The sequence below is a fragment of the Rhizobium leguminosarum genome (assembly GCF_010668065.1).
Taxonomy (GTDB): domain Bacteria; phylum Pseudomonadota; class Alphaproteobacteria; order Rhizobiales; family Rhizobiaceae; genus Rhizobium; species Rhizobium leguminosarum_S.
The window spans coordinates 57,672-173,014 of sequence record NZ_WUEN01000008.1; the positions used below are offsets into that span (position 1 = coordinate 57,672).

Sequence of the window (115,343 nt, forward strand, 5' to 3'; positions counted from 1 at the left end):
TGCTCGAGACGGCCGAGGAGAGGTCGGCGACGAAATTGTCGTAAACCTTGGCATCGGCATAGATGCGGCAGGCGGCGGTGCAGTCCTGACCGGCATTGTAATAGCCGAAGGTGCGGATGCCGGCGACGACCGCATCAATATCGGCATCGTCGAAGATGATGACCGGGGCCTTGCCGCCGAGTTCCAGGTGGGTGCGCTTGACCGTCTTGGCCGCGGCCTGCAGCACCTTCTTGCCGGTTGCGACATCGCCGGTAATGGAGACCATGCCGATCTTGGCGTGATTGATCAGGGCGTTGCCGACACTTTCACCACGGCCGAGGATGACGTTGACGACGCCTTCGGGAAGGATTTCGGAGAGCAGCTTCGCCATCTTCAACGCCGTCAGCGGGGTCTGCTCCGAAGGCTTGAAGACGACTGTATTGCCGCCGGCAATGGCCGGCGCCAGCTTCCAGGCCATCATCATCAGCGGATAGTTCCACGGCGCGATCGAGCCGACGATGCCGATCGGATCGCGGCGGATCATCGAGGTGTGGCCGGGCAGATATTCGCCGGCCGCCGGTGCGTGCAGGTTGCGCACGGCGCCGGCGAAGAAGCGGTAACAATCGACGATCGCCGGGATCTCGTCATTCAGCACGGCATTGATCGGCTTACCACAGTTCAAAGCCTCCAGTGCGGCAAAGCCGGCGGCATCCTTCTCGATCGCGTCGGCGATCTTCAGCAGGTAGCCGGAGCGCTCGCCGGGCGTCGTCTGCGACCAGGTCTTGAAGGCCTTTTCGGCGGCGTCGACGGCAGCGTCGACCTGGGAAAGCGACGCTTCGGCAAGGTCCAGCACCGTCTCGCCCGTCTTCGGGTTCAGGACGTGCTCTTCCGTTTCTGTGCCTTTTTCGAAGCGGGAACCGATCAGCATTTGGATATCCATGATGTTCTCCCTTTTATTTGCCGCCGCCAGCGATCTGGTCGCCGTCGCGGGTGAGGTAATAGGCTGCCAGGATCGGCAGGAATGTGACGAGCACGACGACCATGGCGACCACGTTGGTAACGGGACGCTGGCGCGGGCGGATGAGTTCTTCGAGCATCCAGATCGGCAAGGTCGATTGCTGACCGCCGGTGAAGGTCGTGACGATGACCTCGTCGAAAGAAAGCGCGAAGGCGAGCATGCCGCCGGCGAGCAGGGCGGTGCCGATATTGGGCAGGATGACATGGCGGAAGGTCTGGAAGCCGTCGGCGCCGAGATCCATCGAGGCCTCGATCAGCGAACCTGACGTGCGGCGGAAGCGGGCGACCGCATTGTTGTAGACGACCACGACGCAGAAGGTGGCGTGGCCGAGCACGATGGTCCAAACCGAAAACGGGATGTCGAACAGGCTGAAGGCGGAGCGGAGCGCAATGCCGGTGATGATGCCGGGAAGCGCGATCGGCAGGATGACCAGCAGCGAGATCGCCTCCCGGCCAAAGAACTTCGTCTGGCTGACGGCCGCCGCACAGAGCGTGCCGAGGACCAGCGCGATCGCCGTGGCGATGACGGCGACCTGCACGGAAAGGCTGAGCGCCGACCAGACGTCCGGCCGGTTCCAGGCGACCGCGAACCATTGCAGCGTCAGCCCGGGCGGCGGCCATTGATAGCTCTTTTCCTCCGTCGTGAAGGCATAGACGAAGATCAGCAGGATCGGCAGGTGCAGGAAAAGCAATCCGCCGGCGGCTGCGATCTTGAGGGGAAGCGGCGATGTCTTGAGGTCAGAGCGCATCGAAGGCCCCCTGTTTCTTGGCGAGCCAGAGATAGAGCGCCATGATGACGATCGGTACGACGGAGAAGGCGGCCGCCAGCGGCACGTTGCCGGCCGTTCCCTGCTGGGTATAGACCGCCTGGCCGATGAAGAGCCTGGACGAGCCGATGATCTGCGGGATGATGTAATCGCCCAATGTCAGCGAGAAGGTGAAGATCGAGCCGGCGACGATACCCGGGAGCGCCAAGGGCAGGAGCACGGTGCGGAAGGTCTGGCGCGGCGTGGCGCCGAGATCGGACGAGGCCTCGATCAGGTTGCCGGGCACACGCTCGAGGGCCGCCTGCGTCGGCAGTATCATGTAGGGAAGCCAGATATAGACGAAGACGATGAAGGTGCCGAGGTAGCTCACCGAAAGCGAATTGCCGCCGATGACGGGCAGGTTCAGGATGCCGTCCAGCAGCCAGGAGAGATGCAGCTTCTCGAAGATCCAGGTGAGGATGCCTTCCTTGGCGAGGATCAGCTTCCAGGCGTAGATCTTGACGAGATAGCTCGACCAGAGCGGCAGCATGATGCCGAGATAGAAAAGCGCCTTCCATTTGCCTTGCGCATAACGCGCTGTGTAGTAGGCGATCGGGAAGGCGATCAAGGCGGAAGCGATGGTCACCAGCGCTGCCATGATGAAAGTGCGGATGATGATGTCGAAATTCGTCGGGTTTAGAAGCTGCGCATAGGTCGAAAGGGTGAATTCGTAATTCACCAGGCCTGAGAAATCGTCGATCGAAAAGAAACTCTGCAGAAGCAGGGCGAGCAGCGAACCGATATAAATGATGCCGAGCCAGAGCAGCGGCGGCGTCAGCATCAGGACGAGCAGCAGTTTCGGGTGCCGCCAGAAGGCATCGGACAGCCGGCCGAAGAGGCCGCCGCGCCCCGGAAGAATCGATGTCGCCTCATTGGTGGTGATGAAGATCGCCGTCATGCCGCGTCATCCATGTAGTGGATATCGCCGGGCTGCCAGCCAAGGCGTATGCCGGCGCCGACGACAGGCACATCTGCGCCCGCCGGCAGCATCACATGCAGCCGCGCCCCCTGGAGGCCAACGGTGAGGCGCGTGGCTGCGCCGAGGAAGCTCGCATTGTCGACCTGGGCCTCGACGCCGTCGCCTGCCAGCCGGATCGCTTCGGGGCGGAGGCTTGCCCAGCGTCTTTCGCCGCCGAGCGAGGCCATCAGATCAGGTGCGATGACGTTCGACGAGCCGACGAAATCAGCGACGAAGCGGTTCTTCGGGCGGCGGTAGATATCCTGCGGCGTGCCCTCCTGGACGATGTTGCCGTCGTTGAAGACGGCGACGCGGTCGGCCATGGACAGGGCCTCGCCCTGATCGTGGGTGACGAAGACGAAGGTGATGCCGAGCGCGCGTTGCAGGCTCTTCAATTCCTCCTGCATCTGTTCGCGGAGTTTCAGGTCGAGAGCGCCGAGCGGTTCGTCGAGCAGCAGCACCTTCGGCTTGTTGACCAGCGCGCGGGCGAGCGCCACACGCTGGCGCTGGCCACCGGACAACTGGCCGGGGCGGCGGGTGCCGTAACCCGGGAGCTTGACGAGTTCGAGGGCGTCGCCCGCGGCCTTGATCCGCTCCGCCTTGCCGACGCCCTTGACCATCAGCCCGTAGGCGACATTGTCGAGGATGTTCAGATGCGGGAAGAGCGCGTAGTCCTGGAATACGGTGTTGACGTTGCGGCGATAGGGCGGAACGCCCTCGGCCGTCTCGCCGAAGATCTGGATATGGCCCGATGTCGGCTGTTCGAAGCCGGCTATCAATCGCAGGCACGTCGTCTTGCCTGAGCCGGAGGGGCCAAGCATCGCGAAGAACTCGCCCGGCGCGATCTCGAGATCGACGCCGTCGACGGCGCGAACCTGGCCGAAATGGCGCGATACCTGTTGGAAACGGACGGCTGACGTCATTGGGGGCTCCGGCTTCTTTGCTTTAGAGAGGCTGCGGTTTTGGTTTATGACCCCGCCCCAAACCCCTCCCCACAAGGGGGAGGGGCTTAGCCTGCCGTACCCCTTCGCAAATACCTTGGCGTTTCGGCAGGATTCGGCGGCGCCACTCGGAGCCCCTCCCCTTTGGGGAGGGGTCTCACGCTACAACAGTCATCTCAGTGAGGACGTAAATTACCGCCCGCCGATCACGCCGATATAATCCGACACCCAGCGATGATAGGGCACGCATTCGCTCTGCGTTGCGCATTTGGCGACCGGGGTCTTCCAGAACTTGATCTTGTCGAAGTGATCGAAGCCGTTGGTAGCGCAGCCGCTATCGCCCATCAGTTCATTGCCCTTGCAGGCGGCGGGAACGGAGGGCACGGCGCCGAACCAGGCGGCGGCGTCACCCTGGACCTTGGCCTTCAGCGAATGTTCCATCCACATATAGGCGCAGTTCGGATGTTCGCTGTCGGCATGCAGCATGGTGGTGTCGGCCCAGCCGGTGACGCCTTCATCCGGGAAGGTGGAGGCGATCTTCTGCTTGTCGGCCTGCAGCAGGTTCACCTGGAAAGGCCAGGAGCCGGAGGCGACGACGCCTTCGTTCTTGAAGTCGTCGATCTGGATCATCGCATCGTGCCAGTAGCGGGAGACGAGCTTGCGCTGGCCGCGCAACAGGTCGAGGGCGGCCTTGTACTGGTCCTCGTTCAGTTCGTAGGGATCCTTGATGCCGAGATCCGGCTTGTGGGCCATCAGATACATGGCGGCATCGGCGATGTAGATCGCGCCGTCATAGGCCTGGACGCGGCCCTTGTTCGACTTGCCGTCAGGCAGTGTCTGCTCCTCGAAGACGACGTTCCAGCTGGTCGGCGCCTTGTCCTTGAAGGCATCGGTATTGTACATCAGCACGTTCGGCCCCCATAGATAGGGCACGCCGTAATGCACGCCGCCGACCGTATACCACGGTCCGTTCTGCAGGCGCTCGTCGACGGTCTTGAAGCTCGGGATCAGATCGGTGTTGATCGGCTGGACACGCTTGCCGGCGATGAGGCGGAGCGAGGCGTCGCCCGATGCCGTGACCAAGTCGAAGCCGCCCTCGTTCATCAGCGACACCATTTCATCCGAGGTGGCGGCGGTCTTGACGGAAACCTTGCAGCCGCTCTCCTTTTCGAAATCGGTGACCCAGTCGTAGTTCTTGTCGGTTTCGCCGCGCTCGATATAGCCGGCCCAGGCGACGATGCTGACCGCACCTTCGCCCTTGCCCAGGGCCTTCAGCGGTTCGGCGGCGATTCCCTGGGTCGCGAAGCTCAGGCAGGCGAGCGCTGCCGTGCAGGATTTCAACAGATTCGTCATCATCCGTCTCCCGGTTTGCCACTTTCTGTGGCGGTTTGTTCCCGGTTGAAAAGGTGACGCGAAAAAGCCGCTTTCGCAAATTCATTTATCAGAAAGGCGGTATCGGAAATTCCGATATCAGCGGATACGCCCGGATCTTAAGCTCTCGGCGATACCGACGAAGTCGCGCGCCGCCTGCGGCAGGCTGGAGCCCTTGCGCCAGACCATGCCGACCTGGACGACCGGCAGCGAACCGGAGACGTCGCGGCTCTCGATGCGGTCGCCCTCCAGCGACCATGGTCGGTAGACGAGATCGGGAAGCAGGGCCACGCCGGCGCCGGTTGCAACCAGGCTGCGCACCGCCTCCACCGACCGGGTGCGGAAGGCGACGTGCGGGCGGGCGCCGAGTGCCGAGAGCAGCTTGCCGGTGTTCTCCTCGATTTCGTCGACCGTCAGCATGATCAGCGGTTCACGGGCGATATCGGCGACCGAGATGATGTCGGCCGACACCAGCGGATGGCCCATCGGCAGCCATAGTCGATATGGCGAGGTTTCGAGGATTTCCGCCTGCAGCGCCATACGGTCGCGCAGGTTGGAGATCACCATGACGGCGACATCAAGTTCGCCGCCGACCAGGAGATGTTCGAGGTAACCGCCATTGTCCTCGATGGCGCTGACCTCGATGCCAGGGCAGGCGCGGCGGTATCGCGCCAGGAGATCGGAGAGCACGTAGCCGGCGACAAGCGAAGTGACGCCGATGTTCAGCGTGCCGGAAAGGGTGCTTTGCTGGCCGGAGAAGCTGGTGCGCGCATCGGAGACGGAGGCGAGGATCTTCGTCGCATGGCGCAGGAACTGGTGTCCGTTATGGGTGATTGTCAGGCCGCGCGAATGGCGCTCGAAAAGCTCGACGCCGAGATCGCTTTCAAGCTCCTTCAGCGCTTCCGTCACCGAGGATTGCGAGATCGAAAGGTTCTGTGCGGCTCGCGTCACCGAACCCTGTTCGGCGACGGCGACGAAAAATTGAACCTGGCGAAGCGTGAAGGCCATGGGCGTTTAGAGCATGGCGGAATACGGCCTGACAAGCGGCCTGAAAAAAGCGGACCTTTTTTGGTATTTTCCTAAAATGGAGCGGGCTTCGCATGCCCACTTAAACTTTCGGAAACGTCATTTCCTTAGCGTTCTCAGCACTTGTCCTGCGTTGGAGTTTCAGATGGCGGAGCAGTTGGCGTGAAGGCCTTACTGCGCATATTCCGGCCTTCCCGGAAATTGGCAATCATCATTGGCGGAGTCGCTCTTCTCATGGGCGTGTCCGGCGGTGCGGCGGTCTATGTCGGCAAGGACAGGCTGATCGGTGCAACTGGTGGTGGCTACGGGCTCGAATGCAGTGACGTCAACCTGGTGACGATCCGCAAGCAGGATCACGTCTGGGTGCGCAAATACATCAAGACTGAACCGACCGACGGGATGACGCGCGTCAAGACCGCGCTTCGTGTCGCTCAGGCGGTTTATGCCGCGCAGAAGCCCGATCTGGTGCAGGTGGTGGTGCTTGACGAAAACGGACCGACGATGCGCGCCGATATTCGCGGCCGGGCGATCGGCGCTGATGTCGTCTATATCCCGCATCCCGACAAGACGGTTCCCGGCCTCGACGACAAGTCCTATACAGCGCGCTACTACGACGGCAAGGCCAGCGAAAACGGGCTGTTCTTCGGCGAACGGATAGAGATGCCGTTCGACGAGATCGCCATGATCAGCGCCGCTTTCAAGGATCCCGAGGATTGCGTCGACCCGGTCGCGGTTGCTTCCACAAAGAGTGAGGGCAAGGCAGCAGCCGGCGGACACGGCGCAGCGCCCAAGGATGCAGCCGCCCCAGCAAAAGCCGCTCCCGAAGAGGCGCCGCCGGCCAAGAGCGGGCACTAAACCCAAAAAGCATCAGGCGGCAGGCCTGATATTTTCCCTTATCAGCGAGGCGTCGCGCGCCGGCGGCTGGCCGAAGAAGCGTGCATATTCCCTGGTGAATTGCGAGGCGCTCTCGTAGCCCACCGAGTAGGCGACCGAGGAGGCGTTTCCGGATTGGGAAATCAGAAGCTGGCGGGCCTGCAGCAGGCGGATACGCTTCTGGAACTGGATCGGGCTCATCGCCGTCACAGCCTTGAAATGGCGATGAAAGGCCGAGACGCTCATGGAAGTGAGGGCAGCGAGTTTTTCGACCTCGACCGCTTCGGCATAGTGCTCGCGAACCCAGCGGATGGCGAGCCGTATCCGCGACAGGGCGCTATCGGGTGCTGCGATATCGCGCAGCATCCAGCCCTGCGGTCCCTGCAGCACGCGATAGAGGATTTCGCGTTCGTAGGCCGGGGCAAGGGCAGGGATATCCTGCGGGCGCCCCATGAGTTGCAGCATCCTCAGCCAGGCACCCAGAAGTTCCGGCGTCATGCGACAGACGGAATAGCCGCCGCTTTGTCCCTCCTGATAGGATTGCGGCGGAAGATCCAGGAGAAGCGCTGCGACCTTTGCCGGATCGAGCGATAGGCTGACGCCGATATAGGGCCGGTCGGGACCTGCCTGCTGCACCATGCCCGTCGCCGGCACATCGATCGATATCACGAAGTAGCTCGCTGGATCGTAATAATAGTCCTGCCCGGCGATCGTCAGCGTCTTGCTGCCATCGAGAATGAGGTTGACCATCGGCTCATAAACGGCGCCGAGCTTATGTTCGGGGATCTCCCCCTTGACCATCAGTATGCCGGGGATGCCGGTTTCCGTCGGGGGGTTTTCAGCGTGGGCCGTCAAGCGGCGCATCTCTTCGAGCATTGTTTGCATGGCGAAATCCTGACCCAGCAAGTGACACGGCGCAAGGCAAAAGCAGGAATAGGCAAGAACGAGGCAGTTTCCGGCGGAGTGCAGGCCGGCTGTTTCCCATAGCTTCCGGCCACCGAAGCAAAGGAGACAGAAATGAAAATCGCAATCATTACCGGCGGCAGCCGTGGCATTGGTCAATCGGCAGCGCAGGAATGCGCAAGGCGCGGCATGGGTGTCATCCTCACCTATAACAGCCACAAACCAGGTGCGGATGAAGTCATCGCCGCGATCAAGGCAGAAGGCGGTCAAGCCGTTGCGCTTGCCCTCGATGTCGGTGATGCCGGCAGCTTTCCGGACTTCGTGGCGGAGGTTAAAAGGCTGCTTTCCACCTATTGGGGCCGGAATACGTTTGACTGCCTCGTCAACAATGCCGGTTTCGGCATGTTCAATCTCATGGAGACGGTGACGACGGACCAGTTCGACGCTCTGATGAATGTCCACCTGAAAGGGCCGTTCTTCCTGACGCAGGCCTTGCTGCCGCTGATGGTCGAGGGCGGCGTCATCCTCAATGTAACGAGCGCTTCCGTTCGCGTCGCAACAGCAGGTGTTGCGCCTTATGCAGCCCTCAAGTCCGGACTTGAGACGTTGACCCGCTATCAGGCGAAGGAGTTCGGCGATCGCGGGATCCGCGCCAATGCCATTTCGCCCGGTCCTATCCGCACCAATCTTGCCGACGCTGCGCTGGACAAGAACCCGGAGTTCGCCGCGTTGCTCGCCTCACAGACGGCTCTCGGCCGTATCGGCGAAGCCGAGGATGTCGGCCGCGTCATCGCCATGCTCGCGTCCGACGACGGCGCATGGATCAATGCGCAGACAATCGAGGTCGCCGGCGGCTACATGATCTGAGTGTGACGACGAACGAGATCATAACACAAGCCAGTGAAATAACGTCATTCCGTGACCGACCAAACCACTATGTCTTGGTCCATCGGTTCGGGTTTTTCACCAGTCTGCCTAAAACAAAACGGAGCGTCCTTTCGGGCGCTCCGTTTTTTCATTTAAAGAATGTGGTTCTCAGTCGGCTTTGTTGCGGCGGGCCGGGAAGAGGATGACGTCGCGGATCGATGGCGCATTGGTCAGAAGCATGATGAGCCGGTCGACGCCGATGCCGAGGCCACCTGCCGGCGGCATGCCCTGGTCGATGGCGTCGAGGAATTCCTCGTCCAGCTGCTTTTCCTTTTCGCCGCGGGCATGCGCCTGTTCGAGCTGCTCGACCATGCGGCGGCGCTGCTCTTCGGGATCGTTGAGTTCCGAGAAGGCGTTGCCGAGTTCCCAGGCGTTACAATAGGTTTCGAAGCGCTCGACGAGGCGCGGCTCGCCCGGCACTTCCTTGGCGAAGGGCGAAATGTCCTTCGGGAAGTGCGTAACGTGCGAGGGTTGGATCAGCGTCTGCTCGACCTTCTCTTCGAAGATGAAGGCGAGGCATTCGCCCCACGTCCAATCCTTCTCGACTGCAAAGCCGGCAGCCTTGGCGGCGGCGCGGGCCTCTTCATCGGTCTTGATGGCGCGGAAATCGATGCCGGTCGCTTCCTTGACGGCATCGGGCATCGGCACGCGCTTGAACGGCCCCTCGAAGGAAATCCGCTTGTCGCCGAAGTCGACTTCCGTCGTGCCGTGGATAGAGAGCGCCAAGCTTTCGAACAGCCGCTCGACGAGGTCCATGATGTCCTCGTAGTCGGCATAGGCCCAGTAACACTCCATCATGGTGAATTCAGGATTGTGCCGGGTGGAGACGCCTTCGTTACGGAAGTTCCGGTTGATCTCGAAGACCTTGTCGGTCAGCCCCGAAACCAGCGTGCGCTTGAGGAACAGTTCCGGCGCGATGCGCAGGTACATGTCGAGCTTCAGCGTGTTGTGATGCGTCTTGAACGGCTCGGCGGTGGCGCCGCCATAGACCGAATGCAGCATCGGCGTTTCGACTTCCATGAAGCCGTCATTTTCCATGAAGCGGCGGATGCCGGAAAGGATCTTCGAACGCTGCTGGAAGCGGAGCTTCGAATCCTCGTTGGTCATGATGTCGAGGTGGCGCTTGCGATAGCGCAGCTCGATGTCGGAGAGACCGTGCCACTTCTCCGGCATCGGCAGCAGCGACTTCGTCAGCATGGTGATCGTCTGCGCGTTGATCGTCAGCTCGCCGCGCTTGGTGCGGCGCACGATGCCGGTGACGCCGATGATGTCGCCGATGTCGATCATCGGCAGCAGCGCGCGGGCTTCTTCCGGGGTCGTGTCCTTGTGACTGAAAATCTGGATCTTGCCGCCGGCATCGTGGATGTCCATGAACATGCCGGAGTTGCGCGACGAGTAGACGCGGCCGGCGACGGTGACGACATCCTGCGTCTCGACGTCAGGTTCCAGGTTCTCATATTTCGCGATGAGCTCGGCATTGGTCATCGTGCGGTGGAAATGTGCCGGATAGACCTCGCCGATCTGCTCGCGCAGCAGCTTCAGCTTCTGGGCGCGCACTTCCGTCGCGTCGGAGGAAAGGGTGTTTTCGGTCTTGTTGTCAGCCACTGTCGAAATCCTCTGACTGTTCTTACTTCGAGCCGACGAGGGCGGCGACCGCCTGCGAGGCGAGCTTCAGGCGCTGACGCACAACGGACCGGCCAAGGATCGCCATGGAATCGAAGAGCGGCAGGGAACGCGACGAGCCGGATACGGCGACGAAGAGCGGCGAGACCACGACCTTCAGCTTCTTGCCCATGCGGTCGGCGATCGCGCGCAGCTCCGCCTCGATCGTCTCGACATTCCATTCCAGGATCTTTTCGAGATCCGGCTGAACGGTGTTGAGGATCTCCAGGATCTCTTCCGGCGGCGACTTGATCTTGGCGAAGTCGGAAGGCTGCAGGCCGAGATCGGACTTCAGCAGGAAGCCGGCGAGATCGGGCAGTTCGCCGAGCTTGGAAATGCGCGTCTGCGACAGGCGCAGACCTTCCTTCAGGCGGTCGTTTTCCATCGCCCAGGTCAGCACACGTGCCTGGAATTCCTCTTCGGAGAGCTTCTCGCGGATCCAGCGGCCGTTCAGCCAGTCGAGCTTCTGAATGTCGAAGATCGCGCCGGCCTTGGAGAGGTTCTCCGGATCGAACTTCTCGGAGAGCTCGTTGATATCAAGCAGCTCTTCGCCTTCGGCGATCTGGATGAAGAACAGGCCGAGGAAGTTCATCAGCGCCTCGGGAATGTAGCCGAGCGCGGAGTAATAGGAGATCGAGGTCGGGTTCTTGCGCTTCGACAGCTTCGACTTGTCGGCATTGCGCATCAGCGACAGATGCATGAAGACCGGCTGATCCCAACCGAAATAGCGATAGAGCAGGATGTGCTTCGGCACCGAAGCCAGCCATTCCTCGCCGCGCGCCACATGGGTGATCTTCATCAGGTGGTCGTCGATGACATTTGCCATGTGATAGGTCGGCATGCCGTCGGCTTTGACGAGGACCTGCATGTCGACCGAATCCCACGGGATGCTGACATCGCCATAGACGCCGTCGGTAAAGTCGCAGGAGCCTTCGGCCGGGATCTTCATGCGGATGACGGTCGTCTCGCCAGCGGCCATGCGCGAGGTGACTTCCTCGGCCGCAAGATTCAGGCAGAGGCCGTCATATTTCGGTGGCTTGCCGGCGGCGCGCTGGGTTTCGCGCATCTGTTCGAGGCGCGCGGGCGTGCAGAAACAGCGGAAGGCATGACCCTTTTCCAGCAATTCCTGGGCGTAAGGCTGGTACATTTCCTTGCGGTCGGACTGGCGATAGGGGCCGTAGGGGCCGCCGATATCTGGGCCTTCCTTCCATTCCAGCCCGCACCATTTCAGTGCGTCCAACACCTTCGTTTCGAATTCAGGGGTCGAGCGCGTCGCATCGGTATCCTCGATGCGCAGGATGAACTCGCCGCCGTGTTTCTTGGCGAAAAGGTAATTGAAGAGAGCGATGTAAGCGGTGCCGACATGCGGCTCGCCGGTCGGCGAGGGAGCGATGCGGACGCGGACGCCGGTGGCTGTCCCGGAAACTGTCATTGTGTGTGCCCGTCAATGAATGCCGGACGGCTTTCATGGAAAGCGACGTTCGGCCGGAAGGATGCAGATAGCTTCATCGGCAAACCGGCCGGAAAAAGGGCATGCGCCCGCACTATCCGCCGATCGTCCGTTCGGCTGGCCTTAGGCCATATTCAACCGGGCGCGTCAAGAAAAACACGCCAGGAACGGCCTGATGGCAATGCGTGAGGGCGCGCCGGTTCCGCCGCGCCCTCCTGTCCAAGCCTCAATGCGCGGCGTCGCGTTTTCGCTTGCGGGCGTTGCGCGCGAACATGTTCAGCACCTCGACCAGCGCCGAGAAGGCCATGGCGGCGTAGACGTAGCCCTTCGGCACATGGAAGCCCATGCCTTCGGCGATCAGCGTCGTGCCGATCATCAGCAGGAAGGCGAGCGCCAGCATGACGATCGTCGGGTTCCTCTCGATGAAGTTGGCAAGCGGGGTCGCGGCAACAAGCATGACGGTGACGGCGGCGACGACGGCGACCACCATGATCGGCAGATGCGGCGTCATGCCGACGGCAGTGATGATGCTGTCGACGGAGAAGACGAGGTCGAGCAGCAGGATCTGGCCGATGGCCGATGCAAAGCCGGTCGTGGCCGAGCTTGCGATGAAGTCCTCGCCGTGATCTTCCGGATCGACGCTGTGGTGGATTTCCTTGGTGGCCTTCCAGACGAGGAACAGACCGCCGGCAATCAGGATCAGATCCTTCCAGGAGAAGCCGTGGCCGAAGGCTTCAAACAGCGGTTCGGTCAATTGCACGATCCAGGCGATGGTGCCGAGCAAGACGAGACGCATGACGAGCGCAAGACCGATACCGATCTTGCGGGCCCTCTCCCGGTGCTCGGGCGGCAGTTTGTTGGTGAGAATGGAAATGAAGATCAGGTTGTCGATCCCGAGAACGACTTCCATCACCACCAGCGTGATGAGCGCCACCCAGGCGGCCGGATCCTGAATGAGCGTCATGATTTCCTGCATCAGCATATATCCCTTTTGCGTCACATAAGTAATGACGCTCGCAATGTAATGTCGCCGGCCTGCCAGGCAAGCGCCGCAAGGGGGTATACGAAACCGATGTGACTTTTATTCCCTAGAACAGGATGATTTAAGGCCGGGGTCGGCCTTAAATTTGAATCCTGTTCTCAATTAAAGAGGTAGAGCATGATGTCGTCCGAAAACCGCTGACACTTTTCAGCATCATGCTCTGATCGGCAACCAGATTTCTGTGACGCCCATGCCGGTATAGGGGTCGAAGCGCTCGTCGTAGCGTTCGAACATGTCGGGTGTCTCACCGTGCTCCAGGCCTGAGGTCGGCCACCATGCGCCAAAAATCCGGTTCATCGTCGCCGGAATGCCGGAGACATGGCCGCGATGGGCAAAGACGACGTAGCGCTGGCCGGGAAGCTTGAGCGTTGCAAAATCCGCCGGCAGATCGCCGGCATCGGAGATCTCGACCGCGGCCATATAGCGGAATTTCTCCGCTTCGCCGTCGATATGGGTACAAATGCCGTAGGCGACATTGCCTTTCTGACCGGAGATATGTCCGAAATGGGCATTGAATTTCTGCCAGAGAGAGGGGATGGCGGCATTGCCGCCATAGGGGTAGATCTCCTGCAGGCCGGCAAACAGTATCGGTTGCAGGGTTTCGAAGCGGGGCGGTTCGAGGTCGTTGAGGTGGGCGGGGTCCATTCTGATCGGCTCCAGCAAGACAAGGTTACGGGCGTGCCCCTGTCTGCGCACCGCATCCGGCGTCATGCCGAACTGGTCGCGGAAGGCACGGGTGAAGGCCTCGTGCGAGCCGTAGCCCGCGCAAAGCGCAACCTCGAGAATGGTGGATGAACCGCCGACAAGTGTGGGCACGGCGCGGCTGAGGCAGCGCCCTCTTATATAGCCGCTGATCGAGTGACCGGTGACGAGCCCGAAGACGCGCGACAGATGGTAGCGCGACAATCCGGCTGCTTCCGATATCTCTTCCAGCGATATATCGCTTTCGAAATGGCTCTCGATGAACCAGATCGCCCGTCCGACGGCGCTCATTCTCATTCTCCTGGTTGCAGCTTCTTCCTTAAAGAAAAGCCGGCAGCCGGATTTGATCGCTATTGCGGGATTCTGGCCGATGGAGCGCGGCGGTCAAGGGTGTGGTCAGGCGGTCTCGTGCCGGCGTGCGCCGTAGGCGGCCATGAAGACCCGAATCGCGCCGCGGATGACGCGCTCGATTTCATCGCGCGACGGCGGTTCTTCCATGCTTCCGAACAGGCGGAGCTTGAAGAAACTACCGCTGGCGAGATCGAGGAATTGGCCGGCGGCCAGATCGATGTCGTCGATCTCAAACCTGCCTTCGGCGATATGCCGTTCCAGGAAGTCGCGCATGATGGTGCGCAGATTTTCCGGACCCTTGAAGAAGCGTTGACAGAGTACCGGCATGCGGTCGCGAACGCCGAGAACGGTGCGCATCGCGCTGATGACCTTTTCATCGGTCATATGGGTGACGAAGCTTATCCCGAATTCGTACAGGCCGGCTTCGGGATCGTCATGTTCGGCAAGCGCCGTGCGCACGGCCGCCACGAAGGCGGCGCGCTCGGTCTCGATCATCGCCGAAAACAGTTCTTCCTTGTTGGTGAAATAGACGTAGAGCGTTCCCTTGGAGACTCCGGCCTCGCGGGTCACGTCGTTCATGCTGGCGGCGTCGAACCCCATCTTCATGAAGACGCGCTTGGCGCCGGCGAGGATCTGCTGGCGCTTGGCCGGATCTTCGCCTGCGGCAAATCGGCCTCCGGCAGCGGGAGGACTGAATACGGCGGCGTGGTCGGGTGTCAGCGTCATGTCCCCTTAACCGTGTTGACGGTTTCGCATGTTCTTTAAAAGAAATCGAACCGATTGGTTCTATACATCTTGATATGACGATTAAACAGGTTTAAGTCAACTGAACCGAACCGTTCAGTTCGATTATTTACTCCAGATCGGTAAAGTGGCCATGTCGAGCAACCAGAAGAGCAACGTCGCGCGTATCGTCAGCGAAAACGCCGAGACCGAAGAGGTAAAGGCCGAGGTCGCGGCCGTAGAAGCTCCGACGGCGGAAGCCCGCGAAGTTCCCTCTGCTCCCGCGCAGTCGGCGCCGGCTTCGGTCGCAGCACCCGCGGCTGCGAAGAAGCGCCGCAGCCCGGTGCTGCCGATCGTCGTGCTCGCCCTTCTCGCAGGCGGCGGCTGGTATGGTTACGAATGGTGGACGAACGGCCGCTTCATGGTGTCGACCGACGACGCCTATATCGAAGGCGATATCGCAACGATTTCGCCGAAGGTCACGGGCTACGTCGCGAAGGTGAACGTTGTCGCCAACCAGGAAGTCAAAGCGGGCGACGTGCTTGCCACGCTTGATAACGGCGACTATCAGAACGCCCTCGACTTGGCCCAGGCCCAGATCGTCACCGAACAGCTTTCGCTGCAGCGTATCGACGCGCAGATCGAAGGCGCGAATGCGAGCCTCGTGCAGGCGCAGGCGCAGAAGGTGGCACTCGAAGCGGCCGTTCGCGGTGCCGAAATCACTCAGAAGCGCCAGAGCGACCTTCAGGCGAAGTCGGTCGGCACCGCCGCCGATCTCGACAACGCCAATATCGCCCTCGACCAGGCCAAGGCCAATCTTGCCGGCGGCGACGCCAACATCACCGCCGCACAGGCCAACATCACCATCCTCCAGGCCCAGCGCAAGGAAGCCGAAGGCTCGGTCCGTTCGCTTGAGATCTCGCGCGACAAGGCCGTCCGCGACCTTTCCTTCACCGTGCTCAAGGCGCCTTATGACGGCATTGTCGGCAACCGCTCCGTCCAGGAAGGCGACCTCGTCTCTCCCGGCCAGCGCCTGATGGCGCTCGTTCCGGTGCGCCAGCTCTATATCGACGCCAATTTCAAGGAAACGCAGATCCAGCATCTGGTGCCGGGCTCGAAGGTCAACGTCCAGGTCGATGCCTATAGCGATCATCCGATCGTTGGCACCGTCGAATCGATCTCGCCGGCTTCCGGCTCGGTCTTTTCGCTGCTGCCGCCGGAAAACGCCACCGGCAACTTTACCAAGGTGATCCAGCGCGTGCCGGTGCGCATCGCGCTGCCGCAGGATGCGCTCGACAGCGGCCGTCTGCGCGCGGGCCTGAGCGTCGTCGTCGACGTCGACACCCGTACGGCGCCGAGCAAGTAAGCCTTCAGGAAAGGCAGAGGTGATCTGATGGCCGGCAGCGCGACAGCAACGGCGGGAACGATGCCGGCGGCACCTGCCCATGCCGACGAGCGCATGGATCCGAAGAAGCTCATCGCCTTCTTCGCGATGGTGCTCGGCATGTTCATGTCGATCCTCGACATCCAGATCGTTTCGGCCTCGCTTGCGGAGATCCAGGCCGGCCTTTCGGCCGGCAGCGACGAGATCGGCTGGGTGCAGACGTCCTATCTGATCGCCGAAGTGATCATGATCCCGCTTTCGGGCACGCTGGCGCGCATCATCTCGACGCGTTATCTTTTTGCGATCTCGGCCGCCGGCTTCACCATGGCGAGCGCGCTTGCCGCGACCGCGACGAATATCGACCAGATGATCGTCTACCGGGTCATCCAGGGCTTCATCGGCGGCGGCATGATCCCGTCGGTCTTCGCGGCTGCCTTCACTATCTTCCCGCCGTCGAAGCGCAGCATCGTCTCGCCGATCATCGGCTTGATCGCGACGCTGGCACCGACCATCGGCCCGACCGTCGGCGGTTATCTCAGCCATGCCTTTTCCTGGCACTGGCTGTTCCTCGTCAACATCGTGCCCGGCATCATCGTCACGATCGTCACCTGGAACTTCATCGATTTCGACAAGCCGGAACTGTCGCTCTTCAAGAAGTTCGACTGGTGGGGCCTGATCTCGATGGGCGTCTTCCTCGGCGCGCTGGAATATGTGCTCGAAGAGGGCAATTCGAACGATTGGTTCAACGACAGTTTCATCACCATCGCCGCGGTTGCCTCCGGCGTTGCAGCCATCGTCTTCTTCTATCGCGCCTTCACGGTGGATTTCCCCGTCGTCGACCTCAAGGCCTTTTCGAACCGGAATTTCTCCTTCGGCTCGGTGTTTTCCTTCGTCATGGGCATCGGCCTCTATGGTCTCACCTATATCTATCCTGTTTATCTCGGGCGCATCCGCGGCTATGATTCACTGATGATCGGCGAGACGATGTTCGTCTCCGGGCTTGCGATGTTCTTCACCGCGCCGATCGCCGGGCGGCTGTCGACCAAGATGGATCTGCGTCTGATGATGGTGATCGGCTTCGTCAGCTTCGCCGCCGGCACCTTCATCATGATGCATCTGACGGCGGATTGGGATTTCTACGAACTGTTCATCCCGCAGATTCTGCGCGGTTTCGGGCTGATGATGTGCATGGTGCCGATCAACAACATCGCGCTCGGCACGATGCCGCCCTCGCGCATCCGCGGCGCTTCCGGCCTGTTCAACCTGACCAGAAACCTCGGCGGCGCCGTCGGTCTTGCCGTCATCAATACCGTGCTCACCAACCGGCAGGACGTGCACTACGAGCGGCTACGGGAGAATATGGACTGGGGCAATCCGGCGGCGATCGACCAGATGAACAACATGGCCGCCAACTTCAACACCTATGGCATGGATGGCGCCTCGGTTGCGATCAAGCAGATGGTCGGCCTTGCCACCAAACAGGCGATCATTCTTTCCTTCAGTGACGTGTTCCTGATCCTGACCGCACTCTTCCTTGCCATGATCCTCGGTGTCGCCATGATCAAGAAACCCGCGCCGCAAGGCGGGGGAGGCGGTGGCGGCCACTGACCTCCGGCCTGCCGCCCCTTGAAAAGGCCCTCTTCGGAGGGCCTTTTTGTTTGCCGTTTCCAGGTCGCTATGTCATCAGGTCGATCATCGCCACCGGATCGGTCCGAAGCGAACATGCCGGGAAAACGATGCGGAAACCCGCGCGTTTGATTTTTTGATTTACGTACATCAAAATTGGCGCTAATGGTCTCGTCAGGAGGAATGATGAGGCCAACCGTTCACGATATCGCCGCCGCCGCCGGTGTCAGTCTGGCGACCGTTGACCGGGTTCTCAACCAGCGTCCTGGTGTGCGCCACGTCACGCGGGAAAAGGTCGAGACCGCGATCCGCGAGCTCGGTTATGTCAGAGACGTCGCTGCCGCCAATCTCGCCAAGGGACGCACCTATCCGCTGGTCTTCATCCTCCCGGCCAGCGACAATTCCTTCATGCACGGGCTCAATGCCGAGATCCGCCAGGCAGTCCTCCGATCGTCGGCCGAGCGCACCGATATCCGCACCATCGAGGTGCCGGCCTTCGATCCGGCCGCCCTCGTCGCCGTGCTCGAAGGGCTTTCCCGCGAAAAGCCCTGCGGCATCGCGCTGGTTGCGACCGATGCGCCTGACGTGCGCGCCGCCGTCGACAGGCTGGTGCGCGAGCGCTTTCCCATCGTCACCCTGGTTTCCGATCTCACGGGCTCGCTCCGCCATCACTATGCCGGCGTCGACAATATCGCAGCCGGCCGCACAGCCGCCCGCCTGCTCGGACGATTCCTCGGGCCGCGAAAGGGTGAAATCGCCGTGCTCGCCGGCTCCATGCTGGTGCGCGACCATCGCGAGCGCCTGGAGGGCTTCACCGCTGTCATGGCCGAGGAATTTCCCGATCTTGCGATCCTGCCGGTTCTCGAAGGCCGCGACGACCCGGAGGTCGCCCACAGGCTCGTTGCCGACGCGCTCGGGAATGCCGGCATCATCGGCGTCTACAGCCTCGGCGCCGGCAATCGCGGCCTGATCCGGGCGTTGAAGGAGAAGGCCGTCGACCGCGTGCTGACCGTGATTGCCCACGAACTGACCGCTCATACGCGTGCAGCACTGATCGACAACACGATCGATGCGATCCTCAACCAGGATGCCGGCCATGAGGTGCGCAGCGCGATCCGCGTGCTGAAAGCCAAGGCGGACGGGCTTGCCGTCATCGAAGCGCAGGAGCGCATCCGCCTCGACATATTCCTGAAAGACAATCTGCCGTAACGGCAAAGGGAGAAACACCACATGTATCTGGGTCTCGATCTCGGAACCTCCGGCGTCAAGGCGATGCTGATCGACGGCGATCAGAAGATCGTCGGCTCGGCCAACGGTTCGCTCGACGTGTCGCGTCCGCATTCCGGCTGGTCGGAGCAGGAGCCGGCCCACTGGGTGCGCGCCACCGAGGAGGCCGTCGCCGGCCTCAAGGCGAAACATCCGAAGGAGCTTGCTGCGGTCAAGGGCATCGGCCTCTCCGGCCAGATGCATGGCGCAACGCTCATCGATGCCGCCGACAAGGTGCTGCGCCCGTGCGTTCTCTGGAACGACACCCGCAGCTATGTCGAGGCCGCGGCACTTGATGCCGATCCGCGCTTTCGCGCGCTCACCGGCAACATCGTCTTCCCCGGTTTCACAGCGCCGAAGCTCGCCTGGATCGAGAAGCATGAGCCCGATGTCTTCGCCAAGATCGCCAAGGTGCTATTGCCGAAGGACTACCTGCGTCTCTGGCTGACCGGCGACTATATCTCGGAAATGTCGGATTCGGCCGGCACCTCCTGGCTCGACACCGGCAAGCGCGCCTGGTCCTCCGAACTGCTCGCAGCCACCAACCTTTCCGAGGAGCAGATGCCGGCGCTCGTCGAAGGCACCGAGCAGGCCGGCAAGCTGCGGTCCGAACTGGCGGCGCAATGGGGTATATCAGGTGAGGTCGTCGTTGCCGGCGGTGCCGGCGACAATGCGGCCTCGGCCTGCGGCATGGGCACGGTCAGCGATGGCGCCGCCTTCGTCTCGCTCGGCACATCAGGCGTGCTTTTTGCCGCCAACGGTTCCTATTTGCCGAAGCCGGAAAGCGCCGTGCATGCCTTCTGCCACGCGCTGCCGAACACCTGGCACCAGATGGGCGTCATCCTGTCGGCCACCGATGCGCTCAACTGGCATTCCAGCGTGACCGGCAAGTCGGCCGCCGATCTCACCGGCGAACTCGGCGAGACGCTGAAGGCGCCCACCGGCGTCACCTTCCTGCCCTATCTCTCCGGCGAGCGCACGCCGCACAATGATGCCGTCATCCGCGGCGCCTTCATCGGCCTTGAACATGAAAGCAGCCGTGTCGTTCTGACCCAGGCGGTGCTCGAAGGCGTCGCCTTCGCCATCCGCGACAATCTCGAAGCCCTGCGTTCGGCCGGCACCGGCATATCCCGCGTCACGGCAATCGGCGGCGGTTCGCGCTCGCGTTACTGGCTGGCGTCGATCGCGACCGCACTCGGCGTTCCCGTCGACCTGCCGGCCGACGGCGATTTCGGCGCGGCCTTCGGCGCCGCCCGCCTCGGCCTGATCGCTGCAACGGGCGCGGATCCGATTGCCGTCTGCACGCCGCCGGTGACGGCCGGCACGATCGAGCCGGTTGGCGCGCTCACGGGGGCCTATGAGGATGCCTACAAGCGCTACCGCGCGCTCTACCCGGCGATCAAGTCGCTGGCCCATTGAGAACTGGAGCCAGCGGCCCCCTCATCCGACCCTTCGGGCCACCTTCTCCCCGAGGGGAGAAGGGGAAAGAAGCGCTGCAGCGAGTCTCTTCTCCCCATCGGGGAGAAGGTGCCGGCAGGCGGATGAGGGGGCCCCTGGCGTAGACAAGAATTCGGAACTGCAAACAGATACAAACCCAAGGAGAACCAAAATGAGCACCGGATTTTTCGGCGATATCCAGAAAGTAAAATACGAAGGCCCCGACAGCACCAATCCGCTGGCCTTCCGCCATTACCAGCCGGACGAGATCGTCATGGGCAAGCGCATGGAAGACCATCTGCGTTTTGCGGTGGCCTACTGGCACACCTTCACTTGGCCGGGCGGCGATCCCTTCGGCGGGCAGACCTTCCTGCGTCCCTGGTTCGAGGACACGATGAAGGCCGCCAAGCTCAAGGCCGACGTCGCCTTCGAATTCTTCTCGCTGCTCGGCTCGCCCTACTATTGCTTCCATGACGCCGACGTGCGTCCGGAAGGCAAGACTTTCGCCGAGAACACTAAAAACCTCAACGAAATCGTCGATTATTTCGCCGAGAAGCAGGCCGCAACCGGCACCAAGCTGCTCTGGGGCACGGCGAACCTCTTCTCCCACCGCCGCTATATGTCGGGCGCTGCGACCAATCCGGATCCTGACGTCTTCGCTTTCGCAGCCGCGACGGTAAAGACCTGCATCGACGCCACGCAGAAGCTCGGCGGCGAAAACTACGTGCTGTGGGGCGGCCGCGAAGGTTACGAGACACTGCTCAACACCGATATCGGCCGCGAGCTCGACCAGCTCGGCCGCTTCCTCAACCTCGTGGTCGAATACAAGCACAAGATCGGCTACAAGGGCACGATCCTGATCGAGCCGAAGCCGCAGGAGCCGACCAAGCATCAGTATGATTACGACGTCGCGACCGTCTATGGCTTCCTCAAGAGGCACGGCCTTGAAAACGAGGTGAAGCTCAATATCGAGCAGGGCCACGCGATCCTTGCCGGCCACTCCTTCGAGCACGAGCTGGCGCTTGCCAATGCGCTCGGCATCTTCGGCTCGATCGACATGAACCGCAACGACTACCAGTCCGGCTGGGATACCGACCAGTTCCCGAACAATGTTCCCGAAATGGCGCTCGCTTACTACCATGTTCTGGCTGGCGGCGGCTTCAAGACCGGCGGCACCAATTTCGACTCGAAGCTGCGCCGTCAGTCTCTCGACCCGGCGGACCTGCTGATCGGCCATATCGGCGGCATGGATTGCTGCGCCCGCGGCCTGAAGGCCGCTGCCAAGATGATCGAGGACAAGGCTCTGTCGCAGCCGCTCGCCGATCGTTATGCCGGCTGGGAATCCGCCGAGGCGCAGAAGCTCTTCCGCGGCGAGTATTCGCTGGATGAGATCACCCACTATGTCGAGAGCCATGACGTGAACCCGCAGCCAAGGTCGGGCAAGCAGGAATTGCTTGAGAACGTCGTCAATCGCTACGTTTGATAAAGCGCGCCGGCGGCCATTGGTCGCCGGCGCATTTTGCCGGCTAAATGCGCCTTAGGCGCCCAGTGATATGGGTTCAACGTTTCGACCAGTTGCGCGACGGCGCCGAGACGGAGTTTCGAACCACCAGATCCGGCCTCAGCAGGATTTCCGTTTCGGTCGGCCGGCCATCGGACAGAAGTTCCAGCAGCAGCGCCATCGCCTGCTTGCCGATCGCCGTTCTCGGCTGGCGGATCGTGGTCAGCGGTGGGGATATGAAGACGGCCTGCGGCACGTCGTCGAAACCGGTCACCGAGAAATCCCGCGGAATGTCGTAGCCTCGCGCGCCGAGCCCGACCATGACGCCGATCGCCGTCTGGTCGTTCACGCACATGAAGGCGGTTGGAAGCGTGTCGCGCATGAAAAGCTGTTCGACCGCATGCCGCCCGCTTTCGATCGTGCCGTCGCCTTCGAGCACGATCCTGGTGTCGAGCGGGATGCCCGCGGCGTCGAGACCGGCATCGTAACCCATGCGGCGTCTCGTATAGGCAAGCCGGGTGCGCGAATCGCCGATGAAGGCGATCTTGCGATGCCCTTCGGCCAGCAGCAGGTCCACCGCTTTGCGAGCGCCCTCGGTGTCGTCGACGCCGACATAGGGAATGCCGCCGTTGAAGACGGGCTCGAAAACGCCGACGCTCGGCGGCAGCCGCGCGGTCATCGTCTGATGCCCGAAGGGCAGGATGCCGGTGAAGAGGATCAATCCGGCCGCCTGGTTGGAATTGAAGAATTTCAGATATTCCAGGCCGCGCTGGGCATCGTTCTGCGTGTGGCCGATCAGGATGCCGTAGCCGTGCGCGCGCGCTTCGTTCTCCAGCCCGACGAGAATGTTGGAGAAATTGGGATCGCCGATATCGGGCGCCACGACGAGGATCATGTTGGAGCGGCCGAGCCTCAGGCTGCGCGCCATGGCATTGGTCGTATAGCCGGTGATGGCGATCGCCTGGTTGACCTTGAGGCGGGTGGAGTTGGCGACCTTCTCCGGCATGTGGATTGCCCGGGAAACCGTCGCGATAGAGACCTCGGCGATCCGGGCGACGTCTTCGATGGTTGCGGGCGTGGAATTCGACACTTGGCTCTGCCTTGGGGCTGTCTTCGCCGCGACACTACACAGACTTGTCGAGAGGTCAAAGGCAGGCTTCAACTGATCTGTGTAAATCAATGATGTAAACCTTTACACGATGTATGTAAAGGTTTACATAAGGCTCCAGAGCGGATGGGATGCCGCTTTGGGAGGACCAGATGACTGTGGAAGCTGCCGACACCGCACCCGTGCTGCTGTCCGCCAGGCGCATATGCAAATCCTTCAGTGGAGTGCAGGTCCTCTTCAGCGTGAACTTCGATCTCCGCGCCGGCGAAATCCATGCCCTCATGGGTGAAAATGGCGCCGGCAAATCCACGCTCGTCAAGGTATTGTCCGGTTTCGAACAGCCGAGTTCCGGCGAAATCCTGCTCGACGGCAAGCCGGTCGTCCTGCCGCCCAATGGCGCCGCCGAGGCGCTCGGCATCGTCATCATTCACCAGGAATTCAACCTCGCCGAACATCTGACCGTGACGGAGAGCCTTTTTCTCGGGCGCGAAGTCACGCGCTTCGGCGTTCTCGACCGCAAATATATGCGGTCGGAGACACGCAAGGTTCTCGATGTGCTGGGTTCGCATGTCGACGAGAATGCGCTGATCAGCACGCTTTCCATCGCCGACAAGCAGATGGTCGAAATCGCCAAGGCGATCAGCCGCGATGCGCGGGTGGTGTTCATGGACGAGCCGACCGCGGTGCTGTCGCGGGAAGAGACCAATATGCTGTTCAAGCAGGTTCGCAAGCTTCGCGACCAGGGTACCAGCTTCGTCTTCGTGTCCCACAAGCTCGACGAGGTGATGGAATTGACCGATCGTGTCACGGTGCTGCGCGACGGCCAATGGATCAAGACTTCGCCGACGTCCGTTCTGGACGGGGAATCGATCGCGCAGTTGATGGTCGGCCGCGAACTCTCCAGCCTCTATCCCGCCAAGGTCGAGCCTGATGTCGACGAGGAGGTCGTCCTCAGAGTCGCTTCGGTGTCGACGGGTTATGTGAAGGATGCGAGCTTCGAGGTGCGCAAGGGCGAGATCATCGGGTTTTCCGGCATGATCGGCTCCGGCCGCACCGAACTGATGGAAGCGATCGCCGGGTTGCGAACCCGTCTCGAGGGCGAGGTGGTCATCAAGGGGGAAACGGTTCCCTCCGGCGACGTGCATGCCGCCAATCGCTGCGGGCTCGCCTACATGACGAAGGACCGCAAGTCGAAAGGCCTCTTGCTGCGCTCCGGCATGGTGACCAATCTGACACTGCAATCGCTCGGAAGGCACGCTCGTCACGGCTATCTCAGTCCGGGCAGCGAGGCGGCCGCGATGGCAAAGGCCAAGCGCCGCTTCGATATCAGGGTTCGCGACGGCAATATCGTCGCCGGTCGGATGTCAGGGGGGAACCAGCAGAAGCTGCTGCTCGCCAAGGTCATGGAGACCGAGCCTCAGATCATCATCATCGACGAGCCGACGCGCGGCATCGATGTCGGCACCAAGCAGCAGATCTATCATTTCATCTCGGCACTCGCCCGGGACGGCCGGTCGATCATCGTCGTGTCGTCAGAGATGCCGGAGGTCATCGGCCTCTGCACCAGAGTGGCGGTGATGCGCGAAGGGCGTATCGTCGGCGTGCTCGAGGGCGAGGAGATTTCCGAGCAGGAGATCATGCGTTACGCCGCCGGGCTCAAGAAGAAGGCGGCTGCCTGAAGGCTGAAGCAGGGCTTTACCGACAGGGCGACAGATAAGATTCCCAGAAAATATGGGACGGGAGGTTGGTTTGGAAATGAGTATCAACGAGGAGACCAGGGAAATCCGGCGCCGATCCTGGCGGGATGTCGACCTGCGTGCGGTCGCGCCCTTTGTCGCCCTGGCGCTGCTGCTGATCGTCGGAGCCTTGGTCAATCCCAATTTCATCGGCATCACCAACCTTGCCAATGTCGCGACGCGCAGCGCATTCATCGCCATCATCGCAGTCGGTGCGACCTTCGTGATTTCTGCAGGTGATCTCGACCTATCGGTGGGCTCGATGGTGGCCTTCGTCGCCAGCCTGATGATCCTGCTGATGAACTCGGGCGCCATCGAAAACCCGGCTTTGATGCTGGTGGTCGCGGTCGTCTTCACCATGGTCGCTGGCGCACTCTGCGGCCTGGCGAACGGCCTGATCACGACCGTCGGCAGGATCGAGCCGTTCATCGCGACGCTCGGCACGATGGGCATCTATCGCGGCCTGACGACATGGCTGTCGCAGGGAGGCGCGATCACGCTTCGCTCCGCCGATATCCAGACGCTCTATCGCCCTGCTTATTTCGGCAATATCGCCGGCGTGCCGGTGCCGATCGTGGTGATCCTGGCGGTGACGGCGGTTGCTGCCTTCATCCTCTACCGCACCCGCTACGGGCGCCACGTCGTCGCGGTGGGATCAAACAGCGATGTCGCCCGCTATTCGGGCATCGCGGTCAACCGTGTGCGGACGATTGCCTTCGTCATCCAGGGATTGTGCGTCGCCATTGCCGTGCTGCTCTACGTTCCCCGTCTCGGCTCGACGTCGGCGACGACAGGCATCCTGTGGGAGCTGCAGGCGATCACGGCCGTCGTCGTCGGCGGCACGGCGCTCAAGGGCGGCGCGGGCAGGGTCTGGGGCACGATCTGCGGCGCCTTCATTCTCGAACTGGTCGGCAACATCATGCTGCTTTCGAATTTCATCAGCGAATATCTGATCGGCGCCATCCAGGGTGCAATCATCATCATCGCCATGTTCGTCCAGCGTTCGCTGGTGCGCAAATCATGAATTGACCGGACTTACAGGGCGTCCGGTCCCGTATGGAAAAGTCCCTGAAATTATTGGGAGGAAATAGCATGCGTAAATTGATGTTGGGCCTGGCGGTTGCGGCGGTGACGTTCGCCGGCGCCGCTCACGCCCAGGACAAGAAATTCACGATCGGCGTATCCATTCCGGCCGCCGACCACGGTTGGACGTCGGGCGTGGTGTTCCATGCCGAACGCGTCGCCAAGCTGCTGATGGCCGAACATCCCGGTCTCAATGTCATCGTCAAGACCTCGCCGGACGCCGCAAGCCAGGCCAACGCCGTGCAGGATCTCGATACGCAGGGCATTGACGCCCTCGTCATCCTGCCGTCGGATCCGGATCCGCTCGTCAACGCCATTAAGGAAGTCAAGGCCAAGGGCAAGTTCGTCGCCCTCGTCGACCGCGCGCCGAGCAACAACGACAATTCCGTGCGCGACCTCTATGTCGCCGGCAACAACCCGGCTCTCGGCGAAGTCGCCGGCAAGTACATCAAGGACACGACGCCGGACGCCGAAGTGGTCATCATCCGCGGTCTGCCGATCCCGATCGACCAGCAGCGCCAGGACGGTTTCGACAAGGGCATCGCCGGCTCGAACGTCAAGGTTCTCGACCGCCAGTACGGCAACTGGAACCGCGACGATGCGTTCAAGGTCATGCAGGACTACCTGACCAAGTACCAGAAGATCGACGTCGTATGGTGCCAGGATGACGACATGGCCGTCGGCGTTCTGCAGGCGATCGAGCAGGCCAAGCGCACTGACATCAAGTATGTCGTCGCCGGCGCCGGCTCCAAGGACATGGTCAAGAAGGTCATGGACGGCGACAAGCTGATCCCGGTCGACGTTCTCTATCCGCCGGCAATGGTCGGCACGGCGATGGAGCTGACGGCTGCGGCCCTCTACGATCAGGTCCCGGTTCATGGCAGCTACATTCTCGATGCGACGCTCGTCACCAAGGAGAATGCCAAGGACTTCTATTTCCCGGATTCGCCGTTCTGATCCATCGACTGCAGACATGCGCCCATTCGAAAGGATGGGCGCATTTTTTATGCTTCCATACGGCGGCTGGCCGAAAATGCTGCACGTACCTCTTGCCCGCCAAAGCCCATCATGATTAGCTCTAAGCCATATCGCAGCTGGCCTCGCGCCAAATCACGAGCCAAGGGCGAGGAGGCGCCTTGCTCCCGCCAAATAGCGTGCTACAACATATCAGAAACGTTTACGGTCGATATTCAGGGAGGAATCTGACATGAAAACGATCAAAGGCCCCGGCCTTTTCCTTGGCCAGTTCGCGGGCGATACTGCTCCTTTCAACTCGTGGGACGCGATCACCAAATGGGCGGCCGACATCGGTTACAAGGGCGTCCAGGTGCCGACTTGGGCCAGTCAGCTGATCGATCTGAAAAAGGCTGCCACGTCCAAGGCCTATTGCGACGAGTTCGCCGGCAAGGCTCGCGAAAACGGCATCGAGATCACCGAACTCTCCACTCACCTGCAAGGCCAGCTCGTCGCCGTGCATCCGGCCTATGACGAAGCCTTCGACGGGTTTGCGGCACCGGAGGTGCGCGGCAATCCGAAGGCGCGTCAGGAATGGGCGGTCGAGCAGGTCAAGATGGCGCTGACCGCATCCAAAAACCTCGGGCTTACGGCGCATGCGACCTTCTCCGGCGCGCTTGCCTGGCCCTTCATCTATCCCTGGCCGCAGCGTCCTGCCGGCCTGGTCGAGACTGCCTTCGACGAACTCGCCCGCCGCTGGACGCCGATCCTCAACCATGCGGACGAAAACGGTATCGACGTCTGCTACGAGATCCACCCGGGCGAGGACCTGCATGACGGCATCACCTTCGAGATGTTCCTGGAGCGGGTGAAGAACCATCCGCGCGCCAACATGCTCTACGATCCCTCGCACTATGTCCTGCAGTGCCTCGATTATCTCGACAATATCGACATCTACAAGGACCGCATCAAGATGTTCCACGTCAAGGATGCGGAGTTCAATCCGACCGGGCGCCAGGGCGTCTACGGCGGCTATCAGGGCTGGGTCGAACGTGCCGGCCGGTTCCGTTCGCTCGGCGACGGCCAGGTCGATTTCGGCGCGGTGTTTTCGAAGATGACAGCGAATAATTTCGACGGCTGGGCCGTGGTCGAATGGGAATGCGCGCTGAAGCATCCGGAAGACGGCGCCCGCGAAGGCGCCGAATTCGTCGCCGCGCATATCATCCGGGTCACCGAGAAAGCCTTCGACGATTTCGCCGGCAGCGGTACCGACCAGGCGGCGAACCGGCGGATGCTGGGGCTTTCCTAGATCAGCGCATATTGGTTGGTTGCTGGCTTGCCCCTCACCCTAACCCTCTCCCGGTTCTGACGGGGAGAGGGGACTTGCCGCACCAGCCGTAGAGATGGGTGTAGCCATAGCGGCATATCCCTTCGCCCCGTTGGGGGAGAAGGTGGCGGCAGCCGGATGAGGGGCATGCGTCCGCACCAAGTTAAATTTCAGGAGGACAGAATGGCAATCGAAGCATCAACCGAACAGACACGTGAGCCGCGCATCCGGCTCGGCATGGTGGGCGGCGGGGCGGGCGCGTTCATCGGCGCGGTGCACCGTATCGCGGCACGCATCGACGATCAGTACGATCTCATCGCCGGCGCGCTGTCGGCTTCGCCCGAAAAGGCGATCGCATCCGGCCGCGACCTCGGCCTCGATCCGTCGCGGACCTATTCCAGCTATCGCGAGATGGCGATCCGCGAGGCGAAGCTGAAGAATGGCATCGAGGCGGTGGCGATCGTCACGCCGAACCATGTTCACTACGATGCAGCCAAGGAATTCCTCAAGCGCGGCATTCATGTCATCTGCGACAAGCCGCTGACGTCAAACCTTGCCGATGCGAAGAAGCTGAAGAAGATCGCCGACGAGAGCGGCGCGCTCTTCGTGCTGACGCATAATTACACCGGCTATCCGATGGTCCGCCAGGCGCGCGAGATGATCGCGAACGGCGAACTCGGCGACATCCGAGTCGTCCAGGCCGAATATCCGCAGGACTGGCTGACGGAAGCGGTCGAGCAAACCGGCCAGAAGCAGGCCGCCTGGCGCACCGATCCGGCGCAGTCCGGCGTCGGCGGCTCGACCGGCGATATCGGCACGCATGCCTATAATCTCGCTGCCTTCATCACTGGTCTCGAGCTCGACAGCCTCGCCGCCGATCTCGACAGTTTCGTTCCGGGCCGCCGGCTGGACGACAACGCCCATGTCATGTTGCGCTTCAAGGCGAAGGGTTCGGAGAAGCCGGCCAAGGGCATGCTCTGGTGCAGCCAGGTGGCGCCCGGCCATGAAAATGGCCTGATGGTGCGCGTCTACGGCACCAAGGGCGGGCTGGAATGGACCCAGAAGGATCCGAACTATTTGTGGTACACGCCTTTCGGCGAGCCGAAGCGGCTGATCACCCGGGGCGGCGCCGGTTCAGGCGCGGCTGCCGGCCGTGTCACGCGTGTACCATCGGGGCATCCGGAAGGTTATCTCGAAGCCTTTGCGACGATCTATACCGAGGCCGCGCATGCGATCAACGCCCGCAAGAAGGGCAAGGCCGTCGACAAGGCAGTGGTCTACCCCACAGTCGATGACGGCGTGAAGGGTGTGGCTTTCGTCGAAGCCTGCGTCGCGTCTTCGAAGAAGAATGGCGCCTGGGTCAAGCTCTGAATTTATTGATCCGCGTCATTGGCGACGCCCAATGAAAAACGCCGAGGCCGTCTCGTCTGAAGTCGCCTCGGCGTTTTTGTTTTATTTCTGATCAGGCCGCAGCAGTGCGGCCGCGCTTCAGAAGGTTATCGACGCTCAACGGTCCGGCACCTGCCGCCACCAGGTAAAGAAACACGAAGCAGAACAGGATCGCCGCGACGCCGCCGTTCTGAGCTGGATAGATGCCCTTCGACGCATGCCCGATGAAATAGGCGAAGGCCATCAGTCCCGAGAGCACGAAGGCTGCGATACGGGTCTGGAATCCCACCAGGACCAGGAAGCCGAAGGTGAGTTCGAGCAGCCCGGCAACCCAGGAGAGCGACCCCGCCGGCGGCACGCTTGCCGCAGCCGGAAAATGCAGGATCTTCTGTGTTCCGTAGCTGAAAAGGACAAGTGACGAGACGATGCGCAATAGGCTCAGCAGATGTGGCTGCAGCGAATGGATCGAAGAGAGCATTGGATTCCTTTCACATTTGTGATGCCATTTCCCGTGTAAGGATCTCCGTCTCAACGGCCAAGTCACGACTGCTGACATTGCCGTTATGAGGGTGGCTGCGCGGTGAGGGAAGGACAGTTGCAGCTGCCCTGTTTTTCCTCCTGCAACGTTGCAGTTTTTCTCCCCGCCGACCTGTACTTTACCCTCAGGCTTGGCTAAATCCCGGCAAACGGCCTCAACCTAGAGATAGGATTTACAGATGATCGATCCGAAGAAACTCGCAGAGCGCTTTCCCGGCGACTTCACCTTCGGCGTCGCCACCGCCGCCTTCCAGATCGAAGGCGCCAGCAAGGCCGATGGCCGCAAGCCATCCATCTGGGATGCTTTCTGCAATATGCCCGGTCGCGTCCATAATCGCGATAACGGCGACGTTGCCTGCGATCACTATAATCGCCTGGAGCAGGACCTCGATCTCATCAAGGAGATGGGTGTCGAAGCCTACCGGTTCTCGATCGCCTGGCCGCGCATTATCCCCGACGGTACGGGTCCGGTGAACGAGGCCGGCCTCGATTTCTACGACCGGCTGGTCGACGGCTGCAAGGCGCGGGGCATCAAGACCTTCGCTACGCTCTACCATTGGGATCTGCCTCTGTTGCTCGCCGGCGAGGGCGGCTGGACTGCGCGCTCGACTGCCCATGCGTTTCAGCGCTATGCCAAGACGGTGATGAACCGCCTTGGCGATCGCCTCGACCGGGTCGCGACCTTTAACGAACCCTGGTGCATCGTCTGGCTCAGCCACCTCTACGGCATCCATGCTCCGGGCGAGCGCAACATGCAGGCCGCCCTTCACGCCATGCATTACATGAACCTTGCCCACGGGCTCGGCGTCGAGGCGATCCGCTCGGAAGCCCCCAACGTGCCGGTCGGGCTCGTGCTCAATGCCGCCTCGATCATTCCCGGCTCCGACAGCCCGGCCGATCTGGCCGCCGGCGAGCGTGCGCATCAGTTCCACAACGGCGCTTTCTTCGATCCCGTCTTCAAGGGTGAATACCCGAAGGAATTCATCGAGGCGCTCGGCGATCGCATGCCCGTCATCGAGGATGGCGACCTGAAACTCATCAGCCAGAAACTCGACTGGTGGGGGCTGAACTATTATAAGCCCGAGCGGGTCACTGATGATGCCGAACGCAAAGGCGATTTCCCCTGGACTGTGGAAGCGCCGCCGGCAAGCGACGTCAAGACCGATATCGGCTGGGAAATCTATGCGCCTGGCCTGAAGCTCTCGGTCGAGGACCTCTACCGCCGCTACGAACTGCCGGAGTGCTACATCACCGAGAATGGCGCCTGCGACAACACCGATGTCATCGACGGCGAGGTCGACGATACGATGCGCCTCGACTATGTCGGCGATCACCTCGACATCGTCGCCGGCCTCATCAAGGACGGCTATCCCCTACGTGGCTATTTCGCCTGGAGCCTGATGGACAATTTCGAGTGGGCGGAAGGCTACCGTATGCGCTTCGGTCTCGTCCATGTCGATTATGAAACCCAGCTGCGCACGGTGAAGAAGAGCGGCAAGTGGTATCGCGAACTTGCGGCCAAATTCCCGAAGGGCAATCACAAGCCGGGTTAGGGGCGCGTCCTCAGGCGGCGGCACAAAAATAGCTCGTCAGAGGCCTGCAACAGCCGGTTGCTTAAACGTTTTTGAACCCTTGGCTGGCAAAGTCCGACGGTCAGGGAGTCGTAATGCAGACAGCCGGAAAGTCGCAGAGCAAAGGATCGGGAATAGGCCGTCACATCACCGTCACGGGCGTGCTTTTCTCCTTCGCGGTCATCGTCGCGGTCGTCACCATCATGGTGCTGACGGCTCTCGAACGCGTGGCCGAAAATTCCAATGTTCTCGATGACGAGCGCTCGCGCGAAACGACGATCGGCGCGTTGAAGACCTTCGAGGATCAGCTTGGTGCGACGCTCGACGATTACGCCGCCTGGGATGACGCCGCCGTCAACGTCTATGCAGCCGACGGTATGGCCTGGACGGTGAGCAACTACGGCGAGATGTCGGTCAACAGTTCGCTTTTCGACATGGCGATCGTCATCGATGCCGAGAAGAAGGCGATCATGGCGTATCGCGACGGCAAACCGATGGCGGAGCCGCTCACGGATTTCTTCGCGCCTTCGCTCTGGACCCTGTTCGACGCGGTGAAGGCGGCCGGCCCGGCCGATCGTCCTCAGGCGATCGGTTTCGTCACCACCAAGCGGGGCATTGCCGCCGTCGGCGTGGCATTGGTGCGGAAAAAGTCCGGTTCGCTTGACGTGCCCGCCGGCCAGCAGCGCTATCTCGTTTTCGCCCGCCATCTCGATGACGACAGGGTGACCGCTCTCGGCCAGACCTATGTCATCGGCGGGCTGAGGCTGGCGCCGCCGAGTTTTGCGGCCGACTACCTCGTCCCGATCGTCGATCCGACGGGGGCAACGCTCGGCAAGCTCGTGTGGATCTCGCGTTCACCCGGCGATATCGGCTATGCACAGGTGCGGCCGATGGTCATCCAGGCGCTCGGCCTCGTCGGATTGTTCTTCGTCGTGCTGCTGGTCATCGGCTGGCTTGCCGGCCGCCGCCTGAAGGCGGAGGAAAACAGCGCTCGCGAGGAGGCGCTGCGCGACAGGCTGAGCGGTCTTTCCAATCGCGACGGTCTCGGGTTGGCCGTCGATCGGTTTGTCGTCGAGGCACGCCAGACCAAGCGCAACGTGCTGCTCCTCTATCTCGACCTCGATGGCTTCAAGGAAGTCAATGACAGCTATGGCCACGGCACCGGCGATCAGTTGATCCGTGCGGTCGCGGCCGGGCTCGCTGTGCTCATTCCGCAGGGTGCCGTTCTCGCCCGCATCGGCGGCGATGAATTTGCCATCGCCTTTCTCTCCGACAGCGAGAATGCCGCCGCCCTGCAGCTTGCCGAGCAGATCCTCGATTTTCTTGTCGAGCCGCTGGAGATCGGTCGCCGTGTCGTCGTCGTCGGGGCAAGCATCGGCATTGCCATGTCGCCTTCCGGGACGATCGGGCGTGAGGAGCTGGTGCGCCGTTCCGACCTTGCCATGTACAAGGCGAAGGAGGCCGGCCGCGCGCGCATGACGCTCTACGATCCGTCGATGGACGCCGATCGAGAGCAGCGCAATGCGCTGGAGCTCGACCTCCGGATCGCCATCGAAAGCGGCGACCTGACACTTGCCTACCAGCCGCTGATCGATGCGGCGACGCATGCGATGACCGGTGTCGAGGCGCTGGTGCGCTGGAACCGCCCAGGCCATGGCCCTGTTTCGCCGGAGCTGTTCATCCCGATCGCCGAAACCAGCGGCCTCATCGAATCGCTCGGCCTGTTCGTGCTGCGCAAAGCCTGCGAGACGGCTAAGCAATGGCCGGAACTCAATGTGTCGGTCAACGTCTCGCCCGGCCAGTTCCGCAATCCCGCCTTTACCGACTATGTGCGCTACGTGCTGAAGCAGACGGAGATCGAAGCCGGCCGCATCACGCTTGAGATTACCGAAGGCTACATGATCCAGAATCCGCAGCGCACCCGCCAGTCGATCGAACGGTTGAAGGGGCTGGGGGTCAAGGTGGCGCTCGACGACTTCGGTTCCGGCTTCTCCTCGATCGGTTATCTCAGGCAGTTCGGTTTCGACCGCATCAAAATCGACCGCTCGCTGGTCATGGGTGTCAACGACAGACGCCAGCGCGAGATGCTGCAGGCGACGGTAGCGCTCGCCCGCTCGCTCGACATTCCGGTGACGGCCGAAGGCATCGAGACCGAGGAGCAGGCGATAGCCATGCGCCTTTTCGGCTGCGACTGCCTGCAGGGCTATTTGTTCGGAAAGCCTGTGATATCAGACCTTATCACCGAGATGCTGAACGAGCGACGTGCAGCGGAGCCGGCGGCCCGACGCCACATCGGCGCAGCCTGATCCAATCAGAACCCTGGCTCAGCTGCCGATATGTCGCTGGCCGCGCTTCTTCGCCAGGGCGATCTGGTGCTGACGCTGACGGTAGCGCAGCCGGTCTTCCTCCGTGCGCGTGTCGTAGCAGTGGCTGCAGGAAACGCCTTCCTCGTAAAGCGGCGACGTCATTTCCTCGGCAGTGATCGGGTTGCGGCAGGCGTGGCAGAGCCGGTGTTCGCCTTGCTTCAAACCGTGCTCGACGGACACACGCTCGTCGAAGACGAAGCAGGCGCCATCCCAGAGGCTTTCCTCCTGCGGCACTTCCTCCAGATATTTCAGGATGCCGCCCTTCAGATGATAGACCTCGTCGAAGCCCTCAGCCTTCATGAAAGCGGTGGCCTTCTCGCAGCGTATGCCGCCGGTGCAGTACATGGCGACCTTCGGCTTGTTGTGCAAACCGGGATTCTGCCGCACCCATTCCGGAAATTCACGGAAGCTCTTGGTCTTCGGGTCGAGCGCGCCGCGGAAGGTTCCGATCGCCGTCTCGTAGTCGTTGCGGGTATCGATGACGATGGTGTCGGGATCGGAAATCAGCGTGTTCCAGTCCTTGGCCGCCACATAGGTGCCGACCACCTTGTTGGGGTCGATATCTTCGACACCCATGGTGACGATTTCCTTCTTCAGCTTCACCTTCATGCGCAGGAAGGGCATTTTCGAGGCGCGACTTTCCTTGTGCTCCAGGCCCGAAAATTCCGGCTGGGCGCGCAGGAAGGCGAGCACGGCGTGAATGCCGGTATCCGGGCCTGCGATCGTGCCGTTGATGCCTTCATGCGCCAGAAGCAGCGTTCCCTTGACGCCGTTCTCCTCGCAAAGCGTCTGCAACGGCGCCTGCAGGTCAGCAAAGCGCGGCACGGAAACGAAATGGTAGAGTGCGGCCACGAGGAGCGGGCTGGTGTGTGTCAGGCTGTCGGTCATAGGCCGGAAATACAGAAAATCGGCGGGCCGCGCAATTGCCTTCGCCAGTGGCGGCCTTGACCGGTGACTGATTACGCTCGCGCCTGCCACGCGGAAAACGGCCGCACGCCGAAACTCCGGTCGGGGATGTCGTCAAGAACGCTGATGAACTCGATCGAGTGCCCATCCGGATCCTTGAAATAGATAGATAGCGCCGGCATCCAGCCGAGAACCACCGGCTCCGTGACCGGTTCACCGGTGAAGCCGAGAGGTTCCACACCCTTTGCCCTGAGAATGGCGGGCGCTTGCTGCACGCCGCCGGCGGTCATGCGGAAGGCGATGTGCAGCCGCATCTTCAGCGGCCCGCTTCCGGTTTCCCAAAGGCCGAGCATGCCGGTCTTCCTGTCGTCCACCCAGAGGAAAGCGACTTTACGCTCCTCGAATGAGGCGGCAGGTTCGAGCCCAACGACATCGCGGTAGAAGTCCGTGGAGGTCTTGAGATCGGCAACGGTCAGATGGGTCTCGTAGAGCCCGAGCACCTTTGGCATCGCGGCATTTTCGGCGGTCATTTTTTCCTCGCGGATCAAGTCTCTGCTTGTTCAACCACGGCAGGCTAGGACCTCAAGATTGGTTGAGGTCAATAGGGTTCCTTGTGATATTGCAGATGCGATGGGAAATGCAGAGCTGCGCGCAAGCACTTCCGATTTCGCGGCCTCTCAACTCCCAGCCATCAACCAGAGAAGCTCGATGCGCTGGGCTTCCTCGTCGGCATCATCGGCGAAGACGGCCTCGGCTTTGACCAGCGCTTGCCGCCGGTCTTCCTGCTGGCGGAAGATGATGATGTCGAGCAGATGCGCCAGGTCATCATTGCGGGTGAAGAGCTGTGGTTCGGCTTCGACCAGTTCGGAGAGCACGGTGAGATCGTGGATGTGGCCGAGATCCTCGACGAGTTCCTTGGCGGCATCGCGCTTGGCCTTCATCGCGCCCGGCCAGACGTCACGCAAAAGCGCATGGTAGAGCCGATAGTCGTAGGTGCGTTTGCGCAGATCGTGGAAGTCGTCGGCCGATGCCTCGCCATGGCAAGCCGCAAGCGCGCTCTTGGCCTTCCGCGCCGTGCGTCGCCAGCTCTTCGCCAGCATGCGGGCATTCCTGCGGTGGCCGCCATCAAAGGAGACGGCATCCAGGGCGGCGATCGCCTGCTTCAGAACGTCGGAGGTTTCCGTCAGCCGCTGCTCCAGGCCGCTTTCGGCTTGCGCCATCCAGTCACGGCGCGCTTCGAGAATGGTGACGATGCGGCCGAGCGCCTCGCTCTCCTCGTTCCCGCGGGCTGCATGCTGCAGATATTGCGCGGTGCCGATGAGGGCGGCAGCGTCGCGGATCGCCGAAAGCGAGCGTGCGGTATCGCGCAGCCTTGCGTTTTCCTGGGCCTGAAAATCCGGCACCTCGCGGGCCACGAGGCGATAGAGCGAGCGCAGCCGTTTCAGGTTCTTGCGGAAAGAATGGATCGCCTCATGCGCGCCGTCCGGGCGTTCCTCGAGGATAGTGACGGCGTGTTCCAGCTGCTTCGTCGCGACGCTGCGGAATGCCTTGGTGAAATCGGCGTCAGGCCGAATGCGATAGGCCATGCCTGTCGTGCCCATATTCTGTGGCAAGGGCCTGATTGGAATAACGGAAATCGCCGGTCACTTCGCGGCCGAGCCAGGCAGGCAGGGGCGGATCATCGGTTTCCGCCGTCATTTCCACCTCGGCAATCACCAGTCCGCGATGCTCGCCGGTAAAGACGTCGACTTCCCAGACGAAGTCCTCATGCGGAACGCGATAGCGCGTCTTCTCGATGACGACGCCGATCGCGTTCTGCAACAACTCTTCGGCATCGGCGATCGGTATGTCGTATTCGAATTCGTCACGGGTGATGGTGCTGCGGCCGATCTTGATCGTCAGTTTCGCCTTCCTGCCGTCGAGGATGCGCACGCGCACGGAACGATCATCCATCGAGGCAATGTAACCCTGCCTGAAGACAGATTTCGTCTCGACGGCGGAACGCCATCCATCGCTGCGTACAAGAAACTTCCGCTCGATCTCTTTCGCCATACCGGTGAACCTTTTGTGACGATTGCGGCACGGTAGCCCAATTTCCACGCATTTCATACCCTTCTCGGCATACGGTCCGGTTTTATCTCGACAAGGTTCCGCGGGGGCGTTATTCGGGGTCCGAATTCAATCGTTTCAAGGAGGTCGCGCGACCATGGGCGAGAAAACAGAGAAGCTCCTTTCGATCCTGAAACTCCAGCCTGTCGTTCCGGTCTTGATCGTCGACGATGCAAAGACGGCGGTGCCGCTGGCCCGTGCGCTCGTCGCGGGCGGCCTGAAGGCGATCGAGATCACCATGCGCACACCGGCGGCGCTCGAGGCCGTGCGCGCTGTCGCCGCAGAGGTCGAGGGCGCCGAAGTCGGCGCCGGCACGATCCTCAATGTCGCCCATTGGGAAGCCGCCGTCGAGGCGGGTTCGAAGTTCATCGTCAGCCCGGGCACGACGCAGGAACTGCTTGATGCCGCCGCCGATTCCGACGTGCCGCTGCTTCCGGGGGCTGCGACCGCCAGCGAAGTCATGGCGCTGCGCGAAGAAGGCTACCAGGTGCTGAAATTCTTTCCGGCGGAGCAGGCCGGCGGCGCCGCCTATCTCAAGGCGCTGTCCTCGCCGCTTGCCGGCACGCTGTTCTGCCCGACCGGCGGTATTTCGCTGAAGAACGCCAATGATTATCTCTCGCTGCCGAACGTCATTTGCGTTGGCGGCTCGTGGGTGGCGCCGAAGGAACTGGTCGCGGCCGGCGACTGGGCTGGCATTACCAAGCTCGCGGCAGAAGCGGCGGCGCTGAAGGCCTAAACCTTTGTTCAGTGGGTGCGACACCCCCCTCTGTCCTGCCGGACATCTCCCCCACAAGGGGGGAGATCGGCAGGAGGCCAGCTCTTTCTCCCGATCCGCCGCTTGAGCCAATTTCTTGAGGAAACCCTCACGCCCAGACAATCTCCCTCCTTGTGGGGGAGATGCCCGGCAGGGCAGAGGGGGTGGCAACTCGGCACGCGGCATTTGTATTTCACCCGTCGCAAACCTATGTACTCCTCCAGTTTCAAACAGGGAGATGACGAGGAATGTTCGACGCAAAGAAGCTTCTCGACCAGTTTTTGGGTTCGCAGGTGCCAGGTCTTGGCGGTTCGGTCCGCGACAGGGCCGGTGACGCCGTGCAGACGGCAAAGAACAATCCGCTGGCGACAGGTGCGATTGCAGCCGCGCTTCTCGGCACCAAGACCGGTCGGGGTATTGCCGGCAATGCACTAGCGATCGGCGGTCTTGCCGCGATTGCCGGCCTCGGCTACCAGGCCTACAAGAATTATCAGGCGGGGCAGGCGCCCGCTGCCCCTTCCGATGCACCGTCCGCCAATAATCCGGTCCTTCTGCCGCCGCCGGCCGAGTCCGGTTTCGGACCGACGTCGCCTGCCGGCAGCAATGAATTCGTGCTGGTGCTGATCCGCGCGATGATCGCCGCCGCCAAGGCCGACGGCCATATCGACGATGCCGAACGCGCCCTCATCATGGACAAGGTCAAGGCCGCCGATGTCAGCGGCGAGGCTGCCGCCTTCATCGAGCATGAACTCGCTTCGCCGACGGATATCGATGCGCTCGTTGCCGCAGCGACGACGGAAGAACAGCGCGTCGAGCTTTACACCGCCTCGCGGCTGACCATCGACCCGGATTCGCGCGCCGAGCGCGGTTATCTCGATCTGCTTGCCGGCCGCCTCGGCCTTGCCGACCAGTTGGTCGACCATATCGAGGCGACGGTGTCGTCGGCCAAGACGACCTTGTCACAGTGACATCTAGGCCGGTTGCCTTTGTCGGGCGGCTGGCCTATCCACTCTTCCGAAAAGGGAGTGGACATGCGCGATCTCACAAATTTCAAGGGCTGCCCGGCGCCGAAGCCGGTCACACTGAAGGGCCGTTTCGTTACCGTGGAGCCCTATCGGCGCGCGGAACATCTCGAGGCGCTGTGGGACGGGCTCGGCGGCATGGGCATCAATCCGCTGCTTCTCTATTTCGCCCAGGACGACTTCTCCGGTATCGACGATTTCGCCAACTGGCTGGAAACCGTCTACACCAAGTCCGGCTGGCTCACCCATATCTTCCGCGACAACGCCACCGGCAAGATTGTGGGCATGGCGAATTACATGCGCGCCGACCCGGCAAACGGTGTCGTCGAGATCGGCGGTGTGGCGCATGGCGTTGAGATGAAGCGTTCGCCGCTTTCAACCGAGGCGCATTATCTGATGGCCAAGCACGTCTTCGAGGATCTCGGCTACCGCCGCTACGAATGGAAATGCGACAATAACAACGAGGCGAGCAAGACGACGGCGGCGCGTTACGGCTTCAGCTTCGAAGGGGTCTTCCGCCAGCACATGATCTCCAAGCATCGCAATCGCGACACCGCCTGGTTCTCGATGATCGACGCCGAATGGCCGATGATCAACGATGCCTTCGAAGCCTGGCTCGCGCCCGGGAATTTCGACGCCGAGGGCAACCAGGTTCGCCGCCTGCAGGATATTCGCGCTGATCTTGAAAAGGAAAGGCTCGCGTGAGCCCGGAGAGCCGCTCGCAGGCAATCGCCGCCGCCATCATCTTGCTTAGCGCCGCCCTCGTCATCTATTTCCTGCCGACCATCGTGCTGTGGATCGGCAATTTCTCGCCGACGCTGGCGATCGTCGTCGGCGTCTGCCTGATCATGGCGTTTTTCGCGGTCTTCTGGCTGCGGGCGCGCTATCAGCGCGGCCGGGGAAAGTAATTTTATCCCTGCAGCGAGGCTCCGAGCAGCAGGGCGCCCATCAGCATGACGAGCACGGCGCCGAGGATTTCGATGGCATTGCCGACCCAGATCGAGGCGGTCGAGCCGCGTCCGGAGAGGCGGACGGCCGCACTCTTGGCAGTGACGGCAAGTGTGGCAAGCAGGGAAACGGTGATCGCCGTGCCGAGCGACATGGCAGCGACCGACAGCACGCCGCCGAGATAGAGCCCGTTCAGCAGTGAGAAGGTCATGACCAGAAGTGCGCCGGAGCAGGGGCGCAGACCGACGGCAACGATCGCCGACCAGGCCTCGCGGGCGCTGAACTTGTCGCCGCCGAGCAGTGCCGGATCGGGCACATGGGCATTGCCGCAGGTCTCGCAGACCATGCCGGGAACGAAGGTGTGGCCGGCTTCGACAGCCTGCGCCTTGCCGTTGAAGGCATAGGCCTGGCGTTCGGCCGCATTGTCCTTCCAGTCGAGCATCATGCTGACCGGGCCGGCGGGCGTTGCCATCAGCCGGCGGCGCGGCATATTGCCCGCCATCGAGCGCAGTTTGCGAAACAGCAGCCAGCCGCCGAACAGGATGACCATGACGAAGCTTAAGATCTCCATCGCATGGGTCGCTGCCGTCAGCGTGATGCCGGTGCCACGCAGCACCAGCCAGGCGCCGCCGACCAGCGCCACCGCCATCACGCCCTGGACGAAGGCCGAAATGAAGGAAATCACGACGCCGCGCTTCAGCTCGACCTCGTTGGCGATCATGTAGGAGGAGATGACCGCCTTGCCGTGGCCCGGGCCGGCGGCATGGAAGACGCCGTAGGCGAAGGAGAGGCCGATCAGCGATGCCAGCTGCCACGGGTCCTGGCGCATCGCCTTCAAGGCGCCGGTCAGCGCCCGATAGAAGGCCTGCTGCTCATAGTTCACATAGAGCAAAAGCGGTGCGAGCGGCCCGCCTGTCGGCTGGAAGCTCGGCTCCGCCGTGCCGATGCCGAGCGGCGATTGCGCATGGGCGAGGCTTGCAGCCGTTACCAGCGCAAGGGTTGCAGCGGAAAGGATGAGGGGCAGGCGTTTCGTCAGCATGTGACCTCCAGCCGGGTGGCGAAGAGTTTGGACATGTTGGTGCCGGTGGGATCGTTGAAGAAAGCGTCCGTCAGCGACTGTTTATTTTGCGAGATCACCTCGTCGGCATCCGGTCGCACCACCTGATGTTTGCAGGCCTTGAAGCCGTCTCCGACGATCGCCAGCTCGGTGTCGGTGGGAAAATCGATCGAGGTGTAGAGCGTCGGATCGTAGACGCCGAAGGTGAGCCGGCCCTTCAGCGGCATCTTCTCCACCGGCTTCACCGCAAAGAACATCAGCAGCTGGCCATCCTTGTAGTCGACATGGATGATGTCGGGCTTCTGAACGGTGATGTTCTTCCCGTTGATCGTCAGGTTCATGTAGTAGTCGTAATCGGCAAGAGACTTCTTGACCGTGTTGCCGACGTCGGTCAGCTCGTTCGGCTCCAGCTTCAGGTCGGTGTTCTTGTCGAAATCCATGACCACTGAGGAGGAAAAGACCTCGTCGAAGCGCCAGACATTGCGCAGCTCCTCGACACTGCCGTCCTTGCCGGCCACGACTTCGAGGCGCGCTTCCACGAAGATGTGCGGATGCGCAAAGGCGGCGGCCGGCGCCAGCGAAAGAAGCGCGGCCATCAGTATCGTTGAATGTCTCATCTATCCCGCTGCCCTGTTCGCTGCCCCTGACTTCTTGCCAGAAATTGGGACGGAATTGGGACCGGGCTCTGCATCGGCTTCGCTGGGTCGGATGCCACTGCATAATTTAAGGATAAAATTATGCAGCGATTCAAAGTGCTACAGCGTCCTTTGCGCGTCTAAAAAGACGCGCGGCGCTGTAGAGCGGGGCGGAATGTCGCATCGCTTCGCAAGGGCGCCGGCTTACGGATGTTTCTTGAACCAGTTGTGCAGGTAATCGACGAAGATTCTTACCTTGGCCGGCAGGTAGCGCCGGTGCGGGTAGACGGCATAGATGCCGCGGTCGGTCGGGGTGTAATCGTTGAACAGGGTCACCAGTTCGCCGCTCTCGATCGGCTTGCGGGCGATGAAATCCGGGATGAAGGCTACGCCGATGCCGGCCAGTGCTGCGCGTAATGTCGCATGAGGGCTGTTGACCTCTATCGGTCCGGAAACGGCGACGGCGAACGAGGTGTTGTCGGGATTGTGGAAGCGGATGCTCGCCTGGGTGCGCGCATTGGTATCGACGATGAAGGGGACGCTGGAAAGGGCCGTTGGGTGATCGAGATCGGGATAACGCTCGAGAAATTCAGGGGTGGCGCAGATATGGATGCGGAAATCCGAGATCTTGCGAGCGATCATGCCGGAATCTTCGAGCTTGGTGATGCGGATCGCCACGTCGAAGCCTTCCTCGATCAGATCGACAAACCGGTCGTCGGCGGCGATCTCCAGTGAAAGGTCCGGGTTCTCCTTGGCGAAATCGATCAGCGACTGGCCGACATCGGCATCGACAAAGGTGCGCGGCACCGAGATGCGCAGCCGTCCCTTGAGCTGCGCATTGTTCTCACGCACGAGATCGGCGAGGTTGTCGATCTCCTTCAAGATATCGGAGGCGGTGCGATAATAGGTATGGCCGGCTTCGGTCATCGAGAACTGCCGGGTGGTGCGGTTGAGCAGCAGGGCGCCGAGCTCATCCTCCAATTCGCGCACATATTTGGAGAGCAGCGCCTTGGAGCGACCGGTGCGCCGTGCCGCGGCGGAGAAGCCTTCGGCCTCGACGACATCGATGAAGGCGCGTATGCGGGTCAAGGTATCCATGGCACCCCTCAGGCTGTTTCGGAATGTTGAACAAATTGGCTCGTCTTGTTCAATAATTTTTTTAGTCCGAGATCAAAAAATCGCTTGATTATGAAGGCGAATATTCTTATTTCCCACTCAGCCCAAAGTCGCACGTGCCCATGGGTGTCCGCCGAACCCTCGAATTGGTGAGGAAATCGGTAAGGTACCTGGAATTAACCCCTCCAGTCGCTATTCCGGCCAACCGGAAAATGCGAGGACGCCTGAAGCAACGACGGTGCGGGCCTTTTTGTTCTCTCCCTGCTTTCCATCAGCGGGGGTTACTGAAGAGGCACACCATCATTGCCGGAAGTGCGGTTGGGATTCTCCCTCCAATCCATGGCAGACAAAGCCGAACTTACACCGCATCGCGGCGTTGGTTCACTATTTGCGCATCGAGCGCTTGCTATGGTTCCGGGGTCTCCACCGGCTGGTTCCAATGCGAGCAATCGTATGCCCTTTGTCCTCCGGTTCATGCCGGAGCTCTGGAATTGGAAGAGGGAATCGATATGACCACCCAGCGCATCCGCGACTTTCTCGCAACCCGACGTCCCGATGGTCCCTGCCTCGTGGTTGACCTCGACGTCGTTCGCGACAATTTCCACGCTTTCCGTCACGCCATGCCGGACAGCGCCATCTATTATGCCGTCAAGGCCAACCCGGCCCCGGAAGTGCTGAAGCTGCTCGCAGGCCTCGGCTCCAATTTCGATTGCGCATCCGTTGCCGAAATCGAAATGGCGCTCGACGCCGGTGCGACCGCTGCCCGCATCTCCTACGGCAACACGATCAAGAAGGAACGTGACGTTGCCCGCGCGCATGCGCTCGGCGTCAGCCTCTTTGCCGTCGACAGCCATGAGGAAGTCGAGAAGATCTCGCGCGCCGCTCCCGGCGCCCGTGTCTTCTGCCGCGTGCTCACGGATGGCGAAGGCGCCGAATGGCCGCTGTCGCGCAAGTTCGGCTGCGTTCCGCAGATGGCTGTCGACGTTCTCGTCTACGCCCATCAGCTTGGCCTGCAGTCCTATGGCGTCTCGTTCCATGTCGGTTCGCAGATGACCAAGGTCGATGCCTGGGATTCGGCGCTCGCCGATGCCAAGCGCGTGTTCGTATCGCTTGCCAAGCAGGGCATCCACCTGCAGATGGTCAACATGGGCGGCGGCTTCCCGACCAAGTACCTGCGTGACGTTCCGTCCGCAGAAGCTTACGGCAAGTCGATCTACCAGGCGCTGCGCACGCATTTCGGCAACCAGATCCCGCAGACGATCATCGAGCCGGGCCGCGGCATGGTCGGCAATGCCGGTGTCATCAAGGCGGAAGTCGTTCTGATTTCGAAGAAGTCGGATAATGACGATGCCCGCTGGGTCTTCCTCGACATCGGCAAGTTCGGCGGTCTCGCCGAGACGATGGACGAAGCCATCCGCTATCCGATCCGCACGGAACACGACGGCGACGAGATGGAGCCCTGCGTCATTGCCGGTCCGACCTGCGATTCGGCCGACGTGCTCTACGAGAAGAACCTCTATCCGCTGCCGATCTCCCTTTCGATCGGCGACGAGGTCCTGATCGAAGGCACCGGCGCCTATACGACGACCTATTGCGCGGTCGCTTTCAACGGTTTCGACCCGTTGAAGGCCTACGTCATCTAAGGTCGTTTCCGCCGGCCCCGTAACCAGCCGGGGCGGCAACTTCACAATTTTCCTTCATCGCCGCTGATAACGGTATTGGGTACGGGAGGCCAAGATGGCCGCTGTTCTTGATTCTGTCCGCGCATTCTTTGCGCCTACCACTTTCGCCATCGACGCCGAAAATCCCTCGGATGTCGTTGCGCGTGAAAACCTGCTCGACCGCGTCATGGGTCCGGATCGCCGCAAGAAGTCGTCGGAGAAGATCCGCCGCAACCGCGTCCCGGCCGAGGGCCTTGCGCTCGTCGCGCGCGATCGCGACGGCCATGTCATCGGCTCGGTGCGGCTCTGGAACATCGAGGCCGGCGTCAATGACGAAGGCACGCCGATCAATGCGCTGCTGCTCGGACCGCTCGCCGTTGCGCCCCATCAGGGCGGCAAGGGCATCGGCTCGGCGCTGATGCGCGCGGCGATTCTCGAAGCGAAGAAGCGCGGGCACGGCGCCGTCCTGCTCGTCGGCGATGCTGCCTATTACGAGCGCTTCGGCTTCTTTGCCGAAAAGGCTCGCCATCTTGTCATGCCGGGTCCGTTCGAACGCTCGCGCTTTCTGGCGCTCGAACTCACGGAAGGCTGGCTTGACGGCGCGGCCGGCATGATTGTCCCTTCGGGACGCATGCTGACCGGTGCCCCGGTTCGCCGCGCAGCCTAGAACGGGATTGGGCCGGGTCGGCCTGAAACGACACGCGGAGCCGTAAGGCTGCGCCGACCGGCCGGCCAGGTTGGGAATTTTTCCCCCGGCTGGTAATATCCGCGCCGTTTGACCACGCAGGCTGGCGGGCCTGGTGTGGTTGCGGCGCGGATTGTCTTTCTGGCATCAAGTTTCGAAAAGGCGCCGGCAGCACGCGGAAACACAATCGCGTGAAATGGGTCGCCGGCCCGCGAACATATCGCGGCGATATCCTATCTTGCATCGCATGATCCGCCTTCTTTCCCTTCTGCTTTTCTTCTGCCTGCCGCTTGCAGCAACGGGGCCGGCGGCTGCCCAGAGCACGGCTTCCGGCGTCGGCGGGCTTGGTCCGCGTCTCGATCGCGCGGCGAGCGACCCCGCGATGAGGCCTCTCAAGACGGTGATTGTTGCTCGCGACGGGCGCGTGCTCAGCGAACGTGGGTTCCATGGTCATTCGCCCTCGGAATCGACCAATATCAAATCCGCTTCGAAGTCTATCATTTCGGCGCTGGTCGGTATCGCCATCGACAAAGGCCTGCTCGAGGGGCCGGACCAGAAGATCGCGCCGATCCTGAAGGCCGATCTTCCGGCATCACCGGACCCGCGCATCAACGACGTCACCATCGGCAATCTTCTCTCCATGCAGGCTGGGCTCGATCGCATGTCGGGGGCGAACTACGGCCGCTGGGTCTCCTCGCGCAACTGGGTGCGCTTTGCGCTGTCGCAGCCTTTCGTCGATCAGCCCGGCGGCGAGATGCTCTATTCCACCGCCTCCACGCATCTGCTGTCGGCCATTCTCACCAGGGTCGGCCGGCGGTCGACGCTGACATTGGCGCGCGAATGGCTGGGTCCTGTCGAAGGTTTCCGCATTGGCGCATGGGAGCGCGATCCGCAGGGCATCTATCTCGGCGGCAATCAGATGGCGATGAGCGCCCGGTCCCTGCTTGCCTTCGGCGAACTCTACCGCAACGGCGGCAAGACCACCGACGGCCGCCAGATCGTTCCTGCCGACTGGATCGCCCAGTCGTGGCAGCAGCGCACCAACTCGCGCTTCTCCGGCGATGAATATGGCTATGGCTGGTTCACGCGGCAGATCGGTGGCGAGCAGGTGCATTTTGCCTGGGGATATGGCGGGCAGATGCTCTACATCGTGCCGTCGCTCGATCTCACCGTCGTCATGACCTCGGAAGAGAGCGGTCCGTCTGCCCGAAACGGCTACAGGGACTTGCTGCACGGTCTGTTGGCGGACATCATCGGCTCGGTGCGGGCCGCTTGACGACAGGGCCGCGCGTCTTTCAGACGCGCCAAGGGTCTGTAGGATTTTGAATTATGCAGCGGGAAAAACCCGCGATCGTTAAATTTTTAGCGAAGGCTCCAATCAAACCGCAAAACGCTTCCTGTAAGTTCCGCGAGAATTTCGGGAAAGCGCCATGCTGCTGGATCTCAGGACAATCTATTTCATTGTTGCCGTGAGCTGTTTTGTGCTGGGCATTCTCCAGCTTGCAGCCTATGCGACGGGTCGCTTCGAGAGGTGGCCGCTGTGGTGGGGCTTGAGCAACCTTCTTGTCGGTGTCGGCTCGTTTCTCGTCGCGCTGCGTAATCTCGTTCCCTACTCGGTCTCGGTCGACGGCGGCAATATCGTCACCATCGCCGGCTACATGCTGATGTTCTTTGCCGTGCGGGTGTTTTCGGGACGAGCGCTCGACCAGCGCACTTTCTGGCTTGCCATCTTGCTCGTCAGCGTTCCTGTCGTCCTCATCGTCAGCGATCCATCGGCAGTCTCGGCGAGGCTCCTCTACGTCTCCGTCATCTGCTGCCTTTGCGATCTTGCCGTTGCAAGGGAGGCGATCAGCATTGTCCGGCGCGAGAGGCTCTATTCGGCAGCCTTGCTTGTCGGCCTCTACGCCTGCACTGCCGCGATCTTTGCGGTTCGCAGCATTCTCGCGGCGACCGGTGAGATCGGTGGACCGGATCCTTTCGGCGGCAGTGCAATTCACAGCTGGATGGCGGTATCGGCGGTCGCGTTCATCATGCTGCGCAGCATGGCCATGGTGCTGATGGCCGCCGAGCGCAGCCGAAATCAGCTGACCGAACTCGCTCACCACGATCCGCTGACCGGCGCGCTCAATCGCGGCGGCCTTGCCCAGCATCTGCCGACTCTCGGTTCCCAGCCAGTGTCGCTGCTGATCATCGATATCGACCATTTCAAGCAACTGAACGACAGGCATGGCCATGCCGCCGGTGACGACATCCTGCGGCTTTTCGCCAGTGTTTCGAGAGGCATCATGCGCTCCGACGATCTGCTTGCCCGCCAAGGTGGAGATGAGTTCCTGGCGGTGCTGAAAAACGTTTCCCGGGAGGATGCGGTGGCGATTGCCGAGCGCATCCGTCTCGCTTTCGCCGCTGCCGTCATGCAGCGGCCGGATCTGGCCGTCTTTCCGACGCTGAGCGTCGGTGTCGCCGCGCGTGCGGAAAGCGGCGGAGATTTTGAACGGCTGATGCAGAAGGCCGACGAGGCGCTCTATCGTTCGAAGCGCGAAGGCCGTAACCGGGTCGAAGTCTTCTGGGAAAATCAGCAGGCCGCTTAGCGAAAAGGGCCGAACTCTTTATCTCGGAGCGATCCTAGATGTTCTGGTCCATCGTCTCGGCGGGGATTTCATCGGCGCGGTGGATGCGTACGACGGCGGCTGGCACGCCGGCGACCGTGCAATGCTCGGGCACCGATTTGAGCACGACGCTACCGGCGGCAACTTTGCTGAAGGCGCCGATTTCGATATTGCCGAGGATCTTGGCGCCGGCGCCGATCATCACGCCGTGGCGGATCTTCGGGTGGCGGTCGCCGGTTTCCTTGCCGGTGCCCCCGAGCGTGACGTTCTGCAGGATAGACACTTCATCCTCGATGACAGCCGTTTCGCCGATGACGATGCCCGAACCGTGGTCGAGCATGATGGATGCGCCGATGCGTGCCGCCGGATGGATATCCGGGCCGAAGACCAGCGAAACGAGATTGGCGAGCCAGCTGGCGATCTCCGGACGGCCGGCGATCCAGAGCGCATGGGCGATGCGATGCGTCTCAAGCGCATGAAAGCCCTTCAGATTGAGAAGCGCGTGCAGAAATGTCGTGCAGGCCGGATCGCGCTCGCGCACGGCGATGAGATCGGCCTCGACCTTCCGCATGATATCGTCATCAAGTGTGGACAGGATAAGATCGAACAGATCACCCGTTTCCACCTGCGCTACGGAGAGCCGCGCGGCCAGCACGCGGGCGATGATCTCATCGTTGTTGGCAGTGTCGGTTACCTGAGCGGCAAGCAGCTGCCTCAATATCGGCTCGCGCGCGGCGAGCTCGGCCGCCTCGGCGCGAATCACGGTCCAGACGGATGCGTCGGCCAAAGGCTGCGGCTGTTGCCCGGCTAAACCGAGGCGGGTCGATTTCGACATTTCCGTTTCCTCTGTCAGCCACGGCAGCGCAAAGCGCTTCCTGCTCGTGGTTCATGTTTCGCCCGGGCACGGCGTTTGGCAAGCCCCGATATCCTACGGCCTTGAGTCCGATAGCATATTCTAACCACCGGATGGCTGCAGGCGAGGGGTCACCTCCGGAAGCCGGCGCCAATGATAGAGCACATCAGGCTCCCGTTCTTCGTTGTCGGCGCCATCGGTTTCCTTCTCGGCGGTAAAACCGTGCCGTTCGTAGAAGCTGCGAGCGCCTGCATTACGCTTAAACGTCCAGAGCCTGATCTCGTTCATCTCGTCCTTGGCGCAGCCGAGGAGTGAAGAGCCGATGCCCATGCCCTGGAAACCGGGGAGAACGTAAAGCTGCTCTATCCAGTTGTCGCCATAGGCGATGACACCGACGAGCCGGTTGCCCATGGCAGCGCCGAGGATCGAGCAAGTCGGCAGCAGATGCATGCGCCAATACTGCTCCTCTTCCTCAGGCGTATGCACATCCGGCAGCCAGGGCAGCCGTTGCCACAGGGCGACACGTCTGATTCCGGCCGCCGCCTGCATATGGTCGGCCGTGAGCGCCACGATTTCGGGTTCCGTCAGGGCGTCGTCCATTGCCGGCAACGGGCCTCAAGCCGAAATATCGATGACACCACAATCGCCGGCTTCCGAGCCGAAGGCGAGCAGCTTGCCGTTTTTGCTCCAGCTCATCGCCGTGATCGCGCCCTTGCCAGGTCGGCGCAGCAGCGCTTCCTTGCTGTCGGCGATGCGCACGGCCAGAATCATGCCGTCGATGAAGCCGATGGCGAGGATGTCTTCGAGCGGATGGAACTTCACCGCGGTCGCCATGATATTGGCGCGGGTGCCGAGCTCCAGCGGCGCCTTGCCCATCGGCCCGTCCTTGCCCTGGAAGGGCCAGACGATTGCCGCAGGCGCGCCTGAAGACGCGAGCCACTTGCCCTTGACCGACCAGGAGAGTGATTTCACCTTGGAAGGGTAGCCGGTCATGCGCATGTGGCGGGCTTCGGTGCCGGGCTTGATGTCGAGCTTCCAGCCGTGCAGTGCGTTTTCCTGCATCGAGGTGACGAGGAAATTACCATCAGGCGAGAAGGTGACGCCGGTATGCGCACCCTTCCATTCAAGATCGACCGGCCTGGCATTCATGCCGATCCAGTGCAGCGACACACCGTTGTAGCGCGCCGCGGCGATGCGCAGCCCCTTCGGCGCAAAGGCAAGCCCTTCGACGGTGCGCTCCTCGGGGAATTCCTTGGTCGTGCCATCGGCAAGGCGCACCAGCGAACTCTTGCCGTAGGAATAGGCCACGGCACCCTGCGGGCCGGCTGCGACCTGCGAAATCCACTTGCGCGGCGCGGTCGCGATTTCGCTGACGCTGCCGTCGGCGGCAATGCGCAGCACTTTGCCGTCCTCGCCGCCCGAAATCAGGCTCTCGCTGTAGGGATCGCGGATCGCAGTGAGCATGCCCTGGTGGGCTTCGGAAACCCTGTCGCCGCCGTCCAGCCGGTGGAATGTACCGTTTGCGCTTGCGAAGAAGGGAACATCACCTAAAAATTCGACGGCCAGAACGTGGCCGTCGAGATCAAGCGGTGCAACTGTCGGCATCAGGCGGCTGCCTCGCAGGCCTTGAAGGAGGTTTCGAGCTTCTCGCGGTCGAGTTCGCGGCCGATGAAGACGAGACGGCTCTCGTGCTTTTCGCCTTCCTTCCACGGCCGCTGATGGTCGCCCTCGATGATCATATGCACACCCTGAACGACGTAACGCTCGGGATCGTCCTTGAAGGCGATGATGCCCTTGAGACGCAGAATATTCGGCCCCTGCGTCTGGGTGATCTTCTGGATCCAGGGGAAGAATCGCTCCGGGTTCATCTCGCCGCCGCGCAGCGACACCGACTGCACCGTCACATCGTGGATCGCCGACATCGCGCCATGATGATGGTCGTGGCCGTGGTCACCATGCTGATGACCGTGATGATCATGGTCATGATGATGGTGGTCGTGATCGCAATCGGGGCCGCAGACATGGTCGTCATGGCCGTGTTCCAGGAAATGCGGATCGTTTTCGAGCGCGCGCTCCAGGTTGAAGGCGCCCTGATCGAGCACGCGGGCGAGGTCGACGCCGGAGCGGCTGGTCTTGTAGACGCGGGCGGCCGGGTTGATGGCGCGGACGATATCCTCGATCACATCAAGTTCTTCCGGGGTCACCAGGTCGCTCTTGTTGATGATGACGACGTCGGCGAAGGCGATCTGGTCTTCGGCCTCGCGGCTGTCCTTCAGGCGTAGCGGCAGGTGCTTGGCATCGACGAGGGCGACGACGGCGTCGAGCTCGGTCTTGGCGCGCACATCGTCATCCATGAAGAAGGTCTGGGCGACCGGCACCGGATCGGCAAGGCCGGTCGTCTCGACGATGATGCCGTCGAAGCGGCCGGGGCGGCGCATCAGGCCTTCGACAACGCGGATCAGGTCGCCGCGCACCGTGCAGCAGACGCAGCCATTGTTCATCTCGTAGATTTCCTCGTCCGACTCGACGATCAGGTCGTTGTCGATGCCGATTTCGCCGAATTCATTGACGATGACCGCATATTTCTTGCCGTGATTTTCGGAGAGGATGCGGTTGAGCAGCGTCGTCTTGCCGGCGCCGAGATAACCGGTGAGCACGGTAACGGGAATAGGCTTCTGGGTGGAGATCGCGTCGGTCATGAGAACCTCTAGGATTAGGCGTGCGGCCGAGCGGCTTGGGATCGGCTGCTTGAACGGTTGGTCTCATATAATGGCTTGAGCGTGGCAGTTCAAAGGGTTTTATAATGTTATAAGATCACATCGTTTGCGCGGCGCAGATGACCCATATTCACCTGAGTTGCGCGACATCGAATGCATCGACATCGCTCAGCAATTCCACCAGTCCTTTTACCGCATGGGCAATCAGCGCCTCGCCTTTCTCTGCCGTCGCAGCTGCGGCATTGCCCGCCACGCCTTGCGTGTTGAGATCCGACATCTTCCAGCCGAAGGCGTGCGGCCCGTAGGCGCGCAGATGCTTGAAACTCTCGGCGAATTCCGTCTGTCGCGAGGAAAAGTCCGCCGCCTTCGCCATATCCACCTTGTCGGGATGAAGCGCCAGCATCACCGAGGTCTCGATATCGCCGCCATGGATGCCGATCGCCTTTTCCTCCGGCGTGATCACGCCATCCGGCACGCCGAAACGGGTCCAGCTCGTCGCCACCGCCAGCATGGCAAAGCGGACCCGCGCCTCGGTCGCGACGATTGATATGACGGGCGAATTGCCGCCATGGGCGTTCAGCATCACGAATTTGCGGATACCCTGCTTTGCCAGCCCCTCGGCGATGCCGAGCCAGCGGTATACCGCTTCGTCGAAGGCAAGCGTCTTCGTTCCTTCAACATCCACATGCTCTACGGAATAGCCGACAGATTCGGCAGGCAGGAAGGTGACCGGCCGGCCGGCGGGCAGGGCTATCTTCAATCGCTCGACGATGCCTTCGGCAATCAGGGTGTCGGTTTCGAAGGGCAGGTGAGGGCCGTGCTGTTCATGGGCGCCGAGCGGCAACACGGCGATCAGATGGCGCTCGTCAGGTGCAAAGGCTGGGTTGCTGTCCTCGAAGCGCGGCGAAGGTGTCATCATCCGGTCGTTGCCTCTTGTTTATGACGAGATCCTGAGCAATGTCATATCGCAGCGGCGTCGGGGCTTAAAGATCAAAGGGATGGCTATGGGAAAGAAGCACAAGGACGGCAAAAAGAACAAGTCCAAGAAGAAGGACCAGACCGAGTATACGCTCGTCGATCTCTCCCCGGCCCTGACCCAGGCGGCGCGTTCCATGCGGACGGTGCTCTCGCGCAACCTGCTTGAAAGCGGGCTCTATGCCGGCCAGGACGGCGTCATTCTCTCGCTTGCCGAGAGCGACGGCATGACGGCGGGCGGCCTTGCCCAGAAGCTCGGGGTCAAGGCGCCGACGATGACGCGCACGATCGGCCGCATGGAGGCGCAGGGCTTTCTCGAGCGCAAGCCCGATGCGGAAGATGCGCGCCTCACCAAGGTCTATCTCACCGAACTCGGCCGTGGCAGCGTGCAGGGGATCGAGATGGCGGCTTCGGCCTGCGACATGCTGGCGACGCAGGAGTTCTCCGAGAAGGAAATCCGCAATCTCGTCCGCCTGCTGAAGGCGATCGATGCCAATCTGCAGGCGGAAGCCATTCATATCGAAGAACCGGACGAAGACTGAAATTTCCCCGAAAGACGAATTGCTTCCATCGATTAAATCTTTTAATTAAACATTTTAAGGGCCGCGCCGGTTTGCTGGCGGGGTCTTGCTGCGTACGTGCTGCCTGGAGGAGGACACGTGGTCCAGAAGATCAAGCTTTCGACAATCGCCGAAACGCTCGGCATTTCAACGGCGACCGTATCGCTTGCCTTACGCGACAGTCCGCTCGTTGCCGGCAATACCCGGGAGAAGATCAAGGAACAAGCGCGCGCGCTCGGCTATATCTACAATCGCCGTGCCGCCAGCCTTCGGACCTCACGCTCCGGCATCATCGGCGTCGTCGTGCACGACATCATGAACCCCTTCTACGGGGAGATCCTGAAGGCGATCGAAAGCGAGCTCGACCGCAGCCGGCACACCTTCATCCTTTCCAACCATTACGACAATGTCGAAAAGCAGCGCACCTTTATCGAGACGCTGCTGCAGCTCGGCGGCGACGGCGTCATCATGTCGCCGGCGATCGGTACGCCGCCGGAAGACGTGCAACTGGCGGAAGACAACGGCATGCCGGCGATCCTGGTCGCCCGCTCGATGGAAGGGCAGGACCTGCCGACCTATCGCGGCGACGACAGCTACGGTATCTCGCTTGCCACCAACCACCTGATCGGGCTCGGTCATCGCTCGATCGCCATGATCGGCGGCACGGACCAGACATCCACCGGCCGCGATCGCTACCAGGGCTATGTCAATTCGCTGCGCAAGGCCGGCATCGAGGTCGATCCGAACCTGCGCATTCCCGGTCCGCGCTCGAAACAGGGCGGTTTCGAGGCTGCAGTGCATTTCCTTTCGCTGCCGCAGAAGCCGACCGCAGCCGTCTGCTGGAACGATCTCGTGGCGATCGGCCTGATGAACGGCATTGCGCGCGCCGGCCTGGTGCCGGGACGCGATATTTCCGTCACCGGCTACGACGATCTCGAGGAGGCCTCGATCGCTACGCCTGCGCTAACGACCGTCTGGAACGGTCAGGCCGAGGTCGGGCGCCTGGCCGCCCGGGCGCTGCTCGATCGCCTTGCCGGCAGCCATGAGCCTGATGGCATGCATCTGATCAAGCCGGAAATGCGCATTCGCCAGTCCACCAGTCCCCATCGGCCGCGCGCCTGAACCACGACTGCCATCCAAGAGGAAAAGCCATGTCCCGCATCGCCATTCTCGTTCCTGGGAAGATACACGAGCGTGTTCTCGAAAGGTTGAAGGATCGTTTTGAGATTATCGCCGTCCCGCGCGAGGAGACGCTTGCGCTTGACGGCGAGATTGCCGGCCGCGTCCGCGGCGTCGCCGTGTCCGGTTCCTTCCCGGGCGCCTGGATGGACCAGCTGCCGCGCGTCGAGGTGATCGCCAATTTCGGCGTCGGTTATGACGGTGTCGACGTGAAATATGCCGCCGAAAAAGGCATTGTCGTCACCAATACGCCTGATGTGCTGAACGACGAGGTCGCCGATACGGCGATCGGCTTGCTGCTGAACACGGTCCGCGAGTTGCCGCGGGCCGAAGCCTGGCTGCGTGCCGGCAACTGGAAGCCGGGCACGGCCTATCCGCTGTCGCGTTTCTCGCTCAAGGGCCGGCATGTCGGGCTTTACGGCCTTGGCCGCATCGGGCTCGAAATCGCCAAGCGGTTGGAGCCGTTCAAGGTGAAGATCAGTTATCACACGCGTTCGCGCCATGCCGATGTGTCCTACGATTATCACCCGACGCTGAAGGGGCTGGCGGACGCGGTGGACACGCTGATCGCCATCGTTCCGAAGACGCCGCAGACGCACAAGACGATCGATGCCGATATTCTGGCAGCACTCGGTCCTGACGGCATTCTCGTCAATGTCGGCCGCGGCTGGACGGTGGACGAGGAGGCGCTGAGTGCGGCGCTTGCTTCCGGCGCGCTCGGGGCTGCCGGTCTCGACGTCTTCTATGAAGAGCCGACCGTACCGGCCGACCTGTTGGAACCGACAAATGCCGTGCTGCTGCCGCACGTCGCCTCCGCGTCCGTGCCGACACGCAATGCAATGGCCGATCTCGTCGCCGACAATCTCATTGCCTGGTTCGAGAAGGGTGCGGCGCTGACGCCGGTGCCGGAGACGCCGCAGAAGGCTTAGGTGGTTGGCACGGCGCACGATGCTTGCCAAGTAACAGATATGGTGCTTCGCCGGCGCCGCGCCGTCAGGCGATCGCCTGCGCTGACATGATCGGCAGCTTGGCCGCGGCATAGCTGCGGACGGCGTCGCCGAAAGCGGCGAACAGCTGGTTCGAAGACTTGTCGGTTTCAGCCCAATATTCCGGATGCCATTGCACGCCGACGGCAAAAGCCTTGGCGTCGATGACGGAAACGGCCTCCACCGTGCCGTCCTCGGCGATCGCTTCCACCTGCAGGCGCGGGGCGGTTCTGGCGATTGCCTGGCGATGCAGGGAATTCACGCGGATTTCGCCCGGGCCGAGAATGCCGGCGATGCAGGAGCCTTCCTTGACGTGGACGGTCTGGCGAATGGCGTACATGCCGTCCCGATCGACGACTTCCGGCCGGCGGTGGTCCCAGATGCCGGGTTGCTCCTGGATCTCGCTTGCCAGCGAGCCGCCGAGGGCGACGTTCAGTTCCTGGATGCCGCGGCAGATGGCAAGCAGCGGGATAGCGCGGTCGATGGCGCGGCGGATGAGCGGCAGGCTGGTGGCGTCGCGGGCGGGGTCGAACGGGCCGTCCTTATCATTCGCCTCGGCACCGTAGAGCGAGGGATGAACATTGCTGGCCGAACCGGAGACCAGCAGACCATCGACGCGGTCGAGGATCGCATCGGTATCGTAGCCCTCCTCGAAAGCGGGGATGATGAAGGCCATGACACCGGATGCGTTCAATGCGGCACGCAGATATTGATGCTGCACGGCATGCCAGGTCGCGCCGTCGAAGCTGCGGATATCGGCAGGAATGGCAACGATCGGTTTCGTCATATCAGCCCCGGTCAAAATCTCTATTCTCGTCGTTTCTTCGGCCTGATCGGCCGTCAAGTCAACGCTTGGCTGTGTCAGACGGCCAAATTGCGGCGGAAGCGGCACCTGCCTTTCCGGTTTACGGCTAAGCCGCTGATTCTGATGGATACGTGCGGGCTGCCTTATTGCCGTCTTGATGCCAAAGGCTAATAGACTAAAGCTTGAATCGCGGCCCCCGCCATGCTTAGGTTTGCCCTTGCTGCGGGTAGGGGTGAAGATCGCCCGCGCAGTACCATCTATACGGGAGGTTTTTGATGGATCGTCGTTCGTTTTTCAAGAAGGCGGGAACCGCCGGCGCCGGTGCGGTTGCCGCAACGGCATTGGCAGCGCCTGCGATCGCGCAGGAGAATCCGAAGATCGCGTGGCGCATGACATCGTCGTTTCCGAAGAGCTTGGATACGATTTATGGCGGCGCCGAGGACATCGCCAAGCATGTCGCCGCCGCAACGGACGGCAATTTCACGATCCAGCCTTTCGCGGCCGGTGAAATCGTGCCGGGTCTGCAGGCCGTCGATGCCGTTGCCGCCGGCACGGTCGAGGCAGCCCATACCACCTCCTATTATTTCGTCGGCAAGGACCCGACCTATGCCATCGGAACGGCCATTCCGTTCGGGCTGAACAGCCGTCTGACCAATGCCTGGTACTATGAAGGCAACGGCAACAAGCTGATGAATGAGTTTTATGCCACGCAGGGCATGTATGCCCTGCCGGCCGGCAATACCGGTGCGCAGATGGGCGGCTGGTTCCGCAAGGAAATCAATACGCTCGATGACCTCAAGGGCGTCAAGATGCGCATTGCCGGCCTTGCCGGCCGCGTCATGGAGAAGGTCGGCGTCATCCCGCAGCAGATCGCCGGCGGCGACATCTATCCGGCGTTGGAAAAAGGCACGATCGATGCGGCGGAATTCGTCGGCCCCTATGACGACCTGAAGCTCGGCTTCCACAAGGTGGCCAAGTACTACTATTATCCGGGCTGGTGGGAAGGTGGCCCGACGGTGCATGGGTTCTTCAATCTCGAAAAATGGAGCAGCCTGCCCAAGCATTATCAGGCAGCGCTGACCGATGCCTGCGCCTTCGCCAACACCAACATGCTGGCGAAGTACGACACGAAGAACCCGACCGCGCTGAAGCAGCTCGTCGCGGAGGGCGCGACGTTGCGCCCGTTCAGCCAGGAGATCATGGAAGCCTGCTTCCAGGCGGCGACGGGCATCTACAGCGAAATCTCGGGCACGAACCAGTATTTCAAGAAGATCTACGACGACCAGACCGCCTTCAAGCGGGACGCCTATCTGTGGATGCAGCTGTCGGAGTACACCTTCGATACGTTCATGATGATCCAGCAGCGGGCCGGAAAGCTTTAAGCTTTCCGCCGTCGACGCTTCAGACGAGCGCAATAACAAAACCCCGGATCTCCATCCGGGGTTTTGCTTTTGCTGGGCTATTTGGCCGGTGGCGGCGGTGCTCCCGGCAGGCCGTTCAGCGGCGGCAGGGTCAGGCCTGGGATCTGCGGCGAGCCATTGCCGCCGCCGCCCAGTGGCGGCAGGCCGAGCTGGCCGCCGAAGCCCGGGACTTCGATCTTGATCGAGTTCGGGTCAACCTTCGGGCCGTGATCCAGCCAATAGGTGACCGATTGCGGCCAGAAGATCACGATCGCCACCAGGATCAGCTGCATGCCGACCCAGGGGAGAGCCCCCATGTAAATATCCGAGGTCTTGACGTCCTTGCTGGCGATCGAGCGCAGGTAGAAGAGTGCGAAGCCGAAGGGCGGATGCATGAAGCTCGTCTGCATGTTGACGCAGATCAGGACGCCGAACCAGATCAGGTCGATGCCGAGACTGGAGGCGACGGGTGCGAGCATCGGGATGACGATGAAGGCGATCTCGAAGAAATCAAGGAAGAAGGCGAGCACGAAGATGAAGATGTTGACGAAGATCAGGAAACCGACCGGGCCGCCGGGAATGCCCGACAGCATGTGCTCGATCCAGCGCGAGCCGTCCATGCCCTGGAAGACCAAGCTGAAACAGGTGGAGCCGATCAGGATCATCACCACCATGGATGTGATGTGCGTGGTCGATGACATGGCTTCGCGGATCAGCGGCCAGGTGAGGCGGCGATTCATGGCGGCAAGCACAATGGCGCCGACGACGCCGAGCGCGCCTGCTTCCGTCGGCGTTGCAAGGCCCATGAAGATCGTGCCGAGCACCAGGAAGATCAGCACGATCGAGGGGACCATGCCCATCAGCACCTTCATCAGCAGTGCCCAGTTGAAATCGCCGCGCACCTCTTTCGGCAGTGGCGGCATCGATTTCGGCCGGATAATCGACATCACCAGAATGAAGAGCACGAAGATCGTCACCTGCAGGATCGAGGGGCCGATCGCGCCGAGATACATGTCACCGACCGACCTGCCGAGCTGATCGGCGAGAACGACGAGCACGAGCGAGGGCGGGATCACCTGGGTGATCGTGCCCGAGGCGGCGATGACGCCGGTGGCAAGGCGCGGGTTGTAACCGTAGCGCAGCATGATCGGCAGCGAGATCATCCCCATGGTGATGACGGAGGCGGCCACCGTGCCGGTAATCGCGCCGAGTACGGCGCCGACGAGGATGACGGCATAGGCAAGGCCCCCGGGTATACCACCGAAGAGCTTGCCGGTGCCTTCGAGCAGGTCCTCGGCCAGGCCGCAGCGCTCCAGTACCGCGCCCATGAAGGTGAAGAAGGGAATGGCGAGCAGGAGGTCGTTGGAAAGGATGCCGAAGAAGCGCAGCGGCAGAGCCTGCAGGAAGACCTCGCCGAAATGGCCGGTGACGATGCCGATGATGGCGAAAAACAAACCGACGGCGGCGAGCGAAAAGGCGACCGGAAAGCCGTAGAGCATGAAGATGATCATGCCCAGGAACATGGCCGGCGGGATGATGCCGAAATCAAACAAATCCGTGTCTCCCAGCCCGCGTTACTGCAGCGGCTTTTCGTATTTCGTATCGATGCTGATATAGCCGGTGAGCGCTGCGATCCGCTTGACCAGTTCCGAGAGGCCCTGAAGGGAGAGCAATGCGAAGCCGGCGACGAGGATCAGCTTGACGGGCCAGCGGATCAGCCCACCGGCATTGCCCGATATTTCCCCCTGATGGTAGGAGAGCGCGAAGAAGGGCCAGCACAGCCAGGTGAGATAGACGCATGCGGGAAGGAGGAAGACGATGAGGCCGACGATGTCGATCCAGATCTTCGCCCTGTCGGAAACCGAACCATAGATCAGATCGACGCGGACATGTTCATTGTTGCGCAGCGCATGCGAGGCGCCGAGCATGACGACGAAGGCGAAGAGATACCACTGGATCTCCAGCCAGCCGTTCGAACTGTAGTTGAAGGCATAACGGACGATGGCGTTACCGGCGCTGATCAGACAGCAGAACAGCACCATGTATTCGGAAAGTTTGCCCATGAACTGACTGATCGAATCGATCAGCCGGCTTGCGGCCAGAAGTACCGACATTCGCCTCCCCTTATTCTTGTCCCGCCGGTTTTCCGGCAGCTTTTCCCTCTTGCAATCGATGTAGACCACGGCCTTTGAAATTGGAAGGATAAATGCCTCGCGTTGGAGTATAGTCTTAGGTGCGCACGTCGGACCATATGGCCGTCAAATATTTCAACAACCCAGGCGTGGATAAATTATTTCAATAATCTCGCCAGTAGGCTGCAATAACGCGCGTAGGCTGTGCGGTTCACCCTATGGTTTTAGAAAATTTGACCAAATGTTTGATTCCATTGAAATCAATTTTTAAAGGGTTGAGCTTAGAATTCCCGCGCACAGGGAAAGTGTGGATGAAGCCAGATAACCCGAACAGGGTCCCTATAGATGTCTATCTGTCGTTTGTGAGTTCCCTTTCCGGGAACCGCATGACGCTTCTTGTTGGCGTGATCGTGCATGTTGCGACGTGCCTTGCAGTGGCTGCCAAGACGCAGTACTCGATCTACATCCTGCTGTCGGTCGCCTTCCTTCTGGTCTTCGGCGCTCGTATGGCCATCTTCCGGCAGTTCGATCGTGTGGATAAGGAGAGCCTCTCGCACGCCGGCATCGAGCGTTGGGAGTGGATTCTCGTTTCCAGTGGAGCCTGCACCACCGCGCTCCTCGGCCTCGCCAGCGGCTACGCCATCTTCGTCGTGCGCGATTCCTTTGCCGAGCTTGCCTGCATTTCCGTCACCATGGCGACCATGGTTTCCGTCGTCGGCCGCAACTACGGCTCGCGCTTCGCAGTCGACCTCCAGACGTTCTTCTGCTGCCTGCCGATGATCGTCTGCAGCCTGCTGGCGCTGGATTTCTATCGCGGCCTGCTGTCAATCCTCCTCATTCCTTTCTGGCTGACGACGCGGGCCATGGCGAACGGCGTGCGCGAGTTTCTCTATGAGAACGTCATTGCGCGCCGGGAAATCACCATCATTGCCGACCGTTTCGATACGGCGCTCAACAACATGCCGCACGGCCTCGTCATGGTCGATGCCGAAAACCGCATCCAGGTGGTCAATCGCAAGGCCTGCGAGCTTCTGAAGATCGGTGCGCCGGAGCGGCTGAAGGACCGCGACCTCGGCGCCGTGCTGCGCTACGGCGCGCGCTACAGCTTCATGGATGCCTCGCAGCCGGAGCTCATCCTGCGCCAGCTCACCCAGGTCGCCGAGGGTAGCCTGTCGCGCACGCTCATTCATTTTCCCGAGAGCCTGTCGCTCGAATTCTCCGCCAGCCGCAGGGCCGACGGCGGCGCCGTGCTGATCTTCGAGGACGTGTCAAGCCGGGTGAAGGCGGAGCAGAAGATCCTGCACATGGTGCGCTTCGACGCGCTGACCGGCCTGCCCAACCGGCAATATTTCGGCCAGTTGGTGCAGGAGTATTTTGCCAAGTCTCCGAAGAAGAACGGGCCGCTCGGCTTCATGGTGCTCGATATCGACGAGTTCAAACATGTCAACGACATGCGCGGCCATGTGACCGGCGACCATCTGCTCTGCGCTATCGCCGCCCGCATCAAGCAGGCTTCCGGTAATGCCATCCTCGGCCGGCTGATGGGCGATCAGTTCATTCTGTTCTTCCCGCGTGCGAAGGAGCAGGTCTCGCTCGACCGTGAAATCCGCCGCGTTCATGCCGCGATCCAGGGTAACTACGAGGTCGACGAAGTGACTTTTCTCGTTTCGCTCAGCGCCGGCTACGCGATTCTCGAAAGCGACGCGTTCGCGATGGACGAATGGAGCGTCAAGGCGGATCTTGCCCTGTTCGAAAGCAAGTCGCGCTTCAAGGGCGGCATCTCAGGATTCGAGCGGGAGATGGACGGCCGCTATATCGAGCAACAGAAGCTGAAGGCGGATCTGCGCGACGCGGTCTCGGCGCAGGCGCTGCATCTCGTCTTCCAGCCGATGTTCCGGGCCGACGGCTCGCGGATCGAATGTGCCGAGGCCTTGGCGCGCTGGGTGCATCCGGAGAGGGGCTCGATCCCCCCCGATGTCTTCATCCGGCTCGCCGAAGATATGGGCATCATCTCCGACATCACCCGCTTCGTGCTGTTCCAGGCGTGCAGCGAATGCATGAACTGGCCGGAACATATCGCCGTTTCGGTCAACCTTTCGGCGCGGGATCTGCGCGATGCCGACATCCTTTCGGTGGTTGCCGAGGCGCTTGCCCATTCCGGCCTCGCCGCGGCACGACTGCATCTCGAAGTCACCGAGAGCTGCCTGATCGACGAGCCGGCGGCGGTGCGCGCCATCCTGGCGGAGCTCAGGTCCCGCGGCATCACCATTGCCATCGACGATTTCGGCACCGGTTTCTCCAGCCTCAGCTATCTCGACACGCTGCCGCTTGATATCGTCAAGATCGACCGGTCCTTCGTGCGCAACATCGTCGAGGATGCGCGCCGCCTCAAGCTCTTGCGCGGCACGGTCAATCTCGCCCGCGAACTGGGCCTGAAGATTGTCATCGAGGGCGTCGAGACCGAGGAGCAACTGGCGCTGCTCAACAAGCACCGCAGCGCCGATCTCGTGCAGGGTTACGTTTTCTCGCGGCCGGTGCCTTCCCAGAACATCACGCTGCTACAAGAAGGCATCGGCCGCCGCACCGTCCAGCGCCGTCGCAACAAGGTCGCCTGAGCCGCCTGCAAGTGACTGGTTATCCCAGCCGAAAATCTTGCGCGCCGTTAACCTTAATAATTTAAATTCAACCCAAATTTTCAGATTTTCTTGCCTATATATCGGCGGCGTATGATTAATGATCCGTTAACGAGCGGATCGAGAGAATGTCAGACACACTTTTTACGCGTAGCGATTTCAGCAGGAAAATCCTGGAAATTCTAGATCACGTCGAATATCGCCGTGTCGAAAGCAGTGAAGACATGGAGGACATGGAGCGGCTGCGCTACAAGGCCTACAAGGCCCACGACGCGCTGTCGCTTGCCCCGGAAGGTCTATTGGACGATGTCGATTTCGACAGCCATGCCTATATCTTCGGTCTGTACTATTATGGTGAACTGGTCAGTACGATCCGAATTCACTATGTGACGCCGGAGCATCGTATCAGCCGGTCCGGAGAGGCCTTTCCCGAGGCAATGGATGAGCTTTTGGACGCCGGGCTGACCTTGATCGACCCGGCGCGTTTCGCGGCCGATCCGGAGCTCGCCGCCAACATGCCATGGGTTCCCTATCTGACGCTGAGACCCGCCATCGTTGCGGCAGCGTATTTCCGGGCTGACCGCGTTATTCAGTCCGTCCGGCCCCCGCATGCCGCCTTCTACAAACGGGTCTTCTATGCCGATACCATCGTGCCCGGCCGACTGGCGGAGAGTTACGGGGTTGACGTGACGCTGATGGCGACGAATGTGGTCGAGGTCGGGCGCAAGCTGTTAACGCGCTATCCCTTCTTCATCTCCAGCGCCAGCGAGCAGCGTATGATGTTTTCGCGCACTCCGAACGACACGCTGCCGCCGCTCACAATCATTCCGACGGCGCGCTTCGTGCCGCCAGGCGAACTTGGCACCGATCTGCCGCTGTGACTTCCCTGTCTCCGCGATAGAGAGACGATGCCGGTCAGGGCAGATGAGGCGTGGACGACAGGCGAAAACCGCATCTGTCGCCGGACCTCCTTTCATCCGACCGTTGAGGTCGTCTTCTCGTCCGGATGAGGTCGCTGCGACGCGCCTGCGGCATTCTCATGCATTGCGCTTTCGCCAGTCATTGTGTAATCCCTGCAGGAAGGGATTTCCCTCGCTCAAGCTAGGGAATCAAGCAGCGCAGAGGCATTTCAGGGAGACGATATTTATGGCCGAACATCATACCGGACCGGTCGAGACCGGCGCGCCGATGGATTACAAAGAACATGAAAAGACCTACGACATGTTCATCGCCAGCGCGAAATACGGCTCGATGCTTCTCATCGTCCTCCTGCTTGCTATGACCGCCGGTTTCTTCGGCGGCGCCGGCCTTCTCGGCGGTCTCTTCGTCTTTATCATTCTACTCGCTGCCGGCATCTTCCTGCTCCGCTGATCGCGTAGATTCAGAGGGTCAGAGCGTCCTTTGTGCGTCCGATAGGACGCACGGCGCTCTGAGGGGAGGAGAGCTTCTCCGAAGCTTTTTGAATGAGGTGCTTGGCCCGCGCAGGGAAGCCTGCGGCGGTCTGGCTGACCCGGAGGAGGGGGCAGTTGGGCAATATCGTTTTCGTTGCAAGGGAAAACACGGACGAGGAGACGCGCGTCGCCGCCTCCGCCGAGACAGTGAAGAAGATGAAGAATTTCGGCTTCGACGTCGTCGTCGAAGCCGGTGCCGGTGCGGCTTCGCGTATTCCGGACGGGGAGTTCGAGGCCGCCGGTGCCAGGATCGGCAGTTTTGCGGATGCAGCCTCGGCCGACGTGGTGCTGAAGGTGCGCCGTCCCAGCGGATCGGAAATCTCCGGCTATAAAAGCGGCGCCGTGATCATCGCCATCATGGACCCTTACGGCAATGACGAAGCGATCGCGGCACTCGCAAGTGCCGGGCTTTCGGCTTTCGCGATGGAACTGATGCCGCGCATTACCCGCGCCCAGTCCATGGACGTGCTGTCGTCCCAGGCCAATCTCGCCGGTTACCAGGCCGTCATCGAGGCGGCGGCGGTTTATGACCGCGCCATGCCGATGATGATGACGGCCGCCGGTACCGTGCCGGCCGCCAAGGTCTTCGTCATGGGCGCCGGCGTCGCCGGTCTTCAGGCGATCGCGACCGCGCGCCGTCTGGGTGCTGCGGTCTCGGCCACCGACGTTCGCCCTGCTGCCAAGGAGCAGGTCGCCTCGCTCGGCGCCAAGTTCATCGCTGTCGAGGACGAAGAGTTCAAGGCGGCGGAAACGGCCGGCGGCTATGCCAAGGAAATGTCCGCCGACTATCAGGCGAAACAGGCGGCTCTGGTTGCCGAACACATCGCCAAGCAGGATATCGTCATCACCACCGCGCTGATCCCCGGTCGTGCGGCGCCGCGGCTCGTTTCGCGCGCCATGCTCGCCTCGATGAAATCAGGTGCGGTCGCCGTCGACCTCGCGGTCGAGCGCGGCGGCAATATCGAGGGCGTCGTCCCCGGCGAGATCGCCGATGTCGAAGGCGTCAGGGTGATCGGTTTCGCCAACATGCCGGGCCGGGTTTCGGCCAGTGCCTCGGCGCTCTATGCCAAGAACCTCGTCACCTTCCTCGAGACCATGGTCAACAAGGAAACCCGGAGCGTCGTCGTCAATCTCGACGACGAGCTCGTCAAGGCGACGATGCTGACCTATGCCGGCGATGTGGTTCATCCCGCCTTCGGCGGCGCGAAGAAGGGAGACATCTGATGGCCAGTGAAGCAATGGACAGAGCGCTGGAGCAGCTTGACCAGGCGGTGACCGCCGTGATCACGGCGGCGGCACAGGCACCGGAGGCGGCAAGTGCTGCGACCGGCGGGGCGATCGATCCCTTCGTCTTCCAGCTCGCCATCTTCGTATTGTCGATCTTCGTCGGCTATTACGTCGTGTGGTCGGTGACGCCGGCACTGCATACGCCGCTGATGGCCGTCACCAATGCGATCTCCTCCGTCATCGTCGTCGGCGCGCTTCTGGCGGTCGGCATCTCGACCAGCGGGCTTGCGACCGGTTTCGGTTTCGTCGCCCTCGTGCTCGTCTCGGTGAACATCTTCGGCGGTTTCCTCGTCACGCAGCGGATGCTTTCGATGTACCGCAAGAAGGACCGGTGAGGGACCGATGACCAATATCGCAGCCTTCCTCTACCTCGTCTCCGGCGTGCTCTTCATCCTGGCGCTGCGCGGCCTGTCGCATCCGGCCACCAGCCGCAAGGGCAATCTCTACGGCATGATCGGCATGGGGATCGCGATCCTGACGACGCTGGTGCTGGCGACGCCTGACTTCGGCGGCTTCGTGCTGATCGTCCTTGGCCTTGCCATCGGCGGCAGCGTCGGCGCCTATGTCGCCCGCACCATCCCCATGACCTCGATGCCGCAGCTCGTCGCCGGTTTCCATTCGCTGGTTGGCCTTGCCGCCGTGCTTGTCGCGGCTTCGGCGCTTTACACGCCTGCTTCCTTCGGCATTGGCGAGATCGGTCACATCCACACCGAGGCACGCGTCGAGATGGCGCTCGGCGTGGCGATCGGGGCGCTGACCTTCACCGGCTCGATCATCGCCTTCCTGAAGCTCGACGGACGCATGTCCGGCAAGCCGATCCTGCTGCCCTACCGGCATGTGATCAATGCGAGCCTGCTGGTGCTGATCGTACTCTTCATCGTCGGGCTTGCCGCCACCGAAAGCCATTTCGACTTCTGGGCCGTCGTGGCGCTGTCGCTGGCGCTCGGCGTCCTGCTGATCGTGCCGATCGGCGGGGCCGATATGCCCGTCGTCGTCTCGATGCTGAACTCCTATTCAGGATGGGCCGCGGCCGGCATCGGCTTCACGCTCGGCAATCTGGCGCTGATCATCACGGGCGCACTCGTCGGTTCTTCCGGCGCGATCCTCTCCTACATCATGTGCAAGGGTATGAACCGCTCCTTCGTCTCCGTCATCCTCGGCGGTTTCGGCGGTGAGACGGCGTCCGGCGGACCGGATACATCAGACAGGACGGTCAAGCTCGGCTCGGCCGAGGATGCGGCCTATCTGATGGCCAATGCATCGAAGGTCATCATCGTGCCGGGATACGGCATGGCGGTCGCCCAGGCCCAGCATGCGCTGCGCGAGCTCGCCGATAATCTGAAGAAGAACGGCGTCGAGGTGAAATATGCAATCCACCCGGTCGCAGGCCGCATGCCCGGCCACATGAACGTATTGCTCGCCGAAGCGAATGTTCCCTATGACGAGGTTTTCGAGCTCGAGGACATCAACTCGGAATTCGCCCAGGCCGACGTCGCCTATGTCATCGGTGCCAACGATGTCACCAATCCGGCGGCGCGCGACGACAAGACCTCGCCGATCTACGGCATGCCGATCCTCGACGTCGACCGGGCAAAGACCTGCCTCTTCGTCAAGCGCTCGCTCGGCTCGGGTTATGCCGGCATCGACAATACGCTGTTCTACAAGGACGGCACGATGATGCTGCTCGGTGACGCGAAGAAGATGACCGAGGATATCAACAAGGCGCTCGCGCATTGATCAACGCCAATGCAGCCGCCCTTCGGGCGGCTGTTTGATTTATGCGGCACGCCACTGCTGTCTGCCTTCTGGCCGGCCGCTTTTCGTCAGGTCTCTCCCGGCACGAGTGTCATCTTTTCGACGCCGATCGCCAGGTTCAGGCCTTCCTGAGCTTGGACGTTCAATGGCTGCAGCATGAAGGCCTTGTCGGTGCCGCCGGCGATGACCTTGGCGCCGGCGCCTGCACCGATGCTCGCATCGGCGCCGATCCCGTAATATTCGCCGGCAAGGGCGAATTGCGGGATATCCGTGCCGGTCTTTGCCAGCACCTGCCAGATCATGACGCTCTTGCCGGTCTGGCCGATATCGAGGCCAAATTTCTCGATTTTTCCGGCATAGACCGCCTTGGCGCCGCTGGCCGATGGCGTATAGGTGCAGATAAGGTTCTTCTGCGAGGTGACGATCAGACCTTGGCCGCCATCCGATCCGCAGACCAGACGGCCAAGCGTGACATAGTTTTCCGCGCCCGCCGGGCTCGCCCAGGCAGCGGCTGTAAGAGCCGCGGCTGCGATCATCGTTTGCTTGAACATGGTCTTTCTCCTTTGGAACGACCTGTCCGAAACGGGTGGAGGTAGCGATTGTTCCGGGACGCAGATTCAAAGTGATAGAGCGTCCTTCGCGCGTCTAAAGAGACGCGCGGCGCTCTATTCCCGCTCCAGCGTGGCGCGCTGCGCCGTCAGCACCCATAACAGGCCTTCGGGCCGGAAATCGATCTCAACCGTGCCGCGAAAGGCGGAGGCGGCATGAGCCTTGATAACGGTCGTGCCGAAGCCCGAGCGCGATGGCTCGGTGACCGGCGGGCCGCCGCGCTCTTCCCAGGTGAAACGGAGCAGGGCATCCGGCTTGTCCTCCTCGCTGACGTCACGCCATTCGAAGCGGACACGGCCTTGCGGTACGGAGAGCGCACCGTATTTCACCGAATTGGTGGCGAGTTCATGCAAGGCGAGACCGAGATTCTGCACGGCATCCGGTTTCAGCACGAAGTCTTCGCCGCTGATGTCGATCTGCTCGCGCGATTGCGGGAAGGCGTGCAAATGGATGTCGACGACCCGCCGCAGCGATACCCCTCCCCATTGTTCGCTGGTCAGGAGTTCGATCGAACGCACCAATCCCTCGAGGCGGTCGGCGACGGCGGCGCGGAAGGTCTCGACGCTGTCGGACTGCTTGGCGAGCTGGCGCATCATCGCCTGGGCAAGTGTCAGAAGATTCTTGGTGCGATGGACGAGTTCGTGCATGACGAAACGCAGCCGATCCTCGGTCTGGCTACGGTCGAAAGAGGCATTCGAAAGGGCAATCGCCACCTGGTTCGCCTCGATGACGCTGGTCTCGACCGGCGAGACGATATGGCCTTCGCCCATGCGGTTCGCCATGTCGGCGATATCGCGGATGGTGGTGCGCACCTGTCTTGCGACGGCATAGGCGGCCAGCACGGCGACGAGCACAAGTGCCACACCGCCGATGATCAGGAAACGCCAGGTGCTGAGGATCGAAGCCTGGGCGATCGGTCCCCAGATTACCGTCTTCCACGACCAGCCGGGAATCTGGGCATAACCGAGGAGCATGTGCGGCAGGATCGCCTCGTCCTCGAAGACGCCGCGGGAGACGGTGAGCGCCGGCAGAATGCGCGGATCGAAAGGTGTGCCGGGTTCGAGATTGGCGGGGCCAGTGGCCGCGACGACGTGGCCGCTCTCATCGATGACGGCGGCCGACCAGCCGGGGGCAAGGCCCTCGGTGGTCACAAGCTTGCCCAGATCCTGGGCGTTCTGCGTGATGATAAGGGCTGCGACCGGCTCGTTCTTTCGCGGCAGGGTGACGTTATAGACCCATTCGCCGCTGGTCCGGCCGCGAAAGACGTCGGACGCTTCGATGCGACCGGACGCCATGACCGCCTCGAGGGCGGGGATATTCGCCGTCTGGCCGAGCGGCGTGCCGAACGCCCGACGGGTGTTCAGCAGTTGCTGGCCGCTGCGGTCGACGGCGATAACGAAAAGCGTATTGTCTCTGAGGGCCGTTTCCGTGCGCTCATGGAAGGAGGCGAGATTGCCGTTTTCAAGCTCCGGCGAACTCGAAAGCAGCCGCAGCGTCGTCGCCATGTCCTGAAGCTGGCGGTCGATGATGCGTGAAAGGGCAAGCGCATCCTGGGCCGTCTCGCGCTTCAGCGTCGAACGCTGGTTGTCCTCCAACTGCAGCAGGAGCAGCGCCACGAAGGCGAAGATCGGCAGTGCGATCGCCACGGCCATGGCGACGAGGTAGGTGCCGATCGAAGCCTTGGGAAAGAACAGCGCTACGATTTTCATCTGTTACGCCACATCGCATGCGCACATGCATAATTCCTGAAATCGGAATCGATTTAAGGACCAAATCGTGCAGGAATTCAAAGTGCTAAAGCGTCCTTCGCGCGTTTGAAAAGACGCGCGGCGCTGTAATGCGCTTGGCCCGCAACGGTTTTGGCTTGCGGCCAGGAAAGCCAAGATCCGCATCTCTCGCAAACCGCCCCCAACACGTGTTCGAACATCCGATAGCGGGCTATCGAAGCATGTCCATGTTAGGGGGAGCTAGAGCAGGTTGCAACACACTATGACAGCCCATCGCCGAGGATGGACGCTTTTTCGGCTTCTCTTTGCAAGGCGGTGCGGCCGGCTTTGCCGCAGCGTCGCTTCCTCCGCCCGGCATGGCACGATATCACCTCGATGATATCTAACGGCCGGAAGATTCGTTTGAACCATCAGAGACTTGGCCGCAGTCCCGATGAGCGGCGCCATCGGCAAGAGGCGGTTGCGGCCGTCCGATGATGTTCTTAGCCGGCTGGGGCGACGCCGACGCGAGCAAGGCCGTCACGAGCCGGCTGGTACTTCGGATCGAGACCGATCGCATGGCGATAGGAGCGGGCCGCCTTCGCCTTGTCGCCGCGGCGTTCGTAGACGAGCGCCTGATTGGCCCAGGATTCGGCGATGTTGCCGTTCAGCTCGATTGCATGGTTGAAATCGGCAAAGGCGTTGTCGTCGTCGTTCAGCGCGACATAGGAAATGCCCCGGCCATTATAGGGCTCGGCCGAATTCGGCGCGAGCGAGATCGCTTTCGAGAAATCGTCGATCGCCTTATCCTGCTGATTGCGCTTCTGATAGAGCAGGCCACGATTGTGATAGGCACGGCCATCGGTGGTGCCGAGCTGGATCGCCTTGTCGAAGTCGTTGAAAGCCTGATCGTCCTGGCCGGCCATGCGATAGACATTGCCGCGGCCGATATAGGCGACGTCGTAGCTCGGATTGATCTGCAGGGCGGCATTGTAATCGGCAATCGCCTGAGCCTGCTGGCCCATGTTGCGATAGACGAGAGCGCGGTTGGCGTATGCCTGGAAAAACCGCGGGTTGATCTGCAATGCCGTGTTGAAATCGTTCAGCGCCGGGCGGAACTGGCCGGCGCGGCCATAGGCGGAACCACGGACGTTGTAACCTTCGGGATCCCTCGGATTGGCGTTGATGACCGCCGTCAGCGAAGCGATATTCTCTTCCGAACCCTGCGCCTTGTCGATGCGGATCACGGCATCCGTAGTATTGGTCGTCTCGCAGCCGGCGAGGCCGAACATTGCCGCCAGCGCCAAAGCGGGCAGGAATGCGGTTTTCTGCAAGCGCAAAGCGCGGGACGGATTAAAGGTGTTGACAGCCATTCGGGCTCGCTTTCCCCATGCGGCATATCCGGTGCGCGGATATGCGATCTTCAGCGGCAAACTAAAAAAGGCGGCGGCGAACCCATCGCCCCCGCCACAATGCATCTGAAAACGTCGAAAAAACGACGGCAACGCTCAGCGTGCTGCGACCAGACCTTCGCGCTGGGCGCGCTTGCGGGCCAGCTTGCGAACACGACGAACAGCCTCGGCCTTTTCGCGAGCACGCTTCTGCGACGGCTTCTCGTAATAGTCGCGCATCTTCATTTCGCGGAAAATGCCTTCGCGCTGCATCTTCTTCTTGAGAGCGCGGAGAGCCTGATCAACATTGTTATCGCGGACAAGTACCTGCACGAGAATCACGTTCCTTTGGTTGGTTGATGCCTGGGGCGGCGCAGCGGCCAGAGGCAAAACAATAACGTTCGCGCGGCCGGAGCCTTGCGATTGGTGATGCGAGATAGCAGATCGGGTGCGTGAAGTCCAGATGGATATGGGAGGCTGGCGGAAAAATCACGCCTCGCCCTCTGTCCGGTTACGATTTGGCGGCCTCGGGCAGAGCTTCGTCCAGCGCGGCGATCGCCTCCTTGAGAGCCGTCCGGACCCGGAGACGGTCGGCGGGCTCCAGCCGGCTCATATCCAGATGCAGGTCGAGGCCGGAGAGGTGCTCGCTCAGAACGCGGCTCTTATGGTCCGCGCCGAGTGTCAGCCCATCCACCGTGTAGGGCACGATCTCGCGCTGTATGCCCTTCATCGTGATCGGCGGCAGAGGATGGGCGTCGACGATATCGTTCACCAGCGCATAGGTTTCGTAGCTGATGACGATTTCTCCTCCCTGGGCGATCGATTGCAGCCGCGCCGCCAGATTGGCCTCCGCCCCGATGATCGTATAGTCCATGCGGTCGCTGCTGCCGAAATTGCCGACGTTGCAATAACCGCTGTTTACTCCCATGCGGACGACGAAAGGCTCCTCGGTACCGTTTCTGCGCCATCTGTCCTTGAGCTCGCCGAGACGGCGCTGCATGTCGACGGCCATGCGCAGGCATGCTTTCGCATCCTCCTCCGGACCCTTCGTTTCGGGGTCGCCGAAGAAGACCAGCATGGCATCGCCGATGAACTTGTCCACCGTGCCGCCATGCTCCAGCGCAATGTTCGACATCTCGGTCAGATATTCGTTGAGCATCTCCGTCAGGGCCTCCGGCTGGAGACGTTCGGTGGTCGCGGTGAAATCCTTGATGTCGGAGAAGAAGATCGTCAGGCGCTTGCGCTCTGTATGAACGACGACGTCCTTCTGGCCGCTGAAGATGCTTTTGTAGATCTGCGGCGAGAGATAGCGCGAGATCTTCAGGGAAACGCTGGCGAGGAATTCGTTCGCCGTTTCCAGCTCGTGGTTGGCGTTGTGGATTGCGCGCGTCTGCTGCCGCTGGAGCAGAATGAAGCTGATGCCGATGATGGCGACGAAAAGAAAATAGCAGAGCAGGTATTTGAAGGCGAAGACGTTGCTCGCATAGGGCTGCCTGATGACGACTTCCTGAATCCCGCGCACATCGCCCACTTTCCAATCGGTCTTCGGGCTTTCGGGATGGGTATTGTGACAGGCAACGCAGGCCTGGCCCATGACCACGGGGGTGATGAACCGCAAGGTATCGGTCAATCCGACGCGGGTGAGATCGTTCAGCGTCTGCTGGGGGTTGGCGCGCAACGCGGCGAGCGCTTGTCTCTCGAAATCGTCGAGCTCGTGGGATGCGCGGCTCTTGAACGGCAGGTCGGAGACGAAACGGTAGGTGATATTGGCCTGCTGCTCCTTGATGACGTCGCCGAGTTCCAGGGAGAGCGTGGCCGGCAGCGGGATGGCGCCTGGAATATTCGCGTAAGTATGAGAGACGACCGTGCCTCCGGTCGCGCCGCTGGCATGGGCGGCGAGAACACGCCCCACGACATTCGCGGAATAATAGGAGCGGATGCTCGATATCAGCGAGCTCATGTCGCGCGCCTGACGGCGCAGGGTATTCCCCGAGAGATCGCTGATATCAAGCCAGACGGCAAGCGGCAGCCCTGCGAGCATTGCCAGCACGACGACAATCAGCCAGTAGCCGCTGCGGCGTGCGGCGGATTCGGAAATCACGGCGACCTTCATCCTTCTCTCGAAAAAGCATCCGATTTTCGATCGTTACAAGAACATTTCGCTGCGCGCCGGGCAAGGTCGAAGCCTTGTCATCCAGGCAAAAGCCAGGCCAAAACTGGAGGCGTGGCCTGATTGACGACGGTTCCCCGCCATCCGCCGGAAAGCGAAATGCGGGAGGCTGAAAAGACAGCGTCCTTATGCATCTGCGAATGGCGTTTGGATCGAAAGCGGCGTAGCCTGTCTGCCGGCAGGTGCTGGCCGTTCTGTCGGCCGTCGGGGGGCAGCCAGTGAGATCATGACGCGCGCGCAGCAAATCGGTGTCGTTATCGGCCTGGCGATCGTGGCTATGCTGACGATCCTCCGGGCCGGCGATCCTGGGATTTTCAAGCTGATCCGCGGCGTGACTTTCGACGAGTATCAGCGGCTGGTTCCCAGGACCTTCGAGCCGATGCCGGTCCGTGTGATCGACATCGACGAGACGTCGCTGCGCGAATTCGGCCAGTGGCCGTGGCCGCGGGACCGGATGGCCCTGCTGGTGGACCGGCTTTCGGAGATGGGTGCCTCAGCCATTGCCTTCGATGTTCTGTTCGCCGAGCCGGACCGGCTGTCGCCGCGCAATGTTGTGCGCGACGTTGCTGGTGTGGATCCTTCCTTGGCCGAGAAGCTGCCAGACAATGACGAGATATTCGCCCGTTCGATTGCCGGAAAACCCGTCGTGCTCGGCTTCGGTCTTTCCAACGAGGGCAACTACCGGCCGCCTGTCAAAGCGGGCTTCGCCTTCACCGGCGAAAGCCCTGTCTCGGCTCCGCCCTATCTCGGCGCCTCGACGCCGCTCAGACCGCAATTGGAGGCCAATGCGGCGGGGCTCGGCCATATCAGCCTCAACCCCGGCAATCCCTCGCCGGTGGTGCGGGCGGTGCCGCTGTTCCTGACAGACGGTGAACAGCTCTATCCGAATCTCGCGATCGAGGCTCTACGTGTGGCGCAGGGGGCGTCGACCTATGTGCTATCGGGCGCGCCCGATCGCGCCGGCATCATGACATCGGCAAAGATCGGGGATTTCGTCGTGCCGCTGACGGCGGCGGGCGAACTCTGGCTCTATGTCAGCCCCGACCGGGCCGAGCGATACATATCCGCCCGTCAGGTGCTCGCGGCCGACGGGGCCTCTCCCGAGGTCGCGGCCGCAATCGACGGTAGCATCGTCTTCATCGGCACATCGGCGGCCGGCCTGCAGGACATTCGCGTCACCGCGCTCGGCGAGAACGTTCCCGGCGTTTCGCTGCATGCGCAGGCCGTCGAGCAGATCCTCTCCGGCCATTTCCTGTCGCGGCCCGACTGGGCCGACGGGCTGGAAATCCTGCTGATCGCGGTGCTCGGCTGCCTGCTCGTCGTGGTGACGACCTTCGTCAGCCCCGCCGTCGCTCTGATCTGCGGGCTGCTGATCACGGCGATGGCGCTGGTGGCGTCCTGGTTCTCGTTTCTTTATGCAGGGCTTCTCTTCGATCCACTGGCTCCGATCGTCAGCGGATCGATCATCCATTTTGCCGCGACCTCGTTCAAGATCCTGGTGATCGATCGAGAGCGACGCGAGGTGCGGCGCGCCTTCGGACATTATCTTTCCCCGTCGCTGCTCCACCGTATCGAGCATAATCGCGACGCATTGCGTCTCGGCGGAGACGACCGCGAGTTGACGATGATGTTTGTCGACGTCAGGAATTTCACCGAAATGAGCGAGCGGCTGGCGCCGACGGATGTCGTCGCTTTCCTGAACACGCTGCTCGATGCGTTGAGCCGCCATGTCGTGGCGAATGAGGGCACGCTCGACAAGTTCATCGGCGATTCGATCATGGCATTCTGGAATGCGCCCGTCGATGTGGCGGATCACGAAGCCAAGGCTGTTCGCGCAGCGCTTGCCATGCGCGAGACGCTCGCCGAATTGAACGCCGGCGACGCCTTTGGCTTCGGGCCTGATCAGGAAGTCAGCATCGGCATCGGCATTCATACTGGCCTTGCCTGCGTTGGCAATATGGGCGCCAAGACCCGCTTCAACTATTCGGCTGTCGGAGATGCCGTCAACGTTGCGGCTCGAATCGAGTCCTCCTGCAAGGAGGTCGGCTTCGATATCCTCATTTCCGACAGCACGGCACGGTCAGTGCCGGGAATGGCGCTGATCGAGGCCGGCGCGCTCCAGCTAAAGGGGAAGAGCAGCCGGACACAGATCCTCGCCGTTGTCGGCGATGAGCGGGTCGCAGCATCTCTGGAATTTGCCGCGCTCAAGGTCGTCCACAATCAGTTGATGCAGGCCCTGCAATCACACTCAAGGAATAGCCGAAAGCTTATCGGTACGGCAAAGCTCAGGGCTGTGCAGGTGATCGGCGGTCTGGCTGAATTCTACGAGCGCGTATCCCGCAGGGCCGATCATTTCCGCGAGGTGCCGGAGGAGGTCGAAAAAAGCGCCGCAGATTGACAGGCCTCAGCGACCGCGATTGAAATTATGACCCCTGTCGCGGTTCCGATCGTTGTCGTGATCTCGATCATGGTGGCGCTCGTGCCCCCGATGATCCAAACCATGATTTCCGGGCTTGCCATCATCGTCATGCCGGCCGTGGCCATCATGCTTGTCGGGCCTATCCGGCTTGTCATGATGGGGCTTATCGTGGTGCGGCCTATCATGATGAGGCTTGTCGTGATGCGGCTTGTCGGGCTTGTTCGGTCGCTCCTTTTGCGGCTCGGCCTGTCTCTGTGGCGGATCCTGCCTTTGCGGAGCAGGCGCAACTGCCGGCGGAGGCCGCGTTCTGTCTTTTCTTTCCGGCGCGGCTGAGGCCATATTGCAGCCGCCGAGCATGCCGATGCCGCCCGCAAGTCGCTGATTGCCGGAGAGGAAGGGTAGGGCGCGCTGATTTCCGAGCGTCGCGAGGATACTGGGGTCAACCCGGCGTGCTGCGGACATATCGCCATTCGGCTTGGCCACCACGCAATCGCAGCGTTGCTGCAACTGCCGGCAGCCGCCCGGGCCGCAGAAACTGGCAGCACCATTCAGCAGCACGACGGCGGTCGTGCCATCCGGGCCGACGTAGAAATCGAAAGCGGTGCCGCGCACGCCGATCGTGCCGGCCGGCGTCAGGATCTGGTAGGCCGAGGAATTGGAATTGCCGCTGACCCAGCGGAATGTGCCCTTTGCCGCCCTGATCGTCAGTTTTTTGACCGATTGGGAATCATCGAAGACATATTTGTCGATCACGACCGACGAACCCCAGCCGACCGCGAGCTTCGTGCCGTCACGAAACACGAATTGGCCAAGCCCGGATTGCGATGTCTTGATGCGCTCGTTGCGATGAACGCGGGTGTCGACCTCGATCGGCCCGCTCTGTCCCGTCACCTGCGTCTTGATGACGACAGCCTGGCCGACCGGCTCGGCGGCGAGCGCCGGCCATGCGCCGTTTAACGCGATGCCAAGCATCGCGACTGGTACTGCGCGCCAACCCCACATGATACACGTACCCCCGGGAACAGCGATTGTTAACATTTTAGCATTTGCTTGTCTTCTAACCCTCTTGGGTTAGGGCCGGGCCGGCGGCTAAGCGGAAATGCAGACGCTTGCGTCATCGGCCTGGAGGGGCATTCTCATCAGCGTGTCGAAAGCAAAGCTCTCGTGCGTCGCAAAAGAACCGTTGTGCCGCATTTGGATTTGCGATTTGTATGAGCGCGGAGAACAGGCCCTTTCCCGAAGGAGAAGAAGGCGGATGCGGAAATATTCGGTTTTTGCCGTGGCACGGGAGGCCCTTCGCGGCCACAAGGGCTGGGAGAAGCAGTGGACTTCGCCTGAGCCACGCGCCGAATATGATGTCGTCATCATCGGCGCCGGCGGCCACGGGCTGGGTGCTGCCTATTATCTCGCCAAGGAGCACGGCATCACCAATGTGGCGGTGATCGAGAAGGGCTGGCTCGGCGGCGGCAATACCGGGCGCAACACCACCATCATCCGCTCGAACTATCTCTACGAAGAGAGCATGCACATCTACGAGCATTCGATGAAGCTCTGGGAGGGGCTTTCCCAGGAGCTCAACTACAATGTGATGTATTCGCCGCGCGGCGTGATGATGCTCTCGCACAATATTCACGACCAGCAGTCCTTCAAACGGCATATCCATGCCAACCGGCTCTACGGCATCGACAATGAATGGCTGACGCCGGAGCAGGCGAAGGCCTATTGTCCGCCGCTCGATATCTCGGCCAGCGCGCGCTACCCGATCAACGGCGCAGCACTGCAGCGGCGCGGCGGCACGGCCAGGCACGACGCGGTTGCCTGGGGTTATGCACGGGCGGCCTCAGACCGCGGGGTACACATCATCCAGAATTGCGAAGTGACCGGCATCCGGCGCGGTGCGGACGGACGGGTGACGGGGGTCGAGACCTCGCGCGGCTTCATCGGCGCCAGGAAGGTCGGCGTGTCGGCGGCCGGCCATACGACGACAGTCATGCAGATGGCCGGCGTGCGCGTGCCACTGCAATCGAGCCCTCTGCAGGCGCTGGTCTCCGAGCCGCTGAAGCCGATCTTTCCCTGCGTCGTCATGTCGAACACGGTGCATGCCTATATCTCCCAGTCCGACAAGGGAGAGCTCGTCATAGGCGCCGGCACCGACCAGTATAATTCCTATTCCCAGACGGGCGGGCTGCAGATCATCACGCACACGCTCGACGCCATCTGCGAGCTCTTCCCGATGTTCCGGCGCGTCAAGATGATGCGGCAATGGGGCGGCATCGTCGACAATACGCCGGATCGTTCGGCGATCCAGTCGAAGACGCCGGTTCCCGGGCTTTACGTCAATTGCGGCTGGGGCACCGGCGGCTTCAAGGCGACGCCGGGCTCGGCCAATCTCTTCGCGCATCTGATTGCTCGCGACGAGCCGCACAAATTCAATGCCGGGCTGACGCTGGAGCGCTTCCGCAGCGGCCGGCTGATCGACGAGGCGGCGGCGGCGGCGGTGGCGCACTGATGTGGATGGCGGCTCTCCTGACGATCGGGATCAGCGGCGCGGCAATGCCGGCCGGTGATGTCTTTCCCGGCGTCGGAGATTTCCGCCTGCAGAAGATCCACAGGGCCGCCGGCGAAAGCGAATGGCCCTTCGTTGCCGAGAGTGGCACGCTGCTTTGTGCGATGGTCCTGCGCCAACCAGCCGTCTATTTCGTGCCCGAGGTCGGCGGAACGCCGGGACGTGCCTTCGTGATCGACAACGATATCACCATGATGGCTTTTGCGAATATCGGCATGACCGGTGTGCTGGAGCCCTACGACAATTTCGAACAGCTTCTCAAGCGCCTCGTTCCCTATGTGACGATGGGAAAGCGCCTCTGCAATCAACCTCCCGGAACCAATGTTTCCGGATCGGAACTCTAAGACGGGTAACACATGCTGCTGATCTATTGCCCCTACTGTCAGGAAGAGCGCTCCGAGCTCGAATTTCGTGGCGCGGGTGACGCGCATATCGCGCGGCCCGCTGATATCGCCTCGATTTCGGACGAGGAGTTCGAGTCCTATTTCTTTATCCGCGACAATCCGAAGGGGCTGATCTTCGAACGCTGGCGGCACATTCATGGCTGCGGCCGCTTCTTCAATGCGGCGCGCGATACGGTGACCGACAAGTTCATCGTGACTTACAAGGTGGGTGAACCGAAGCCTGAGATCGGTGCGGCGGCCGCGCAGCATGGGCCTGTCGAGACATATGAAGCCGTGGAAGGAGAGGCGCAATGAGCGGCGCGAACCGTATCGCCGGCAAGGGGCGCCTGACACCGGCCAGGACCGCGCGTTTCAGCTTCGACGGCAAGAGCTATACGGCGCTCGAAGGTGATACCGTGGCCTCGGCGCTGATCGCCAACGGCGTGCATCTTCTGGGACGTTCGTTCAAATATCACCGGGCCCGCGGTATTCTGTCGGCAGGGCCCGAGGAGCCGAACGCGCTGATCGACGTTTCCCGCGATACAGCGCGCAAGCAGCCGAACGTGCGCGCCACCGTGCAGGAAGTCTTCGACGGCATGATCGTCAGCTCGCAGAACCGCTGGCCCTCGCTTGCCTTCGACGTCGGCGCGGTCAACAATCTGATGTCGCCGTTCTTCGCCGCCGGTTTCTATTACAAGACCTTCATGTGGCCGCGCGCCGCCTGGAAACACGTCTACGAACCGCTCATCCGTCGTGCCGCCGGCCTCGGCGTCGCCCCGACGGAGGAGGATCCGGACCACTATGCCAGCCGCTATGCCCATTGCGACGTGCTGGTTGTCGGCGCCGGTGTTGCCGGGCTTTCGGCGGCGCTGGCTGCGGCCGAGACCGGCGCGCGGGTGATCCTTTGCGACGAGCAGGCGGAAGCCGGCGGCGCGTTGCGCTACGATGTCGGGGTAAGGATCGACGGACAGGACGGCAATAGCTGGGCACAGAAGACCGTAGCGCGGCTGAAGGCGATGGACAATGTCGAAGTGCTGGTCCGCACGACCGCCTTTGGCTACTACAACCACAATTTCGTCGGTCTTGCCGAGCGCGTCACCGATCATATCGCCAAGCCTGCCCGCGACCTGCCGCGCGAGCGGCTCTGGCAGGTCCGGGCTAAGCGGGTGATCCTCGCCACCGGCGCGATCGAGCGGCACATGGTATTTCCGAACAACGACCGGCCGGGCATCATGCTCGCCTCGGCGGGGCGGATGTATCTCAATCATTACGGCGTTGCGGTCGGGACCAAGATCGGCATCTACACGGCGCACGACTCGGCCTATGAGGCGGCCTTCGATCTGAAACGATCCGGTGTTTCGATCGCCGCCATCGTCGATAGCAGGCAGGCGCCGGGAGCGGCAGTGCTGGCAGAGGCGCGGGCACTCGGCATCGATGTTCTGGCCGGCCAATCGGTCGTCAACACGTCGGGGCGGCTGCGCATCTCGTCGATGACGGTGGCGCGCAACGGCGGCGGTTCGCCGCGCAAGATCGCGGTCGATGCGCTGCTGGTTTCGGCCGGCTGGACGCCGTCCGTCCATCTGTTCTCGCAGTCGCGCGGCAAAGTGGCCTTCGATGCAGAAAGCCAGCGTTTCCTGCCCGGCTCCTATGCGCAGGACTGCCTCTCGGTCGGCGCCTGCAACGGCACCGACGACCTGCAGCGGACGATCGAGGAATCGCTTGCCGCCGGCGAACTGATGGCGCAGGCCACCGGCAGAAGCAGCGGCGAGAAGATCGCAATTTCGGCCGAACAGGCCTATGACTGGACGGGCGGCATGATCGGCGCTGCCGAAGGCGCCGGGCCGAAGACCAACACCAAGGCCTTCATCGATTTCCAGCATGACGTCTGCGCCAAGGATATCCGCCTTGCCGTGCGCGAGGGCATGCATTCGATCGAGCATATCAAGCGCTTCACGACCAACGGAATGGCCTCGGACCAGGGCAAGCTGTCCAACATGCATGGCCTGGCGATTGCCGCCGAAATGCTCGGCAAGGAAATCCCGCAGGTCGGGCTCACCACCTTCCGTGCGCCCTATACGCCGGTCACCTATGGTACGCTGATCGGTCATTCACGCGGAGAGCTGTTCGATCCGACGCGCAAGACGCCGCTGCACGGCTGGGAAGAAGCCCATGGCGCGGTCTTCGAGGATGTCGGCAACTGGAAGCGTGCCTGGTTCTATCCACAGGCCGGCGAGACCATGCACCAGGCGGTCGCTCGCGAATGCCGGACGGCACGCGAGGCGGCCGGTATCTTCGACGCCTCGACGCTCGGCAAGATCGAGGTGGTGGGGCCGGATGCTGCGGAGTTCCTCAACCTCATCTACACCAATGCCTGGGATACGCTGAAGCCCGGCAAGGCCCGCTACGGCATCATGACCCGCGAGGATGGCTTCGTTTATGACGACGGCGTTGTCGGACGCCTGGCGGACGACCGTTTCCATGTGACGACCACGACCGGCGGTGCGCCGCGTGTTCTCCATCACATGGAAGATTACCTGCAGACGGAATTCCCGCATCTGAAGGTATGGCTGACCTCGGTGACCGAACAATGGGCTGTCGTCGCCGTGCAGGGGCCGAAGGCGCGCGAGATCGTCGCGCCGCTGGTCGAAGGGCTCGATCTTTCGAACGAAGCCTTCCCGCATATGAGCGTTGCCGAGTGCACGGTCTGCGGGGTGCCGGCGCGGCTCTTCCGCGTCTCGTTCACCGGCGAAACCGGATTCGAAATCAACGTGCCGGCCGATTACGGCCAGTCGGTGCTCGAAGCGGTCTGGGCTAATGCCGAGCCGCTTGGCGCCTGCGTCTACGGCACGGAGACGATGCACGTTCTTCGCGCCGAGAAAGGCTACATCATCGTCGGGCAGGATACGGATGGGACGGTGACCCCCGATGACGCCGGGCTTTCCTGGGCGGTTTCGAAGAAGAAGACGGATTTCGTCGGCATTCGCGGGTTGAAGCGGCCGGATCTCATCAAGGACGGGCGCAAACAGCTCGTCGGCCTCGTCACCAAGGACCCGAAGCTGGTGCTCGAAGAAGGCGCGCAGATCGTCGCGAGCCCGAACGAGCCGAAGCCGATGACCATGCTCGGCCACGTCACATCAGCCTATTGGTCGGAAAATTGCGGCAGGTCGATCGCCTTCGCGCTGGTCGCCGGCGGCCGGGCGCGGATGGGCGAAACGCTCTATGTGCCGATGCCGGACCGGACGATCGCCGTCGAAGTGACGGATCTGGTATTCTTTGACAAGGAAGGGGGCCGCATCCATGGCTGATGTCGCAATTCGCAAACCGGCGCTTGCCGGACGTCTCGGCGGCTCCGCAGCGGTGCGGCTGACGACCGCACCCACCGCCAGTCGGGTGGCGCTGCGCGCGCCGGCGGAATCGCTTGAAGCACTTTCCTCTGCTCTCGGCCTGACGCTGCCGGATGCGCCGAAGACATCCGGCCGGGCCGGCGCCCGATCGGCGCTCTGGATTGGCCCGGACGAGTGGCTGGTGATCGATGAGGCCGGCGCCGATCTGATGGCTGCACTTTCCGGCGCCGGCACGCTGCATTCCGCGACCGACGTTTCCCACCGCAATGTCGCGATCATCGTCTCGGGACCGGGTGCCGAGGCGACGCTTTCGGCCGGCTGCCCGCAGGACCTGTCGCTTTCTTCCTTTCCGATCGGCGCCGCATCGCGCACGATTTTCGGCAAGGCGGAAATCGTGCTTTTCCGTACGGAAGAAGACACGTTCCGGGTGGAGTGCTGGCGGTCGTTTTCGGATTATGTCTTCGGGCTGCTGAACGAGGCGGCTCATGACGCCGGGCATTGAGTCTCAGCAAATCGCGAGCGTGCGCTCATTCAAGAGGTAAGCGAATGCTGCATCATGCCTCCCTTGGCGTTTGCGACATCGAGCGGTCGGCGGCATTTTACGATGCTGCCCTTGCCGCGCTCGGTTATATCAGGGTCTGGGACGATATCAGGCCGGGGCAAACAGGGCAGGCAATCGGCTACGGCCTTCCCGGCGGCGGGGACAAGCTGGCGATCAAGCATCGCCCGGACGGCCAGCGTGCGCCCGGTCCCTGCTTTCATCTCGCTTTTGCCGCGCCGAACCGCCAAGCGGTCGATCGGTTCTATGCGGCGGCAATCGCGCATGGCGGAAGCGACAATGGCCGGCCAGGCCTGCGGTCCCATTACGGTGAACACTATTACGCGGCGTTCGTCATGGATCCCGACGGACACGCTCTCGAAGCCGTGTTCAATTCGGCCGAGTAACAAAAGCAGTCTTGCTCAGATGTCCTCGGGACGGTCCTTCGGGTCGAATTGGATGATGGTGATCCATTTTGCCGTCAACGCCGGCTTCTTCTCGTTTTCGATCTCGATCGTAACGTCATAGGTGGTCATCAGCATGCCGGCGCCGCGGAAGCGGGCTTCGGAAAGCAGGAAGCGGCCGCGGACGCGGGCGCCGCTTTTCACCGGCGTCATGAAGCGGACGCGATCGAAGCCGTAATTGATGCCGAGGGTCTGCTCGCGCACTTTCGGCAGGCAATTGTAGTTCATCGTCGACAGCAGAGACAGGGTCAGGAAGCCGTGGGCGATGGTGCCGCCGAAGGGGCTCTCGGCCGCCGCGCGTTCAGGATCGACGTGGATGAACTGATGGTCGTCGGTCGCCGACGCGAAGGCGTCGATCATCGTCTGGTCGACGGTGACCCAATCCGAAAGGCCCGTTTCCATGCCGATCAATCCCCGCACGTCGGAGAGTGAAATTTCCGTGACCATAAATTCCTCGTGAAATAAGCCGCCGCGGCAAAGCCTTATCGTGCATTTGTGACGATTGCGACAAGGATTTGCGCGAGGGAGGGGAGGCGGTCAATTTTCTACGAAAAAGGCAATCGAGCGCGGCTCGACGGTTGCGCGGCCACCGGTTTTCTTCGCTCCATCCGGGGTCAACTGGCGCCAGCCCGGTTCGCCCTCAGAAGGCAGCGTGAAAAATTGGCGGCTCCCCGAGCGATTGAAAAGCACACCAAGCCGGGTCTGCCTGCCGCGAGAGGAGCGGTCACCGGTCGATAACAGCATGCCGAGGGTGGAGAGCGACGGCGTCTCCCATTCGGCAACGGTCATCGGCTCGCCGGAAAGCGAAATCCATTCGACATCGCCATTTCCCGCCAGGAAGCCCATTTCGGAGAAAACGGTGAAGCGGCGACGCAGCCCCGCAACGAAGGCGGTGTGGGCGATGAGATCCCCGTCCAACGCCTTCCAGTCCAGCCAGGTGATCTCGTTGTCCTGGCAATAGGCGTTGTTGTTGCCGTGCTGGCTGCGGCCGCCCTCGTCGCCCGCCGTCAGCATGATGCTGCCGCGGGTGGCAAAAAGCGTTGAGATCAGCGCCATCACATCGTCCCGGCGACGCTTGCGGATCGTCGGATAGACGGTTTCCCCCTCGACGCCGTTGTTCCAGGAGTGGTTCTCGTTATGGCCGTCACGATTGTGTTCGCCGTTGGCGTCGTTGTGCTTTCCGGCGTAGGAGACAAGATCGATCAGTGTGAAGCCGTCATGGGCAGCGAGGAAGTTGACGCTGCGCGTCTCCTTGCCGTTATTGTGGGAGAAGATGTCGGAGGAGCCGGCGAGTGCGGTTGCCAGTGCACCGGTCTTCCAATCGTCGCCGCGCCAGTAGCAGCGCAGGTCGTCGCGAACCCGGTCGTTCCATTCAAGGAAGGGGGGCGGGAAATTGCCGAGCTGGTAACCGCCCGGGCCGATATCCCAGGGTTCGGCGATCATGATCCGGTCGGCAAGCACATCGTCGGAGAGGATTGCAGCCAGTGTTCCGTCGCGTTCGAAGCCCGTCGCGGTGCGGCCAAGCACCGGGGCGAGATCGAAGCGAAAACCGTCGACGCCGGCGTTGAGCACGAAATGGCGCAGGCTGTCGATGACGAGGCGGCGAACTTCGGGATGATCGCAGGCGAGCGTGTTGCCGGTGCCTGTGTCGTTGATGAGTTCGCCCGGGCAATTCTGGGCGTGGCGATAATAATGCAGGTTGTCGAGGCCGCGCAGCGACAGCGTCGCGCCGTAACGGTCGCTCTCGCCGGTATGGTTGAAGACGAGGTCGAGGATGACGGCGATGCCTTCGGCATGGAGGGCCGCGACCGTCTCGCGCAGCTCCGTCATGCCGCCGGGGACGAGCCGCGGATCGAGCGCCATGAAGGCGACGGGATTGTAGCCCCAGCCGTTGGTGAGGCCGAGCGGCGGCAAATGGCGTTCGTCGATCCAGGCGGTGATCGGCATCAGTTCGACGGCATCGACGCCGATGCGCTTCAGATGCGCGACGACGGAGGGATGCGCAAGCGCTGCGACCGTGCCGCGCTCAGCCTCCGGCACATCCGGATGGAGAATGGTGAAGGGCCGCACCGCCACCTCATAGATAAAGCCGCCCGGCTTGAACAGCGGCTTGCTGATCGCGGCTCGGCTATCGGTGGTGACGATTGCCTTCGGCATCAGATCCTGGCTGTCCTCGCCATAGATGCCGAGGCGCGGATCGTAGCGGAACGGCCTGTCGATCTCCTTGGCGTAGGGATCGATCAGCAGTTTGGAAGGATCGTACCAGAGGCCGTTATCGGGCGCATAGATACCGTCGGCGCGATAGCCGTAGCGAGCCCCCGCCTTCAGTCCGTCGACAAAGAGACGATGGAAGTAGTTGCTGTCGCGCGCCATCGGCAGGCGCGCGAATTCCCTGTTGCCGTCCTCCTCGAAGAGGCAGAGTTCGATCTGTGCGGCATGATGCGACCATACGGCAAATTCGACGCCGGTCTCGAAGACGATCGCGCCGGCTTGCGCCGAACTGTTCCCCCGCATGTTCCCCCCGGATCAGGTGATCACGGTTGGCGCATCGCGTCCCGTGCGTTCACGAATGCTGGCAATGCTTTCGGCGGCGGCGATCAGATCGGCGAGCGCTTCCTGCGTTTCGATGTTGTGGCGAGTCGAATCCGGCTCGTAACGCTCGATATAGACACGCAAGGTTGCGCCAGACGTGCCGGTACCGGACAGGCGGAAGACGACGCGGGAGCCGCCCTCGAAGAGCACACGGACGCCTTGATGCTCGCTCACCGATTTGTCGATCGGATCGTGGTAGGCGAAGTCGTCGGCCTTCTCGACCTTCAGGCTGCCGAAGCTCTTGCCGGGCAGAGTGGGAAGCTGGCTGCGGAGATTGTCCACCAGGCCGTTCGCCGCATCGGTGTCGAGGCCTTCATAATCATGGCGCGAATAATAATTGCGGCCGTAGGTCTGCCAGTGCTGGGTGACGATGTCGGCGACGCTCTCGCCGCGCACGGCAAGAATGTTCAACCATAGCAGCACGGCCCAGAGGCCATCCTTTTCGCGGACGTGGCTGGAGCCCGTGCCGGAGCTTTCCTCACCGCAGATCGTCGCCATGCCGGCGTCGAGCAGGTTGCCGAAGAACTTCCAGCCGGTCGGCGTCTCGTACATGCCGATGCCGCGTTTTTCGGCGACGCGGTCGGCAGCACCCGATGTCGGCATCGAGCGGGCGATGCCGGCAAGGCCGCCGGAATAGCCGGGGGCGAGATTGGCGTTGGCGGCAAGGATCGCCAGGCTGTCGGAAGGCGTGACGAAGATGCCGCGGCCGATGATCAGGTTGCGGTCGCCGTCGCCGTCGGAAGCGGCGCCGAAATCGGGCGCGTCATCGCCCATCATCTCATCGAAGAGTTCCTTGCAGTGCACCGGGTTCGGGTCCGGGTGATGGCCGCCGAAATCCGGCAGCGGCATGAAATTGCGCACCGATCCCGAGGGAGCGCCGAGACGATTTTCGAAGATTTCCTTGGCATAGGGGCCGGTGACGGCGCTCATCCCATCGAAGGCAATGCGGAAGCCGAGGCTGATCAGATTGCGGATGGCGCCGAAATCGAACAGCTCTTCCATCAGCGCGGCATAGTCCTCGACCGGGTCGATAACCGAGAGGATCGTGCCGCCGGGAAGTTCGTCCTTGCCGATGCGGTCGAGATTGACGTCGGCAAAATCGGCGATCTTGTAGCTGTCGATCGTCTTGGACCGCGCATAGATCGCGTCGGTGATCTTTTCCGGTGCCGGGCCGCCATTGTTGATGTTGTATTTGATGCCGAAGTCTTCGGTCGGGCCGCCGGGATTGTGGCTGGCGGAGAGGATGATGCCGCCGAAAGCCTTGTACTTGCGGATGATGTGGGAAGCGGCCGGCGTCGACAGGATACCGCCCTTGCCGACCATGACCTTGCCGAAACCATTGGCCGCGGCCATCTTGACCGCCTTCTGGATGACTTCGCGATTGTAGTAGCGTCCGTCGCCGCCGATGACGAGGCACTTGCCCTGATAGCCTTCCAGCGAATCGAAGATCGACTGGATGAAGTTCTCCGCATAGTTCGGCTGCTGGAAGACCGGAACCTTCTTGCGCAGGCCCGACGTGCCGGGTTTCTGGTCCAGATAGGGCGTGGTGGGGACGGACTTGATCATTTTAGGTCACATGCCTTTCGAGACGAGGCTTGAATAGAGGGCAGCGTAGCGTTCGGCGCTCTTCTCCCAGGAGACATCCGATTTCATGCCCTGCTTTTGCAATTGGGTCCAGAGTTTTCGGTCCTGATAAAAATGCATCGCACGGCGGATTGCCTGTAGCATGCCTGTTTCGGTCACGGGGGCAAATTGTATGCCGGTTGCGACTTTCGCTGCAAGTGCGGCGTGATTGGCGTCGATCACGGTGTCGTTCAAACCGCCGGTGCGGGCGACGATCGGCACGCAGCCGTAACGCAGGCCGTAAAGCTGGGTCAGGCCGCAAGGTTCGAAGCGCGAGGGGATGATGATCGCATCGCAACCGGCCTGCATCAGGTGCGACATCGGCTCGTTATAGCCGATCGAGACGCCGACGCGGCCGGGATGGCGGCTGGCGGAGGCGAGCAGCGCGCCTTCAAGTGCGGCTTCGCCGGAGCCGAGCACGACGAGCTTGCCGCCCATGGCGACGATCTCATCGGCGACGTTGGCAACGATATCCATGCCCTTCTGCCAGGTAAGACGGCTGATGACGCAGAAGATCGGGGCGTCGTCATTGTCGAGACCGAAGAATTCGGCGATCGAGCGCCGGTTCTCCTCGCGGTTCTTCAGCGTCGTCTGGCCATAATGGGTGTGGACGACAGGATCGGTCGCCGGGTTCCAGATATCGGTGTCGATGCCGTTGACGATGCCGTGCAGATCGTCGACGCGGCTGGCGATGACGCCCTCGAGCCCCATGCCGAATTCCGACGTCAGGATCTCATCGGCGTAGGTGGGGCTGACCGTCGTGATCGCATGGGCAGTCTTCAGGCCGCCCTTGAGGAAGCCGACAGTGCCGTAATATTCGATGCTTTCGGTGGTGAAGGCATGGGCAGGCAGGCGCAGGCCGGGAAAGATCTCGGAACCGAACTGGCCCTGAAAGGCGATGTTGTGGATGGTCAGTACGCTCGGCAGTTCCGGCGTCGGGTAATAACGCATATAGACCGACGTCAGCGCCGCCTGCCAGTCGTGGGTATGGACGAGATCCGGCCGCCAGCCGGGCAGCAGGCCGGCGGCGATCTCGGAGGCGGCGAGCGACAGGGCGGCGAAACGACGCCAGTTGTCCGGATAGTCCTTGCCGAGCGGATCGAGATAAGGCCCGCCCGGCCTGTCGTAATAGGCCGGTGCATCGAGGATGAGCAGATCGAGGCCCTCATGCTGGACCTCGAGCACTGTCGCCCGCTCACCGAGCAGGTCGGGGAATTCGAGCCTGACGACGGCGTCGCGAATGACCTTCATGACGGCGGGATAGCCGGGTAGAAGGGTCTTGGTCTCGACCCCGAAGGCTTTCAGAGCAATCGGCAGGGCGCCGGACACATCGGCCAGACCCCCTGTCTTAATCAAAGGGAAGACTTCGGACGAAACCGAAAGAACTTTCATAAGTCAGATATCCAGCTTGTCGATCATCGGTTGCGTGATCAGGCAGATGCCGCTTTCCGTTCGCCGGAAGCGCTTGGCATCGAGCTCGGGATCTTCGCCGACGACCAGGCCTTCCGGAATGACGACACCATGGTCGATCACCACATTCTTGAGCTGAGCGCGTCGCCCGATCTTCACGTTCGGCAGAATGACCGCACCTTCCATCTTGGAGAAGGAATTGGCCCTGACACCGGTGAAGAGCAGGCTGTTGTTGAGCATGGCGCCCGAGATGATGCAGTCGCCTGACACAACGGAGGAGGTGGCCGAGCCACGGCGATCCTCGTCGTCATGGACGAATTTCGCCGGCGGGGTGATCTCGGCATAGGTCCAGATCGGCCAGGACTTGTCGTAGATGTCGAGCTCCGGAACGATCGCCGTCAGGTCGATATTGGCCTGCCAATAGGCGTCGATCGTGCCAACGTCGCGCCAATAGGGCTCGTGCTCGAAATCGGAACGGACGCAGGACTTGGCGAAGCGGTGGGCGACAGCCTTACCGTTCTTGACGATATAGGGGATGATGTCCTTGCCGAAGTCGCGGCTCGAGGTCGGGTCGGCGGCGTCGCGGCGCAGCGCATCGAGCAGGAACTTGGTGTGGAAGACGTAAATGCCCATCGAGGCGAGGGCAAAATCTGGCTTGTCGGGAATGGGCGGCGGATCGGCCGGTTTCTCGACGAAGGCGATGATCTCGTCCTTCTCGTTGACATGCATGACGCCGAAGCCGACCGCTTCCATGCGCGGCACTTCCAGGCAGCCGATGGTGACGTCGGCACCGGAATCGACATGCTGCTGCAGCATCCATTCATAGTCCATCTTATAGACGTGGTCGCCGGCAAGAATGACCATGTATTCGACGCCGTAGTCCTGGATGATATCGATGTTCTGATAGACGGCGTCGGCCGTGCCTTCATACCATTGGGTCTCGGAGACGCGCTGGCTGGCGGGCAGAATATCGAAGCTCTCGTTACGCTCGGGGCGGAAGAAGTTCCAGCCGCGCTGCATGTGGCGGATCAGCGAATGCGCCTTGTATTGCGTGGCGACGCCGATGCGGCGGATGCCGGAATTCAGGGCGTTCGACAGGGCGAAATCGATGATGCGGGCCTTGCCGCCGAAATAGACGGCCGGCTTGGCACGCCGGTCGGTGAGTTCCTTGAGACGGCTTCCCCTACCGCCCGCCAGAACATAAGCCATTGCATCGCGGGCAAGTGGCTGAACGCGCTTTTCTACCATTTTCTCCTCCCACTAGTCACTAATTTTCAGGTTCAAGCATGATTGTCGCCAAGGGCGGCAAGGTGATCGAGCAGGTGATGTTGCCGCCGGCATCGACGGCCTGCACGCGCCCGCCATTGCCCTTGCCGCTGCCGCCGTAGATGTCGGCATCGGTGTTCAGGATTTCCCGCCAGCGCCCTGCGGACGGCAGGCGGATCGAATAATTCTCGCGATAGACAGGGGTGAAATTGGTGATGACGGCGACAGGCTTCTGGCCAGGCGCCTTGCGCAGCCAGGCAAAGACGGAATTCTGGTGGTCGTCGGCGACCAGCCATTCGAAACCTTCGCCCTCGCAGTCACGCTCATGCAGCGCCGGCTTGCTGCGATAGGTGAAATTGAGGTCACGCACCAGGCGCCGCATGCCCTCGTGCATGCGATACTGAAGCAGGTTCCAGTCGAGTGCCTTCTCTTCGCTCCACTCGCTCCACTGGGCGAATTCCTGGCCCATGAACAGCAGCTTCTTGCCGGGATAGCCCCACATATAGGCGTAGTAGGCACGCAGATTGGCGAACTTCTGCCAGTCGTCGCCCGGCATCTTGGCGATCAGCGAGCCTTTTCCGTGCACAACCTCGTCATGTGAGAGCGGCAGGACGAAATTTTCGGAATAGGCGTAGAGCAGGCCGAAGGTGAGTTCGTTGTGATGGTGCCCGCGATAGATGGGATCGCGGCTCATGTAGCTCAGCGTGTCGTGCATGAAGCCCATGTTCCACTTGAAGCCGAAGCCGAGGCCGCCTTCATGGACGGGTTGCGAGACCTTCGGCCAGGAGGTCGATTCCTCGGCGATGGTCATGACGTTGGAATTTTTGCCGTAGATGCGGATGTTGAGATCCTGGAGAAAACGGACCGCTTCGAGGTTCTCGTTGCCGCCATATTCGTTCGGGATCCATTCGCCATGCTTGCGGGAATAATCGAGGTAGAGCATCGAGGCGACGGCATCGACACGCAAACCGTCGAGATGGAATTTTTCGGCCCAGTAGAGCGCGTTGTTGACGAGATAGGAAACGACCTCGGTGCGGCCGAAATTGTAGATCGCCGTGCTCCAGTCCGGGTGGAAGCCCTTGCGCGGGTCTTCGTGCTCGTAGAGTGCCGTGCCGTCGAACCAGCCGAGGCCGTGTTCGTCGGTCGGAAAATGCGCCGGCACCCAGTCGAGGATGACGCCGATGCCGACCTTGTGGCAGCCGTTGACGAAACGGGCAAAACCCTCCGGCTCGCCGAAACGAGCGGTCGGCGCGTAGAGGCCGGTCGTCTGGTAACCCCAGGAGGGGTCGTAGGGGTACTCCGTGATCGGCAGGAATTCGATATGGGTGAAGCCCATATCGGCGCAATAGGGGATGAGGCTGGAGGCGAGCTCGTCCCAGGACAGCATCGTGCCGTCCTGCCGGCGTTGCCAGGAGGCGGCATGCACCTCGTAGATCGAGATCGGCTGGCGGCGCTTGTCGCTCTCGCGCCAGTGCTTCAGATGGGCCTCGTCTTCCCACTCCTGCTCGAGCTCGGCGGCGGTGATCGAGGCGGTCTTCGGTCGCAGCTCGCTGCGCCGTGCAAAAGGATCTGCCTTCAGCGGCAGCAATACGCCGTCCTGGCCGCGGATCTCGAACTTGTAGGCAACGCCGATCGGTACGTCAGGGGCAAAGATTTCCCAGATGCCGCTGTCAGCACGGAAGCGCATCACGTGGCGGCGGCCGTCCCAATTGTTGAAATCACCCACGACCGAGACGCGCTGCGCGTTCGGCGCCCAGACGGCGAAATGGATGCCCTGCGCGCCTTCATGCTTGATGAGGTGGGCGCCCATCTTGTCGAACAGGCGCAGGTGCGAGCCCTCGCGGGCGAAATAATCGTCCATCGGTCCGAGCACCGGACCGAAGCTGTAGGGATCGGTGACTGCCCATTCGGCATCGCCGCGCCGGGCGCGGTAGCGCACCGGCAGGAGTTTGGTGAGGGAAACCGGGCCGGCAAAGAAGCCGTCGGCATGGAGCTGCTTCAGTTCGCCGATGACGCCGCCGTCGAGCGTCATGGCGGTCACCTCCTCCGCGCCCGGGATGAAGCACCGGGCGACGAAAGCGTCGCCGGCCTGGTGCACACCTAGGACGGCAAAGGGATTGGAATGCGAGCCGGCAAGGATTGCCGTGATTTCATCTGCCGAAATTTCCCAGGAAAGCTTTACTTCAGGGACGGTTTTCGGCGTTTTCATCCGGCTCTCCAGATTTCGTCTGCATATTGCCTGATCGTACGGTCGGAAGAGAACCAGCCCATCCGCGCCGTATTGTTGATCGTCTTGGTGTACCAGGCGGACTGGTTGGTCCAGATCTGGTCGACTTCGCGCTGGGCCTGGGCATAGGCGTCGAAGTCGGCCGCGACCATGAACCAGTCATGCGAATAGATGCCGTCGATCAGCGCCGTATAGCGGTTGCGGTCATCGGGCGAGAAGACGCCGGAGCCGATAGCGGCAAGCGCCTGGGCGAGTTCGCGCGATCCCTCGATGATGGCGCGCGGATTGTGGCCATCACTGCGGACCTTCGACACCTCGTCGGCCTTGAGGCCGAAGATGACGATGTTGTCCTCGCCGACATTGTCGCGCATCTCGACATTGGCGCCATCGAGCGTGCCGATCGTCAGCGCGCCGTTCAGGCCGAACTTCATGTTGCCGGTGCCGGATGCTTCCATGCCGGCGGTCGAGATCTGCTCCGAGAGGTCGGCGGCCGGAACCATGACTTCGGCGAGAGAGACATTGTAGTTCGGGACGAAGACGATCTTCAGCAGGCCGCGTACCGACGGGTCGTTGTTGATCGTTCGGGAGACATCGTTGATCAGCTTGATGATGAGCTTGGCATTGTAATAACTCGGCGCCGCCTTGCCGGCGAAGAGTTTCACGCGCGGCACCCAGTCGAGCTCGGGATGCGAGCGGATCTGGTCGTAGAGCGCGACGGCCTCGATGATATTCAGCAGCTGGCGCTTGTATTCGTGGATGCGCTTGATCTGGATGTCGAACATCGCCGATGGATCGAGCTTCACGCCCATGCGGCTGGCGACGAGGTTGGAGAGTGCCACCTTGTTGGCGCGCTTTATCGCTGCGAATTTCTGCTGGAAAGCCGGATCGGAGGAATGCACGTCGAGCGCACGCAGCTTCTCGGCATCATCGAGGAATTCGTCGCCGATCGCTTCGCGGATCAGGCCGGTGAGACCGGGATTACACTGCTGCAGCCAGCGGCGCGGCGTGATGCCGTTGGTCTTGTTGTTGATGCGGTCGGGATAGAGTTTGTGCAGATCGGCGAAGACCGTGACCTTCATCAGGTCGGTGTGCAGGGCCGAGACGCCGTTGATCGAATGCGAGCCGACGAAAGCGAGGTTGCCCATGCGCACGCGGCGGTCGCCGCTTTCATCGATCAGCGAGATCGAGCGGATTTCCCCATCGGAGAAGTTCTTGCCCTTGCGAGCGTCGATCAGGATCTTGGCATTGATCGCATAGATGATCTGCATGTGGCGGGGCAGCAGACGCTCGAACAGCGGCACCGCCCAGCTTTCCAGCGCTTCGGGCAGAAGCGTGTGGTTGGTGTAGGAGAAGGTGCGGCGGGTGATGTCCCAGGCCTGGTCGAAATCCATCCCGTGTACGTCACAGAGCAGACGCACGAGTTCGGCGACCGAGACGGCGGGGTGAGTGTCGTTCAGCTGGATCGCCACCTTGTCCGGCAGCGAAGTGAAATCGTCATATTGCTGCAGATGGCGGCGCAGGATGTCCTGCAGCGAGGCCGACGAGAAGAAGAATTCCTGGCGCAGGCGCAGTTCCTGGCCGGCCGGGGTGGCGTCGGCAGGATAGAGAACCCGGGTCAGGCTTTCGGCCTTGTTGCTTTCGCGCAGCGCGCCAATGTGGTCGCCGGCGTTGAAGGCATCGAGCAGGATCGGATCGATCGGCTGCGCCGACCAGAGGCGCAGCGTGTTGACGCGCTTGCCGCGCCAGCCGACGGCCGGCGTGTCGAAGGCGGCGGCGATGACGCGCTCGGCCGGTTTCCAGACGTAGCGCGGCTGGTCGTCATGGGTGGTAATGAATTCGACGGCACCGCCGAAGCCGATTTCATAGGCGCTTTCGCGGCGCTCGAATTCCCAGGGATTGCCGTGGGCGAGCCAGTTTTCCGGCAGTTCCACCTGCCAGCCGTCGGCCAACTGCTGGCGGAAGAGACCGTGGACATAGCGGATGCCGTAGCCATAGGCCGGAACCTCGACCGTCGCCATGCTCTCCATGAAACAGGCAGCCAATCGGCCGAGGCCGCCGTTGCCGAGTGCGGCATCCGGCTCCAGGCCGGCAATGACGTTGACGTCGACGCCGAGCGAGGCGAGCGCATCGCGCACCTCCTCCATCAGGCCGAGGTTCGAGATGGCGTCGCGCATCAGGCGGCCGATCAGGAATTCGAGAGAAAGATAATAGACGCGCTTGGCACCGGTCGCATAAACCTCGCGGGTGGAAGCCATCCACTTGTCGATGATGCGGTCGCGCACCACCAGGATCGTCGCGGTCAGCCAGTCATGCGGCTTTGCCACCTTGGCATCCTTGCCGATGCGGTAGGTCAGACGTTCGATAATTTCTTCAGCGAGAATTTCCGGCCTTGAACTGCGAGGGGCGGGGGAGGGGATGATCGGCTTGGAAACAGGGTTCATCGTCAGGTCTCGCCAATTTTAATTTGGTTTCAGGATGTTATGCCTGATTCAATCAATTTGTCGCTTGCGCCGACGACAGTTTATGCATCGTTACTAAGCACTTGCAACAAAGGATTTGGACAAACAAAAAATTTGCGAAACCTTCATATTCACGCGGGTCGAGGGGGTTGATTTCAATCGCTTTTCCCGATCAGATGGACGGAGCGAGGATAACGAAAAGCCGCTCCGGTTGTTCCGGAGCGGCTTTTCGTTTCCCGTTTCTCTGGATGTTTTATCAGTTCGTCAAACGCGTCGCCTGATTGGATGCCTTCATGCCGATTTCCTTGAAAGCCTTCAGGAGCGCCGTCATGTCGCCAGCGGGAAAGTAGTTGCCCGGTGCTGTCGCGCAATAACTCAGCAGTGCCTGGCCACGCGCCGGCGCCATAAAGGCAATCGTGTAGACCTGCATCTTGTCCTCGCGGGCCTTGTCGCACCACGTCTTCGTCTCGGTATCGGCGGAGGTATAGTTATTGTCTCCGTCCGTCATGAAGACGATATATTTTGTCGGAGCCTGTCCCGTCTTGTCCACGTGCGCCTTGTTTTCAGCCGCGTCGGCTAGCTTGTTGTAGGCCGTTTTAAATGCTTCGCCCGAATCCGTACCGTCGGTTGCCGTCAGCTTGTTGACGTATTTGGTGACGTGGGCTGTCCCCCAATCCAGCGCTTTCGCTTTCTGCATCTGGATATTGTAGGAAACTGCACCCGTGCGGACATATTCCTTTCCGGGATCGACTGCGTCGAGTTCGCCTGTCAGCGTGCCGACGGCAAGCTTCAGGGCTTCGATCTTGGTGTAGTAGTGAGGACGCGTGCCGGTGCAGGTCTTCTTGGTGACGTTGCCGTACCTGTCTTTTTCGCTGCAATCGTAATCGTATTCTTCCGTGGGATCGGACGCGTTGACCGTCGCGGTGACTTCGCCCATCGAACCGGACCGGTCGAGGACGAGGAACATGGAGACGGAGCCTTGGGTTTGCGAGTTGCCGCTAGATGTCGTGCTCGATGTCGAAATGTTCTGCGTCCTGAAGCCGACCGCCTGCATCAACGGATTGACCGCGATGTCGTAGTTGGGTGAAACCGTCACTTGATAGGATGTCGACTTTCCCGACGTCGTTGTCCGGACATCGACGCCTGTCGCGCTCTTGATATCGACGCTGCTCTGCATGTAATTCGCCATTTGCCCGGCGACGAAATCCCGCGCGAAGGCTTCGGCCTGCGAGGTTTGGATTGTGCCGTTTGCCAAGGCGGTCGCGGTTGCCAGCGCGGCCGAATCGGCGGCTTCCTGCAACTGCTGTTTCGAAAGCAATATATCGCCCACCTGGATCGCCATGCCGGCGGCACCAAAAAGGACGGGCAGTACGATCGCCGTCATTATACCGAAATTACCGCCACGGTCGCCAAGCATGCGACGCAAGCAGGGATGCAAAAAGGAGGTGCTCATCATGTTCACCCGTATAGGAGGCCCTGTGAGGTGATATATGCACGCTTCTCCTTTCCGCCGTCCTTACGGCGTCAATAGAATTTTAACGAATCGCCGGATTTTTCCAGTTTTGGGATTATTTCAGCGGGATCACATCGACCGCCTGGACGGCGCGCTGGCCGCCATAGCTTTTCAATACGCCGATGACGGGAACGACGTCGGAATAGTCCCGGCCATAGGCGACGACGATGTGGTCCGTGCCGGCGGGGATGTCGTTGGTCGGGTCGAGCTCGATCCAGCCATTCGTCTCACCGCACCAGATCCTGACCCAGGCATGCATGGCGTCCGCGCCTTCCAGCCGTTCCTTGCCGGGCGGCGGGATAGTGCGCAGGAAACCGGAGACGTAGCCGGCCGGAATGCCGAGGCTTCTAAGCGCCAGGATCATGATGTGGGTGAAATCCTGGCAGACGCCGCGCTTCAATCTGAACGCCTCGGTCGGCGTCGTGTCCACCGTCGTCGCGTCGGGGTCGTAGGTGAAATCCTTGTTGATGCGGGTACAGAGCGCATGGGCGATCTGCAGCGCCGTCAGATCAGGCGTCGCATAGCTTCGCGCATAGTCGGCGATCTCGCGCGCTTGGGTCAGGCGTGGGCTGTCGCCAAGGAAATGGTGCGGCGAATCCGGCGCCAGCGACCAGATGCCGGCGACCTCCTCCGGCAGGTCGGCAAGCAGCGGCGAGAAATCGGCGGCGATCGGCTGGCTTTCCACCTGCACGCGGGCCTGCATGCGAATGTCGAGCGTCTCGTGCGGCGCGCGTAGCAGGAAGGAGGTGGTGGGATGATGGAAGAAATCGACGAAATGCGACTGCTCGTCCGGCGTCGGCGAGATGGTGATCGAGCCGGCGACCAGGCGCTGTCGATTGGTCAGCGACAGCGGCATCAGGCGCATGACGTGGCGGGCGCCGGAGGCCGGCACGTCGTAGATGTAACCCATGTGGAGCGAGAGATCGTAGAGCATCGTCGTCACCCGAGATAAGTCTGGGCGAGCAGATCGGAAAGCTGTTCCAATTCGCGTTCGAGCCGTTGATAGACCTCGACCCCCATGCCCTCCGGCGTCATCACCGCCAGGCCGGAATGGAGCCGCATCGCCTCGCGGTAGAAGGGCGACATCTGGCCGTTGATCAGGGCGTTCGGCAGCTGCTCGACCTCGTGGTGGATCTCGTTCACCTGGAAGAGGACCGAGCGGGGGTTCAGGGGGTCGAGCGCCAAGAGGTCGGTGACGGTCAACCGCGCCGTGTTGACGTTGTAGCGGCGGCGGTGGGTCATGACGCTGTCGCCGATCTCGAGCAGCATGTCGAGCGCGCCGTCGGGCGCGTCCGGGCCGGACATATGGCCGAGCAGGCGCGTCATGTGCAGGCCGCGCTCGATATAGCGGCCGAGCGAGAGGAAGCGCCAGCCGGTGAAGCGATACATGTTCTCGTGCACGAGGCCGGCGAAGCCCGCAAGCTTGCGCAGAAGGATGGTCATCGCATGGCTGGCGTCGTCGCCGGCAGCGACGGTGACGTGGAAGCGGCGGGCGGTCTTGGCGAGATCGTTGAGTGCCAGCCAGCCGTCCGGCGAGAAACGGTCACGGATATTGCTCGCCGAATAAACGGCGCTGTCGATGTTGCGCAGCAGTGTTTCCGGCACGGCCTCGGCGGTATCGATATCGACGGCTGTGAGATACTCGGAGACGTCGGCGAGCAGCGGCTGGCTCGGATCGGCAGCTTCGGCGTAACGCGCGTGCCAGGCGCGCAGGATGCGTAGCGCCCCTTCGGCACGTTCGATGTAACGGCCGAGCCAGAACAGATTGTCGGCTGCCCGGCTTGGCAGGCTGCCCGGCATGTTGCGGGTAAAGCTGCCCTCGGCCGGCAGCAGCGTGTGGCGCTCGACCGGCTTGTCGCTGACGATCCAGACGTCGGCGGCCGCTCCGCCCGACTGCATGGCGATCGCCGCGACATCGGCGCCGGAGCCGATGCGGGCAAAACCGCCGGGCATGATCTGCCAGCCGTTTGCCGTGCGGGCGGCGAAAACGCGCAGTGACATCGGCCGCGGCACGAGCTTGCCGTCCACCCAGGCGGGCGTCGTAGACAGCGTGACGACCTCCTGGCCGACCAGTTTCGGGCCGTCCGAACTCAGCCAGTCGGTGATGGAATCCTTGGCGGCCGCACGCAGCGACGAGCCGAGTACGGACTCGCCGTTGTCGTCGAAGAAGGGTGCCCGGGAATAGGCCGGGCCGATCACCATCTTCTCGATGTTCTTTGCGACGTGCTCGCGCTCTTCCTTCTGACCGCACCACCAGGTGGCGATCGAGGGCAGTTGCAGATCCTTCCCCAGCAGACGGTGGCAGATGGTCGGCATGAAGGCCAGAAGCGCCCGGGTTTCGAGAACGCCGGTGCCGAGCGCATTGACGATGGTGACGCTTTCGGCGCGCAGCGCTTCCACCAGGCCGGGCGTGCCGATATGCGAATTCTGGTTCAACTCCAGCGGGTCGGCAAAGGCCGAATCGAGACGGCGCCAGAGCACGCCGATCGGCTTCAGGCCGGCGACGGTTCGGACCATGACGCGGCCCTTGACGACGGTCAGGTCCTCGCCCTCGAGCAGCATGAGGCCGAGATAGCGGGCGATATAGGCGTGCTCGTAGTAGGTCTCGTTGGCGGGGCCGGGCGTCAGCACGGCAATGCGGTCGTCGCCCGAATGTTTCATGCCCTGAAGTGCGTCGCGGAAGGCGCCGAAGAAGGAGGCGAGGCGGTGGACCGGGGTTTCGGCGTAGATATCCGAGAAGGCCCGGGTCGTCGCGACGCGGCTTTCCAGCGCGAAACCGGCGCCTGACGGCGCCTGCGTCCTGTCGGCCAGCACCCACCAGTTGCCGTCAGGTCCGCGGCCGATCTCGAAGGCGCAGAAATGCAGATAATGCCCGGAGCCCGGCCGGATGCCGGCGAGCGGGCGCTGGAATTCCGGATTGGCGGCCATCAGCGCCGGCGGCAGGACCCCTTCCTCCACCAGCCGGTTGTCGCCGTAGATATCGGCAACGATCGCCTCCAGCAGATCGGCACGCTGGACGAGGCCCGCCGACAGCGTCTTCCATTCGCGCTCGTCGATCAGCACCGGGATATGCGAAATCGGCCAAGCGCGTTCGCCGGTGCCCTTGCTGCCATAGGCGCGGTAGAAGACGCCGGCATCGCGCAGGTAGCGGTCGGCGCGGGCAAAACGCTCGGTGAGATCCTTTTCCGGCATCGCGCTCAGATGCGAGAGAAAACGCTGCCAGACCGGGCGGACCGCGCCTTTGTTGTCGACCATCTCGTCAGCGGTGCCGGGAAGCGGCGCATAGTCGAAGGCCACACCCTTGCCGATGCGGTCCTCTGCCTCTCCCCTGCGCTCCGCTGCCGGCCTCTTACCCATCAAAACTGAAACCCTAACCCCCCGGCCCTAACCTTCGGCCTTAAATTCCGGCGGGCCGCCGCAGATCCAGCGTCAGCGGGAATTCCGGCGAACCCGTCTCGACGCGCGGAATGTATCCGCCCGCCGTATGCCCCCACGGCTCGAAGCGGGTGAGTCGTCTTGCTTCCGCCTCGTTACCGTTGACCGGGAAAGTGTCATAGGTCCGGCCACCCGGATGGGCAACATGATAGATGCAGCCGCCGATCGAACGCTTCGACCATGTATCATAAATGTCGAAAGTCAAAGGCGTGTTGATCGGCAGGACGGGATGCAGACCGGAGGACGGTTGCCACGCCTTGTAACGGACGCCGGCGACCGACACGCCGGCGGTGCCGGTCGGCGTTAGCGGCAGGGTGCGGCCATTGCAGGTGACGGTGTAACGCGCGGTATTGCTGGTTTCGAGCCGCACCTGAAGGCGTTCGACGGAGCTGTCGACGTAGCGGGCGGTGCCGCCCGGCGCGCCTTCCTCGCCCATGACGTGCCATGGCTCCAGCGCCTGGCGCAGTTCCAGCTTCGAGCCCTCGTATTCGACTTCGCCGCAGAAGGGGAAGCGGAATTCGAGCTGGGCCTTGAACCATTCCGGGCTGACGTCGAAGCCGTTTTGGCGAAGGTCGGCAAGCACGTCGAGGAAGTCGGCCCAGACGAAATGCGGCAGCATGAAACGGTCGTGCAGGGTCGTGCCCCAGCGGACGAATTTGCCGTCGACCGGGTTGACCCAGAAGCGGGCGATCAGCGCGCGCACCAGCAATTGCTGGGCAAGCGACATGCGCGCATTCGGCGGCATCTCGAAGCCGCGGAACTCGATGAGGCCGAGCCGTCCGGTCGGGCCGTCCGGCGAGAACAGCTTGTCGATGCAGATCTCGGCGCGGTGGGTGTTGCCGGTGACGTCGGTCAAAAGGTTGCGGAACAGGCGGTCGACGAGCCAGGGCAGCGGCTGCTGGCCACGGCCGGGGGCGCCGACCTGCGCCATGGCGATCTCCAGCTCGTAGAGGCTGTCGTGACGAGCCTCGTCGATGCGCGGCGCCTGGCTGGTCGGGCCGATGAACATGCCGGAGAAGAGGTAGGAGAGCGAGGGATGACGCTGCCAGTGGAGGATCACGCTCTTCAAGAGATCGGGACGGCGCAGGAAGGGGCTGTTGTTCGGATTGGCCGCGCCTACGACGACATGGTTGCCGCCGCCGGTGCCGGTATGGCGACCGTCGATCATGAACTTGTCGGCACCGAGCCGGGTGGTGCGCGCCTCCTCGTAGATCGCCGTTGTGATGTCGACGCAGTCCTTCCAGTTCGAGGCCGGATGAATGTTGACCTCGATGACACCGGGATCCGGGGCGACGCGGATGACGTTGATGCGCTCGTCCTGCGGCGGCGGGTAACCTTCGATATGGACGGGAAGCTTGAGCTCGGCGGCGGCGTTTTCGGCAGCGGCGATCAGCTCGAGATAATCCTCGATGCGCTCGACCGGCGGCATGAAGACGCAGAGCCTGCCGTCGCGCGGCTCGACCGACATGGCGGTGCGCACGGCACCGCGGAGCTCGCCGAGCGTCTGTTCGATCCGGCCGCGATTGCTCTCGTCGGCATGGAAGGAGGCTTCCGGCATGGCCCGGCCGGCCGGTACGAAGACATCAGGCAGCGGTTCGCGCGGGATCGTCGGATCGGCCGGGTGGATATAGGGATAACGCGCCGGGGGAACATAGGGCAGCGTGCCGAGCGGCAGGCGGTAACCGATCGGACTGTCGCCCGGGACGAGGAAGATCTTGCCGCGGCGGGTGCGCCATTTCTCGCTGACCCAGACTCGGCTTTCCGCTGCCTTGGCATTCCATGCTTGGACCGGAAGGATGTAACCAGTCGCGGTCGTGAGGCCGCGGGCGAAGACGCGGGCGATGCGGTTGCGTTCCTCAGGATCCTTCAGCTTCGAATTCGCCGGATCGACATTTTCGGGAAGGTTGCCTTCCTTGATGATCCAGTCGGCCGGATCTTCATAGGCCGGCTGCACCATGTCAGGCTTGATCGCCAGTTCCTTAGCGATCGCCGTCAGGAGCTTTTCGGCATCCTCGGCGGTGACGCCGGTATCCTTGCCTTCGGCGGCGACCAGATCGAGGTTCTGCCAGACCGGCTTGCCGTCGCGGCGCCAGTAGAGCGAGAAGGTCCAGCGCGGCAGACTTTCGCCCGGATACCATTTGCCCTGGCCATAATGCAGGAAACCGCCGGGGGCGAAGCGTTCTTGCAGCTTGCGGATCAGGATGTCGGCCTTTTCGCGCTTGGTCGGGCCGACGGCGGCGGTGTTCCACTCCTCGGACTGGAAATCGTCGATCGAAACGAAGGTCGGTTCGCCGCCCATCGTCAGATGCACGTCCTCGGCTTCGAGGATACGATCGACCTTCTCGCCGAGTTCGTTGAGCTCCTCCCAGCTTTCATCGGAGAAGGGCTTGGTGATGCGCGGGTGCTCGGCGACGCGCGAGACCTTCATGTCGAAGGCGAATTCGGTTTCGGCCTCGCCGAAATAACCGCCCGAGATCGGAGCGGCGTTGCGATAATGTGGCGTGGCGGCAAGCGGGATGTGGCTTTCGCCGGTCAGCAGGCCAGAAGTCGGATCGAGGCCGACCCAGCCGGCGCCGGGCAGATAGACCTCAGCCCAGGCGTGCAGGTCGGTGAAATCGACTTCGGTGCCGGAGGGACCGTCGAGCGCCTTCAGGTCCGGCGTCAGCTGAATGAGGTAGCCGGAGACGAAGCGGGCGGCGAGGCCGAGATGGCGAAGGATCTGGACGAGCAGCCAGCTGGTGTCGCGGCAGGAGCCCTTGGCGGTTTCCAGCGTCTCCTCCGGCGTCTGCACGCCGGTTTCCATGCGGATGACATAGCCGATCTGCCGCTGCAAGCGGGCATTCAGGCCGACGATCATATCGACTGTCGGCTGGTCGGGCGACCAGTCGAGCGTCGGCAGCAGCGCCTTGAGGCGCGGACCAGCCGGCTCCGGCGTCATATAGATCGACAGATCCTCCTGGATCGTTTCAGGGTATCCGAAGGGCCACTTGGTGGCCTCTTCCTCGACGAAGAAGTCGAAGGGATTGTAGACCGTCATGTCGGCGACGAGATCGACCTCGATCTTGAATTCGGTCACCGGGTCCGGAAAGACGTAGCGGGCAAGGTAATTGCCATAAGGGTCTTGCTGCAGATTGACGAAATGGTTGGAGGGCGTGACCTTCAGCGAGTGGCTGAGCACCCGTGTCTTCGAATGCGAGGCCGGTTTCAGCCGGATGATCTGTGGGCCGAGTCGGACCGGCTTGTCATAGGTGTAATGCGTCAGATGATAGATGCTGGCTTTGATCGACATATTTCTCTTTTTATCCGGCTCGCATCATCGTGCGGCTTGCTGTTCCCGGAAATCAGTGTGTGCAATGCAGCGAAAGAAAGCAAGGCGGAAAGGTCTACAGCGCCGCACGTCTTTTCAGACGCGCAAAGGACGCTGTAGCATTTTGAATTGCAGCGGGCTCTTACGCCGCCTTGGCAAAGGTGACGGCCGCCTTCAGGCCTTTGCCATCCGCGCCCGGCTCCAGCGTCAGGTCGGCGTTGAAAAGATTGGCGATTTCTTCGACGATCGGCAGGCCGAGACCGGCACCGGGCGCACCGGACTCATTGCCGCGCGAAAAGCGCCGGCGCACCGCCTCCAGCTTCTCGGGCGGGATGCCGGGACCGTTGTCCTCGACTTCGAGGCGGATCGTCTCTGACGCGGCAATGATACGGACGGTGACCTCAGCTCCCTTGCCGGCATAGGCGATGGCATTGCCGGCAAGGTTGCGCAGCATTTCGCCGATCAGCAGCGGCTCGGCGCGGACCATCGCCGGGCTCTCGCCCTCGAAGCCGAGATCGATGCCGGCGACGGCGGCCGTCGGGATCTGCTCGCCGGTGATTTCCTGGGCGATGGCGGCGAGATCGATGGCGGAAGCGGTCAGCGCCTCCTTGGCGGTGGCAGCGTCGATCTTGGCCATCAGCAGAAGCTGGGCAAGGATGCGCTCGGCATGCGCTACCGCCTGGTCGCCCTTCAGTGCTGCCGCCTGCGCCTCATCGAGCGAGCCGGCCCGGGCGGAAAGGGCGAGCTGGGTGCGGATGATCGCAAGCGGGGTGCGCAGCTGATGGCTGGCATTGCCGGTGAAATGGCGGAGCGCATCCAGCGCCGATTGCAGGCGGACCATGAAGGAATTCACCGTGTCGACCAGCGGCTCGACCTCGCTCGGCACGGTCTGCTTGATCGGATGCAGGTCATCGGGGCTGCGTTCGCCGATGGCGTCGCCGAGCTTGTAGAGCGGGCGAAGAGCCACCGTGACCGAGATCCAGACGATGACGGCCGCGCCCGCGATCATGAAGGCGAGACGGAGTGCGGATCGGACGAGGATCGCCTGCGCCAACTGCCGGCGGGCGATGGTGGTTTCGGCGACCGTCACCACGAAGGGCACCGAGCGGATGCCCGTCGAGGCAGAGCGTTCGAGTGTAGCGATGCGGATCGGTTCGCCGCGGAAGCTATCGTCGGCGAAGGCGGCGGCATCGCCCGGCGTCTTCTTGAGGACAGGCAGGGACTGGTAGCCGGTGATGAATTGGCCCGGCGGGCCGTCAACGCGGTAGAAGACGCGATCCTGCGCGGCCGAGGTCAGCATCTCAAGTGCGACATAGGGGATATCGACCTGTAGCGTGCCGTCCTCGGCGACGACGACGCGTTCGGCGATCGCCAGCGCGGAACCGGCGAGGACGCGGTCGGAGACGATGTTGGAGGTCTGGACCGCCTCGCGATAGGTATCGGCGAGGGCCAGCGTGCCGATGACGGCGGTGGAGACGAGCAACCAGAAGAGCAGCCGGCGCCTGAGGGAATAGGCGGCTTTCATGAGGCCTCGGGCAGCTTGTCGAGATAATAGCCGATGCCGCGGGCGGTCTTGACGGTCAGGCCGTGCGGCGACAGGCGCTTACGCAGGCGGCTGACATATTGCTCGATGGCGTTTGCGGAAATGTCGTCGTCGAAGGCCGTCAGCGATTGAATGATCGCCTCCTTTGCGACGACCTTGCCGGCCCGCATGAAGAGGATTTCGAGCAGGCCCAGCTCGCGGGCGGGAATATCGAGCGGCGTTGCGCCTGATGAAAAGGTGCGGGAATTGAGATCGAAGGAGATGCCGCCGAAGCCGACGGTCGCCGAGCGCAGCCCGGCCTGGCGGCGCAGCAGCACGCGTACGCGGGCCTCGAATTCGGCGATATCGAAGGGCTTGATCAGATAATCGTCAGCGCCGAGATCGAGCCCCTTCACCCGCTCTTCCGGCGTGCCGCGCGCGGTCAGGATGAGGACGGCCGCCTGGTTCTGCCGGGCGCGCATGGCGCGCAGCACGTCGAGACCGTCCATCTCTGGCAGGTTGAGGTCGAGGATCACCAGATCGAAATTTTCCGCTGCGATGACCGCATTGGCAGACGCCCCGTCATGGACGACATCGACGGCATGGCCCGTGCCGCGCAAGATCGCCGACAGGCCGTCTGCCAACGCGATATTGTCTTCGGTGAGCAGGATGCGCACGGATGTTTCCCCTGTTTTTCAAGGGAGATTACAGAGATGAAGCAGGGATGTCACAGCGATTTTCAAGGTTACAGCGCCGCGCGTCCTTCAGACGCGCAAAGGACGCTGTAACACTTTCAATCTACGCATCGTGCTTTCCGAAAATCGATTCCGATTTTCGGGCCGATGCGCCAGTGAACGGCCGGGAAAAGCTCGACCTCAGCTCCCGGTTCTTTCGACCCGCTCGCGCTGCATCATTGCGGCGGTGAGCAGCTTCCGGAAGCGGGGATCGTCGCGGATGTTGTCGAGATCGGAATCATTGTCGAACCATTTGATATGGTAGACGGAGCTGTTCGGCAGCAGCTTCTCCAGCAGATCGATCGCCTGATCGACGTCGCCGAGGACGGAGTAGACGCAGGCGAGATTATACTGCGCGACGATGTCGTCGGGATCGATGGCGATCGCACGGGCCGCCCAGTCGCGTGCCCTTGCCGCGTCGCCGAGATGGGCAAGCGCCAGCGCGCCGCGATGGGCGGGGCCTGAATTTTCCGGGTTGACGTTCAAGGCCCGTTCGGCGCGCAGCAGGCCGAGGCGCGCCCAGTTTTCCGTATCCAGCACCCGGCCGAGCGAGCGGTAGGCCGACATCAGATGGATCGGCGAGACGTAATCATCAGGGCGGATTGCGGCGGCGCGGGTGAAATATTGCACGGATTCGGCGAAGTTGCCGTGCATGAAGAAGAACCGGGCATAGTGGAAATTCGCCTCGAAGAGGTTCGGGTCGAGCGCCAGGGCACGTTCGAAGGCCGCCGCCGCCCTGGCGTCATAGCCGCTCTGATGCAGGGCGAGACCATGGGAGGCGTGGGCCTCGGGAAGGTCAGGATCAAGCGCCAGGGCGCGGGCGCTCATCTCGAGGATGCGCCTCAGCGGCACGTCATCAGGCGCCCAGTCACGGATCGCCGCGTCGCAATCGGCGATGCCAGCATAGGCGCGGGCATACTCCGGATCGAGCTCCACCGCCTTGCAGAACATGCGCCTTGCGAGCTCTAGATAGGATTTGGTCCAGGTGTGGGAGAGCTGGCGGCCCCTGAGATAATAGGTATAGGCCTCGACATTGGCGGTCGGCTCAGTCGCGATCGCCTTCTTCTCTTCCGGCAGCAGGCGCACCTTCAACTGGCCGACGATCGCATGGGTGATCTCGTCCTGGATGGCGAAGATGTCGGTCATGTCGCGGTCGTAACGCTCGGCCCAGAGATGGTCGCCATTGGCGGTGTCGATCAGCTGGCCGGAAATGCGCACGCGATTGCCGACGATGCGCACACTTCCCTCGAGCACGTAGCGAACGCCAAGCTCCTGGGCGAGCCGCTTCACCTTCACCGATATGCCCTTGTAGGTGAAAATGGTGTTGCGCGGCACGACGTGCAGGCTGGAGATCTTGGAGAGATCGGTGATGATGTCTTCGGTGATGCCGTCGGAGAAATAATCCTGATCAGCATCGCCGCTCATATTGGTGAAGGGCAGCACCGCGATGAAGCAGGTATTGCGGTTCTGCGCGACCAATCTGGCGGAGGAAGGCGGCGCCAAGCTGACGGTATAGACCTGAACGGGCTGCCTGATGTTCTTCAGCATATGTTCGCCGATGAATTCGAAGCCGAGATTGAGGCGCGAACCGACCTGGTCGCGCACCGAGGCCGACACGGCGATGCCGCCCGGCGCTGCGATGCGCTCGAGCCTGGCGGCGAGATTGACCCCATCTCCGAATATGTCGCCGTTCTCGACCACGACGTCGCCGAGATTGATGCCGATACGAAATTCGACGCGCTCGTCCTTGGGCACGTTCTCGTTACGGGCCGCCATGCTGCGCTGGATTTCGGCGGCGCAGGCGACCGCATTCACCACGCTCTGGAATTCGGCAAGGATGCCGTCGCCGGTGAGTTTGACGATCCGGCCCTTGTAATCCGAAATACGAATGTCGACCAGCTCGCAGCGATGGCGGTTCAGCGCCTGCAACGTGCCGGATTCATCGATGCCCATCAGTCGGCTGTAGCCGACGACGTCTGCAGCAAGAATAGCGCTCAGTCGTCGTTCCATGACCCCTCCCATGGATCTTCCCAGTTTAGTCTAGCTTTTTATAGAGTTTTTGTCGCGTAGAGTCGTCCCCCGAATAATAAATTCGGGCGGTCTCGACGTTTTTAACACGGAAGCGCGACCATATGACGTCGTCGATCTTCATCAATACTCTAAACGGGTGAAGGACGGAGCCAATCCCTAATCCTTTGTGATGAAAAGACAATTCACATCGGAGAGAACGGAGTGTTCTGCTTTGCTCGATGCTTTTGGCATCGTCATCATAAAACCGATTGCAGATCGATTTAAGGCTCGAGCCGGACCCAGGGGCACGGCCTGGAAGACGAATCGCGAGGGTATGCAATGCGATTCGCGGTTGCTTCGGCGGTTGCCGTGAGGCCAGCGAAGGGTATTGTGGCGACGTTTCCTGCCTGACGGAGATTTTGGATGACAGGTTCGGCCCGGAGTTTTCTGGAGTTTCATGATATTCCGGAGGCCGGGCTTCGGTCGATCATCACTCGCGCCGGAGAGCTCGCCGAAGCCTGGGATGAGCGTGCGATGCCGCAGAGCCTTGCGGGAAAGCGCGTCGCGCTGATTGTCGACGACGGCGGCTGGCGCAATACGACCGCCTTCGATCTCGGCATCCAGGCGATGGGTGGTATCTGCGTGCATGTGCCGATCGGCTTCAATACCAGGGAGGAAACCGGCGATCTCTCGGGTTATCTCGGCAACTGGTTCGACATGCTGGTGATCCGCACGAAGGAGTTTGCGACATTGAAGGCGGTGGCGGCAGCCTCGCCGGTGCCCGTCGTCAATGCGCGGACACGCTCCAACCATCCCTGCGAGACGCTCGGCGACCTTGCCTATATCAACAGCCGGCGCGGCTCGATCGACGGATTGAAGGTCGTTGGCGTGGCGGCGGACACAAATATCCTCCGCTCCTGGGCCGAAGCGTCGATCGCATTGCCGATCGAGGTGGTGCAGGTCTATCCCGAACGCTGGCACATCAGCGACGCCGCGTTGCTCAATGGACGCTTCCGCGTGAGCACCGATATGGGCGAGCTATCGAATGCCGACGTCGTCATCACCGATTCATGGCCGGGCGATGCCGCCTCGGACGCGCTCGCCGGCTATAGGATCGGGACCGATGTGCTCGATCGTTTGCGGGAGGATGCGATCTTCCTGCCGTGCCCGCCGGTTACGCGCGGCCAGGAGGTGACGGCGGGGGCGATGGAACACCCGCTCTGCCGGAGCCGCGCCGCCAAGGCCTTTCTGCTGCATGCGCAGAATGCGCTGATGGAGTGGGTCGCTGTCTAGTCCGGCGCCCTTGCTCCTCTGGGTGCGCTCAGGCATTGTTGCTGCATGAGGAAAGTTTTCATCTTGCTGCTGGCGTTCTGGCCGGGCTTTGCGCTAGCCGATCAGGCCTTCTATCCGGCAAAATCGGGCAATGCCGATGCGCCGGTGCTGACGGTTTATTCCTCGCTCGACGAGCCCCTGGCGCAGCCGATGATCCGGGGTTTCCTGGACGCCAATCCCGATATCGCAGTCAAATATGAGGACATGCTGACCGGCGACATCTACGACCGGATCGTCCGGGAGACGGATGACGGCAAGAAGACGGCGGATTTCGCCTTCTCCTCGGCGATGGACCTGCAGGTGAAGCTTTCCAACGACGGATATGCACAGGTCAGCAACCTGCCGATGAGTGCTGCATGGCCGAAATGGGCGAACTGGCGCAACACCGCCTATGCGCTCACCTTCGAGCCGGCGGTGTTCGTCTATCACAAGCCGAGCTTTGCGCATGAGCCGGTGCCGAGTTCGCGGGCTGAATTCGTCGACTATCTGAAGCGCAAGGGCAACGAGGTCTATGGGCGGATCGGCACCTACGACATCGAGCGTTCCGGCGTCGGCTTTCTTTTCATGGCGCGCGACCAGGAGCAGTTCGGCGATATCTGGTCGGTGATCGGGGCGATGGGGGCTGCCGGCGTCAAGCTTTATTCGACGAGTTCGGCGATCCTCGAACGCGTTGCCGACGGGCGCTTCGTGCTCGGCTACAATATTCTCGGCTCCTATGCGGCCGATTGGGCCTCGCGCTATCCCGATGTCGGCATCGTGCTGCCGAAGGATTATACCGTGGTGATGTCGCGGATCGGGCTGGTGCCGCAGGCCGCCGCCGAGCCGGAGCTTGGTCGGCGTTACCTCACCTTCTTCATGTCGAGGGAAGGGCAGACGATCATGGCGCGCGAGCTGCAGATCCCGGCCGTCAGCCCCGAGGTGGCAGGGGAGAATACCGCCAATACGCTGCAGGAACTGCTCGGCGCCCAACTGCGACCGGTGCCGGTCAGCCCCGGGCTGATGGTCTATCTCGACCAGGTGAAACGGGCGCGGCTGATTGCGCACTGGAATGAGGTTCTGCGGACGCAGTGAAGGCGTCAGCTTTCAGCCGGTTCACCCTCCTTGCAGAGCTTTGGATCGCTCCGCCTGTAGCTCTCGCCAGATGAGGCTCGCGGCCATACTTCGTGGCCGCTGGAAGTACTGGTCATCCGGCAGCGAAGAACCGGGATTTAGATCCGCGCCTGCCAATTACGGCAAAAAAGTGTCGTCTCCTTCTGGATATCTCGCCGATGTCAGCTAAATGACAGGTTGTTGTGGTCGCTTTGGCTACTTCTTCTCCGTGGAGGCGGAGAGTTGAAGCCTTGGGAGGTATTCCGCTCGTCATTCAGGACGCTTGCGTCCGCTGGCCGGCCATTCCTCCCGATTCCCTTGAGAATAACAGGCGGTTTGCTCAGCCGCCGACGGAGGACACATCGTGAAGCATACGTTCATCGCAACCCTTCTTGCAGCGACCATCGCGCTGCCGGCCTATGCGGCCGATTACACCATCATCGCGCCCGCCGCTCCCGGCGGCGGCTGGGACCAGACGGCCCGTTCGCTGCAGACCGCGCTGCAGCAGGAGAAGATCTCCGGCAACGTGCAGGTCCAGAACGTCCCGGGCGCCGGCGGCACCATCGGCCTTGCGCAATTCAGCAGCCAGGCTGCCGGCAACCCGAATTCGCTGATCGTCGGCGGCTATGTCATGGTCGGCGCGATCCTCACCAACAAGTCGCCGGTGACGCTCAAGGACGTCACGCCGATCGCCCGCCTGACCGGCGAATATGAAGCCGTCGTCGTTCCTGCAGCGTCCGAGATCAAGACCATGGCCGATCTGGTCGCGGCGCTGAAGAAGGATCCGGGTGCGGTTTCCTGGGGCGGCGGCTCTGCCGGCGGCACCGACCACATCGCCGTCGGCCTGATTGCCAAGGCTTCCGGCGTCGATCCGACGAAGATCAACTATGTCGCCTTCTCCGGCGGCGGTGAAGCGCTCGCCGCTATTCTCGGCGGCCAGGTCACGGCCGGCGTCTCGAGCTATAGCGAGTTCGAATCGCAGGTGAAGTCAGGCACGCTCCGTCTTCTCGCCGTATCCAGCGAAAAGCGTATCGACGGTGTCGATGCCCCGACACTGAAGGAAGCCGGCACCGACGTCATCATCCAGAACTGGCGCATGGTTGCTGCTGCCCCCGGCCTGTCGGCAGAGCAGGTGGCAGCCGTCACCGCCGATTTCGAGAAGCTGCACAGCTCCGCCACCTGGCAGGAAACGCTGAAGACCAAGGGCTGGGCCGACACCTATCTGTCCGGCGATGCCTTCAAGGCGCAGCTCGAAAAGGATGTCTCGGCCACTGAAGGCATTCTCAAAGACATCGGACTTGTTCAATGAGCGAGGATAACACCTCCTCGGCAACCGAACGCCGCCCTGATTGGGCGGCGTTCATCATTGCCGTTTTCCTCTTCGCCATCGCCGGCGTGATGGCCTGGGATGCGTCGCATCTGAAAACGATTGCGCAGTACGACCGCATCGGTCCTGCGACAGTGCCGCAAGTGGTGGCGTTCGGCCTCTTCTGTCTCGGGATCTGGACCGCCTTCGAAGCCTGGCGCGGCGATTTTCCCGAACGTGACCGGCAGGAAGTCGCACCCGTCATCTGGATCGTCGCCGGTCTTGCCGGCCAGATGCTGCTTTTGCGCGTCGCCGGCTTCTCGATTGCGACAGGCGTGCTGTTCGCGCTGACGGCACGCGGCTTCGGCAAACGCAAGCTCTGGATCTCGCTGCCGCTTGGCATCGTCTTCAGCTTCGTCGTCTGGGCGATCTTCTCGCAGCTGCTGCAGCTGACACTGCCGGCCGGCCCGCTCGAACATCTGTTCTTCTGACCGCGCGGGACGCGCTGTCAGCTCTTTTGATTTTGCGCGGCGCCCGGTTGCGAAACGCACGGCCGGGAATGCCGCTTGGGACACCAAGATGAGCACATTCGAATTCCTATGGCAGGGTATCCTGGTTGCGATGCAGCCGATGAACCTGATTTATGCGATGGTCGGCGTCACGCTCGGCACCGCCGTCGGCGTGCTTCCCGGCATCGGCCCGGCTCTCACCGTGGCGCTGCTGCTGCCCGTCACCTACAAGCTCGATCCCGGCGGCTCGCTGATCATGTTCGCCGGCATCTATTACGGCGGCATGTATGGCGGTTCGACGACCTCGATCCTGCTCAACACGCCGGGTGAAAGCGCCTCGATCGTCACCGCACTCGAGGGCAACAAGATGGCGCGCGCCGGACGCGGCGGACCGGCGCTGGCGACAGCGGCGATCGGCTCCTTCGTCGCCGGCCTGGTCGCCACGCTCGGGCTTGCCTTCATCGCGCCTTACATCGTCAAGCTGGCGCTGGTCTTCGGGCCGCGCGAGTATTTCGCGCTGATGGTGCTTGCCTTCGTCACCGTTTCATCGGCCTTCGGCGATTCGGCATTGAGGGGTCTGACCTCGCTGTTCATCGGCTTTGCGCTCGCCATGGTCGGCATCGATCAGCAGACTGGACAGGCCAGGCTTTCCTTCGGCATTCCCGACCTGCTCGACGGTATCGAGGTGACGACCTTGGCTGTGGCGATGTTTGCGATCGGCGAGACGCTCTACATCGCCGCGCAAGGCAATCGGATCGCGGAGAAGGTCGAGGCGGTCAAAGGTTCGCTCTGGATGAACGCGGAGGACTGGTCACGCTCGTGGAAGCCGTGGCTGCGCGGCACGCTGATCGGTTTCCCGATCGGTGCGATGCCGGCGGGCGGCGCCGAAATCGGCACGTTCCTCTCCTATGCGACCGAAAAGCGGCTGGCGAAAAACCCGGAAGAGTTCGGCCATGGCGCGATCGAAGGCGTGGCCGGTCCCGAGGCGGCGAACAATGCATCGGCCGCCGGTACGCTGGTGCCGCTTCTGACGCTCGGCCTGCCGACGACGGCGACGGCGGCGATCATGCTTGCCGGCTTCCAGCAATACGGGCTGCAGCCGGGGCCGCTGCTGTTTGCCACCAATCCGCAGCTCGTCTGGGGGCTGATCGCCAGTTTGCTCATCGCCAACGCGATGCTCTTGGTGCTGAACCTGCCGATGATCGGGCTCTGGGTGCGGCTGCTGACCGTTCCGAAGCCGTGGCTCTATGCCGGCATCCTGCTGTTTGCGACGCTCGGGACGATCGGCGCCAATCCGTCGGTGTTCGAGCTCGGCATGCTGCTCGCCTTCGGCCTGCTCGGCTATGTGATGCGGCTCTTCGGCTATCCGATCGCGCCTGCCGTCGTCGGGCTGATCCTCGGGCCGCTTGCCGAACAGCAGCTGCGCCGGGCGCTGGCGATCAGCCAGGGCGACGTCACGACGCTGGTGATGTCACCGATCGCGGCAGGCCTGCTCATCGTTGCAGCGGCCGCCTTCCTCATCCCGCTGATCCTGCGGCTGCGCGGCAGGGGACAGGTGCTCTCGCAGCTGGCGGCAAACGAAGACTAGCGCATCGGCCCGAAAATCGGTTCCGATTTTCGGAAAGCACGATGCGCAGATTTCAAAGTGTTAGGGCGTCCTTTGTGCATCCGAAAGGACGCACGGCGCTCTAAGAATAAAAAGACCACCCACCCCTTCCTCGAGGCTGGCCATGGAGACATGCGCCGGCCTCCTGTTTTTGCATGGCTGAGGTGATTTTCTGAGCATTGTGGAGGTCTATGCGCGATGCCATCTATGAGTAGTCAATCATAGAGCAAGAGGAAAAGGACAATGTCCGCACTTCGCAATTCAGTCCGTACTGGCTTCTTTGGCCGCGCATTCGCCGTCCTTGGTGCCGCAAACGCCGTCAGCGCTGCTGTCGAAGCCGGCCGCCGCCCGCGCGCCAACGACCTCACCACACTCGGTATCGACCCGGCCTCCTTCGGTCAGGTCTCCCGCTAAGACCTTCAAGTCATGCATGAATGAATTAGCCCGCAACCGGATGGTCGCGGGCTTTATTTTTAGCTGCAAGGGCGTCGCGCACCGCGGCTTCTTGCATCGTCAGGCGTGAAGTTTCTCCTGCCGAGCGCCATGATCCTCCACCCTTTCGCGCCTGTTGTGGCGGATGGACGACCAGAGGGACAGGCCGATCAAGGCCGCGCCGCCGAGCCCGGTGATGACCTCGGGGATGTGGACTAGGGTCTGCGCATACATGATCACCGAGAGGATCAGGATGGCGTAGAAGGCGCCATGCTCGAGATAGCGGTATTCGGCAAGCGTTCCCTTCTCCACCAGCATGATCGTCATCGAGCGCACGTACATGGCGCCGATGCCGAGGCCGATCGCGATGACGAAGAGGTTCTGCGTCAGCGCGAAGGCGCCGATGACGCCGTCGAAGGAAAAGCTCGCATCCAGCACCTCCAGATAGATGAAGGCGCCAAGACCGCCCTTGGCGGCGGCACTCATCGTCTTTTGCGAGGCATCGAGCAGCCCGCCGACCACCTCGACCGCGAGGAAGGTGAGCAGGCCGTAGAGGGCGCAATTGACGAAGACGGTGGCTTCCTCCCCGCCGATCAGCCAGGAGAAAACCAGCATCAGCACCAGCACGACGGCGATTTCGATACCCTTGATGGCGGCCGAACGCGCCATCACCCTTTCCAGGCCGGGAAGCCAGTGGATTTCCTTCTTGTAGTCAAAGAAGTAGTTGAGGCCGACCATCATCAGGAAGGTGCCGCCGAAGGCTGCGATCGGCAGATGCGCGTCGTTCATGATGCGGGCATATTCGGCCGGCTCGCGTGCGGCAAGCACCAGAGCATCCCAGGGGCCGATCCGTGCCGCGATCGCGACGATTGCCAGCGGGAAGACGATGCGCATGCCGAAGACGGCGATGATGATGCCCCAGGTGAGGAAGCGCTGCTGCCAGACCGGTGTCATCTCCTTCAGCTTGTTGGCGTTGACGATCGCATTGTCGAAGGAGAGCGAGATCTCCAGCACCGCAAGCACCGTGCAGATGAAGAAGACGGTCGCCATGCCGCCGATCGTGCCGGTCGTCTGCCAGCCGAGCACCGCGCCGAGAACGAGGCCGAGGGCAGTGACGATGAAAGCCCAGCGGAAATAGCTGAGCGAGGATTGGGTCACGGGTTGATTCATGGCCGCACCTCGCGGCCGCAAATCGTGTTGAAGAGGGTCGATATAGTGGAAAAACGCGGCACGCCACAACGGGCACGCGGGTCAGGCATGGTGAGCTTGTTCATCGATGAAAAATCCGCCGGCTAAGCTGCAGGCGGTACCGACATCACGAGAGCGCCGTAAAAACTCTCGCCAGAGGGGCCCGGCACCAAAGTTCCCCGTCAGCCGATGTCTGGAAGGCTGCGGGATAGGCACTAGGTAATGAACTTCGCGGGCCAGTCAAGGCCGGTCGTCACACCGCGATTGGGTGATTTTTTTTGGAACCATCCTGATGCCCGCCCGTTAGGCCCTGGTTGAGCTTAAAAAAGGAGGCCGATGATGCACACTTCGACCCATCTTCCCGACAAACGTACGGAGGCGTCGGACCGCATGAAGCGGGCGAAGCCGAACCGCATGCAGAAGGCGCAGGTGCTTCCGCCGCATCATGTCGACCTGACACTGACGCCCGGCGTCTACCACGACATTCACGTGCCGGCCCATGTTACCGGCGCGGATCTTTCCAAGGGTGGCCCCGACATCAAGGGCAATGCAGACACCAAGAAATAACGGGTATTCCGGAAGCCTCCGGCGCTGACGGGTAGATTTGAAACAGGGTGAAAAACATATGACGATCAACTTTGTGCCCCGCGAGATCTTCATCCGGCACGAAAATGAATGGCAGGCCATACGCGAGGCGGCGGACGAGCGCATCGATATCGGCAAACGCCAGAAGCCGCTCTCCGCCATCGGCGGCACCGCATCGGTTGGGAAAAGCGATCCTTCGGCAACACGCGCTGAATGACTGACAGACAACGACTCCAACAACACGAGCGCCCGGCATGATACCGGGCGCTCTGTTTTTCTATTTGTGTTCATCGCGATCGACACGCTGTCCGGAATTAAAGCCGAACCGTTGTTCGAGTTTACCGAAGGCGAAGAGTACGCAGATGGCGACGATTGTCGTGAAGAAGGCGATCGGCCAATAGCCGAAGCCCATGGCGAGGCCGATGGCGCCGGAGAGCCACATGCCGGCTCCCGTCGTCAGCCCATGCACCCGACCTCTTGCAAAGACGATCATGCCGGCGGCAAGAAAGGCGACGCCGGCGGTCACCGCCTCTATGACACGTAGCGGATCGATGCGCACCTGCTCGTCATCGGTAAAACCCGGCATGTGCACGGCCTCGATCGAGATGATGGCGAAGAGGGCAGCGGCAAGACTGATCAGAATATGGGTGCGGAAGCCTGCCGGGCGGTCGCGGGCCTCACGCTCGAAGCCGATCAGCCCGCCGAAGACGATGGCGCCGAAGAGGCGGGCGAAAATGACGGGATAGTGGATACGCGACTCCGGTATTATGTCGGCGATAATAAGATCCATAGATTTTTCCCCCAGAAAGATGGAATTTTTCGCTGGCTAACGTCTGAGCGCGGAATTTGTTCAGCTTTTTCGCCGCGTGCGTTTCGGCAGTGCCGTTGGTCTCTCCGGTGCGCGCCGGCGCGTTCATGTCATTGGTGGGAAAGTTCGGCGAACCAGGCATCATCCTGTCGCCGCGCCAACCTTTCGGAAAGGATTGGGCAGCGATAATCCCGACCTCACGGGAATCGGACAGATGGCCAAGACAGCGACACGCGGCCGCCGCAAGGCGCCGGCGAGAGGAAAGAGCAAAGCGCGCAGCAGCGGTGGCGGATTGCTGCCCTGGGCGGTGATCGGCATTGCCGCGATCGGCGGCATCGTCGCCCACGACCATTGGAAGAGCATCCAGCCGATGCTTGCAAGACCATCGACGCCGATCACACGGGACACGGCGGAGCCGAGGCCTGTCGTCAGGAAGGACGCGCCGCCGAAGCAGGTGGCGCTTGCCGCTCCCACGTCGAAAGTCGCAGTGCCGCAACCGCTGCCGCTGCCGCCGGCCGCGATCCCGACGCCGATGATCCAGCCGATAAAGGC

At 61.9% G+C, this 115,343-nt stretch carries 99 protein-coding genes (2 of these 99 cut by a window edge); 48 read left to right on the top strand and 51 right to left on the bottom strand.

The genetic code is table 11. The features are described 5' to 3' along the window. The 6 genes from GR198_RS21560 to GR198_RS21585 form a co-directional block, all read right to left on the bottom strand. Positions 1-919, bottom strand: partial view of a gamma-aminobutyraldehyde dehydrogenase gene (locus GR198_RS21560; protein ID WP_029871814.1) — the 5' portion only. Its footprint begins 509 nt before the window's first position; the window shows 919 of its 1,428 coding nt (coding positions 1-919); its start codon is at positions 917-919; its stop codon lies off the left edge, out of view. A 13-nt stretch (positions 920-932) separates the two neighbouring features. Beyond that, on the bottom strand, positions 933-1,745 hold the full coding sequence (locus GR198_RS21565; protein ID WP_011653590.1) for an ABC transporter permease: 813 nt from the start codon (positions 1,743-1,745) through the stop codon (positions 933-935). After that, positions 1,735-2,700, bottom strand: a complete 966-nt coding sequence (locus GR198_RS21570; RefSeq protein ID WP_029871815.1) for an ABC transporter permease — start codon at positions 2,698-2,700, stop codon at positions 1,735-1,737. The genes GR198_RS21565 and GR198_RS21570 overlap by 11 nt, the downstream gene beginning before the upstream one ends. Then, positions 2,697-3,683, bottom strand: a complete 987-nt coding sequence (locus GR198_RS21575) for an ABC transporter ATP-binding protein (protein WP_164047440.1) — start codon at positions 3,681-3,683, stop codon at positions 2,697-2,699. Before GR198_RS21575 ends, GR198_RS21570 begins: the two co-directional genes overlap by 4 nt. 210 nt (positions 3,684-3,893) lie before the next feature. Next, positions 3,894-5,054, bottom strand: coding sequence for an ABC transporter substrate-binding protein (locus GR198_RS21580; protein ID WP_164038721.1), 1,161 nt, complete (start codon positions 5,052-5,054; stop codon positions 3,894-3,896). A gap of 117 nt (positions 5,055-5,171) precedes the next feature. After that, on the bottom strand, positions 5,172-6,080 hold the full coding sequence (locus GR198_RS21585) for a LysR family transcriptional regulator (RefSeq protein ID WP_164069554.1): 909 nt from the start codon (positions 6,078-6,080) through the stop codon (positions 5,172-5,174). Between the two features lie 180 nt (positions 6,081-6,260). Here GR198_RS21585 and GR198_RS21590 point away from each other — a divergent pair, with 180 nt between their 5' ends. Continuing rightward, positions 6,261-6,953, top strand: coding sequence for a hypothetical protein (locus GR198_RS21590; RefSeq protein WP_164069555.1), 693 nt, complete (start codon positions 6,261-6,263; stop codon positions 6,951-6,953). 12 nt (positions 6,954-6,965) lie between these two features. Here GR198_RS21590 and GR198_RS21595 read toward each other — a convergent pair whose 3' ends face one another. Next, positions 6,966-7,856, bottom strand: a complete 891-nt coding sequence (locus tag GR198_RS21595; RefSeq protein WP_164069556.1) for an AraC family transcriptional regulator — start codon at positions 7,854-7,856, stop codon at positions 6,966-6,968. Between the two features lie 132 nt (positions 7,857-7,988). Between GR198_RS21595 and GR198_RS21600 the strand changes: the two genes are divergently transcribed. Continuing rightward, the gene (locus GR198_RS21600; RefSeq protein ID WP_164069557.1) at positions 7,989-8,741 is read left to right on the top strand and encodes an SDR family NAD(P)-dependent oxidoreductase; all 753 of its coding nucleotides are present in this window, start codon (positions 7,989-7,991) and stop codon (positions 8,739-8,741) included. A gap of 168 nt (positions 8,742-8,909) precedes the next feature. Here the strand turns inward: GR198_RS21600 and lysS are convergent, their stop codons facing one another. The 5 genes from lysS to GR198_RS21625 form a co-directional block, all read right to left on the bottom strand. Continuing rightward, positions 8,910-10,406: a lysine--tRNA ligase gene (lysS, locus tag GR198_RS21605; protein WP_164069558.1), complete on the bottom strand. Its 1,497-nt coding sequence runs from the start codon at positions 10,404-10,406 to the stop codon at positions 8,910-8,912. A gap of 22 nt (positions 10,407-10,428) precedes the next feature. Beyond that, positions 10,429-11,895: a glutamate--tRNA ligase gene (gene gltX / locus GR198_RS21610; protein WP_164069559.1), complete on the bottom strand. Its 1,467-nt coding sequence runs from the start codon at positions 11,893-11,895 to the stop codon at positions 10,429-10,431. A 244-nt stretch (positions 11,896-12,139) separates the two neighbouring features. Beyond that, positions 12,140-12,889 (bottom strand): TerC family protein, encoded by a 750-nt coding sequence (locus GR198_RS21615; RefSeq protein WP_062943995.1) that lies wholly within the window; start codon positions 12,887-12,889, stop codon positions 12,140-12,142. 219 nt (positions 12,890-13,108) lie between these two features. After that, a complete protein-coding gene (locus GR198_RS21620) occupies positions 13,109-13,948 on the bottom strand; it encodes an AraC family transcriptional regulator (protein WP_164069560.1) in 840 nt (279 codons plus the stop codon). Positions 13,949-14,053: 105 nt separating this feature from the next. Next, positions 14,054-14,734, bottom strand: coding sequence for a TetR/AcrR family transcriptional regulator (locus GR198_RS21625; protein ID WP_029871824.1), 681 nt, complete (start codon positions 14,732-14,734; stop codon positions 14,054-14,056). A gap of 151 nt (positions 14,735-14,885) precedes the next feature. Between GR198_RS21625 and GR198_RS21630 the strand changes: the two genes are divergently transcribed. The 5 genes from GR198_RS21630 to xylA all read left to right on the top strand — a co-directional run bounded on the left by GR198_RS21630 (position 14,886) and on the right by xylA (position 21,927). Next, a complete protein-coding gene (locus GR198_RS21630; protein ID WP_164069561.1) occupies positions 14,886-16,097 on the top strand; it encodes an HlyD family secretion protein in 1,212 nt (403 codons plus the stop codon). A gap of 27 nt (positions 16,098-16,124) precedes the next feature. Continuing rightward, complete coding sequence (locus GR198_RS21635) at positions 16,125-17,723, top strand: DHA2 family efflux MFS transporter permease subunit (protein WP_164038707.1); 1,599 nt, start codon at positions 16,125-16,127, stop codon at positions 17,721-17,723. 204 nt (positions 17,724-17,927) lie between these two features. Next, positions 17,928-18,950: a LacI family DNA-binding transcriptional regulator gene (locus GR198_RS21640; RefSeq protein ID WP_164038705.1), complete on the top strand. Its 1,023-nt coding sequence runs from the start codon at positions 17,928-17,930 to the stop codon at positions 18,948-18,950. A gap of 21 nt (positions 18,951-18,971) precedes the next feature. Beyond that, positions 18,972-20,426: a xylulokinase gene (gene xylB / locus GR198_RS21645; RefSeq protein ID WP_164069562.1), complete on the top strand. Its 1,455-nt coding sequence runs from the start codon at positions 18,972-18,974 to the stop codon at positions 20,424-20,426. A gap of 190 nt (positions 20,427-20,616) precedes the next feature. After that, on the top strand, positions 20,617-21,927 hold the full coding sequence (xylA, locus tag GR198_RS21650) for a xylose isomerase (RefSeq protein ID WP_062939704.1): 1,311 nt from the start codon (positions 20,617-20,619) through the stop codon (positions 21,925-21,927). Positions 21,928-22,003: 76 nt separating this feature from the next. Here the strand turns inward: xylA and GR198_RS21655 are convergent, their stop codons facing one another. Further along, complete coding sequence (locus GR198_RS21655; protein WP_164069563.1) at positions 22,004-23,035, bottom strand: LacI family DNA-binding transcriptional regulator; 1,032 nt, start codon at positions 23,033-23,035, stop codon at positions 22,004-22,006. A gap of 170 nt (positions 23,036-23,205) precedes the next feature. Between GR198_RS21655 and GR198_RS21660 the strand changes: the two genes are divergently transcribed. The 5 genes from GR198_RS21660 to GR198_RS21680 all read left to right on the top strand — a co-directional run bounded on the left by GR198_RS21660 (position 23,206) and on the right by GR198_RS21680 (position 29,524). Beyond that, positions 23,206-24,732: a sugar ABC transporter ATP-binding protein gene (locus GR198_RS21660; RefSeq protein ID WP_164069564.1), complete on the top strand. Its 1,527-nt coding sequence runs from the start codon at positions 23,206-23,208 to the stop codon at positions 24,730-24,732. A gap of 76 nt (positions 24,733-24,808) precedes the next feature. Next, on the top strand, positions 24,809-25,813 hold the full coding sequence (locus GR198_RS21665) for an ABC transporter permease (protein ID WP_029871832.1): 1,005 nt from the start codon (positions 24,809-24,811) through the stop codon (positions 25,811-25,813). Between the two features lie 68 nt (positions 25,814-25,881). Further along, positions 25,882-26,829: a substrate-binding domain-containing protein gene (locus tag GR198_RS21670; RefSeq protein ID WP_003543021.1), complete on the top strand. Its 948-nt coding sequence runs from the start codon at positions 25,882-25,884 to the stop codon at positions 26,827-26,829. A gap of 250 nt (positions 26,830-27,079) precedes the next feature. Beyond that, a complete protein-coding gene (locus GR198_RS21675; protein WP_029871833.1) occupies positions 27,080-28,135 on the top strand; it encodes a sugar phosphate isomerase/epimerase family protein in 1,056 nt (351 codons plus the stop codon). Between the two features lie 201 nt (positions 28,136-28,336). Continuing rightward, the gene (locus GR198_RS21680; RefSeq protein WP_164069565.1) at positions 28,337-29,524 is read left to right on the top strand and encodes a Gfo/Idh/MocA family protein; all 1,188 of its coding nucleotides are present in this window, start codon (positions 28,337-28,339) and stop codon (positions 29,522-29,524) included. 91 nt (positions 29,525-29,615) lie between these two features. Here GR198_RS21680 and GR198_RS21685 read toward each other — a convergent pair whose 3' ends face one another. After that, positions 29,616-30,020, bottom strand: a complete 405-nt coding sequence (locus GR198_RS21685; RefSeq protein WP_130853357.1) for a DoxX family protein — start codon at positions 30,018-30,020, stop codon at positions 29,616-29,618. Between the two features lie 238 nt (positions 30,021-30,258). On the opposite strand from GR198_RS21685, the gene GR198_RS21690 reads away from it, so the two are divergent. Continuing rightward, the gene (locus tag GR198_RS21690; protein ID WP_164069566.1) at positions 30,259-31,632 is read left to right on the top strand and encodes a GH1 family beta-glucosidase; all 1,374 of its coding nucleotides are present in this window, start codon (positions 30,259-30,261) and stop codon (positions 31,630-31,632) included. 113 nt (positions 31,633-31,745) lie between these two features. Further along, a complete protein-coding gene (locus tag GR198_RS21695; RefSeq protein WP_164069567.1) occupies positions 31,746-33,956 on the top strand; it encodes a putative bifunctional diguanylate cyclase/phosphodiesterase in 2,211 nt (736 codons plus the stop codon). A gap of 18 nt (positions 33,957-33,974) precedes the next feature. On the opposite strand, the gene trhO is transcribed toward GR198_RS21695, so the two are convergent. From trhO to GR198_RS21715, 4 genes are all read right to left on the bottom strand, one after another. Next, positions 33,975-34,904 (bottom strand): oxygen-dependent tRNA uridine(34) hydroxylase TrhO, encoded by a 930-nt coding sequence (gene trhO / locus GR198_RS21700; RefSeq protein WP_164069568.1) that lies wholly within the window; start codon positions 34,902-34,904, stop codon positions 33,975-33,977. Positions 34,905-34,975: 71 nt separating this feature from the next. Next, positions 34,976-35,452, bottom strand: coding sequence for a VOC family protein (locus GR198_RS21705; protein ID WP_094087393.1), 477 nt, complete (start codon positions 35,450-35,452; stop codon positions 34,976-34,978). Positions 35,453-35,599: 147 nt separating this feature from the next. Further along, on the bottom strand, positions 35,600-36,508 hold the full coding sequence (locus tag GR198_RS21710; RefSeq protein WP_164069569.1) for a CHAD domain-containing protein: 909 nt from the start codon (positions 36,506-36,508) through the stop codon (positions 35,600-35,602). Further along, positions 36,486-36,974, bottom strand: coding sequence for a CYTH domain-containing protein (locus tag GR198_RS21715; protein WP_164069570.1), 489 nt, complete (start codon positions 36,972-36,974; stop codon positions 36,486-36,488). The genes GR198_RS21710 and GR198_RS21715 overlap by 23 nt, the downstream gene beginning before the upstream one ends. Before the next feature lie 154 nt (positions 36,975-37,128). Between GR198_RS21715 and GR198_RS21720 the strand changes: the two genes are divergently transcribed. The 4 genes from GR198_RS21720 to GR198_RS21735 all read left to right on the top strand — a co-directional run bounded on the left by GR198_RS21720 (position 37,129) and on the right by GR198_RS21735 (position 39,715). Next, the gene (locus GR198_RS21720; RefSeq protein ID WP_003543005.1) at positions 37,129-37,767 is read left to right on the top strand and encodes a 2-dehydro-3-deoxy-phosphogluconate aldolase; all 639 of its coding nucleotides are present in this window, start codon (positions 37,129-37,131) and stop codon (positions 37,765-37,767) included. A gap of 266 nt (positions 37,768-38,033) precedes the next feature. Continuing rightward, positions 38,034-38,753, top strand: coding sequence for a tellurite resistance TerB family protein (locus tag GR198_RS21725; RefSeq protein ID WP_029871842.1), 720 nt, complete (start codon positions 38,034-38,036; stop codon positions 38,751-38,753). 63 nt (positions 38,754-38,816) lie between these two features. Further along, positions 38,817-39,512 carry a GNAT family N-acetyltransferase gene (locus GR198_RS21730; RefSeq protein ID WP_029871843.1) on the top strand — a complete coding sequence of 232 codons (696 nt, stop codon included), beginning with the start codon at positions 38,817-38,819 and terminating at the stop codon, positions 39,510-39,512. Then, entirely contained in the window at positions 39,509-39,715 is a 207-nt protein-coding gene (locus tag GR198_RS21735) for a hypothetical protein (protein ID WP_029871844.1), read from the top strand. Before GR198_RS21730 ends, GR198_RS21735 begins: the two co-directional genes overlap by 4 nt. 2 nt (positions 39,716-39,717) lie before the next feature. On the opposite strand, the gene GR198_RS21740 is transcribed toward GR198_RS21735, so the two are convergent. From GR198_RS21740 to GR198_RS21750, 3 genes are all read right to left on the bottom strand, one after another. Further along, entirely contained in the window at positions 39,718-40,794 is a 1,077-nt protein-coding gene (locus GR198_RS21740) for a nickel/cobalt transporter (RefSeq protein ID WP_164069571.1), read from the bottom strand. Then, complete coding sequence (locus GR198_RS21745) at positions 40,788-41,429, bottom strand: DUF1007 family protein (protein ID WP_029871846.1); 642 nt, start codon at positions 41,427-41,429, stop codon at positions 40,788-40,790. Before GR198_RS21745 ends, GR198_RS21740 begins: the two co-directional genes overlap by 7 nt. A gap of 222 nt (positions 41,430-41,651) precedes the next feature. Next, positions 41,652-42,545, bottom strand: a complete 894-nt coding sequence (locus tag GR198_RS21750; protein ID WP_003542994.1) for a LysR family transcriptional regulator — start codon at positions 42,543-42,545, stop codon at positions 41,652-41,654. Between the two features lie 527 nt (positions 42,546-43,072). Between GR198_RS21750 and odc2 the strand changes: the two genes are divergently transcribed. From odc2 to GR198_RS21770, 4 genes are all read left to right on the top strand, one after another. Then, on the top strand, positions 43,073-44,206 hold the full coding sequence (odc2, locus tag GR198_RS21755) for an ornithine/lysine decarboxylase (RefSeq protein ID WP_164069572.1): 1,134 nt from the start codon (positions 43,073-43,075) through the stop codon (positions 44,204-44,206). 94 nt (positions 44,207-44,300) lie between these two features. Then, entirely contained in the window at positions 44,301-44,891 is a 591-nt protein-coding gene (locus tag GR198_RS21760; protein WP_017962144.1) for a GNAT family N-acetyltransferase, read from the top strand. Positions 44,892-45,156: 265 nt separating this feature from the next. Further along, on the top strand, positions 45,157-46,185 hold the full coding sequence (locus GR198_RS21765; protein ID WP_164069602.1) for a serine hydrolase domain-containing protein: 1,029 nt from the start codon (positions 45,157-45,159) through the stop codon (positions 46,183-46,185). A gap of 154 nt (positions 46,186-46,339) precedes the next feature. Continuing rightward, positions 46,340-47,497: a GGDEF domain-containing protein gene (locus GR198_RS21770; protein WP_164069573.1), complete on the top strand. Its 1,158-nt coding sequence runs from the start codon at positions 46,340-46,342 to the stop codon at positions 47,495-47,497. A 34-nt stretch (positions 47,498-47,531) separates the two neighbouring features. Here GR198_RS21770 and cysE read toward each other — a convergent pair whose 3' ends face one another. From cysE to GR198_RS21795, 5 genes are all read right to left on the bottom strand, one after another. Further along, entirely contained in the window at positions 47,532-48,350 is an 819-nt protein-coding gene (gene cysE / locus GR198_RS21775; protein ID WP_164069574.1) for a serine O-acetyltransferase, read from the bottom strand. 120 nt (positions 48,351-48,470) lie between these two features. Further along, entirely contained in the window at positions 48,471-48,968 is a 498-nt protein-coding gene (locus GR198_RS21780) for a GNAT family N-acetyltransferase (RefSeq protein WP_164069575.1), read from the bottom strand. A 15-nt stretch (positions 48,969-48,983) separates the two neighbouring features. Then, positions 48,984-49,973, bottom strand: coding sequence for a WD40 repeat domain-containing protein (locus GR198_RS21785; RefSeq protein WP_164069576.1), 990 nt, complete (start codon positions 49,971-49,973; stop codon positions 48,984-48,986). Then, positions 49,973-51,067 (bottom strand): CobW family GTP-binding protein, encoded by a 1,095-nt coding sequence (locus GR198_RS21790; RefSeq protein ID WP_164024238.1) that lies wholly within the window; start codon positions 51,065-51,067, stop codon positions 49,973-49,975. The genes GR198_RS21785 and GR198_RS21790 overlap by 1 nt, the downstream gene beginning before the upstream one ends. A gap of 148 nt (positions 51,068-51,215) precedes the next feature. Then, positions 51,216-52,004 (bottom strand): creatininase family protein, encoded by a 789-nt coding sequence (locus GR198_RS21795; RefSeq protein WP_164047471.1) that lies wholly within the window; start codon positions 52,002-52,004, stop codon positions 51,216-51,218. A gap of 85 nt (positions 52,005-52,089) precedes the next feature. Here GR198_RS21795 and GR198_RS21800 point away from each other — a divergent pair, with 85 nt between their 5' ends. The 3 genes from GR198_RS21800 (at position 52,090) to GR198_RS21810 (ending at position 54,728) form a co-directional block, all read left to right on the top strand. Then, positions 52,090-52,602, top strand: a complete 513-nt coding sequence (locus tag GR198_RS21800; RefSeq protein ID WP_164047472.1) for a MarR family winged helix-turn-helix transcriptional regulator — start codon at positions 52,090-52,092, stop codon at positions 52,600-52,602. Positions 52,603-52,719: 117 nt separating this feature from the next. After that, positions 52,720-53,742 carry a LacI family DNA-binding transcriptional regulator gene (locus tag GR198_RS21805; RefSeq protein ID WP_003542973.1) on the top strand — a complete coding sequence of 341 codons (1,023 nt, stop codon included), beginning with the start codon at positions 52,720-52,722 and terminating at the stop codon, positions 53,740-53,742. 29 nt (positions 53,743-53,771) lie between these two features. Continuing rightward, positions 53,772-54,728, top strand: a complete 957-nt coding sequence (locus GR198_RS21810) for a 2-hydroxyacid dehydrogenase (RefSeq protein ID WP_164069577.1) — start codon at positions 53,772-53,774, stop codon at positions 54,726-54,728. A gap of 64 nt (positions 54,729-54,792) precedes the next feature. On the opposite strand, the gene GR198_RS21815 is transcribed toward GR198_RS21810, so the two are convergent. Beyond that, positions 54,793-55,572 carry a gamma-glutamyl-gamma-aminobutyrate hydrolase family protein gene (locus GR198_RS21815; protein WP_164069578.1) on the bottom strand — a complete coding sequence of 260 codons (780 nt, stop codon included), beginning with the start codon at positions 55,570-55,572 and terminating at the stop codon, positions 54,793-54,795. 293 nt (positions 55,573-55,865) lie between these two features. Here GR198_RS21815 and GR198_RS21820 point away from each other — a divergent pair, with 293 nt between their 5' ends. Then, positions 55,866-56,972, top strand: a complete 1,107-nt coding sequence (locus tag GR198_RS21820) for a TRAP transporter substrate-binding protein (protein ID WP_003552852.1) — start codon at positions 55,866-55,868, stop codon at positions 56,970-56,972. 77 nt (positions 56,973-57,049) lie between these two features. Here GR198_RS21820 and GR198_RS21825 read toward each other — a convergent pair whose 3' ends face one another. Next, positions 57,050-58,543, bottom strand: a complete 1,494-nt coding sequence (locus tag GR198_RS21825; RefSeq protein ID WP_029871858.1) for a TRAP transporter large permease — start codon at positions 58,541-58,543, stop codon at positions 57,050-57,052. Between the two features lie 21 nt (positions 58,544-58,564). Further along, a complete protein-coding gene (locus GR198_RS21830; RefSeq protein ID WP_029871859.1) occupies positions 58,565-59,104 on the bottom strand; it encodes a TRAP transporter small permease subunit in 540 nt (179 codons plus the stop codon). A gap of 329 nt (positions 59,105-59,433) precedes the next feature. On the opposite strand from GR198_RS21830, the gene GR198_RS21835 reads away from it, so the two are divergent. The 6 genes from GR198_RS21835 to GR198_RS21860 all read left to right on the top strand — a co-directional run bounded on the left by GR198_RS21835 (position 59,434) and on the right by GR198_RS21860 (position 66,230). Next, complete coding sequence (locus GR198_RS21835; RefSeq protein WP_029871860.1) at positions 59,434-61,737, top strand: putative bifunctional diguanylate cyclase/phosphodiesterase; 2,304 nt, start codon at positions 59,434-59,436, stop codon at positions 61,735-61,737. Positions 61,738-61,883: 146 nt separating this feature from the next. Beyond that, positions 61,884-62,636, top strand: coding sequence for an N-acyl amino acid synthase FeeM domain-containing protein (locus tag GR198_RS21840; RefSeq protein WP_029871861.1), 753 nt, complete (start codon positions 61,884-61,886; stop codon positions 62,634-62,636). A 265-nt stretch (positions 62,637-62,901) separates the two neighbouring features. Further along, the gene (locus GR198_RS21845; RefSeq protein ID WP_003542954.1) at positions 62,902-63,126 is read left to right on the top strand and encodes an aa3-type cytochrome c oxidase subunit IV; all 225 of its coding nucleotides are present in this window, start codon (positions 62,902-62,904) and stop codon (positions 63,124-63,126) included. A gap of 155 nt (positions 63,127-63,281) precedes the next feature. Continuing rightward, entirely contained in the window at positions 63,282-64,430 is a 1,149-nt protein-coding gene (locus GR198_RS21850; protein WP_029871862.1) for a Re/Si-specific NAD(P)(+) transhydrogenase subunit alpha, read from the top strand. Next, positions 64,430-64,828: a proton-translocating transhydrogenase family protein gene (locus tag GR198_RS21855; RefSeq protein ID WP_003542949.1), complete on the top strand. Its 399-nt coding sequence runs from the start codon at positions 64,430-64,432 to the stop codon at positions 64,826-64,828. The genes GR198_RS21850 and GR198_RS21855 overlap by 1 nt, the downstream gene beginning before the upstream one ends. 7 nt (positions 64,829-64,835) lie before the next feature. After that, entirely contained in the window at positions 64,836-66,230 is a 1,395-nt protein-coding gene (locus tag GR198_RS21860) for an NAD(P)(+) transhydrogenase (Re/Si-specific) subunit beta (protein ID WP_029871863.1), read from the top strand. An 86-nt stretch (positions 66,231-66,316) separates the two neighbouring features. On the opposite strand, the gene GR198_RS21865 is transcribed toward GR198_RS21860, so the two are convergent. The 5 genes from GR198_RS21865 to GR198_RS21885 all read right to left on the bottom strand — a co-directional run bounded on the left by GR198_RS21865 (position 66,317) and on the right by GR198_RS21885 (position 72,067). Continuing rightward, positions 66,317-66,799, bottom strand: coding sequence for a DUF992 domain-containing protein (locus tag GR198_RS21865; RefSeq protein WP_029871864.1), 483 nt, complete (start codon positions 66,797-66,799; stop codon positions 66,317-66,319). A 114-nt stretch (positions 66,800-66,913) separates the two neighbouring features. Continuing rightward, the gene (locus tag GR198_RS21870) at positions 66,914-68,566 is read right to left on the bottom strand and encodes a sensor histidine kinase (RefSeq protein ID WP_029871865.1); all 1,653 of its coding nucleotides are present in this window, start codon (positions 68,564-68,566) and stop codon (positions 66,914-66,916) included. Positions 68,567-69,066: 500 nt separating this feature from the next. Then, complete coding sequence (locus GR198_RS21875; protein ID WP_029871866.1) at positions 69,067-69,936, bottom strand: tetratricopeptide repeat protein; 870 nt, start codon at positions 69,934-69,936, stop codon at positions 69,067-69,069. A 135-nt stretch (positions 69,937-70,071) separates the two neighbouring features. Then, positions 70,072-70,287, bottom strand: coding sequence for a 30S ribosomal protein S21 (rpsU, locus tag GR198_RS35925; protein ID WP_003542939.1), 216 nt, complete (start codon positions 70,285-70,287; stop codon positions 70,072-70,074). Positions 70,288-70,465: 178 nt separating this feature from the next. Continuing rightward, a complete protein-coding gene (locus tag GR198_RS21885) occupies positions 70,466-72,067 on the bottom strand; it encodes an adenylate/guanylate cyclase domain-containing protein (protein ID WP_029871867.1) in 1,602 nt (533 codons plus the stop codon). A 283-nt stretch (positions 72,068-72,350) separates the two neighbouring features. Here GR198_RS21885 and GR198_RS21890 point away from each other — a divergent pair, with 283 nt between their 5' ends. Next, a complete protein-coding gene (locus GR198_RS21890) occupies positions 72,351-74,522 on the top strand; it encodes a CHASE2 domain-containing protein (RefSeq protein ID WP_029871868.1) in 2,172 nt (723 codons plus the stop codon). Positions 74,523-74,528: 6 nt separating this feature from the next. Here the strand turns inward: GR198_RS21890 and GR198_RS21895 are convergent, their stop codons facing one another. After that, positions 74,529-75,545, bottom strand: coding sequence for a FecR family protein (locus GR198_RS21895; protein WP_029871869.1), 1,017 nt, complete (start codon positions 75,543-75,545; stop codon positions 74,529-74,531). A 253-nt stretch (positions 75,546-75,798) separates the two neighbouring features. Between GR198_RS21895 and GR198_RS21900 the strand changes: the two genes are divergently transcribed. The 6 genes from GR198_RS21900 to GR198_RS21925 are packed head-to-tail and all read left to right on the top strand — an operon-like array spanning position 75,799 to position 81,781. Then, the gene (locus tag GR198_RS21900) at positions 75,799-77,052 is read left to right on the top strand and encodes a sarcosine oxidase subunit beta family protein (RefSeq protein ID WP_164024225.1); all 1,254 of its coding nucleotides are present in this window, start codon (positions 75,799-75,801) and stop codon (positions 77,050-77,052) included. After that, on the top strand, positions 77,052-77,453 hold the full coding sequence (locus tag GR198_RS21905) for a hypothetical protein (protein ID WP_029871871.1): 402 nt from the start codon (positions 77,052-77,054) through the stop codon (positions 77,451-77,453). The genes GR198_RS21900 and GR198_RS21905 overlap by 1 nt, the downstream gene beginning before the upstream one ends. Positions 77,454-77,465: 12 nt before the next feature. Next, entirely contained in the window at positions 77,466-77,807 is a 342-nt protein-coding gene (locus GR198_RS21910) for a sarcosine oxidase subunit delta (RefSeq protein ID WP_164069579.1), read from the top strand. Continuing rightward, positions 77,804-80,797 carry a sarcosine oxidase subunit alpha gene (locus GR198_RS21915; protein WP_164069580.1) on the top strand — a complete coding sequence of 998 codons (2,994 nt, stop codon included), beginning with the start codon at positions 77,804-77,806 and terminating at the stop codon, positions 80,795-80,797. The genes GR198_RS21910 and GR198_RS21915 overlap by 4 nt, the downstream gene beginning before the upstream one ends. Continuing rightward, entirely contained in the window at positions 80,790-81,338 is a 549-nt protein-coding gene (locus GR198_RS21920) for a sarcosine oxidase subunit gamma (RefSeq protein WP_164069581.1), read from the top strand. Before GR198_RS21915 ends, GR198_RS21920 begins: the two co-directional genes overlap by 8 nt. A 44-nt stretch (positions 81,339-81,382) precedes the next feature. Next, the gene (locus GR198_RS21925; RefSeq protein WP_164069582.1) at positions 81,383-81,781 is read left to right on the top strand and encodes a VOC family protein; all 399 of its coding nucleotides are present in this window, start codon (positions 81,383-81,385) and stop codon (positions 81,779-81,781) included. A gap of 15 nt (positions 81,782-81,796) precedes the next feature. Here GR198_RS21925 and GR198_RS21930 read toward each other — a convergent pair whose 3' ends face one another. The 14 genes from GR198_RS21930 to GR198_RS21995 all read right to left on the bottom strand — a co-directional run bounded on the left by GR198_RS21930 (position 81,797) and on the right by GR198_RS21995 (position 105,936). After that, the gene (locus GR198_RS21930; protein ID WP_003542911.1) at positions 81,797-82,285 is read right to left on the bottom strand and encodes a MaoC family dehydratase; all 489 of its coding nucleotides are present in this window, start codon (positions 82,283-82,285) and stop codon (positions 81,797-81,799) included. Positions 82,286-82,375: 90 nt separating this feature from the next. Then, positions 82,376-84,352, bottom strand: a complete 1,977-nt coding sequence (gene glgX / locus GR198_RS21935) for a glycogen debranching protein GlgX (protein ID WP_164069583.1) — start codon at positions 84,350-84,352, stop codon at positions 82,376-82,378. Between the two features lie 12 nt (positions 84,353-84,364). Continuing rightward, entirely contained in the window at positions 84,365-85,996 is a 1,632-nt protein-coding gene (locus GR198_RS21940; protein ID WP_029871878.1) for an alpha-D-glucose phosphate-specific phosphoglucomutase, read from the bottom strand. A gap of 6 nt (positions 85,997-86,002) precedes the next feature. Continuing rightward, positions 86,003-87,445, bottom strand: a complete 1,443-nt coding sequence (glgA, locus tag GR198_RS21945; RefSeq protein ID WP_164069584.1) for a glycogen synthase GlgA — start codon at positions 87,443-87,445, stop codon at positions 86,003-86,005. 3 nt (positions 87,446-87,448) lie between these two features. Beyond that, positions 87,449-88,711 (bottom strand): glucose-1-phosphate adenylyltransferase, encoded by a 1,263-nt coding sequence (glgC, locus tag GR198_RS21950; RefSeq protein ID WP_020051642.1) that lies wholly within the window; start codon positions 88,709-88,711, stop codon positions 87,449-87,451. Positions 88,712-88,730: 19 nt separating this feature from the next. Further along, positions 88,731-90,938, bottom strand: a complete 2,208-nt coding sequence (gene glgB, locus GR198_RS21955) for a 1,4-alpha-glucan branching protein GlgB (protein ID WP_164069585.1) — start codon at positions 90,936-90,938, stop codon at positions 88,731-88,733. Beyond that, positions 90,935-93,397, bottom strand: coding sequence for a glycogen/starch/alpha-glucan phosphorylase (locus GR198_RS21960; RefSeq protein WP_164069586.1), 2,463 nt, complete (start codon positions 93,395-93,397; stop codon positions 90,935-90,937). The genes glgB and GR198_RS21960 overlap by 4 nt, the downstream gene beginning before the upstream one ends. Before the next feature lie 274 nt (positions 93,398-93,671). Beyond that, positions 93,672-94,868 (bottom strand): pilus assembly protein, encoded by a 1,197-nt coding sequence (locus GR198_RS21965; protein WP_164047489.1) that lies wholly within the window; start codon positions 94,866-94,868, stop codon positions 93,672-93,674. 115 nt (positions 94,869-94,983) lie between these two features. After that, positions 94,984-95,862, bottom strand: a complete 879-nt coding sequence (locus tag GR198_RS21970; RefSeq protein WP_164024215.1) for a transglutaminase family protein — start codon at positions 95,860-95,862, stop codon at positions 94,984-94,986. Between the two features lie 5 nt (positions 95,863-95,867). Further along, entirely contained in the window at positions 95,868-98,285 is a 2,418-nt protein-coding gene (locus GR198_RS21975; protein ID WP_029871884.1) for a circularly permuted type 2 ATP-grasp protein, read from the bottom strand. 40 nt (positions 98,286-98,325) lie between these two features. After that, on the bottom strand, positions 98,326-101,652 hold the full coding sequence (locus GR198_RS21980) for a transglutaminase family protein (protein WP_164069587.1): 3,327 nt from the start codon (positions 101,650-101,652) through the stop codon (positions 98,326-98,328). Positions 101,653-101,812: 160 nt separating this feature from the next. Further along, positions 101,813-103,195, bottom strand: a complete 1,383-nt coding sequence (locus GR198_RS21985) for a sensor histidine kinase (RefSeq protein WP_029871886.1) — start codon at positions 103,193-103,195, stop codon at positions 101,813-101,815. Continuing rightward, positions 103,192-103,869, bottom strand: a complete 678-nt coding sequence (locus GR198_RS21990; protein ID WP_003542898.1) for a response regulator — start codon at positions 103,867-103,869, stop codon at positions 103,192-103,194. The genes GR198_RS21985 and GR198_RS21990 overlap by 4 nt, the downstream gene beginning before the upstream one ends. Positions 103,870-104,067: 198 nt before the next feature. Further along, complete coding sequence (locus GR198_RS21995) at positions 104,068-105,936, bottom strand: adenylate/guanylate cyclase domain-containing protein (RefSeq protein ID WP_164069588.1); 1,869 nt, start codon at positions 105,934-105,936, stop codon at positions 104,068-104,070. A 423-nt stretch (positions 105,937-106,359) separates the two neighbouring features. Between GR198_RS21995 and GR198_RS22000 the strand changes: the two genes are divergently transcribed. The 6 genes from GR198_RS22000 (at position 106,360) to GR198_RS35465 (ending at position 112,192) form a co-directional block, all read left to right on the top strand. Continuing rightward, positions 106,360-107,229: an ornithine carbamoyltransferase gene (locus tag GR198_RS22000; RefSeq protein ID WP_164069589.1), complete on the top strand. Its 870-nt coding sequence runs from the start codon at positions 106,360-106,362 to the stop codon at positions 107,227-107,229. 63 nt (positions 107,230-107,292) lie between these two features. Continuing rightward, the gene (locus tag GR198_RS22005) at positions 107,293-108,339 is read left to right on the top strand and encodes an ABC transporter substrate-binding protein (RefSeq protein ID WP_029871889.1); all 1,047 of its coding nucleotides are present in this window, start codon (positions 107,293-107,295) and stop codon (positions 108,337-108,339) included. A 382-nt stretch (positions 108,340-108,721) separates the two neighbouring features. Next, a complete protein-coding gene (locus GR198_RS22010) occupies positions 108,722-109,666 on the top strand; it encodes a Bug family tripartite tricarboxylate transporter substrate binding protein (protein ID WP_011653512.1) in 945 nt (314 codons plus the stop codon). Then, complete coding sequence (locus tag GR198_RS22015) at positions 109,663-110,154, top strand: tripartite tricarboxylate transporter TctB family protein (RefSeq protein ID WP_011653511.1); 492 nt, start codon at positions 109,663-109,665, stop codon at positions 110,152-110,154. The genes GR198_RS22010 and GR198_RS22015 overlap by 4 nt, the downstream gene beginning before the upstream one ends. Before the next feature lie 88 nt (positions 110,155-110,242). Continuing rightward, positions 110,243-111,760, top strand: a complete 1,518-nt coding sequence (locus GR198_RS22020; protein ID WP_029871890.1) for a tripartite tricarboxylate transporter permease — start codon at positions 110,243-110,245, stop codon at positions 111,758-111,760. Positions 111,761-112,021: 261 nt separating this feature from the next. Next, the gene (locus tag GR198_RS35465) at positions 112,022-112,192 is read left to right on the top strand and encodes a hypothetical protein (protein WP_003542890.1); all 171 of its coding nucleotides are present in this window, start codon (positions 112,022-112,024) and stop codon (positions 112,190-112,192) included. Positions 112,193-112,291: 99 nt separating this feature from the next. On the opposite strand, the gene GR198_RS22025 is transcribed toward GR198_RS35465, so the two are convergent. Continuing rightward, on the bottom strand, positions 112,292-113,380 hold the full coding sequence (locus tag GR198_RS22025; protein ID WP_029871891.1) for a DUF475 domain-containing protein: 1,089 nt from the start codon (positions 113,378-113,380) through the stop codon (positions 112,292-112,294). Between the two features lie 354 nt (positions 113,381-113,734). Here GR198_RS22025 and GR198_RS22030 point away from each other — a divergent pair, with 354 nt between their 5' ends. Beyond that, positions 113,735-113,965, top strand: coding sequence for a hypothetical protein (locus GR198_RS22030; protein ID WP_029871892.1), 231 nt, complete (start codon positions 113,735-113,737; stop codon positions 113,963-113,965). 58 nt (positions 113,966-114,023) lie between these two features. Then, entirely contained in the window at positions 114,024-114,200 is a 177-nt protein-coding gene (locus GR198_RS35470; RefSeq protein ID WP_172643806.1) for a hypothetical protein, read from the top strand. Between the two features lie 60 nt (positions 114,201-114,260). On the opposite strand, the gene GR198_RS22035 is transcribed toward GR198_RS35470, so the two are convergent. Beyond that, on the bottom strand, positions 114,261-114,773 hold the full coding sequence (locus tag GR198_RS22035) for an MgtC/SapB family protein (RefSeq protein ID WP_029871893.1): 513 nt from the start codon (positions 114,771-114,773) through the stop codon (positions 114,261-114,263). 232 nt (positions 114,774-115,005) lie between these two features. Between GR198_RS22035 and GR198_RS22040 the strand changes: the two genes are divergently transcribed. Further along, on the top strand, positions 115,006-115,343 hold the start of the coding sequence (locus GR198_RS22040) for a hypothetical protein (RefSeq protein WP_029871894.1). 382 nt of this gene lie beyond the right edge of the window; 338 of the gene's 720 nt are visible here — the first part of the coding sequence; its start codon is at positions 115,006-115,008; its stop codon lies off the right edge, out of view.

Excerpts from the sequence above, each read along its gene's own strand:
- GR198_RS21855 (WP_003542949.1), top strand. The coding sequence starts at position 64,430 with ATGGCCAGTGAAGCAATGGACAGAGCGCTGGAGCAGCTTGACCAGGCG.
- GR198_RS21960 (WP_164069586.1), bottom strand. The coding sequence starts at position 93,397 with ATGAACCCTGTTTCCAAGCCGATCATCCCCTCCCCCGCCCCTCGCAGT.
- GR198_RS21660 (WP_164069564.1), top strand. The coding sequence starts at position 23,206 with ATGACTGTGGAAGCTGCCGACACCGCACCCGTGCTGCTGTCCGCCAGG.
- GR198_RS21885 (WP_029871867.1), bottom strand. The coding sequence starts at position 72,067 with ATGAAGGTCGCCGTGATTTCCGAATCCGCCGCACGCCGCAGCGGCTAC.
- GR198_RS22015 (WP_011653511.1), top strand. The coding sequence starts at position 109,663 with ATGAGCGAGGATAACACCTCCTCGGCAACCGAACGCCGCCCTGATTGG.
- GR198_RS21925 (WP_164069582.1), top strand. The coding sequence starts at position 81,383 with ATGCTGCATCATGCCTCCCTTGGCGTTTGCGACATCGAGCGGTCGGCG.
- GR198_RS22035 (WP_029871893.1), bottom strand. The coding sequence starts at position 114,773 with ATGGATCTTATTATCGCCGACATAATACCGGAGTCGCGTATCCACTAT.
- GR198_RS21920 (WP_164069581.1), top strand. The coding sequence starts at position 80,790 with ATGGCTGATGTCGCAATTCGCAAACCGGCGCTTGCCGGACGTCTCGGC.
- GR198_RS21570 (WP_029871815.1), bottom strand. The coding sequence starts at position 2,700 with ATGACGGCGATCTTCATCACCACCAATGAGGCGACATCGATTCTTCCG.
- GR198_RS21715 (WP_164069570.1), bottom strand. The coding sequence starts at position 36,974 with ATGGCGAAAGAGATCGAGCGGAAGTTTCTTGTACGCAGCGATGGATGG.
- odc2 (WP_164069572.1), top strand. The coding sequence starts at position 43,073 with ATGACCACCCAGCGCATCCGCGACTTTCTCGCAACCCGACGTCCCGAT.
- glgC (WP_020051642.1), bottom strand. The coding sequence starts at position 88,711 with ATGGTAGAAAAGCGCGTTCAGCCACTTGCCCGCGATGCAATGGCTTAT.
- GR198_RS21900 (WP_164024225.1), top strand. The coding sequence starts at position 75,799 with ATGCGGAAATATTCGGTTTTTGCCGTGGCACGGGAGGCCCTTCGCGGC.
- GR198_RS21620 (WP_164069560.1), bottom strand. The coding sequence starts at position 13,948 with ATGAGCGCCGTCGGACGGGCGATCTGGTTCATCGAGAGCCATTTCGAA.
- GR198_RS21835 (WP_029871860.1), top strand. The coding sequence starts at position 59,434 with ATGAAGCCAGATAACCCGAACAGGGTCCCTATAGATGTCTATCTGTCG.
- GR198_RS21720 (WP_003543005.1), top strand. The coding sequence starts at position 37,129 with ATGGGCGAGAAAACAGAGAAGCTCCTTTCGATCCTGAAACTCCAGCCT.
- xylB (WP_164069562.1), top strand. The coding sequence starts at position 18,972 with ATGTATCTGGGTCTCGATCTCGGAACCTCCGGCGTCAAGGCGATGCTG.
- GR198_RS35465 (WP_003542890.1), top strand. The coding sequence starts at position 112,022 with ATGTCCGCACTTCGCAATTCAGTCCGTACTGGCTTCTTTGGCCGCGCA.
- GR198_RS21815 (WP_164069578.1), bottom strand. The coding sequence starts at position 55,572 with ATGACGAAACCGATCGTTGCCATTCCTGCCGATATCCGCAGCTTCGAC.
- GR198_RS21965 (WP_164047489.1), bottom strand. The coding sequence starts at position 94,868 with ATGAGCACCTCCTTTTTGCATCCCTGCTTGCGTCGCATGCTTGGCGAC.
- GR198_RS21630 (WP_164069561.1), top strand. The coding sequence starts at position 14,886 with ATGTCGAGCAACCAGAAGAGCAACGTCGCGCGTATCGTCAGCGAAAAC.
- GR198_RS21575 (WP_164047440.1), bottom strand. The coding sequence starts at position 3,683 with ATGACGTCAGCCGTCCGTTTCCAACAGGTATCGCGCCATTTCGGCCAG.
- GR198_RS21830 (WP_029871859.1), bottom strand. The coding sequence starts at position 59,104 with ATGTCGGTACTTCTGGCCGCAAGCCGGCTGATCGATTCGATCAGTCAG.
- GR198_RS21800 (WP_164047472.1), top strand. The coding sequence starts at position 52,090 with ATGGGAAAGAAGCACAAGGACGGCAAAAAGAACAAGTCCAAGAAGAAG.
- GR198_RS21600 (WP_164069557.1), top strand. The coding sequence starts at position 7,989 with ATGAAAATCGCAATCATTACCGGCGGCAGCCGTGGCATTGGTCAATCG.
- GR198_RS21840 (WP_029871861.1), top strand. The coding sequence starts at position 61,884 with ATGTCAGACACACTTTTTACGCGTAGCGATTTCAGCAGGAAAATCCTG.
- GR198_RS21930 (WP_003542911.1), bottom strand. The coding sequence starts at position 82,285 with ATGGTCACGGAAATTTCACTCTCCGACGTGCGGGGATTGATCGGCATG.
- GR198_RS21865 (WP_029871864.1), bottom strand. The coding sequence starts at position 66,799 with ATGTTCAAGCAAACGATGATCGCAGCCGCGGCTCTTACAGCCGCTGCC.
- GR198_RS21705 (WP_094087393.1), bottom strand. The coding sequence starts at position 35,452 with ATGACCGCCGAAAATGCCGCGATGCCAAAGGTGCTCGGGCTCTACGAG.
- GR198_RS21890 (WP_029871868.1), top strand. The coding sequence starts at position 72,351 with ATGACGCGCGCGCAGCAAATCGGTGTCGTTATCGGCCTGGCGATCGTG.
- GR198_RS21625 (WP_029871824.1), bottom strand. The coding sequence starts at position 14,734 with ATGACGCTGACACCCGACCACGCCGCCGTATTCAGTCCTCCCGCTGCC.
- GR198_RS21670 (WP_003543021.1), top strand. The coding sequence starts at position 25,882 with ATGCGTAAATTGATGTTGGGCCTGGCGGTTGCGGCGGTGACGTTCGCC.
- GR198_RS21745 (WP_029871846.1), bottom strand. The coding sequence starts at position 41,429 with ATGAGACATTCAACGATACTGATGGCCGCGCTTCTTTCGCTGGCGCCG.
- glgB (WP_164069585.1), bottom strand. The coding sequence starts at position 90,938 with ATGAAAACGCCGAAAACCGTCCCTGAAGTAAAGCTTTCCTGGGAAATT.
- GR198_RS21635 (WP_164038707.1), top strand. The coding sequence starts at position 16,125 with ATGGCCGGCAGCGCGACAGCAACGGCGGGAACGATGCCGGCGGCACCT.
- GR198_RS21765 (WP_164069602.1), top strand. The coding sequence starts at position 45,157 with ATGATCCGCCTTCTTTCCCTTCTGCTTTTCTTCTGCCTGCCGCTTGCA.
- GR198_RS21915 (WP_164069580.1), top strand. The coding sequence starts at position 77,804 with ATGAGCGGCGCGAACCGTATCGCCGGCAAGGGGCGCCTGACACCGGCC.
- GR198_RS22025 (WP_029871891.1), bottom strand. The coding sequence starts at position 113,380 with ATGAATCAACCCGTGACCCAATCCTCGCTCAGCTATTTCCGCTGGGCT.
- GR198_RS21980 (WP_164069587.1), bottom strand. The coding sequence starts at position 101,652 with ATGTCGATCAAAGCCAGCATCTATCATCTGACGCATTACACCTATGAC.
- GR198_RS21760 (WP_017962144.1), top strand. The coding sequence starts at position 44,301 with ATGGCCGCTGTTCTTGATTCTGTCCGCGCATTCTTTGCGCCTACCACT.
- GR198_RS21910 (WP_164069579.1), top strand. The coding sequence starts at position 77,466 with ATGCTGCTGATCTATTGCCCCTACTGTCAGGAAGAGCGCTCCGAGCTC.
- GR198_RS21845 (WP_003542954.1), top strand. The coding sequence starts at position 62,902 with ATGGCCGAACATCATACCGGACCGGTCGAGACCGGCGCGCCGATGGAT.
- GR198_RS21585 (WP_164069554.1), bottom strand. The coding sequence starts at position 6,080 with ATGGCCTTCACGCTTCGCCAGGTTCAATTTTTCGTCGCCGTCGCCGAA.
- GR198_RS21985 (WP_029871886.1), bottom strand. The coding sequence starts at position 103,195 with ATGAAAGCCGCCTATTCCCTCAGGCGCCGGCTGCTCTTCTGGTTGCTC.
- GR198_RS21710 (WP_164069569.1), bottom strand. The coding sequence starts at position 36,508 with ATGGCCTATCGCATTCGGCCTGACGCCGATTTCACCAAGGCATTCCGC.
- GR198_RS22000 (WP_164069589.1), top strand. The coding sequence starts at position 106,360 with ATGACAGGTTCGGCCCGGAGTTTTCTGGAGTTTCATGATATTCCGGAG.
- GR198_RS21565 (WP_011653590.1), bottom strand. The coding sequence starts at position 1,745 with ATGCGCTCTGACCTCAAGACATCGCCGCTTCCCCTCAAGATCGCAGCC.
- GR198_RS21750 (WP_003542994.1), bottom strand. The coding sequence starts at position 42,545 with ATGGATACCTTGACCCGCATACGCGCCTTCATCGATGTCGTCGAGGCC.
- GR198_RS21770 (WP_164069573.1), top strand. The coding sequence starts at position 46,340 with ATGCTGCTGGATCTCAGGACAATCTATTTCATTGTTGCCGTGAGCTGT.
- GR198_RS21905 (WP_029871871.1), top strand. The coding sequence starts at position 77,052 with ATGTGGATGGCGGCTCTCCTGACGATCGGGATCAGCGGCGCGGCAATG.
- GR198_RS21580 (WP_164038721.1), bottom strand. The coding sequence starts at position 5,054 with ATGACGAATCTGTTGAAATCCTGCACGGCAGCGCTCGCCTGCCTGAGC.
- GR198_RS21795 (WP_164047471.1), bottom strand. The coding sequence starts at position 52,004 with ATGATGACACCTTCGCCGCGCTTCGAGGACAGCAACCCAGCCTTTGCA.
- GR198_RS21615 (WP_062943995.1), bottom strand. The coding sequence starts at position 12,889 with ATGCAGGAAATCATGACGCTCATTCAGGATCCGGCCGCCTGGGTGGCG.
- cysE (WP_164069574.1), bottom strand. The coding sequence starts at position 48,350 with ATGTCGAAATCGACCCGCCTCGGTTTAGCCGGGCAACAGCCGCAGCCT.
- GR198_RS21975 (WP_029871884.1), bottom strand. The coding sequence starts at position 98,285 with ATGGGTAAGAGGCCGGCAGCGGAGCGCAGGGGAGAGGCAGAGGACCGC.
- GR198_RS21895 (WP_029871869.1), bottom strand. The coding sequence starts at position 75,545 with ATGTGGGGTTGGCGCGCAGTACCAGTCGCGATGCTTGGCATCGCGTTA.
- GR198_RS21725 (WP_029871842.1), top strand. The coding sequence starts at position 38,034 with ATGTTCGACGCAAAGAAGCTTCTCGACCAGTTTTTGGGTTCGCAGGTG.
- xylA (WP_062939704.1), top strand. The coding sequence starts at position 20,617 with ATGAGCACCGGATTTTTCGGCGATATCCAGAAAGTAAAATACGAAGGC.
- GR198_RS21665 (WP_029871832.1), top strand. The coding sequence starts at position 24,809 with ATGAGTATCAACGAGGAGACCAGGGAAATCCGGCGCCGATCCTGGCGG.
- GR198_RS21810 (WP_164069577.1), top strand. The coding sequence starts at position 53,772 with ATGTCCCGCATCGCCATTCTCGTTCCTGGGAAGATACACGAGCGTGTT.
- GR198_RS21970 (WP_164024215.1), bottom strand. The coding sequence starts at position 95,862 with ATGCTCTACGATCTCTCGCTCCACATGGGTTACATCTACGACGTGCCG.
- GR198_RS22030 (WP_029871892.1), top strand. The coding sequence starts at position 113,735 with ATGATGCACACTTCGACCCATCTTCCCGACAAACGTACGGAGGCGTCG.
- GR198_RS22020 (WP_029871890.1), top strand. The coding sequence starts at position 110,243 with ATGAGCACATTCGAATTCCTATGGCAGGGTATCCTGGTTGCGATGCAG.
- glgA (WP_164069584.1), bottom strand. The coding sequence starts at position 87,445 with ATGAAAGTTCTTTCGGTTTCGTCCGAAGTCTTCCCTTTGATTAAGACA.
- GR198_RS21940 (WP_029871878.1), bottom strand. The coding sequence starts at position 85,996 with ATGATCAAGTCCGTCCCCACCACGCCCTATCTGGACCAGAAACCCGGC.
- GR198_RS21690 (WP_164069566.1), top strand. The coding sequence starts at position 30,259 with ATGATCGATCCGAAGAAACTCGCAGAGCGCTTTCCCGGCGACTTCACC.
- GR198_RS21820 (WP_003552852.1), top strand. The coding sequence starts at position 55,866 with ATGGATCGTCGTTCGTTTTTCAAGAAGGCGGGAACCGCCGGCGCCGGT.
- gltX (WP_164069559.1), bottom strand. The coding sequence starts at position 11,895 with ATGACAGTTTCCGGGACAGCCACCGGCGTCCGCGTCCGCATCGCTCCC.
- trhO (WP_164069568.1), bottom strand. The coding sequence starts at position 34,904 with ATGACCGACAGCCTGACACACACCAGCCCGCTCCTCGTGGCCGCACTC.
- GR198_RS21790 (WP_164024238.1), bottom strand. The coding sequence starts at position 51,067 with ATGACCGACGCGATCTCCACCCAGAAGCCTATTCCCGTTACCGTGCTC.
- GR198_RS21680 (WP_164069565.1), top strand. The coding sequence starts at position 28,337 with ATGGCAATCGAAGCATCAACCGAACAGACACGTGAGCCGCGCATCCGG.
- glgX (WP_164069583.1), bottom strand. The coding sequence starts at position 84,352 with ATGCGGGGGAACAGTTCGGCGCAAGCCGGCGCGATCGTCTTCGAGACC.
- GR198_RS21675 (WP_029871833.1), top strand. The coding sequence starts at position 27,080 with ATGAAAACGATCAAAGGCCCCGGCCTTTTCCTTGGCCAGTTCGCGGGC.
- GR198_RS21595 (WP_164069556.1), bottom strand. The coding sequence starts at position 7,856 with ATGCAAACAATGCTCGAAGAGATGCGCCGCTTGACGGCCCACGCTGAA.
- GR198_RS21695 (WP_164069567.1), top strand. The coding sequence starts at position 31,746 with ATGCAGACAGCCGGAAAGTCGCAGAGCAAAGGATCGGGAATAGGCCGT.
- GR198_RS21730 (WP_029871843.1), top strand. The coding sequence starts at position 38,817 with ATGCGCGATCTCACAAATTTCAAGGGCTGCCCGGCGCCGAAGCCGGTC.
- GR198_RS21860 (WP_029871863.1), top strand. The coding sequence starts at position 64,836 with ATGACCAATATCGCAGCCTTCCTCTACCTCGTCTCCGGCGTGCTCTTC.
- GR198_RS21995 (WP_164069588.1), bottom strand. The coding sequence starts at position 105,936 with ATGGAACGACGACTGAGCGCTATTCTTGCTGCAGACGTCGTCGGCTAC.
- GR198_RS21685 (WP_130853357.1), bottom strand. The coding sequence starts at position 30,020 with ATGCTCTCTTCGATCCATTCGCTGCAGCCACATCTGCTGAGCCTATTG.
- GR198_RS21785 (WP_164069576.1), bottom strand. The coding sequence starts at position 49,973 with ATGCCGACAGTTGCACCGCTTGATCTCGACGGCCACGTTCTGGCCGTC.
- GR198_RS21640 (WP_164038705.1), top strand. The coding sequence starts at position 17,928 with ATGAGGCCAACCGTTCACGATATCGCCGCCGCCGCCGGTGTCAGTCTG.
- GR198_RS21740 (WP_164069571.1), bottom strand. The coding sequence starts at position 40,794 with ATGCTGACGAAACGCCTGCCCCTCATCCTTTCCGCTGCAACCCTTGCG.
- GR198_RS21870 (WP_029871865.1), bottom strand. The coding sequence starts at position 68,566 with ATGAAAATCGTAGCGCTGTTCTTTCCCAAGGCTTCGATCGGCACCTAC.
- GR198_RS35470 (WP_172643806.1), top strand. The coding sequence starts at position 114,024 with ATGACGATCAACTTTGTGCCCCGCGAGATCTTCATCCGGCACGAAAAT.
- GR198_RS21875 (WP_029871866.1), bottom strand. The coding sequence starts at position 69,936 with ATGGCTGTCAACACCTTTAATCCGTCCCGCGCTTTGCGCTTGCAGAAA.
- GR198_RS21780 (WP_164069575.1), bottom strand. The coding sequence starts at position 48,968 with ATGGACGACGCCCTGACGGAACCCGAAATCGTGGCGCTCACGGCCGAC.